General features: G+C 46.5%; 98 protein-coding genes and 2 tRNA genes (2 of these 100 running past the window's edge). 61 read left to right on the forward strand and 39 right to left on the reverse strand.

The features are described 5' to 3' along the window. Together ACMXI2_RS05325 and ACMXI2_RS05330 are read left to right on the forward strand one after the other, a co-directional pair. On the forward strand, positions 1–306 hold the 3' portion of the coding sequence (locus tag ACMXI2_RS05325) for a PASTA domain-containing protein (protein WP_483780664.1). The gene continues 513 nt to the left of window position 1, outside the view; 306 of the gene's 819 nt are visible here — the last part of the coding sequence; the start codon falls outside the window, past its left edge; it ends in the stop codon at positions 304–306. 34 nt (positions 307–340) lie between these two features. Continuing rightward, on the forward strand, positions 341–646 hold the full coding sequence (locus ACMXI2_RS05330; protein ID WP_079468586.1) for a rhodanese-like domain-containing protein: 306 nt from the start codon (positions 341–343) through the stop codon (positions 644–646). Positions 647–714: 68 nt separating this feature from the next. Here ACMXI2_RS05330 and ACMXI2_RS05335 read toward each other — a convergent pair whose 3' ends face one another. Together ACMXI2_RS05335 and ACMXI2_RS05340 are read right to left on the reverse strand one after the other, a co-directional pair. Further along, entirely contained in the window at positions 715–1,110 is a 396-nt protein-coding gene (locus ACMXI2_RS05335) for a RidA family protein (protein ID WP_079468585.1), read from the reverse strand. A 49-nt stretch (positions 1,111–1,159) separates the two neighbouring features. Then, complete coding sequence (locus ACMXI2_RS05340) at positions 1,160–2,293, reverse strand: hypothetical protein (protein ID WP_483780665.1); 1,134 nt, start codon at positions 2,291–2,293, stop codon at positions 1,160–1,162. 165 nt (positions 2,294–2,458) lie between these two features. Here ACMXI2_RS05340 and ACMXI2_RS05345 point away from each other — a divergent pair, with 165 nt between their 5' ends. Continuing rightward, a complete protein-coding gene (locus ACMXI2_RS05345) occupies positions 2,459–3,211 on the forward strand; it encodes a hypothetical protein (RefSeq protein WP_483780666.1) in 753 nt (250 codons plus the stop codon). 41 nt (positions 3,212–3,252) lie between these two features. Here the strand turns inward: ACMXI2_RS05345 and ACMXI2_RS05350 are convergent, their stop codons facing one another. The 5 genes from ACMXI2_RS05350 to ACMXI2_RS05370 are packed head-to-tail and all read right to left on the reverse strand — an operon-like array spanning position 3,253 to position 8,339. Beyond that, positions 3,253–4,458 carry a hypothetical protein gene (locus ACMXI2_RS05350; RefSeq protein WP_483780667.1) on the reverse strand — a complete coding sequence of 402 codons (1,206 nt, stop codon included), beginning with the start codon at positions 4,456–4,458 and terminating at the stop codon, positions 3,253–3,255. A gap of 10 nt (positions 4,459–4,468) precedes the next feature. Next, on the reverse strand, positions 4,469–5,365 hold the full coding sequence (locus ACMXI2_RS05355) for a type 1 glutamine amidotransferase (RefSeq protein WP_483780668.1): 897 nt from the start codon (positions 5,363–5,365) through the stop codon (positions 4,469–4,471). A gap of 38 nt (positions 5,366–5,403) precedes the next feature. Continuing rightward, positions 5,404–6,504, reverse strand: coding sequence for a carboxylate-amine ligase (locus ACMXI2_RS05360; protein ID WP_483780669.1), 1,101 nt, complete (start codon positions 6,502–6,504; stop codon positions 5,404–5,406). A gap of 54 nt (positions 6,505–6,558) precedes the next feature. Further along, positions 6,559–7,626 carry an ATP-grasp domain-containing protein gene (locus tag ACMXI2_RS05365; protein WP_483780670.1) on the reverse strand — a complete coding sequence of 356 codons (1,068 nt, stop codon included), beginning with the start codon at positions 7,624–7,626 and terminating at the stop codon, positions 6,559–6,561. Positions 7,627–7,631: 5 nt separating this feature from the next. Beyond that, positions 7,632–8,339, reverse strand: a complete 708-nt coding sequence (locus ACMXI2_RS05370) for an esterase family protein (RefSeq protein WP_483780671.1) — start codon at positions 8,337–8,339, stop codon at positions 7,632–7,634. Between the two features lie 57 nt (positions 8,340–8,396). Here ACMXI2_RS05370 and ACMXI2_RS05375 point away from each other — a divergent pair, with 57 nt between their 5' ends. Further along, positions 8,397–9,140, forward strand: a complete 744-nt coding sequence (locus ACMXI2_RS05375) for an alpha/beta hydrolase (RefSeq protein ID WP_483780672.1) — start codon at positions 8,397–8,399, stop codon at positions 9,138–9,140. Here ACMXI2_RS05375 and ACMXI2_RS05380 read toward each other — a convergent pair. Continuing rightward, entirely contained in the window at positions 9,137–11,239 is a 2,103-nt protein-coding gene (locus tag ACMXI2_RS05380) for a TonB-dependent receptor (protein ID WP_483780673.1), read from the reverse strand. The two genes, ACMXI2_RS05375 and ACMXI2_RS05380, sit on opposite strands and share 4 nt — an antisense overlap. Before the next feature lie 271 nt (positions 11,240–11,510). Further along, on the reverse strand, positions 11,511–14,783 hold the full coding sequence (locus ACMXI2_RS05385; protein WP_483780674.1) for a TonB-dependent receptor: 3,273 nt from the start codon (positions 14,781–14,783) through the stop codon (positions 11,511–11,513). A gap of 398 nt (positions 14,784–15,181) precedes the next feature. Between ACMXI2_RS05385 and ACMXI2_RS05390 the strand changes: the two genes are divergently transcribed. Further along, complete coding sequence (locus ACMXI2_RS05390) at positions 15,182–16,384, forward strand: bifunctional 3,4-dihydroxy-2-butanone-4-phosphate synthase/GTP cyclohydrolase II (protein WP_483780675.1); 1,203 nt, start codon at positions 15,182–15,184, stop codon at positions 16,382–16,384. Between the two features lie 121 nt (positions 16,385–16,505). On the opposite strand, the gene ACMXI2_RS05395 is transcribed toward ACMXI2_RS05390, so the two are convergent. Further along, positions 16,506–21,296, reverse strand: coding sequence for a translocation/assembly module TamB domain-containing protein (locus ACMXI2_RS05395; RefSeq protein ID WP_483780676.1), 4,791 nt, complete (start codon positions 21,294–21,296; stop codon positions 16,506–16,508). Between the two features lie 665 nt (positions 21,297–21,961). On the opposite strand from ACMXI2_RS05395, the gene ACMXI2_RS05400 reads away from it, so the two are divergent. The 4 genes from ACMXI2_RS05400 to ACMXI2_RS05415 are packed head-to-tail and all read left to right on the forward strand — an operon-like array spanning position 21,962 to position 28,410. Beyond that, entirely contained in the window at positions 21,962–25,117 is a 3,156-nt protein-coding gene (locus ACMXI2_RS05400) for a SusC/RagA family TonB-linked outer membrane protein (RefSeq protein ID WP_483780677.1), read from the forward strand. 19 nt (positions 25,118–25,136) lie between these two features. Next, positions 25,137–26,696 carry a RagB/SusD family nutrient uptake outer membrane protein gene (locus ACMXI2_RS05405; RefSeq protein WP_483780678.1) on the forward strand — a complete coding sequence of 520 codons (1,560 nt, stop codon included), beginning with the start codon at positions 25,137–25,139 and terminating at the stop codon, positions 26,694–26,696. Between the two features lie 26 nt (positions 26,697–26,722). Then, positions 26,723–27,397, forward strand: coding sequence for a hypothetical protein (locus tag ACMXI2_RS05410; protein WP_483780679.1), 675 nt, complete (start codon positions 26,723–26,725; stop codon positions 27,395–27,397). 23 nt (positions 27,398–27,420) lie between these two features. Beyond that, a complete protein-coding gene (locus tag ACMXI2_RS05415; protein WP_483780680.1) occupies positions 27,421–28,410 on the forward strand; it encodes a DUF5007 domain-containing protein in 990 nt (329 codons plus the stop codon). 320 nt (positions 28,411–28,730) lie between these two features. Here the strand turns inward: ACMXI2_RS05415 and ACMXI2_RS05420 are convergent, their stop codons facing one another. From ACMXI2_RS05420 to ggt, 4 genes are read right to left on the reverse strand one after another with little or no spacing between them, the layout of a single operon-like run. Next, on the reverse strand, positions 28,731–29,783 hold the full coding sequence (locus ACMXI2_RS05420; protein WP_483780681.1) for an aminotransferase class I/II-fold pyridoxal phosphate-dependent enzyme: 1,053 nt from the start codon (positions 29,781–29,783) through the stop codon (positions 28,731–28,733). A gap of 5 nt (positions 29,784–29,788) precedes the next feature. Beyond that, positions 29,789–30,211, reverse strand: a complete 423-nt coding sequence (locus tag ACMXI2_RS05425) for a hypothetical protein (protein ID WP_483780682.1) — start codon at positions 30,209–30,211, stop codon at positions 29,789–29,791. A 6-nt stretch (positions 30,212–30,217) separates the two neighbouring features. Continuing rightward, positions 30,218–30,745 (reverse strand): DUF1572 family protein, encoded by a 528-nt coding sequence (locus ACMXI2_RS05430; protein WP_483780683.1) that lies wholly within the window; start codon positions 30,743–30,745, stop codon positions 30,218–30,220. A gap of 15 nt (positions 30,746–30,760) precedes the next feature. Further along, positions 30,761–32,467, reverse strand: a complete 1,707-nt coding sequence (ggt, locus tag ACMXI2_RS05435) for a gamma-glutamyltransferase (protein ID WP_483780684.1) — start codon at positions 32,465–32,467, stop codon at positions 30,761–30,763. A 129-nt stretch (positions 32,468–32,596) separates the two neighbouring features. Here ggt and ACMXI2_RS05440 point away from each other — a divergent pair, with 129 nt between their 5' ends. Then, the gene (locus ACMXI2_RS05440) at positions 32,597–35,128 is read left to right on the forward strand and encodes a M14 family metallopeptidase (RefSeq protein WP_483780685.1); all 2,532 of its coding nucleotides are present in this window, start codon (positions 32,597–32,599) and stop codon (positions 35,126–35,128) included. 2 nt (positions 35,129–35,130) lie between these two features. Here ACMXI2_RS05440 and ACMXI2_RS05445 read toward each other — a convergent pair whose 3' ends face one another. From ACMXI2_RS05445 to ACMXI2_RS05490, 10 genes are all read right to left on the reverse strand, one after another. Further along, the gene (locus ACMXI2_RS05445) at positions 35,131–35,739 is read right to left on the reverse strand and encodes a redoxin family protein (RefSeq protein WP_483780686.1); all 609 of its coding nucleotides are present in this window, start codon (positions 35,737–35,739) and stop codon (positions 35,131–35,133) included. Positions 35,740–35,891: 152 nt separating this feature from the next. Further along, on the reverse strand, positions 35,892–36,842 hold the full coding sequence (locus ACMXI2_RS05450) for a YihY/virulence factor BrkB family protein (protein ID WP_483780687.1): 951 nt from the start codon (positions 36,840–36,842) through the stop codon (positions 35,892–35,894). Between the two features lie 14 nt (positions 36,843–36,856). Next, positions 36,857–37,909, reverse strand: coding sequence for an endolytic transglycosylase MltG (mltG, locus tag ACMXI2_RS05455; RefSeq protein WP_483780688.1), 1,053 nt, complete (start codon positions 37,907–37,909; stop codon positions 36,857–36,859). Positions 37,910–38,041: 132 nt separating this feature from the next. Then, complete coding sequence (gene secG / locus ACMXI2_RS05460; protein ID WP_079468561.1) at positions 38,042–38,404, reverse strand: preprotein translocase subunit SecG; 363 nt, start codon at positions 38,402–38,404, stop codon at positions 38,042–38,044. Between the two features lie 5 nt (positions 38,405–38,409). Beyond that, positions 38,410–39,402 (reverse strand): hypothetical protein, encoded by a 993-nt coding sequence (locus ACMXI2_RS05465; RefSeq protein WP_483780689.1) that lies wholly within the window; start codon positions 39,400–39,402, stop codon positions 38,410–38,412. Positions 39,403–39,435: 33 nt separating this feature from the next. Then, entirely contained in the window at positions 39,436–39,957 is a 522-nt protein-coding gene (gene lptE / locus ACMXI2_RS05470; RefSeq protein WP_483780690.1) for an LPS assembly lipoprotein LptE, read from the reverse strand. Positions 39,958–39,981: 24 nt separating this feature from the next. Beyond that, positions 39,982–41,220: a sigma-54 interaction domain-containing protein gene (locus ACMXI2_RS05475; protein WP_079468558.1), complete on the reverse strand. Its 1,239-nt coding sequence runs from the start codon at positions 41,218–41,220 to the stop codon at positions 39,982–39,984. 55 nt (positions 41,221–41,275) lie between these two features. Further along, entirely contained in the window at positions 41,276–42,688 is a 1,413-nt protein-coding gene (miaB, locus tag ACMXI2_RS05480; protein WP_483780691.1) for a tRNA (N6-isopentenyl adenosine(37)-C2)-methylthiotransferase MiaB, read from the reverse strand. A 239-nt stretch (positions 42,689–42,927) separates the two neighbouring features. After that, complete coding sequence (locus ACMXI2_RS05485; protein WP_483780692.1) at positions 42,928–43,434, reverse strand: hypothetical protein; 507 nt, start codon at positions 43,432–43,434, stop codon at positions 42,928–42,930. Positions 43,435–43,457: 23 nt separating this feature from the next. After that, positions 43,458–44,237 carry a (Fe-S)-binding protein gene (locus ACMXI2_RS05490; protein WP_483780693.1) on the reverse strand — a complete coding sequence of 260 codons (780 nt, stop codon included), beginning with the start codon at positions 44,235–44,237 and terminating at the stop codon, positions 43,458–43,460. Between the two features lie 196 nt (positions 44,238–44,433). Between ACMXI2_RS05490 and ACMXI2_RS05495 the strand changes: the two genes are divergently transcribed. The 6 genes from ACMXI2_RS05495 to ACMXI2_RS05520 all read left to right on the forward strand — a co-directional run bounded on the left by ACMXI2_RS05495 (position 44,434) and on the right by ACMXI2_RS05520 (position 53,506). Beyond that, on the forward strand, positions 44,434–45,021 hold the full coding sequence (locus tag ACMXI2_RS05495) for an RNA polymerase sigma factor (protein ID WP_483780694.1): 588 nt from the start codon (positions 44,434–44,436) through the stop codon (positions 45,019–45,021). Between the two features lie 96 nt (positions 45,022–45,117). After that, positions 45,118–46,161, forward strand: a complete 1,044-nt coding sequence (locus ACMXI2_RS05500; protein ID WP_483780695.1) for a FecR family protein — start codon at positions 45,118–45,120, stop codon at positions 46,159–46,161. A gap of 127 nt (positions 46,162–46,288) precedes the next feature. Further along, on the forward strand, positions 46,289–49,768 hold the full coding sequence (locus ACMXI2_RS05505) for a SusC/RagA family TonB-linked outer membrane protein (protein ID WP_483780696.1): 3,480 nt from the start codon (positions 46,289–46,291) through the stop codon (positions 49,766–49,768). Positions 49,769–49,779: 11 nt separating this feature from the next. Next, positions 49,780–51,234, forward strand: coding sequence for a RagB/SusD family nutrient uptake outer membrane protein (locus ACMXI2_RS05510; RefSeq protein ID WP_483780697.1), 1,455 nt, complete (start codon positions 49,780–49,782; stop codon positions 51,232–51,234). A gap of 10 nt (positions 51,235–51,244) precedes the next feature. Beyond that, positions 51,245–52,084, forward strand: coding sequence for a DUF4843 domain-containing protein (locus ACMXI2_RS05515; RefSeq protein ID WP_483780698.1), 840 nt, complete (start codon positions 51,245–51,247; stop codon positions 52,082–52,084). 15 nt (positions 52,085–52,099) lie between these two features. Next, positions 52,100–53,506, forward strand: coding sequence for a PKD-like family lipoprotein (locus ACMXI2_RS05520; protein ID WP_483780699.1), 1,407 nt, complete (start codon positions 52,100–52,102; stop codon positions 53,504–53,506). A gap of 76 nt (positions 53,507–53,582) precedes the next feature. On the opposite strand, the gene ACMXI2_RS05525 is transcribed toward ACMXI2_RS05520, so the two are convergent. Beyond that, a complete protein-coding gene (locus tag ACMXI2_RS05525) occupies positions 53,583–54,896 on the reverse strand; it encodes a 4Fe-4S dicluster domain-containing protein (RefSeq protein WP_483780700.1) in 1,314 nt (437 codons plus the stop codon). A 126-nt stretch (positions 54,897–55,022) separates the two neighbouring features. On the opposite strand from ACMXI2_RS05525, the gene ACMXI2_RS05530 reads away from it, so the two are divergent. Further along, entirely contained in the window at positions 55,023–55,520 is a 498-nt protein-coding gene (locus tag ACMXI2_RS05530) for a phosphoribosyltransferase family protein (protein WP_483780701.1), read from the forward strand. Positions 55,521–55,524: 4 nt separating this feature from the next. On the opposite strand, the gene ACMXI2_RS05535 is transcribed toward ACMXI2_RS05530, so the two are convergent. Together ACMXI2_RS05535 and ACMXI2_RS05540 are read right to left on the reverse strand one after the other, a co-directional pair. Beyond that, the gene (locus ACMXI2_RS05535) at positions 55,525–56,463 is read right to left on the reverse strand and encodes a DUF2279 domain-containing protein (RefSeq protein WP_483780702.1); all 939 of its coding nucleotides are present in this window, start codon (positions 56,461–56,463) and stop codon (positions 55,525–55,527) included. A 103-nt stretch (positions 56,464–56,566) separates the two neighbouring features. Next, complete coding sequence (locus tag ACMXI2_RS05540) at positions 56,567–58,291, reverse strand: phospho-sugar mutase (protein ID WP_483780703.1); 1,725 nt, start codon at positions 58,289–58,291, stop codon at positions 56,567–56,569. Positions 58,292–58,415: 124 nt separating this feature from the next. On the opposite strand from ACMXI2_RS05540, the gene ACMXI2_RS05545 reads away from it, so the two are divergent. Then, positions 58,416–59,069: a protein-L-isoaspartate(D-aspartate) O-methyltransferase gene (locus tag ACMXI2_RS05545; RefSeq protein WP_079468543.1), complete on the forward strand. Its 654-nt coding sequence runs from the start codon at positions 58,416–58,418 to the stop codon at positions 59,067–59,069. Between the two features lie 43 nt (positions 59,070–59,112). Here ACMXI2_RS05545 and ACMXI2_RS05550 read toward each other — a convergent pair whose 3' ends face one another. The 5 genes from ACMXI2_RS05550 to ACMXI2_RS05570 all read right to left on the reverse strand — a co-directional run bounded on the left by ACMXI2_RS05550 (position 59,113) and on the right by ACMXI2_RS05570 (position 66,679). Beyond that, entirely contained in the window at positions 59,113–61,581 is a 2,469-nt protein-coding gene (locus tag ACMXI2_RS05550; RefSeq protein WP_483780704.1) for a TonB-dependent receptor, read from the reverse strand. Positions 61,582–61,751: 170 nt separating this feature from the next. Further along, the gene (locus ACMXI2_RS05555; RefSeq protein ID WP_483780705.1) at positions 61,752–64,307 is read right to left on the reverse strand and encodes a TonB-dependent receptor; all 2,556 of its coding nucleotides are present in this window, start codon (positions 64,305–64,307) and stop codon (positions 61,752–61,754) included. A gap of 167 nt (positions 64,308–64,474) precedes the next feature. Next, complete coding sequence (locus tag ACMXI2_RS05560) at positions 64,475–65,062, reverse strand: DUF445 domain-containing protein (RefSeq protein WP_483780706.1); 588 nt, start codon at positions 65,060–65,062, stop codon at positions 64,475–64,477. 486 nt (positions 65,063–65,548) lie between these two features. Next, positions 65,549–65,734, reverse strand: a complete 186-nt coding sequence (locus tag ACMXI2_RS05565; protein ID WP_483780707.1) for a hypothetical protein — start codon at positions 65,732–65,734, stop codon at positions 65,549–65,551. 546 nt (positions 65,735–66,280) lie between these two features. Next, positions 66,281–66,679 carry a hypothetical protein gene (locus ACMXI2_RS05570; protein ID WP_483780708.1) on the reverse strand — a complete coding sequence of 133 codons (399 nt, stop codon included), beginning with the start codon at positions 66,677–66,679 and terminating at the stop codon, positions 66,281–66,283. Positions 66,680–67,074: 395 nt separating this feature from the next. On the opposite strand from ACMXI2_RS05570, the gene ACMXI2_RS05575 reads away from it, so the two are divergent. The 18 genes from ACMXI2_RS05575 (at position 67,075) to ACMXI2_RS05660 (ending at position 83,004) form a co-directional block, all read left to right on the forward strand. After that, positions 67,075–67,287, forward strand: coding sequence for a hypothetical protein (locus ACMXI2_RS05575; RefSeq protein WP_483780709.1), 213 nt, complete (start codon positions 67,075–67,077; stop codon positions 67,285–67,287). 9 nt (positions 67,288–67,296) lie between these two features. After that, positions 67,297–67,713, forward strand: a complete 417-nt coding sequence (locus tag ACMXI2_RS05580) for a hypothetical protein (RefSeq protein ID WP_483780710.1) — start codon at positions 67,297–67,299, stop codon at positions 67,711–67,713. A 116-nt stretch (positions 67,714–67,829) separates the two neighbouring features. Next, complete coding sequence (locus ACMXI2_RS05585; RefSeq protein ID WP_483780711.1) at positions 67,830–68,075, forward strand: hypothetical protein; 246 nt, start codon at positions 67,830–67,832, stop codon at positions 68,073–68,075. A 28-nt stretch (positions 68,076–68,103) separates the two neighbouring features. Next, positions 68,104–68,298 carry a hypothetical protein gene (locus ACMXI2_RS05590; RefSeq protein ID WP_483780712.1) on the forward strand — a complete coding sequence of 65 codons (195 nt, stop codon included), beginning with the start codon at positions 68,104–68,106 and terminating at the stop codon, positions 68,296–68,298. A 151-nt stretch (positions 68,299–68,449) separates the two neighbouring features. Further along, on the forward strand, positions 68,450–68,749 hold the full coding sequence (locus ACMXI2_RS05595; protein WP_483780713.1) for a hypothetical protein: 300 nt from the start codon (positions 68,450–68,452) through the stop codon (positions 68,747–68,749). Further along, on the forward strand, positions 68,746–68,991 hold the full coding sequence (locus tag ACMXI2_RS05600) for a hypothetical protein (RefSeq protein ID WP_483780714.1): 246 nt from the start codon (positions 68,746–68,748) through the stop codon (positions 68,989–68,991). The genes ACMXI2_RS05595 and ACMXI2_RS05600 overlap by 4 nt, the downstream gene beginning before the upstream one ends. A 321-nt stretch (positions 68,992–69,312) precedes the next feature. Continuing rightward, positions 69,313–69,597, forward strand: a complete 285-nt coding sequence (locus ACMXI2_RS05605) for a hypothetical protein (protein WP_483780715.1) — start codon at positions 69,313–69,315, stop codon at positions 69,595–69,597. After that, positions 69,594–69,923, forward strand: a complete 330-nt coding sequence (locus ACMXI2_RS05610) for a hypothetical protein (RefSeq protein ID WP_483780716.1) — start codon at positions 69,594–69,596, stop codon at positions 69,921–69,923. The genes ACMXI2_RS05605 and ACMXI2_RS05610 overlap by 4 nt, the downstream gene beginning before the upstream one ends. 7 nt (positions 69,924–69,930) lie before the next feature. Next, entirely contained in the window at positions 69,931–70,380 is a 450-nt protein-coding gene (locus tag ACMXI2_RS05615; protein WP_483780717.1) for a hypothetical protein, read from the forward strand. 1 nt (position 70,381) lies between these two features. After that, positions 70,382–72,928 carry a hypothetical protein gene (locus ACMXI2_RS05620; protein WP_483780718.1) on the forward strand — a complete coding sequence of 849 codons (2,547 nt, stop codon included), beginning with the start codon at positions 70,382–70,384 and terminating at the stop codon, positions 72,926–72,928. A 543-nt stretch (positions 72,929–73,471) separates the two neighbouring features. Further along, positions 73,472–73,762: a hypothetical protein gene (locus ACMXI2_RS05625; RefSeq protein WP_483780719.1), complete on the forward strand. Its 291-nt coding sequence runs from the start codon at positions 73,472–73,474 to the stop codon at positions 73,760–73,762. A gap of 20 nt (positions 73,763–73,782) precedes the next feature. Beyond that, complete coding sequence (locus tag ACMXI2_RS05630) at positions 73,783–74,388, forward strand: hypothetical protein (protein WP_483780720.1); 606 nt, start codon at positions 73,783–73,785, stop codon at positions 74,386–74,388. A gap of 45 nt (positions 74,389–74,433) precedes the next feature. Continuing rightward, on the forward strand, positions 74,434–77,601 hold the full coding sequence (locus tag ACMXI2_RS05635; RefSeq protein WP_483780721.1) for a PKD domain-containing protein: 3,168 nt from the start codon (positions 74,434–74,436) through the stop codon (positions 77,599–77,601). Then, positions 77,601–77,906 (forward strand): lysis system spanin subunit, encoded by a 306-nt coding sequence (locus ACMXI2_RS05640; protein WP_483780722.1) that lies wholly within the window; start codon positions 77,601–77,603, stop codon positions 77,904–77,906. Before ACMXI2_RS05635 ends, ACMXI2_RS05640 begins: the two co-directional genes overlap by 1 nt. After that, positions 77,903–78,580: a DUF6549 family protein gene (locus ACMXI2_RS05645; RefSeq protein ID WP_483780723.1), complete on the forward strand. Its 678-nt coding sequence runs from the start codon at positions 77,903–77,905 to the stop codon at positions 78,578–78,580. Before ACMXI2_RS05640 ends, ACMXI2_RS05645 begins: the two co-directional genes overlap by 4 nt. Further along, complete coding sequence (locus ACMXI2_RS05650; protein ID WP_483780724.1) at positions 78,580–78,942, forward strand: hypothetical protein; 363 nt, start codon at positions 78,580–78,582, stop codon at positions 78,940–78,942. Before ACMXI2_RS05645 ends, ACMXI2_RS05650 begins: the two co-directional genes overlap by 1 nt. Position 78,943: 1 nt before the next feature. Then, positions 78,944–82,546: a PKD domain-containing protein gene (locus ACMXI2_RS05655; protein WP_483780725.1), complete on the forward strand. Its 3,603-nt coding sequence runs from the start codon at positions 78,944–78,946 to the stop codon at positions 82,544–82,546. 2 nt (positions 82,547–82,548) lie between these two features. Next, positions 82,549–83,004, forward strand: coding sequence for an N-acetylmuramoyl-L-alanine amidase (locus tag ACMXI2_RS05660; protein WP_483780726.1), 456 nt, complete (start codon positions 82,549–82,551; stop codon positions 83,002–83,004). Between the two features lie 206 nt (positions 83,005–83,210). On the opposite strand, the gene ACMXI2_RS05665 is transcribed toward ACMXI2_RS05660, so the two are convergent. After that, the gene (locus ACMXI2_RS05665) at positions 83,211–83,435 is read right to left on the reverse strand and encodes a helix-turn-helix domain-containing protein (RefSeq protein WP_483780727.1); all 225 of its coding nucleotides are present in this window, start codon (positions 83,433–83,435) and stop codon (positions 83,211–83,213) included. Positions 83,436–83,555: 120 nt separating this feature from the next. Here ACMXI2_RS05665 and ACMXI2_RS05670 point away from each other — a divergent pair, with 120 nt between their 5' ends. The 21 genes from ACMXI2_RS05670 to ACMXI2_RS05770 all read left to right on the forward strand — a co-directional run bounded on the left by ACMXI2_RS05670 (position 83,556) and on the right by ACMXI2_RS05770 (position 103,671). Next, positions 83,556–84,293: a sensor histidine kinase gene (locus ACMXI2_RS05670; protein WP_483780728.1), complete on the forward strand. Its 738-nt coding sequence runs from the start codon at positions 83,556–83,558 to the stop codon at positions 84,291–84,293. Further along, the gene (locus ACMXI2_RS05675) at positions 84,286–84,501 is read left to right on the forward strand and encodes a hypothetical protein (RefSeq protein ID WP_483780729.1); all 216 of its coding nucleotides are present in this window, start codon (positions 84,286–84,288) and stop codon (positions 84,499–84,501) included. Before ACMXI2_RS05670 ends, ACMXI2_RS05675 begins: the two co-directional genes overlap by 8 nt. Before the next feature lie 73 nt (positions 84,502–84,574). Next, positions 84,575–85,843 (forward strand): S49 family peptidase, encoded by a 1,269-nt coding sequence (locus ACMXI2_RS05680; RefSeq protein ID WP_483780730.1) that lies wholly within the window; start codon positions 84,575–84,577, stop codon positions 85,841–85,843. A 44-nt stretch (positions 85,844–85,887) separates the two neighbouring features. Next, positions 85,888–86,940, forward strand: coding sequence for a hypothetical protein (locus tag ACMXI2_RS05685; RefSeq protein WP_483780731.1), 1,053 nt, complete (start codon positions 85,888–85,890; stop codon positions 86,938–86,940). A 66-nt stretch (positions 86,941–87,006) separates the two neighbouring features. After that, on the forward strand, positions 87,007–87,411 hold the full coding sequence (locus ACMXI2_RS05690; RefSeq protein ID WP_483780732.1) for a hypothetical protein: 405 nt from the start codon (positions 87,007–87,009) through the stop codon (positions 87,409–87,411). A gap of 54 nt (positions 87,412–87,465) precedes the next feature. Next, entirely contained in the window at positions 87,466–88,023 is a 558-nt protein-coding gene (locus ACMXI2_RS05695; RefSeq protein ID WP_483780733.1) for a hypothetical protein, read from the forward strand. 28 nt (positions 88,024–88,051) lie between these two features. After that, a complete protein-coding gene (locus tag ACMXI2_RS05700; RefSeq protein WP_483780734.1) occupies positions 88,052–88,276 on the forward strand; it encodes a hypothetical protein in 225 nt (74 codons plus the stop codon). Positions 88,277–88,348: 72 nt separating this feature from the next. After that, the gene (locus ACMXI2_RS05705; protein WP_483780735.1) at positions 88,349–88,792 is read left to right on the forward strand and encodes a hypothetical protein; all 444 of its coding nucleotides are present in this window, start codon (positions 88,349–88,351) and stop codon (positions 88,790–88,792) included. Positions 88,793–88,794: 2 nt separating this feature from the next. After that, entirely contained in the window at positions 88,795–91,842 is a 3,048-nt protein-coding gene (locus ACMXI2_RS05710) for a hypothetical protein (protein ID WP_483780736.1), read from the forward strand. A gap of 42 nt (positions 91,843–91,884) precedes the next feature. After that, positions 91,885–92,214 carry a hypothetical protein gene (locus ACMXI2_RS05715; protein ID WP_483780737.1) on the forward strand — a complete coding sequence of 110 codons (330 nt, stop codon included), beginning with the start codon at positions 91,885–91,887 and terminating at the stop codon, positions 92,212–92,214. Next, positions 92,211–93,557 carry a hypothetical protein gene (locus ACMXI2_RS05720; protein WP_483780738.1) on the forward strand — a complete coding sequence of 449 codons (1,347 nt, stop codon included), beginning with the start codon at positions 92,211–92,213 and terminating at the stop codon, positions 93,555–93,557. Before ACMXI2_RS05715 ends, ACMXI2_RS05720 begins: the two co-directional genes overlap by 4 nt. A gap of 3 nt (positions 93,558–93,560) precedes the next feature. Beyond that, complete coding sequence (locus ACMXI2_RS05725) at positions 93,561–94,538, forward strand: DUF6712 family protein (RefSeq protein WP_483780739.1); 978 nt, start codon at positions 93,561–93,563, stop codon at positions 94,536–94,538. Between the two features lie 4 nt (positions 94,539–94,542). Then, complete coding sequence (locus ACMXI2_RS05730; RefSeq protein ID WP_483780740.1) at positions 94,543–95,340, forward strand: hypothetical protein; 798 nt, start codon at positions 94,543–94,545, stop codon at positions 95,338–95,340. An 11-nt stretch (positions 95,341–95,351) separates the two neighbouring features. Beyond that, on the forward strand, positions 95,352–95,864 hold the full coding sequence (locus ACMXI2_RS05735) for a hypothetical protein (RefSeq protein ID WP_483780741.1): 513 nt from the start codon (positions 95,352–95,354) through the stop codon (positions 95,862–95,864). Position 95,865: 1 nt separating this feature from the next. Beyond that, positions 95,866–97,047 (forward strand): hypothetical protein, encoded by a 1,182-nt coding sequence (locus tag ACMXI2_RS05740; protein ID WP_483780742.1) that lies wholly within the window; start codon positions 95,866–95,868, stop codon positions 97,045–97,047. A 1-nt stretch (position 97,048) separates the two neighbouring features. Continuing rightward, complete coding sequence (locus tag ACMXI2_RS05745) at positions 97,049–99,484, forward strand: hypothetical protein (RefSeq protein WP_483780743.1); 2,436 nt, start codon at positions 97,049–97,051, stop codon at positions 99,482–99,484. A gap of 96 nt (positions 99,485–99,580) precedes the next feature. Continuing rightward, positions 99,581–100,219 (forward strand): hypothetical protein, encoded by a 639-nt coding sequence (locus ACMXI2_RS05750; protein ID WP_483780744.1) that lies wholly within the window; start codon positions 99,581–99,583, stop codon positions 100,217–100,219. Further along, positions 100,212–100,781 carry a hypothetical protein gene (locus tag ACMXI2_RS05755; RefSeq protein WP_483780745.1) on the forward strand — a complete coding sequence of 190 codons (570 nt, stop codon included), beginning with the start codon at positions 100,212–100,214 and terminating at the stop codon, positions 100,779–100,781. Before ACMXI2_RS05750 ends, ACMXI2_RS05755 begins: the two co-directional genes overlap by 8 nt. After that, positions 100,762–102,342 (forward strand): hypothetical protein, encoded by a 1,581-nt coding sequence (locus ACMXI2_RS05760; protein ID WP_483780746.1) that lies wholly within the window; start codon positions 100,762–100,764, stop codon positions 102,340–102,342. The genes ACMXI2_RS05755 and ACMXI2_RS05760 overlap by 20 nt, the downstream gene beginning before the upstream one ends. A 720-nt stretch (positions 102,343–103,062) precedes the next feature. Further along, positions 103,063–103,476 carry a hypothetical protein gene (locus ACMXI2_RS05765; RefSeq protein WP_483780747.1) on the forward strand — a complete coding sequence of 138 codons (414 nt, stop codon included), beginning with the start codon at positions 103,063–103,065 and terminating at the stop codon, positions 103,474–103,476. Between the two features lie 18 nt (positions 103,477–103,494). Then, entirely contained in the window at positions 103,495–103,671 is a 177-nt protein-coding gene (locus tag ACMXI2_RS05770) for a hypothetical protein (RefSeq protein WP_483780748.1), read from the forward strand. 370 nt (positions 103,672–104,041) lie between these two features. Here the strand turns inward: ACMXI2_RS05770 and ACMXI2_RS05775 are convergent, their stop codons facing one another. The 3 genes from ACMXI2_RS05775 to ACMXI2_RS05785 form a co-directional block, all read right to left on the reverse strand. Next, on the reverse strand, positions 104,042–105,394 hold the full coding sequence (locus tag ACMXI2_RS05775; protein WP_483780749.1) for a tyrosine-type recombinase/integrase: 1,353 nt from the start codon (positions 105,392–105,394) through the stop codon (positions 104,042–104,044). A 133-nt stretch (positions 105,395–105,527) separates the two neighbouring features. Continuing rightward, positions 105,528–105,601 (reverse strand) — tRNA-His (locus ACMXI2_RS05780). A gap of 128 nt (positions 105,602–105,729) precedes the next feature. After that, positions 105,730–105,803 (reverse strand) — tRNA-His (locus tag ACMXI2_RS05785). Between the two features lie 431 nt (positions 105,804–106,234). Here ACMXI2_RS05785 and ACMXI2_RS05790 point away from each other — a divergent pair. Beyond that, complete coding sequence (locus tag ACMXI2_RS05790; RefSeq protein WP_483780750.1) at positions 106,235–107,440, forward strand: hypothetical protein; 1,206 nt, start codon at positions 106,235–106,237, stop codon at positions 107,438–107,440. A gap of 250 nt (positions 107,441–107,690) precedes the next feature. Beyond that, on the forward strand, positions 107,691–108,233 hold the full coding sequence (locus ACMXI2_RS05795; RefSeq protein ID WP_483780751.1) for a hypothetical protein: 543 nt from the start codon (positions 107,691–107,693) through the stop codon (positions 108,231–108,233). Here ACMXI2_RS05795 and ACMXI2_RS05800 read toward each other — a convergent pair. Beyond that, positions 108,230–109,330, reverse strand: a complete 1,101-nt coding sequence (locus ACMXI2_RS05800; RefSeq protein ID WP_483780752.1) for a lipase family protein — start codon at positions 109,328–109,330, stop codon at positions 108,230–108,232. The two genes, ACMXI2_RS05795 and ACMXI2_RS05800, sit on opposite strands and share 4 nt — an antisense overlap. Positions 109,331–109,466: 136 nt before the next feature. On the opposite strand from ACMXI2_RS05800, the gene aspA reads away from it, so the two are divergent. Continuing rightward, entirely contained in the window at positions 109,467–110,870 is a 1,404-nt protein-coding gene (gene aspA, locus ACMXI2_RS05805; protein WP_483780753.1) for an aspartate ammonia-lyase, read from the forward strand. Positions 110,871–111,080: 210 nt separating this feature from the next. On the opposite strand, the gene ACMXI2_RS05810 is transcribed toward aspA, so the two are convergent. Next, positions 111,081–113,540 carry an MG2 domain-containing protein gene (locus ACMXI2_RS05810; RefSeq protein ID WP_483780754.1) on the reverse strand — a complete coding sequence of 820 codons (2,460 nt, stop codon included), beginning with the start codon at positions 113,538–113,540 and terminating at the stop codon, positions 111,081–111,083. Positions 113,541–113,662: 122 nt separating this feature from the next. On the opposite strand from ACMXI2_RS05810, the gene ACMXI2_RS05815 reads away from it, so the two are divergent. After that, on the forward strand, positions 113,663–114,916 hold the full coding sequence (locus ACMXI2_RS05815) for a BaiN/RdsA family NAD(P)/FAD-dependent oxidoreductase (RefSeq protein ID WP_483780755.1): 1,254 nt from the start codon (positions 113,663–113,665) through the stop codon (positions 114,914–114,916). 190 nt (positions 114,917–115,106) lie between these two features. On the opposite strand, the gene ACMXI2_RS05820 is transcribed toward ACMXI2_RS05815, so the two are convergent. Then, positions 115,107–115,343, reverse strand: partial view of a deoxynucleoside kinase gene (locus tag ACMXI2_RS05820; RefSeq protein ID WP_483780756.1) — the 3' portion only. Its footprint extends 393 nt past the window's final position; the window shows 237 of its 630 coding nt (coding positions 394–630); its start codon lies off the right edge, out of view; the stop codon is at positions 115,107–115,109.

Below are 115,343 nucleotides of genomic sequence, written 5' to 3' on the forward strand. Positions count from 1 at the left end.
ACCCTGATCCTCAGCAGCGGAACCGGCAGCGTGGAAAACCCGGTGCCTAACTTTGTAGGACTCACCTATGCAGAAGCCCGTGAAATGCTCAGCGCCAGCAATCTCAATCCAGGTACCGTGATCATTGATCCCGGCGTATCCGATACAATAAACGCCTATGTGATCAAACAGGTGCCTACCCGTAAAAATGAGATCGGCGACTTTAACATGGTAAGGGCCGGTGAAAGCGTTGACTTCTGGTTATCAGCCACCAAACCGGTAACCGACAGCACCGCTGCCCCCAAACCAGTTGAAGAGGATAATTGAAAATGATGTAATTTGATTTTAAATACTTAATAACATGCAAAACATTACGGCAGAAGAACTGAAACAACGCATAGATAACGGTGAAGAACTTTATATATTAGATGTAAGAGAACCACATGAACGCGCAGAGTTCAACATTGGCGGTACGCATATTCCTTTAGGTTTTGTACAGCAGATGCAGGTGGACGAAATTGAAGACTGGAAAGACAAGGAAATCATCGTGTATTGCCGCAGCGGTAACCGCAGCGGGCAGGCATGTATGTTGCTCGACTCTATGGGCTTTACCAACACCAAAAACCTGGTAGGCGGTATGCTGAAATGGACAGAGCTGTATAAATAAGATTGAGTGCCTTCTGCGCTTGTTTTGCCCGGTTTGCGCCGGGATGAATAAGCGCAGAAGTATTCCCTTCATCCCGCTTTCTGCTCTACAATAGCAGTAGCTTCTATCTCCACCAGGTAACGGGGATCAATCAGTTTACTTACTTCCACCATAGAAGTAGCTGGTTTGATGCTTTTAAAGAACTCCCCATGCGCCCTTCCGTATTCTTCCCACCTGGAGATATCTGTTACAAACATACGGGTGCGTACTACATCATGTAGTGTAGCGCCGGCGTTGATCAGCGCTGACTCTATTTTTGCCAGGGCAAATTTCGTTTGCTCATAAGCGTTACCTTCTGCTACCACCTTGTCGTTATCGGATGCTACGGTGCCGGATACTTCAATTACATTGCCTACCCTTACTGCACGGGAGTAACCTACTTTTCCTTCCCAGAGTGCGCCGGAGGAATAATTGGTGCGTTTCATAGCTGTTTTTTAGAAAGATGAGGAGATACACAAATCTACAACATCTTCTTTAGTGTGTGGCAGCGGTGTTATTCCCGGGGGTATCTGCCGGGGGCTGTGTAGTTCTGAACTTCACCACTTTCCCCAGCAAATCAAACCAGAAGGGCGCTCCCAGCGATATGGCCAGCGCGGTAATGCACCAGCCGGCGAAAACCAGCCAGCCGTTTTGCTGGAAGGGATGCGTATAGCCGCAACGTATGGCCGTATGCCCGCCGGTAGTGTCGGTAACACAGGCCCGGCTGATGCCCAGCACGTTCGCCGCATCGGCGGCATCGCTGCGTAACAGGGCATATACGCCTAGCAGGGAGGTATCGCTCACCAATATACGAACGGAAGTATCCGCCCGGAAAAAGGCACTGTCTTTATGCAGTACGTTTTTACGTATAAGCGTATCGGTGATAGCGGTATAACCCGGCGCCCTGCTGGCTGCCAGTTGCACCATCTGTGATCTTACGTTTTTGTCTTTCATCAGGATCCGCGCGATAGCAATGGAATCCACATTAAACAACGCCGCAATGGCAATACCCATACATAACAGCCAGGTTTGCGTTTGCTTCCGGTACCAGCCGCTGGCGCGGGTCATGGTTTCGTTGAACCAGCCTTCCATATTGATCCGGAAGGCCGCTATATTATGCCCGGCATCTTCAAACAATTGCAACAGGTGCTCTCTTGTACCCGGTACCAGGTGCAGGTAGTTATGCGTCAGCGCAGCTTTGATGGCCTGGGCGTCGGCGCCTTTATGCTCCTGCACACTGCCGCGTAACAGGTGTACCATTGTTTGGGAAAAGATCTGCGGACTGATATAAGCCGGGCGGGAAGTAGCGCTGTTTTCCCCCAGGTTCCGGATGGAAGGCGCACTGTAAAACTTTTTAAGGAAAGGATTTTTCCGGAAAGGCTCAAAGAAATACACCACGCTCCACCCCAGTTCATAAAACCAGTTAAAGAAAGTAAACTTCCCAAACCAGCCCAGGTCTTTACTATGATCATCTTCCTCCAGCATCCGGCGCAACCCCTTCGTTAACAGCCGCGCCCTGGAATTAAAGACCCTGGCAACCAGTTCCTGCACCACGGAGGCCAGCAAACTGTATAGCAGGTAAATGAAAATAAGGCCAAGCGCCACATCTATGGCCAGGTTACTAAACATAAGGATAGGTATTAAGTTGACATATTTACATAAAAGTAAATATTTATACCAAAGATAAAAACGCACTACGCAATGTATTTGCAAACTCTCCGTTATGTTTTTTAACAAATTGCTGTGTCAGGTGCAGCACCGAAACAATATATCTTTGCCAATATTTTAGCGTATATGAAATTGAAACATTTAGCCTTGTGCCTGGGAATGGCAGCCACCTTCAGCGCTTCCGCCCAGATCAAATACAGGGATACCGAGAAGAAGCCGACTTTAGTTCCTTACGACAGCAGCATTGCCTTTCAGCATCTTACACCGGATATCGCCCAGCTAACACTGGTAGGACAGGAGATTACTTTTCTGAAACTGAACCCCCGGCGTTCGGTGAGAAATAAAGAAGACACCCTGCTGGATAATCTTAAAATGAAAGCCGTAGTGGAAGTGCCGTATAAAAGTGTACTCAAAGGCGGACATTTTTATACGCCCTATAAGGCGATAGAAAATAAAACATTCATGATCGTTGACTACGACAGGAGAAACCTGGAAGGTACGTCCACGCTTATTTTTACGCTGCGTGATGAAGACCGGAAACTCCTGCTTTACCAGGTGCCTGAAGACAATCTTTCTAGCACACCGGTTATTATTAACGGTAATTACGAATGGTTGAAGCGGCGGTATGTAGGAAGAAAATTACATCTCCGGAAGGAAAATAAAAAAACGGAAAATGTGCTGGACAACAACAAGGAAATCACGTTGACTAACGAAGACGTTTATTCCTGTACAGATATTGCCGTAATTTTTGCCGGTAAACAGAAATATGGTCAGCCTTTCCTGATCGTTAAAAACAGTGAGAACCAGGAACTGGCTATCGGGGTGGGGAAAAAGAGCGAGTACGCCACCGGGCCGCTGATTGAAGAATTTGAGTTTTAGTGTTAACAGGAAAGTGGTTACTGTAGCCGCTTTCCTGTTATTTATTTTGGATCGCCGAGTTCAAAGAAGCAACAGCTGCCACCTACCCAGGTATCTTTGCTGTTAAATCCTACGCCTATCATTTTGCCTTTGCTGATCCGGGCCAGGTTGTGCACCAGCATTGGCCGCGCCGCGCCATCCTGCCAGATATAGATCATGCGTATTTCGCAGATGGCCGGGCCGGTAGGCGTTTCCACGGCAGGCGCATACTTCACTTTGTGCTGTAAGATCCAGTTCTCAGGGTCTTTGATCCGGTCAATATCTTCGGGTGTAACATCTATCAATACCCCCTGTCCGGCGAAGGAGAAAAGTGGTTTCAATACATAATTTTCAAGGTCGGCAGGTACCACCGGTAACTCATGCAGGAACCAGCTTTTGGGCACATATTCACTGTGAATAAACGGCATGATGTATTTACTGATGCGGTAAAACCAGTTGGGATGCGTGATCCACTCCACGTCCAGTTCCTGGAAAAGATTTACGTGTACATTGAGATTTTCGGCCTGGCGTTGCAGGTCGTCGAAAATGATCCGGTTATAAATACGGCGTACACGGGTTTTTACACCGGCTTTCAGGTAAAATAATTGTTTGCCTTCCTGGATCAGGGAGGTTAAGCAAATGGTGGGGATCTCCAGGTTTTTTTCGGTGCTGTAAAAATCAATCCGCGTCTTCTGTTCTTCCGGCTTTACTTCCAGCAGTATTACTTCTTCCGGTGCGTAGGGGCCAATGATCATTTCACGCAACAGCTGGTAATAGGCTGCTTCATCCAGTCCGTTGAAAAAATTACTGAGCGTATCCGGTATATTGAAATGCATTTTAAAACGACGGGCCATTACTTCCTGGAAAGCCATCATGGTAGGGAATCCCTGCAATTCAATGAGTTGCGGTACCAATGAATCATCTGCTGCTTTGCAAACCGCAAAATCGATCACAATAAAATGCGGATGCTCATTTTCATGCGGCACTTTCAGTGCAGGCGGAATAGCATCGCGGGTAATGGTTTTAAAGTCGGGGCGAAGCAATACATCCACTATTTCCTCGCATGCCTGCACCAGTTTATTGCTGAGGGCTGCCGGTACAAACACGGGTGTTTCGGCCACCCTGAAAGCAGGCGCCACGCCGGTGTCAGCCGCAATACCTGCTAAAAAAGCCTGGTATTGTGCCGGTGTAAATTGTTGATTATATGCTTTTCTGACAGCAGGGATCATAAATTTTTAATTAGAAGAACGAGTGCTCGTTATCATGATGCGCCGCTACCTGCACCAGCCGTTCAATGGCCGCCAGCCTGTCCGACAGCCGGCCATAAATAGCATAGTCGAGGAATGCGGTAATAAACCGGTCGTGTGTGAGCATAATCCTGCCGGGATCAGTGAGCTGGCGGATCATGCTGTTATATTTTTCCAGGCCGTGATGCTTTACTACCTGTTTTTTCTTTTCTTCCTGGAGGAGGTACATGTGCATACCGGCCGCATCGGCTTCCGGGTGAAACTGTGTACCAATAAAGTGTTCATTAAAGCGGATGGCCATTGTGGCGCGTTCCAGCGGAACATGCGGCCGTTCTTTTTCCAGCGCAATAACGTATCCGCCCATTGCCTGGAGATTTTCGTAATCCAGTTCAATCACCTGCCAGTCGCGGCTATCCACAATATAAAAAGGATCGGGGAGTGCGCTGAATACCTTTTCCTGCATGCCTGCAGCGGTTTTATGCACAGGGAACACGCCAAATGCGGGCGACTTACGCCTGCATACATTTCCCAGTTTATAATAGCGGCACATGAGCTGGTAGGAGTGGCAGATAAAAAAGACGGGCTTTTTCTTTTCGTTGGTACGGTTCCATTCCAGGAGGCCCTCTATCAGGGAAAAGTAAGCGGTTTCCCAGTCGCTGCCTTCACTGGCCACCGGGCTGCCGGGGCCGCCTGTGGAAATATATATGTCATAGGAAGTATCGGGTACCTGTATTTGCTGCCTTACTTCAAACTCATCAAATTGCAGGTCCAGGGCATGCATGCCGGCGTATTTCGCCAATATTTCACGGATACAGCGCATCCCTTCGTTGGGAACACCCTCATACATATCCAGCACAGCCACCTTCCAGCTATTTTTAATTGGATGCATGCCACAAAATTACGCGAAATTTATTTTACGGGGATGTACTAACAGCCCAGCAGGAATTGTTCCTGGATAAAATCCGTTACCGCTACAAGGTCATTGGTATCGGCATATACCTGCAATTGTTTATCCGCACCGGTGCCGGTTTCCAGCAACCGGGTAGTAGCGGCAATAACATCGCGGCTGCCGAGGTCATCTACCACGTCGTCAATAAAGTCGAGCAGTTCGGAGATAAGTGCCCGCGTATTTACTTCCATCTCCTTACCAAAATCAATCAGGTAGCCATCAATCCCATAGCGGGAGGCTCTCCATTTATTTTCATTGATCAGGGCGCGGTTATAAATAATGAAATTGAGATTCTGCATCCGCAGCTTATAGATTTTTGCACATACTGCCTGGAAAAGGCCGGCAATCATGATGGTGTCGTCAAGGGTGAGCGGCACATCGCAAACGCGGAATTCAACGGTATTAAAGAAGGGATGTACCCTTAAATCCCACCATACTTTTTTGGCGTTATCGATACAATTGGTTTTAACCAGCAGCTTGATATAGTTGTCATATTCTTCTATGCTGGCAAAATAATCGGGAATACCGGTCCGGGGAAATTTATCAAAAACCTTTGTACGGAATGATTTGAAGCCGGTGTTACGTCCTTCCCAGAAGGGGGAGTTGGTGCTCAGTGCAAAAATATGCGGGAGGAAATACCGGACGGAATTAGCGATGTGAATGGCCATCTCCCTGTTTTCCATGCCTACGTGCACGTGCAAACCAAAGATCAGGTTGGAGCGGGCGGCGTCCTGCATTTCATTCACTATTTCAAAATAGCGGGGATGGTCAGTAATGAGTTGTTTTTCCCATTTGCTGAAGGGGTGGGTACCGGAGGCGCCTATACTAAATCCCAGGTCGCCGGCTATTTGTGCAATGGTGCGGCGCAGGTAGGCTACATCTTTCCGCGCCTCATGTATATCCGCACAGATCTGTGTTCCCACTTCCACTACGGCCTGGTGAAACTCCGCTTTTACCTGGTCGTTGATCACCTTATGCGCCTGTTCTACTATTTTTTGTTCATGTGATCTCAGTTCCCGGGTAACGGGGTCCATTACCATATACTCTTCCTCTATCCCCAGCGTGAACGCCTTAAACATGTTATTAGCTTTTAGCTTTAATGCTACCTACAAATGTAGGGCAGTAAAACGGTTTCACTTTTCTTTTTGTTGTTTTTTGGCGGGGCTTTTTTTAGCGGCCGTCTTTTTCTCCTTTTCGGGAGCGGTTTTCTTTGCTTTTGGCGGGGCTGTTTTCTTTTTTTCAACGGCTGCTGCCGCTTTTGCTTTTGCCCGGCCGGGGCGTACAAATTTTCCCCAGGTGAGATTGTCTTTTCCCGGCTTTTGTGCGATAGCCCTTTCTATGGCGTACCGGGCGCTGGTTTCCACTACCCATTCAAAATGTTCGGCGCCAATAGAGTGAATATCGGCATCCGGTGCAGGGTTGCAGAAATCAATGGCATAGGGCACGTCGCTGCGCACGGCTATTTCCACGGTATTGAAATCGTATCCCAGGTGCTGATGCAGGGTAAGCACCTGTTCTGTGATCCGGGCGGCGAGTTCGGCGCCGGGTTCATAATCTGCCTGGTAACGCTGATGCGGCGCGAGTTTGGGATTATATGGCATAATCCGCACGTCTTTACCGCCTATACAAAAACAGCGGTAATACTGACTGAAGTCGATTTCTTCCTGTAACATCATCACCAGCTGACCGGTTTCACTGTGTTTATGGAAGAAATCGTCCTTATCCTCTACGCGGTATACATGTTTCCATCCGCCACCGGCGTAGGGTTTCATGTATGCGGGGAAACTAACATATTCAAAAATGCTGTTCCAGTCGAACGGATAGATCAGGTTGCGGAATGATTTATCGGTGGTATCGTCCGGCAGTTTATGGGAAGGCAGCAGTACGGTGCGTGGCACATTTACACCGATCTTTTCTGCCAGGGCGTTATTAAAAAACTTGTCATCGGCGCTCCACCAGAAAGGATTATTGATTACCGCAGCGCCGGCTGCTGCGGCATTTTTCAGGTAAGACCGGTAGAAGGGTACATCCTGCGAAATACGGTCTACGATAACGGCATAGCCCGGATCAACGCCCTGCATTACTTTGTCGATGGTTACAAATTCCGCAAAAATGCCGGGAGGGTTAATGCGGTTTACGCGGTCTACAAATGCCTGTGGAAAAGTGTTTTCCTGCCCGAATAAAATCCCGATTTTTTTCATGGTACTTACTTGATAAGTGAAACATAATGCGGCAGCATTTCCCGCCATACCGGCCAATCGTGGATGGTTTGCGGGCGGATATCCAGCCAGTGGGCTATTTTTTTGCCGGCAAGTATACCGGACAACAGTTCGTTTTGTGGCCGGGTTACATCCCTGTCTGCCACGCCCAGTACAATACCCATGCGCCAGAGGTCTGCGTGCTGGTTTTCCGGCACATAATCGGCCGGGTTATTATAGTATACGTTGTCGTCGTAGTGTCCGTCCATGCGGAATTTAATATCAAAGATCCCGCTGAGGCTGAATAAATAAGAAACACGGTCCGGATGCCGGAAGGCGAAGTTGGCGGCGTGATAACCGCCGAAGCTGCAGCCGGCAGCCACTATCCGCTGATGCCCTGTTTCGGTAACAATGCGGGGCAATATTTCTTCCATGAGGAGGTTGTCGTAACAGGTATGATTATACGCTCTTTGTTCCGGGGGAATATTTTTATTATACCAGCTGAGTGCATCAATACTGTCGGGGCAATACACTTTAATTCTTCCTTCTTCAATAAACCAGCGGAGGGCTTCAATCAGGCCAAAGTCCTTGCTTTCATAGTAACGCCCCATAGAGGTGGGGAACAGGAGCAACGGGTACCCGCTATCGCCGTATACCAACATCTCAAATTCCTTTCCCAGGTAGGGAGAATGCCATTTTAAATAGTTTTCGGTCACGGGAAAGTGTTTAGTTAAATTTAAAAAAGATTATTGGTTTATTGGTAAATTGTTCCGGTGCAAATACGTCAACATTATATCAATTCTGTACACCTGGCGCGCAGGGTACAGCTGGATAGCTACTTCACCGGTACATCTCCCCATATACTTTTACTGGTAAATGATGGTCAGGAACTATCCGGGTTATTACCGGCGCTGCCGGCCACCGTGCTGGCAGTGGGCATTTATGCGGATGCCAGCCGGAAAGCCGTTTATGGCACCGCCGGCGTACCGGATTACCTGGGGCAGGGCAATCTGGCTGAAAACTACACCCGCTTCATTGTTACCGAGCTGCTGCCATTCCTGGAACAGCAGTATCCGGATATGCATATTGTGCAGCGCGCCTTTGCAGGCTTTTCCCTGGGAGGCTTATCGGCATTGGATATTGTGTGGCATCACCCGGATCTTTTCCAGCTGGCCGGTGTTTTTTCAGGTTCGTTATGGTGGCGTAGTAAAGCGCTGGGAGCCGGGTACCGGGATGATACTCATCGTATTATGCACCAACTGATCCGTGCAGGCAGCTATCATCCGGGGCAGCAGTTTTTCTTTGAATGCGGTACCGCCGATGAAATGGCCGACAGGAATAATAACGGGGTGATTGACAGTATTGATGATACCCGGGATCTGATAAAGGAGTTATTACAAAAGGGCTACAAACCAGACAAGGATATTTTTTACCTGGAGATTCCAGGTGGCCGGCATGATATGGCCACCTGGAAAACCGCTATGGATATCTTCTTACAATTACCTTTCTTTTATTAATAATTAACGGCAATGCCTATATTAAAGGAGGCGCCTTTTCCTTTGGAATAAAACCCTGGCTGCATAAACCACTGGGCGCGTGCAGGGAAATAATCCTCGTTGAAAAGGTTATCAATACCCAGTGTGAGCAGGGTACGGGGCGCCACTTTATAACTGGCGTTGAAATTCACCAGGTTGTACGCAGATACTTTTCCTTCATTGCCATTGTAAACGCCTTTGGCATTTTTCTCAAAACGGTTCCGGCCATTTACACCCATGTACTGCAGTCTTACTTCCAGCGCCGGCACCGGGCGATAGCCGATGCTGCCGGTTACTTTCGGAGGAGCAATCCTTCTGCCATTCAGGTATACATTATAGCTGCCGCCTGTTTTGGCGGTATCTGCTTTTCCTTCCAGGTAGCTGTAGCTGGCGCTGATATCGAGGTTATGCAGCACCTGGTATTGCAGCGACGCTTCAAAACCATATACACGTTCGGGGGTTCTGCTTACATTGAACAGGTCCGTGTTAGGGTCAAAAATCATATCTGCACCCAGTTTGGAGGTACTGATAAATCCGCTGAGTTCAAAGCGGAGCTTTTTATATTCACTGACAAAACCCAGTTCATAGTTATTCACCAGTACTGCTTCTGTATTGATCTTTTTAATATCATTTACTTTAGCATCGCGCAGCGCTAAACCTATGTCAGACACGGAAAAGCCCTGTGAAAAACTAAAGTAGGGCATGAATACCGGCAGGCGGTTGTAACGGATGCCGGCATTAAATAAAGCAGCCGTATAATCCAGGTCGCCGCCTTTTACCGCGATGCTTGGCGCGCTCGTAGTGCCGTTGGCGTTAGTAAGCTGCAGCGTGGTGTAATCATCCACACTTACACGAACCCTTTCCACGCGCACACCTGCTTTCACGATCAGGTTTTGCCAAAGCGACCATTGTGTTTCCGCAAAGGGGGCATAGTTCAGCATATTCATCTCCGGTACCCATACCCTGCCATCTACCAGCGGCTGCGAGGTAACATTGTTCAACAGGTCGGCGCCGTAGGAGAGCGTACCATTAAAGGCGGATTTGTTCGACAGCGGGGAGTTAAACATCAACCGGAGTCCTTTTTTCTTGTCGATGGTATGCGACTGTCCGTCGCCGCCTTCAAAGCGGCCAAACGACACATAAAAGATATCATCCCTTGATTCATAATATGCATCTGCTGTGAGGGAGGTGCCGCCAATCAGGCTATCTGCCTGGTAGAGGAGATGCAGGGTTTGATTTCCTCTCGGCCCGGTGGCCACGCCGGCGGGCGTACCCAATACACCGGAAGCAGGGATGCCTTTGGCGATATCGCCGTTCACCAGGTTGTAGTGGGAGTTTTGCTGGCTGCGGTAGTAGTTGTACATCAGCTGTATACGCTGCCGGCTGTTTACCTGGTAGCCAACTTTTGCAAAGGCGTTGTAGCTGTCTGTTTCGCCCAGGCTGTAGTTAGGGCCAACCAGCTTGCCTTTTGCGTCTTTAAATTCGCCGGTTTGTTCTGCCACACCGCTCACGATGTAATCGAACTTCCTGTATTTTCCCTGTAATACCTGGTTTAAACGGCCGCCCACACTGTTTTTGATGCTGGTGAGTGAGCCGGTGGCATTGATCATCGTTTTACCGGATAATATTTTATCTTCTTTGGGCGTAACCGTGATATAGTTGATCAGCCCGCCGGTAGCGCCGTTGCCATAGATGGCGGTAGCGCCTTTCAGCACATCCACCCTTTCCAGAACGGAGGGGTCAATGGAGCGCATATCCACTTCCCCGTTGCGGAGCGGGGTGGATTGCGGAACACCGTCGATCATGATGAGTACGGAGCGGCCACGGAGGGATTGTCCTACGTTACTGTTGGTTTGCGTACCGGGCGCCAGGCCAGGTACTTCCCGTGCGAGGATATCCGTTACATCAGTATTTACAGTCATATCGTTTTCCAGTGTTTTCCGGGTGATAACGGTTACGGAAGAAGGAACGTTATCCAGTGTTACCGGCTTGCGGCTGGCAGATACCACAATTTCTCCCAGTGCTCTTGGTTCGCCGATGGTATCTTTTTTATGGTTGGTAGTATTTTTTTGTTGTGCCATCAGAGGTGCGGTTATTCCGCAGCCGGAGAGTAGCAGGAGACATAATTTTTTGTGTAGCATGTGGTGTATGGCGGTGTGTTGCCGTTTAATTTGCGTATTGGCCGAATTTATTACGGGGGTGAAATTAGGTAAAAGGATGGCCATTGATTTACGCAATCGGGAAAAATTTGGGGATAGGAGTGGTTTTAATCTTCCGGGCTATTGGCGGGCTTCAATAAAAAAGGGCTGACCATCTGGCCAGCCCTCTCTTTATAAATTAACCCCTGCTTTCTTAGAAGCTGTAGCGAAGACCAAGTTGGCCTCTCCAGCGTGCAGTAAAGTTGTTGATATAGTATGGTTTTTCATCGCCAAAACCATTTACTTCTCTTCTTCTGTCATATTGAAAAACTGCTGCACCTGAGGTAGCATCATATTTTCTGAATGTGAGTGGAGTAGAAGCGTTGTTGGAGATAAAGTAAGTTCTGCCCCAATCCTGGTTCAGCAGGTTGCCTACGTTCAGGATGTCGAAAGTGATTTCCACTTTATGGCCTTTGTAAATAGGCAGTACCTGTGCTATTTTAAAGTCAAAGATGTTTTCGAACGGAGTGCGGCTCGCATTTTTCTTCGCATTTTCACCACGGTGTTTGCTCAGGTAGCTGTCGTTGCTGATGAGGCGTTCCAGGTCAGCTCTCTGCTCATCCGGTGTGCGGGTGTAGATCACATTACCTTTGGAATCCCTCTGAGAGATCAGGTCGAAGCTCATGGTAGCTACTTCCGTTGCTTTTGGAATGTAGATCAGGTCATTATTACCGCTGGAGTTCAGGTCATCACCGGTAGGATCAACGGTGTTGAAATATACCCATGAGTAAGGAACACCGGATTGACCGTTATAGAACAGGGTTACGGTAGTACGGAATTTATCTTCTTTACCATATTTAAAGGTTTTGGAAGCCACTGCCAGTACACGGCTGCCCATGCTGTAGTTAGAGCGGGCCATTTCCAGGTTATTCAGACCGTTGATGTTTGGTCCAAAACGCCAGTTGGAACCGGCAGTAGAAGAGGTACCATCATTTACAGAATAAGAATCGCCGTAAGAATAGCCAACTTTCAGGAACAGGCCATTACTTGTTTGCTTGGTCAGTTCACCGGAGATGTTATAAGTATAACCTTCGCTGGTGTTTTTCAGCAGGAGGATCTGGTTACCCCAGTTTTTGTTTTTCTTTGCCCAGGTTGGTCTTTTAACACCACCGCCTAAAGAAACGCTGTCGCCGGTAGGAACAACGTTCAGGTTTTCCCAGATCGCATTGTTGAGTGTTTTGGTGAAGTTACCTTCAATAGTAGCACTCATTCCCCACGGCAGTCTTCTTTCTACAGCCAGGTTAGTTTTAAACATCTGCGGGAATTTGAAATCCTTGTCAGACAGGTTAATGTTGGAAGGGCTGCTTCCCACGTTAGCACCCATTGCTGAAAGGTTGGCGGCAGAATACTGTCCGTAAAAAGGACTGTTGCCGTCGTAGTTGAAACGGAAACTACTTGGTAAACCTGAACCGCTCAAACTTACGTTGGTATATACGTTACCGGTATTTCCGTATTGGTTGGAAATCCATACAAATGGTACACGGCCTGTAAAAATACCAACACCACCGCGGATAGTAGTCATCCCGTCGTTGGTTACATCCCAGTTAAATCCAATGCGCGGAGCAATCAGCGGTCTTGATTTTGGAATAGTGGTAGTGGAATATCCTGCAAAGCTCGGGTCTTTGGAGAATGCTACGTTGTCCGGAGGTGTGGTTGGGAAGATAGGAATGTCTATTCTCACGCCGTACGTCAGGGTGAAATTTTTCCTGATATTCCATTCGTCCTGTGCATAAATACCGATCTGTGCTGCTTTGAAGCCAATACCATCCCGGAGGGTAGAATCTGCGGTGTTATAGTTGATCTGGTATTGTCTTGGTTTCAGGTTATTGATAAATCCGCTGATGGAATCATAAGTGTAAGAACCAAAAGCGCCCTGGATGAAGGTATTTTTGATCTTATAGATTTCAGCATTGGCGCCTACGGTAATAGTATGTTTACCTTTATACATGGTCAGGTTATCGGTAATTGTCCAGATACTCTGATCCAATGCATTGGCAGTAGAAGAAAACTCGCTACCCAGGTTAATGGTACGTCCGTTATCATTAATGGTAACGGTAGGGAAAGGTTGACCCAGGGAAGTTCTTCTGTCTTTTACATTATTATAACCGATTCTCAGTTCATTACTCAGCCTGTTAGAGAAGTTGGAGTTCAACTCAATAACGCTGGAGTTACTTTTTGAAGGGAATTTATAATAGTTGTTTGCAAAAGCAGCGGAGCTGTTGGACCGGCTGTAGATCAAATCACTTGCATTCAGGTAGTTATGACGTACAGTCAGTTTATGTATAGCGTTGATGTTCCAGTCGATACGTCCAAAGAGTGTAGTCGCTGGTTTATCACGTTCCTGGTCCGTATAACTTCCCAGATCTACTTTATATTTATTCTGAACGAAGTCGTAGATACTTTTCAGTTCATCGGTAGTTACGTTGGAAGATCCGGTTGCAGGGTTAAAATCCACCGGGTTATTCCTGACAGATCTCTCTGCATTTACAAAGAAGAACAATTTATTCTTGATAATTGGTCCACCGAGTGAGGCGCCAAAAATCTTATTGGTGAAATTGCCGTAGTCGGCCCGGGTAGAATCCGGGGCTTTACCAACTAAAGACTGGCCCTGGTAGTAGAAGTACGCTGCGCCATGAAAATCGTTGGTTCCGCTTTTGGTAATGGCGTTGATACCACCGCCTGTAAAACCGCTCTGTTTAACGTCGTAGGGATTCAGTACAATTTGTAACTGATCAATAGTTTCTATGGAGATAGGGTTGGCTCCTGCCTGGCCACCGTTGGTACCGGAAGCAGATAAGCCGAATACGTCGTTAGTTACAGCGCCGTCAACCGCGAATTGGTTGTACTTGTTACTCTGGCCGCCAAAAGAGATACCCATAGGCGAACCATCTTTACCATTGGTAGATACAGATGCCTGTGGGCTCAGTCTTACGAAGTCCTGTACGCTTCTGTTAACCGTAGGCAGGTTATCAAGCTGGGTACGGGAAACGTTCAATGCAGTACCGCCGTTTCCTTTGGCGATAGCCCTGCTGGCAGTAATGCTTACTTCTTTCAGGCTGGTAGAGCCTTCAGCAAGCGTTACATTTAACTTCAGCGGTTCCCCGAGCTTCAGGAAAATGTCGTTATAGGTTTCAGTTCCATAGCTGATAAATGAAACCTCCACCTTGTAAGGTCCGCCAACACGAACGTTAGGGATGGTAAATTCACCACTGCCGCGGGTAGTGGTGCCATAAATTGTTCCAGTAGGTGTGTGGGTGGCTTTTACAGTGGCCCCAATCAGGCCCTGGCCTTTGGAATCGGTTACAACACCGGTTATGCTGCTGGTAGTTACCTGCGCATAGGTTACAAACACGGTGAGCAACAATGAGAATGTAAAGAGTAGTTTTTTAAACCCCATAAAGCAAAGAAGTTGTTGTTTCAGACGCAAAGTTGAACAATTTTCCCGTGAAAATTTTAACGCGGAATTAACAAATTGTTAAGTACACTGTGGATATCTCAAGTGGCCTATCAAAATTTGAATGGCATCTAGCCATAACCTTCTTAATAAATAGTTTTTTCAAGAATTTCCCCGAGAATTACGATTTCTCAAATATGAGATATTAATAATGAGAGAAATCTGCTACCACAGTGAACCATATCGGGTTTCAGGTGTATAAACCCGTTATTAAATTGGTATTCATTGTTATGTGTTAAAATTATGCTGTATAATCAGCCTTTTTCCAATGGTTTTCCTGTAGAATCGCACTTACTTCCATCGGCAACTTTTCACAGCTATATGTCGTAACTTTGCGCAATTCAACATTACTGACCCGGAGGGAATAATATATGTTAGATACAATAGAAGCAGCAATAGAAGATATAAAAAACGGTAAACTGGTGATCGTGGTAGATGACGAGGACCGTGAAAATGAAGGTGATTTTATCACGGCAGCACGCAATGTAACACCCGAAATCATCAACTTTATGAGTACCCACGGCCGTGGGCTCATCTGCGCACCACTCGTAGAAGAGCGCTGCGAAGAACTGGGACTGGACCTCATGGTCCGCGATAATACTGCCCTGCACCAAACCCCTTTCACCGTTTCGGTCGACTTGCTCGGACACGGTTGCACTACCGGCATATCTGCACACGACAGGGCCAAAACAGTACAGGCGCTCATTGACCCCACCACCAAACCGGAACATTTGGGGAAACCAGGCCATATATTTCCGCTGAAAGCCAAAACCGGCGGCGTTTTACGCCGTTCAGGCCACACGGAAGCCACTATCGACCTGGCCCGCCTCGCAGGGTTTGAACCTGCCGGGGTACTGGTGGAAATTATGAATGAAGACGGATCTATGGCCCGCCTGCCGGAACTCCGCGAAATAGCCACCAGGTTCAACCTTAAACTCATTTCCATAAAAGACCTGATCGCCTACCTCCTCAGCACTGAAACACTGATAGAAGAAGGCGTGAAAGTGCAGATGCCCACCAAGTACGGCAACTTTGAACTCATCGCCTTTAAACAAATCAACTCCGGTGAAATTCACATGGCATTGAAAAAAGGCGACTGGAAAAAAGGTGAACCGGTACTGGTAAGGGTCCACTCATCCTGCGTAACAGGGGATATCCTCCACTCGCTGCGTTGCGACTGTGGAGAACAACTGCACGCCGCCATGCAAATGGTGGAAAAAGAAGGGAAAGGCCTTATATTATATATGAACCAGGAAGGAAGAGGCATCGGTTTGATGAACAAACTGAAAGCCTATAAGCTGCAGGAAGAAGGTATGGACACCGTAGAAGCCAACCTGGAACTGGGCTTTAAAATGGATGAACGCGATTACGGCGTAGGCGCACAGATCCTCCGCCACCTCGGTATCTGCAAACTCCGCCTCATCACCAACAACCCCCGCAAACGCGCCGGTTTAAGTGGTTACGGCCTGGAAGTTGTTGAAAATGTGCCCATAGAAATTAATCCAAATCCGCACAACGAGAATTATCTTAAAACAAAGCGCGACAAATTAGGACATGATATCCTAAAAGGATAAAAAGGATAAACCGACAGTCATCATTGGGAACGCGTATAGTAAGGAATGAACCCATTCCTGCAAAGTAAACCACACCGGGGAGTAACACTGTTTAACAGCAGCTGTTGCTCCCTTTGTTGTTTTATTCAATGTTAGTAGTATCTGTTTTAACCCTGGAAGAATCTTCCTGCTCCTGCTTCAGCATGGCGGCACGGCGGAGGGAATCCAGTAATGGCGTAGGCCTGCGCCGCCTGTCATTAAACAGCTCGCTGAAGCGGTTGTATTCCCTGATATAGGAAATACCCACGCCGGATTTTGTACGGTTGTTGAGGTTATACACGTCGTAATCCGTTTTGCTGAAAGCATTGATACGGAAACGGCCATCCGGCGTAAGCAGGTATTCAATGCGGAAGTCGCCGGCAAAACGGTTGGTATTGGCGGAAGTAGCCGTTTTACCCCAGTCGTAATCACCACCGGCATATAAACGGAAACGGTTATTAAACAAATTGCTCGTAATCCCGGCACTCACCTGGTTACGGTCTACGGAGGAGTTGTCCTGTGGCCCGCCCACATTGTACGCGCGGTAGTTCACATTCACCCCGATACCACTGCCTTTCAGCAACACCCCGGTAATGTTATTGAGAATGGCCTGCGCCTGGGCGGATAAGGCTTGTCCCACACTGTTTTTACCGGTAATACCCACATTGGCAGCGGCGGTAGTAGTGGCATCATCCGGCAGGAACTGGTTGGAAAACAGCAACCCCCACACCTGGAACAACGCCTTGTTCTGGTCATTGTTGATCTCTTTCAGATGGGCGGCCACCCCGCTTTCATATGCCAGGCTGCCCACTTCAGGCAATTCAATGGAGTAAGTAATATCCGGTTTCAGCAGGGCGCCACGCAGGTTGATCAGCACATCCACTTTTTCGGTGCGCGTAGCCAGCTTATCGGTGCTCACATTGGTACCCTGGCCCACCAGGTTATACAGGCTTACTTTTGGCAGGGAGTACTTCGCCATAATGTTTACCCGCGCTTCCGACGGATCGCCGTTCCAGGTAATGGTGCTGTTCTTTTCTATGTCAAACTTCCAGCTGGTGAGCCGCTGGAAATTGAAGTTATAGGAACCGTTATTGATTTCATAGTTGCCAAACATGGTGAAATCACCTTCTGTATTCACCGTAATCTGCAGGTTGCCGGTACCATTGGCGGAAATAATATCACCGGTGGTGGCGTCGAGGATCACATCGATCTGCGCATCAGGATTGGCGGCGATATCCAGTTTAACAGTGAGCTTGGTATTGTCTTTTTTCTTCTTCTTTTCAACGATCTCGGTACCATAGCTTTTGAATGTGATGTAATCGTACTTCCCGATATCCTTGCTGTCGGACATAGGGAGATAGAAGTGGGTGCCCTTAATCGGACGGGCCAGGATGTGCATCTGCATATCGTTCAGCGGACCGGAGAAGTATACTTTACCATCAGCCAGCACATCTCCGTAAAACAGGTCATTATCAGTAGCGCTGGTATTCAGGAACAGGAATCCGCGGCCGGTAACATCAAAGTCGAAGTTGAGCTTGTCGAAATGATCATGACTGATATACCCGCTGGCAGTGCCTTTGGTATTGTATTTATCTACCAGCGTAAAGTTGCCGAATTCAATCAGGTTGTCATCTATATTCACATTCAGTTTCGGAATGCGGTAGTGGGTGCCCAGGTAATCCACGGTAACACCCACGGTATCGAGGGTGAGCGCGCCTTTAACGGAAGGCACGCGTGTGGTGCCGCTTACATTCAAGGTGCCCGTTACCGCGCCGGTGAGATTGGACACATAGCCCGCGAGGTATTTATTCAACAGGCTCACAGAGGTGCCATTGAGCTTCACGCTGGCATCAATCCCATTGTTGGAGGCCGTCAATCCCACTTTACCCTGCGCCAGGAAAGCCTTTCCTTCGTTATCAGATTGTATATTAAAAGTGGCGTCACCGGTAAGGTGATGATAGGTGCCATCTATATTTAAAATGCCGATGGAGTCATTGTCGATACGCAGCTCCCGTGTTCTCAGCGCTGTATTGATGTCGAGGTTTGCGGTGGGATCTGCAATATTAATGGTACCATCTGTAATACCCTCTACCCGTGTGGAAATCAGCTGGGAAGGAATTACATCTGCCAGGTTCAGGTTTTTAAGTGTAACGATGAATTTTGATTCATCGGGATTATACTCATTGGTTTCTACGGTAATGCTCTGGTCATTGCGGGTAACCCGGAGATTTTTTACCGTGAGAAAATGTTTGCTCCAGTATATTTCGTTGCCGGGGGTAACATTCCATTGCCGTTCATTTACGGTGAAGGCGCTGTTGAGGAAATTGATCTTCAGCCCATCCGCTACCGTAATGATCCGTGCATAGAAGCCATCCAGGGAAGAGGTGTCTTCTGCCGCCAGGTCCACTTTTACAAATGAGGTGTCATGTCCTGAACTGGCCAGTATCACCGGGTTTTCGAGGATCACATTTTTACCGGATAATACTTTGCCTATGCTCGCACTGAGGTTAACCTTATTAAAGTTGCCATCTCCCTTAACCTGTAACTCCTGTACATGATACCCCAGGTAGCCGGCTTCCGGTACCTGGATGTTTAAGGCCAGGTTGCCGCCATTCATGGTATTGAGGGCGCCGGTTACAGTTGCGTGGTCGAACCCGGAAAACTGTTTGGTAAAGCCACTCAGCAGTTTATCCACTTCACCGAGATTAATTGCGTAGGTGAAGTTCTGATTGATGACGGCATTTTGCGGCGCACTGAAATAGCTGGGATAATATTTATACAGCAGCAGGTGAAAAGCATCCGGCAGCTGGAGGAAACTGTATTGTCCTTTTACAAAGCCGTCGATTTCACTACCGGTAAATTCGAGCAGCTTCTGGTTATCCACCATGTGCGACGATACATACAGGGAATCAAATTCCAGGCGGCGGTTGTCTTTAAAGGCAGATACATCGTACATCCGCGCAGTACCGTCGAAGTTGTCGATGTTGCTGCCCACAAAGTTCAGCTCCAGTTTGGCCTGCAGTGTTACGGAATCTTCTGTGATATGCAGGGCTTTCAGATCTCCCTTACGGATTTCTGAATTGAATTTAAATTCCGGCAGGGCGGCATTAAAATCAATGGTCCCGGCAAAGTCCATATCCAGGTTCGGATCATTGGCCGTGAGTGAGCCACTAAAGAATTTGCGGCTCATTTCCCCCTTTGTTTTGATGTTCCGGTAATTGTATCCAAACAGGGATATTTCCTGCACATCGCCATCTATACTGGCTTTCAGCGTTTTAAAGTTAAAGCCTGCACCGTCTACTTTGGCATCGAGAGAGATGGTAGACAGGTTGGCATTATTAAAAAGGCTGCCAATATCAAAGTTGGTGGCTTTTAAACTCCCGGAGTAAACGGGGATATCGCGGCTGGTTTTAAAGTTAAGATCGGAGTTCAGCTTACCCAGATTGGTCTGGAACTGGCCATAGGCCACAAAGTCGTTGATGAACCCGGTATAGCTTCCCTGGAAACGGATGGAAGAAAGGCGGTCGATGCGCACCGTGCTCACAATATCTTTTACTATGGGCATGATCTGCATCACGTCATTACCGGTGGTAATTAGTTCTTCTGTATGAAAATCGATAAATGTTTCATAGATATCCGGCAGTCCGCGCATTTCCAGGCTCCCTTTAAGACGGGTGGTAGTACCGGCGGTGAGGTCTATTTCAGAGGCTTTCAGGTTGCTGACAGGGCCCCTGGCTTTACCGCTCAGCGTAATTTCTTTTTTCCAGGTGGAAAGGGGCGGCGCAAAAAAGGCAATATCGTCTGAAGATAGTTTACAGTTTTTGAACCGGGCCTGCATGAACACATCATTGATATAATCACTCATATCGCTGATGTCGCTGTATTGCATGGTGTAGTAGTCGCCGATATGACTGCGGTTGGTTTCGAGGTCGAGCTGCGAAAACTCCATTTCCACCGGCGACATTTTAAACCGGCTGGTTAGTTTTTTCACTTCAAAGCCGCTGCGTTCTCTGGTGCGCAGGGTAAGATCCCCGATCACGCTGTCTTTTACCAGGCTGGTATTGGTGAGCGACAGATTGATTTCATTGAAGCGGATATGATTCGGCGCAAAATAGCCGGGTTCAATTTTCGTGCTGTCGTCGGGGTTATCCACGCCGAAGATGCCGTTTTTGATATTGAGTTCTTTCACGATCAGCTTCCAGTTAGCATTATTCCAACGCAGCTGCTGCAGTTGCCCGGTATCGGGTACGGGGTGATCCGGACTGGGTTTCCGGCGGCGCCGCAGGGGAGAGGCCGCGTAACTGCTGATAATGAAATTGGGATCGGTGAGCGTGAGTTCCTGTATATCGATATTATGTTTCTGTAGATCCAGGTTTTTTGCGTCGAGATAAATACGTTTGGCAGATGCCCGCATATCTTCACCCACCCAGGCATCCACCTGGTTGAGCCGGATGTTTTTGAGATCGATCTTTTTCAGGTCAAGGGAAATACCGCCGGAAGGCTGGCGGCTGGTATCGGGTTTGGAGGAGCCAAATGCTTCTTCGAGGAAATGATAGTTCCATACGGAATCCTTGCGGGTACGCAGCAGGTTCACCTGTGCATTTTCCAGCCCGATGAATTTGATAATGGGCTTGTCCTGGAAAAAGAACCAGTCGGTAATGCGTACCTGTAGCTTGCCTGCGTAGAGCAGCGTGTCTTTGTGCTGGTCTTCAATAAGTGCGCCTTCCAGCTGCATACTGTTGAACAGCCGGAAACTCACGTAGTCTATTTCCACGCGGGTTTTAAGCTGCTGCGACAAACGGCTGGTCACTTCATGCACAAGGAAGTTCTGCACCACGGGGATGTTTACCAGTATTCCGATCAGAATGACAAGGCCTAACAAACACAGTAACACGACAGATAATATTTTCCGTACTTTTTTCAGGCGGCAAAGTTTATCCGGCAAAAATAATTAATAGTTGGCAGTCAATGCCATTTAGCAGATAAATAAGATGGATTTCCGGTTTAACCGGTAAAGTATGCTGACCAGTGATTTCGTATATAGGTGCCAGTGAGTGTGTACCGGTCCGTTGTACATCCGGAAAAGCAGCCTGGTAAGTTTATCATAAAATTGTCGGACCTTCTTTTTCATTGTGGTATTATATTCTTATTTGATAATGGTATTTTATCTTATAAAGATGAAGGAATAAACGCATCTATCTTCTTTAAATCTAATTATCAATACTTTAGATAGATATATAGCTGTTTTCCATTGCGTGAAAATTTCCGTCATAATAGTGTCAGTAATTTTTTACGGCCTATTAGGAAAACTTTAACATTTCTAAATTTCCTTCCAGAACAATGAAAGTACGAGTGAGCAATTAATGAACAATGTAGCATTTCAGTGAACAAACATTTAAGTAACCAAATTCATTCAGCCAAATTATAGCATACCAGCAACAATTGTAATTCACCCGTTCCAATAACAGTAACAACGATTATTTCACCAGTGAACAAATTTCCGTAAACATTCAGTCAACCAGTCTGATAATTCCAGAATAATTCAATAAACCAGAATCTATGCACAAAAAGTTGCTACTACTAGCGCTAATGGGATTCCTGTGCCTGCACGCATGGGCCCAGGAGCGAAAAATTTCAGGTACTGTTACAGATGATAAAGGAGGGGTATTACCCGGCGTATCTGTAAAAGAAGTAGGTACCAATAATGGAGCGGCCACCACTCCCGAAGGCCAGTTTACGCTTACCCTGAAAGGCAATTCCAACAAACTTTCTATTTCATTTATAGGTTTTGAAACGCAAACAGTGGTGTTGTCGGGGAAAGCATCTTATTCCATTTCGCTGAAACCGGATGCCAAAAGTCTGAAAGATGTGGTGGTGATCGGCTACCAGGAAGTACGGCGTAAAACGGTAACAGCAGCGGTTTCCAGCGTGAAAGGCAAGGACATCGAAAACCTGCCTTCTCCCAGCTTCGACCAGCTGCTGCAAGGCCGTGCGGCCGGCCTGAACGTGCAGAACTTCACCGGTGAACCAGGCGTAAGAGGCTCCTTCGTGGTAAGGGGAAATACCTCTATCAGCCGCGATGCCAGCGCCGCCCGCACCCTCAGCTCTCCGCTGTTTGTGATCGACGACATCCCGGTTTCACTGGATGATGCCGCCGCATTTGACAACACCGGTACCAACTACATTGCCGGGCTGAATCCCAACGATATTGAATCGATCGACATCCTCAAAGATGCATCGGCAGCAGCCATTTACGGCTCCCGCGGCGCTAACGGCGTGGTAATCGTGAAAACCAAACGCGGTAAACAAGGCAAACCACAGGTGAACTTTTCCACCTACGCCGGTATGATCCAGAAACCAAAGTTTGAAACTGTATATGGCGGCGCAGAAGAAAGATGGTTCAAAATGGACTACCTGCAAAAGTACCTTACGGATCAGCAGAAAGTGAACGGTATCCCTATGATGCTGACAGATAGCCTGAACCCCGCTTTCAGCGGAGCGGTCGACTGGCAGGATCTCTTCTACCAGAATGGTATCATCCAGAACTACGACCTGTCTGTTTCCGGCGCATCAGAAACCACCAACTACCGCGTGAGCGGCAACTATTACAATGAAGATGGAACGATCCGTGGTACCGGCTTTAAACGTTATACCATTTCCGCCGCAATGGGCGTGAAAATGTCGTCCCGCCTGAGTGTTTCCTCGCTGTTCCGTTTGAGCCGTGGCGACAGATCCCGCGGCCGTGGCGTGTTCCCCGGAGAAAATACCATCCCGTTAGTAGGAGGCCAGTATCTTTCTTCCCTGTTCAATATCTCGGATATTGACCGCAAAAACTTTACCGGCGACCTGGAATCGGGTCGTGATAAAAACATCAATGATGATATCACTGCCAGTCTTACCGTAAACTACGATATCACTAAAAAGCTGAAATTTGCTTCCATCGGATCTATCCAGTCCAGCATCAATACCCGCGATATTTTCCGTCCCGGAGAATTGAACACCGCCGGGTTATCTTATGCACAAAGTGGTAAATCGCGCTTTGAAAATGTCAACCTCGATAACACACTGAGCTATACTTCCGATGTCATCAATAAAGACCATCACTTAAACGTGCTGCTGGGTAACACCATCAACAATATCCGGAATGAATTTACCGGTATCGGCAGCGGCGCGCTCAGCAACGATAACGTGAAAGTGGTACAGGGCTATAACCTCAGTTACCTGATGTACAGAGACGCATATGGCAACCTCGTTTCCGGGTCCGACTACCAGTCGTCAGGCATGCTGTCCTTTTTCTCCCGTGTGAATTATAACTATAAAGAAAAATACCTGTTGTCATTTGCCTATCGTGCAGATGCTTCTTCCCGTTTTGGCCGTAACAGCAGATGGGGCTATTTCCCCTCTGTATCAGGCGGCTGGAATCTTTCAGACGAACCATTTATGGCCCCTTTCAAAAGGTGGGTGGAATATTTCAAGATCCGCGGAAGCTATGGTGTAACAGGAAGTTTACCAAAACAATATTACCTCCAGTATAATACTTACAGCATCAACCAGGGTACCTACGGCGGATCTACCGGCGGCACCTACAACGGCGTGAATGCCGTAACGCCCAACTTCTCAGATGGGGTGGCGCAGGACGGATTAACCTGGGAGCAGGCTATCCAATCCAATATCGGGGTGGATGCAAGTTTCTTTGGCGGAAGATTGAATGTAACCGCCGACGCGTTTAACAGGGGTACTTCCAAGCTGTTGTTTAACCTGCTGCTGCCTTCTACCTCAGGGTATGATAAAGTAAATACCAACGCAGTAGATGTACGCAACACCGGCGTGGAATTCACGGTACAGGGTCGTATCACACCGCCCACCAGCAAGTTCCAGTGGAGTTCTACCCTGATATTATCTTTCATCAAAAACCAGATTGTTAAATTACCCAATGGCAACCGCGATCTGATAGTACCGGACAACAACACCGGTATGACTTATGTACTCACCAAAGGACGCGCTATCAATGAATTTTACCTGATCAGAAACAAAGGCGTTTACGCCAGTGAAAAAGATATTCCGTTTAACCCTTACACCGGTGAAAAGCTCACCTACTGGGGCGGTAACCATACCGTGCAGGCAGGCGACTTTATCTGGGAAGATCAAAACGGCGACTACGATGTTTGGGACTGGAATGATAAGGTACGCAGTGGTAATCCAAACCCGGCCGTTACCGGTGGTTTCACCAACGTGTTTTCTTACGGCCCCTGGAGCATGCAGGTATATATGACGTTTACCCTTAAACGTGATATCTATAACAAATACATGTCCGACAGGCTTACCGGCTTAACCAACAACTATGCTACTATTGCGGCTATAGATCCTTCTACTATCGACAGCTGGCATCAGGAAGGCGATAACAGCAAGTATTCAGAAGTGATTCCTTACAGCCAGCAATATTATTACCAGTTCCTTCCTTTTTCTTCTGCGTTTGTAGAAAATGGTTCCTACCTGCGTATTAAATACCTGAACCTTGCTTACCAGTTCAGTCCTAAGTTCCTGGAACGTGCAAAGCTGGGCAAACTCCAGATCTATGGTGTGGTAGACAATGTAAAGATGTTCCAGAAATCAAGCGTTCCGGATGCGGAAGCAGTGGATGAAAAAGGTACTTACACCGGTGGCGGCTACCCGATACCCCGTAAGTTCACCCTCGGTGTAAATGTTGGTTTTTAATTTTTAAAAAGAAAAAGATATGAATTGTCTGAAAAATATATTCACGGTAATAGCTGCAGGACTGCTGTTGTCGCCTTTCGTGTCCTGTAAGAAGCTGCTGGATCAGGAGCCGATCAATTCTCCCTATAACTCCGTTTTCTGGCAAAACCAGCGGGATGCAGAACAGGGTGTAGCCGGCGGCTATGCGTTATTGCGCAGGGCATTAACTTCCAATACGGACTGGGACCAGAACATGTCGCATTTTTCATATGGCTCCTTACCTGCGTATGAATTTTCTGACTATAACGTGTACGATGTAAGGGCCCTGGTGAAAGGAGGAGATGGTATGAATACCGCCGATTTCCTGGGGGCTTACCTGGATAAGTATCACGACTGGTCGCCCTACTATAAGGTGATCGCGCAAACGAATATTATGTTGCATAATATTCCCAATATTCCCGATGCACAGTTTACTGATCAGGCCACCCGTACCCGTAACCGTTTCCTCGGAGAAGCCTATTTTCTGCGCGCTTTCAGTTATTTCTACATGGTGCGTATCTGGGGCGATGTGCCGCTGGTGATGAAGTATGATCCTAATCCCGTGGGGGCAGAGAATATTCCAAGAACCAATGAGAAAATCATCCTGGACACCTGTATTGCTGATCTTAAAAAAGCCATCAGCCTGTTGCCGTGGGAATATAAAAGCGGCAGCGAAAGAGCAGTAAGAGCCAACAAGGGCGCTGCATTTGGCTTACTGGCGCACGCCTACATGTGGAGAAACTTCCTGAACAAAGGACAGGTGGTATCCGACATAACCAATGCCATTGCCGCTATTGATTCTGTTGAACAAAGCGGTCAGTACCAGTTACTCGCAGCCGAAATGTATCCAAAGATCTTCCACGGAAAATCAATGGAGGGCGTATTCGAAATCAATATGCAGGTAGCGGATGGCGAACAGCAGGTAGAAAAAGGATTTTATTACAACATCCTGAAAACGCCTTTTATCAGTAATAAAGATGGTAAGGTAGATGCACCGAATATTGACCTGATCAATATGCTGTATGATGAAGCCGGTACCGATGTACGCCGCCATTATTACTTCACCAACCTGGATGCGTTTGGCCAGTACGATGTGATGATCTGCAAGTTTGCAGGCCCCAACCGGGAAAACATTAACTACCGCAATCCCGGCAACTTCACCGATGCTGCTGTAGATGCCAACATCATCCTGATGCGGTATGCCGACCTGCTGCTGTTGCGTGCAGAAGCCCGCGCCGACCAGGGAAATGTAGGCGCCGCACTGCAGGACATCAACAGGGTAAGGGCCCGCTCGCATGCGGAACCCATTCTGCCCGAAGACGTGACCGACATTAAAGAAGAAGCATTCCTGGAACGCTCCCGTGAATTATATGCAGAAGGACAACGTTGGTACGACCTGGTACGCACCGGCATGCTCATGAATGGCAACGTGAACGCTGCTCCCGGCTTCCCGCAGGACCGCTTTAATGCCGGTGGCTGGAAATGGCCGGTAGGACGCATGTTATTCCTCAATAACAGCGTGCTCACACAAAATGAATACTGGCTGGGTAAAGTGAAATAGCATCTTGAAATTTTAAAAGTACTGACATGAACAAACTAAAAATATTTACTACAAAAGCAGGTTGGGGCATCTTACTGATCACCCTGTTGTTCGCTGCCTGTAAGAAAGACGATCATTTCCTGGGCGGCAGCCCTACCAATGATCACACAGATCTTACTACCTACGAGTACCTGAAAGCAAATCCTAATTTCGATACGCTGATCCTGCTGATAGACAAGGCCGGCCTGAAAGAAACAATCAATAGCGATGTTACTTTTGTAGCGCCTACGGATTACTCTATCAAGCAATTCCTCGCGGTACGGACAAAGCTGTTGCAGACTGAGGAGAACGATGAAAATATCCAGTATACCATCGATAGCCTGAAAGCGCCTGAACTGCGCGACTCCCTGCTGGCGTATGTTTTCACCGGTAAAATTGTACGTGCCGATCTATCGCTGGAATCGCAGGTGTATAAAAATAAAGTGAACGAAGACTTCGCTTTCAAGCTGATTAAAAGTGACGGTTATGACGACATTTTCTCGGCAGGCGTAAGGTTTATGGCGTTAACAAAAGTGATTAATGGCCTCGATCCGGACCCACGCCCGGATGACTATCCGGAAGAAGACAGGGATATGCAGTATACCCTGCAAACAACCGGTATCATTACCAAAACAGGTGTATTGCATGTACTGCAAAATAACCATGTGTTCTATTGGAAATAGTCGTCACCATTAAACTTAAAAGTATGTTGCATAAATATAAAGGGATAAAATTGCTCACATCCGCTGTTCTGCTCGGACTACTGATTGCCGGATGTAAAAAAATTGAAGAAGGCTTTCTGAGCGACGGCCTGTACGTACCGGATACCCCGATAAAAGTACAGCGGGGCAACGCTTTCCAGAAAACAAACGCTATCCTTGCAGATGGCACCACCCAGCCAATGACCGTGAAGCTGCTGGATATCAGGAGAGCCGATAACAAAAAGCATGCGGACGAATTTTATAAAGAATACCCCGTTTACGTATATACGGCAGCGGTAGATCCTGCCAAAGACACTACCATAGAGCTGGTGAATAAAAAGCGGGAACTGAAAAAGATGCAGCCCTATGTATTCCTGACCAGTGGTCAGTTCGTATTTAACGGCGCCACCGATAGCTTACCACTGGATGTTACGTATGAATATGATGTGGAAGTATCCAATGTGGCCGGCTCCAAAGTGTATAAGAATATTGGTACACTCACTACTATCGATCCGCCATTGGTTACCGAAACAACCGCCAACTGTAACTTCTTCCCGGATGATGGGTCCTCCACCGTACCAATGGGCGCACCGGTAATGACAATTACCAGGGTCAGTGAAAGCGGCGCTTCTGTTATCCTGAAAATAACAGATAAAGATGGTAAGCCTTTCAATCCTAAAAAAGGAGAGATCATTAAACGCGGCGACCGTCCTATTTTTGAGAACTACGCCAGGTTCCATCCGATTGAATATACGGATACAGCCATGATCTGTAACTTTGAGATCGCACCGTTTCCATTGAGCCGCTACTCCAATGGCGGTGTCAACTGGAACTACCTGATGTATTACCGTATTCCATCTGCTTTTGTATCAGTAGATAAAAATGTGTCCAGCAAGATAGGCAGTGTGAATCCGCTGTTCGCCTTCCGGCTGATGAAAGCAGGAACATATGTAGTGGAACTGAGAATGCCTAAAACAGTAAAGGTTACGCCATAAGAAGCGTAGTAAAACATACAAAAAAACGGGGTGGTATCAAAAGTAAGGATGCAACCCCGTTTTTATTTGGTATTTCCGCTGATCAGGCTTATTTTTGAGGTGTGTATAAAACATTGATATCCAATACCTTCCTTTTTGCAGTTGGCAGAAGCAGCACGGCGAAACCCTGTGCAAGGCATTGACCCCCAATATCTTACCGATCAAGTCCACCTCACCTCCACGTCACCTCCACATTAAGTCCATGTCATAGGCATGTCCTAAGTATCTCCAAAGCATGTGAAAGGCAACTGCAAAGCATGGACTATCTATCTTCAGATACTTTATGCTTTTGTGATACCAAACTCCCCGAGGAACCGGTGTAGTGTTGTCATATCTTCCTGGAGATGCAGTGCCGACACCACGGCCCTGTTTATCACCGGGCTATGCGGCTGCGGATAAGGAAAGCTGGAAATGATCACGTCCCTGTCCAGCAGGTATTGCACCAATGCCTCGCCTGGTGGCAGAATAAACATGGGCAGGCCATGCGGATTATGCACAGCAGTATTGGCGGTAAGATGAAGGAGATAAGCAATATTTTGCTGTAACGACCGGTGCATTTTGGCCACCAGTTCACTTGATTGCAGCCAGGCGTAGGCATGAGCCGGCATCATAGGTGTGCTGGCGGAAAAAACAGGCAGCTTTTTGATCGCCATGATATCTGCTGCATGGCCTGCAACAACCCCGCCGGAAACGCTGTACGCCTTTGCCAGTGAAGCGGAGAGCAAGTATCTTACAAAAGGTGTTTGCGGTAAAAAATGGATGGCCCCCTGCCCGGCAGGGCCTAATATACCGATCCCGTGGGAATCGTCTGCCAGCACCAATACCTTACGCTGCAGTTCCTGCAACCAGTGAAAAGGGTGGATGGCGCCGGTAAGCGGGTTCACGGTGTCGGTGATAATCACAAAGTGATGATCCGGGCCTGTATTTACTTTTTCGATGGTTTGGGCGATCCATTCTTCACGGCTTATGGCCGGCAACTCCGGTTGCTGATGCCATAGCGACGGATGTGCGTCTGGTGCATACAGGGGCTGTTTGCCGTTGACGGCGTATTGCGCCGCCGCCTGTGATGCCTGGTACCCGGAGGAAAAAACGGCGGCCGACTGTTGCTGTAAATGAGTACTCAGCGCATGTTCTATTTCTTCGTATATGGATAAACGTAAGTTGGCGGCCCTGGAAGAAGGAAACAAGGCGCCGTACCTTTCAATCCCCTGCGTAAGCAGGTGTTTGAAGGCAGGCAACTGGTGCAGCCCCAGGTAGGCAAACCCCGAAAAGAACAGGCAGCTGCGGCCCTCCTGTGTTACTGTTCTTCCGGGTGTATAATCTGTATGCAACATAGCTGTTAATCTTTCTTAGTACATAAGATAAACTGGAAATCGGTAGAAGTTACCTGCATGTCGAAATAATCTTCGGTGAGCCTGGTAACGGTCACCAGGTTTTCTACTTTGCGGTCGCCGTTCTTTGCGGTAACAGAAATCATGGCGCCATTGCTGAGGATAAAGTATTTACCGGTGTCCGACCGGCCGGCAATGGTAGCCACAAAAACATTGTTATCCAGGAACTGGTAATAAGCATCCCGGTAATAACCTTTTTTAAGATCCTGCGCCTGTATGTATTGTGTGTTGCTGATGGGCGACTCCGGTGGAATTTTCACATCATATACCCGCCACTTTTTATTCATCAGCAGTTCATTGTTCTTTTTACCCTGACAGGCGGTGAGCACGGGTAACACCGCGATAGCGGTAAGGAGGTGACGTATTTTCATGAATGATCAGTTCCCTGTTTTTTCTTTATTGTAAGCTGCAGATCCACCTTTGGGGATGGACAGGCTTTCCCATTTGTCTTTCAGGATCATTTTCCCGATGTATACGATTTGTCCCACATGGTAAGGCACATGCGCCAGCTGCCGGTTAATGGCATCAATCACGATGTGAGGTTCGTTACGGATAAACACGGTCCTGTCCAGGTCTGTTTCCTGGAGGCTGCGGATGGCCAGGAGCATACAGTTCCAGCCCTCGTCCCAAAGTTGCAGGAGCTGTTTGTGGGTAAGATCGTTTCCCTCAAATTCCAGGTCGCGGTTACGGCCGGGCTTCTCTCCATCGGTGGTGAGGAAGTCGGTCCAGCGCGACAGCATATTGCCATGCAGGTGTTTTATGATCTGGGCAATGCTGTTCGGCTCCCCGTCCGGTTGCCAGTTCAACTGGTCTTTATTGAGCCGCCCGATGGTTTTAAGACCCAGATCCCGGTGTATTTCCAGCCGTTTTAGTACGCTTTGTAAATAGATAGACTGAATAGACATGTCAATATTTTTAAGTTAATATCCTGCTGCGCTGTCGTCGCCGCGTTTATCACCGGAAGCTTCCAGGTAGCGGCTTTCAGGCGCTCTTTTAATAATTTCTGTACGACCGATAGCGCCGCGTTTCACTACTTTATAACCCATTCCTTCCAGCGCCTGGATAGTAGTGTCGGGGAAATCGTTTTCCACGGCAATTTCATCCGGCAGCCACTGGTGATGGAATTTAGGTTTGTTGATAGCTTCTGATGGGGTAAGCCCAAACTCGAGTGTATTCATCAACGTTTGAAAAACGGAAGTGATGATGGTAGAGCCGCCGGGGGTACCCAGGGAATACAACACTTCGTCCTTTTGTAAAACGAGGGTGGGCGTCATGGAGCTGAGCATGCGTTTGGCCGGCGCAATAGCATTGGCTTCGGTACCTACCAGTCCGTACATATTGGGTACGCCGGGTTTTACACTGAAGTCGTCCATTTCGTTGTTGAGCAGGAAGCCAGCTTTGCCCACTACCGTTCTGCTGCCAAAGTGACCATTGAGGGTAGTGGTTACCGCTACTGCATTGCCATCAGCGTCGATGATGCTGAGGTGCGTGGTTTCCTCGCTTTCAGGAAGCGCGCCTGCTTGGGTATGTTCGCTGGAACCTGCTTTGCCGGGCGTAAAGTCCTGCATACGGGTAGCCAGGTATTTTTTGTTGGTGAGTTGGGAGATAGGCACCTTTACAAAATCGGGGTCGCCGAGAAACTGGGCGCGGTCGGCATAAGCGCGCCTTTCAGCTTCCACCATCAGCTGAACTGCCTGTGGCGACTGGAATCCCCATTGCGAGATGGGACAGTTCTCCACCATACCCATCAGCTGTTGCAGGCAGATGCCGCCGCTGGAAGGCAGGGGCATGGTTACAATCGTATAGCCTTTATAGTTAAAGGCTACTGCTGTTCTTTCTTTTGCTTTATAGTTTTTGAGATCCTGCAGGGTCATGATGCCGTTACCCCGTTTCATTTCTGCCACGATGCTGGCCGCGGTTGCTCCCTGGTAAAATCCTGCGGCTCCTTTATTTCGTATAAGCGTGAGGGTATGTGCCAGTTCTTTCTGTACCAGTGTGTCGCCGGCTTTCCAGGGTTGTTCTCTTACAAAGGCGGTTTTGCTGGTGTTCAGTCTTTCAAAATCGGCCCTGGTGTGGTTCAGTCCATTGGCTTCTGCTGCTGTGATCACGAACCCTTTCTCAGCCAGGCGGATAGCAGGAGCTATGAGTTTTGCAAAAGGCAGTTTCGCGTATTTCATGGCAGCAAATAATCCGGCAACGGTGCCAGGCACGCCTGCTGCGAGGTGGCCATCAACACTTAACTGGGTGATGGGATTACCGAGGGAGTCGAGGTACATATCCCGGTGCGCTTTTGCAGGGGCTGTTTCCCGGTAATCAATGGCGATATTCCGGCCGTTTTTGAGATGACCAACCAGGAAGCCTCCTCCGCCTATATTGCCGGCGCCGGGATATACCACAGCCAGCGCAAGCTGTGTGGCTATTGCCGCATCCACCGCGTTGCCGCCCTGTTGCAGTACAATGGCGCCTACACGGCTGGCCAGCGGATGCGCAGATACTACCGCTCCGTGCAACACTTTGATATCTTTCTCAATACTATAATCGTAAGGATGTAGTTCATCTGTTATTTGCTGGGCACAGGCGGTATGTAAAGTGCATACCGTCATCCCCAGCATGATAAGGAAACGCATGGGTATCTGTTTGGATCGAAATTAACGATATGCGGGGAATTATAGGAAATTTAATAATTTAAATGGTGTTAATAATTATCACCGGAAAACAATTCCTAACTTACAGTATCCAATAATTGCAGGCTTTCTATGCGCAGATTTGTACTAATGGCCGTTGTTATACTGGGCGCTTTTTTTGCGGATGCCCAGGTGCCAACACCCGATCAGTTTCTTGGTTATCCCCTGGGAACCCAGTTTACGCCACATTATAAAGTGGTAGATTATTTCAAACAGGTAGCAGCTACAGCGAAGAACGTAAAGCTGGAACAGTATGGCACTACCTATGAAGGCAGGCCGCTGATGATGGCAATTGTTGCTTCTCCCGGAAATATAGGCCGGCTCGATGAAATCCGGCAACACAGCCTGGATATGTCTAACGCAAAAAGCAGCAACACCGGCAACCAGCCGGTAATTGTATGGCTAAGCTATAACGTGCATGGTAATGAGGCCGTTTCCACAGAAGCATCCATGAAGGCATTATATGAACTGGTGAATAACGGGAATGCACAAACGCAGCAATGGCTGAAGAATACGGTAGTGATCATTGACCCCTGCCTTAACCCCGACGGACGTGAAAGATACGTGAACTTCTATAACAACACCCGCAGCGTTACACCCAATGTAAACCGCTGGTCGAGAGAGCATAATGAACCCTGGCCGGGCGGAAGGGCCAATCATTACTACTTTGATCTGAACCGCGACTGGGCCTGGCAAACACAAAAGGAATCGCAGCAGCGCGTAGCGAAGTACAACCAATGGATGCCACAGCTGCATGTGGATTTTCATGAGCAGGAAATAGAAGCGCCTTATTATTTTGCGCCTGCGGCAGAACCTTTTCATGACGCCATTACGCCCTGGCAACGCCAGCTGCAGGTGCTTATTGGCAGGAATAATGCGAAGTACTTCGATCAGCAGGGCTGGCTGTATTTTACAAAGGAACGTTTCGATCTGTTCTATCCCAGCTATGGCGATACCTATCCCATGTATAACGGCGCTATTGGTATGACGTACGAACAGGGCGGCAGCGGAAGGGCAGGCGTGGCCGTGCTGAAAAAGGACGGCGATACGCTTACACTGACAGACCGCATTGCGCATCATTTCACCACCAGCATGTCTACCGTGGAAGTGGCATCCCAACAGGCGGAGAAGATTATCAGCGAATACGCCCACTATTTTGAAGCAGCGCAGAAAACGCCGGGGGGCGGGTATAAATCGTACGTGGTAAAAGCCGGCGGCAATACGGAAAAGCTCAATACGCTGGCTGAACTGTTGCGTAAAAATAATATTGCGTTTGGCTTTGGCGCCAATGCCGGCAGCGCCAGCGGGTTCAACTATTTTACCGGTAAAACAGAAACGTTTACCATCGATAAAGAAGACCTGGTAATCAATGCCTATCAGCCACATTCCAATATGCTGCGGGTATTGTTTGAACCGGTGTCTCATTTAACTGATTCCGTTACCTACGACATTACTGCATGGGCGCTGCCTTATGCTTACGGGTTAACGTCCTATGCAGTGAAGCAGCCGTTAACACCAGCAACAGATGCGCCGGCAGCGCGTAACAACACGCCGTTGTCGATACAGCAACCATATGCTTACCTGGCCAGGTGGAACAGTGTACGCGATGTGAAATTCCTGTCGGCGTTACTGCAAAACGATATTAAAGTACGCTTTACAGAAACGCCGTTCACCGCAGGGGGCAAGGATTTTCCGGCAGGTACGCTGATCATTACCCGTTCGGGAAATAGTGCCAAAGGGGACCAGTTCGACCGGTTCATTACCATGCAGGCCAATCACTTTAAGATTTCACTGGAAGCAGTGGCCACAGGTTTTGTAGATAAAGGAATGGACTTTGGCTCGGATAAGATCCGGTTTATCCGCAAGCCGGAAGTAACCCTGCTGGCAGGAAGAGGCATCTCTTCACTGGGCATGGGAGAGATCTGGCATTTCTTTGAACAACAGCTTGACTTCCCCGTAACGGTAGTGGATGAACGAAATGTGGATGATATTAACTGGGACCGGACAGATGTATTGATTTTAGCAGATGGAGATTATAAAATGTTTGACGACAAAGCAGCTACCGACAAGCTGAAAGAGTGGGTGAATAACGGTGGAAAACTGATTGCACTGGAAGGTGCGGCAGCACAGGTAGCGGGTGCCGAATGGGGTATTAAACTGAAGAAAGAAGAGGAGAAAGATAAGGATGCCAAAGAGAAAGCGGCAGCGGCCCATCCGTATGATGCGGTAAAACCTTATGCCAACAGGGAGCGGGAAAGCATTAAACAGTTTATTCCCGGCGCCATTTATAAAGTGCAGCTGGATACAACACATCCGCTGGCTTTTGGCTACCCTGCTTTGTATTACACGCTGAAACAGGACGCCCATTTATATGAGTTTATTGAGAGCGGTGGCTGGAATGTAGGCGTGTTAAAGAAAGACAGCTACCTCACTGGTTTTGTGGGAGCATCTACCCGGCAGCAGTTGAAAGACGGATTGTTGTTTGGCGTGAAAGAAATAGGTAACGGAGCGGTTATCATTCTTGCAGATAATCCTTTGTTCAGAAGTTTCTGGGAAAATGGCAAGCTGTTGTTTAGTAATGCAGTTTTCCTGGTAGGGCAATAGTTTTAAAGGTTTCTTTTTATGTTGCATCCCAGGCTATGGGAGGTGTTTATGCTAACGGGTTTACCAGCCAGCATTTCATTGATGGCATTTTGGAGGAAGCGCGTTTTTACAGCGTCTGCATTACCCGGACTATCATCAATTCCTCCCTTATAAGCGAGCCGGTTTTTTTTATCAAACAGGAAGCATTCGGGCGTATGGTTGGCGTCGAAAGCATTGGCCAGCACCGCATTTCTATCTATCACATAATACCAGCTGAATTGCTGTGAGGATGCGTACTGCTTCATGGCGGCAAAGGATTCACTGCCGGTACGCGCGGCTTCATTTGAGTTCACCATAATTACGCCGATCTTGTTTTTTGATGCATACTGGCAGATGTTACGCAGCCGCTCCTGGTTGCGCAGCATGTACGGACACTGATTACTGCCAAAGATGACCAGTAACCCATTAGCGCCTTTTGCTGCGGCTAATGAAATCTCTTTTCCGGAAATATCGGTACAGGCAACTTCTGATTTTGGTAAGGGAGATCCTGGTTCCAGGGGAATTTCCCGGGTTGGATGAAAGGAAGAAAGTAAAATAGTACAGCAGGATAAATAAAAGGTGGCCTTAATCATAGCAAATGGTTTTCAGGTCCTGACTAAATATAGTAAAATGCTACAGGATATTCTTGCCTTTTTTTCAGGCAAATAATCGTTTAAGATATAATAAAAAGGAATAAGATAAAAATATTTATCAGGTAATAAAAGAAACGCACTGATAATCTGTATTATGCGGGGAGGGATGCTTCTTTCCTTGCGTCGCTGACGGTTCTGATGCTGGCATTCAGTTCAAATCCAACGAGGAGGATAAAGGAGTTGAAGAACACCCACAGCATGAGTACGAGGATGGTACCGATAGAGCCATAAATTTTGTTGTAGTTACCAAAATTATTCACGAACCAGGAAAATCCGACGGTAACGAGGATCATGCATATAGTGGCTACGGCGGCGCCGGCGGTAATGAATTTCCAGCGGGTGGTAGTAGCGGCGCCAATCCGGTACAGTACTGCGTTAACCGAGTAAAAAAGCATAATGATCAGTACCCACCGGGCTATATCGATCACGTTCCGCAATAATGTACTGTGGATGCCAATGATATTGAACAGCCAGCGGAGGGTGGCTCCCTGTGCAATGATAAGGGCAACTGTAATGAGCAGCAGGAAAACCAGGATGGCAGTAAGTTGCAGGGCTATCAGCCTGTTTTGCCACCACTTTCTTTTCCGGAAGCCGGCGCCCTGTATTTTACTGAAGGAGCGGAGGATGCCCATTACGCCGTTGGAGGAATAGAAGAACCCCATCAGGAAGGCGATAGAGAGCAATCCGTTGCGGTGTGTGTAGAGGAAGTCGTGGATCATTCCCCGCACAATCATGTAGGTGTTGTAATTGGGGGTAAGATCTTCTGCCAGGTCGTAGAGGGTGGGCTCTATGTTTTGTACCGGGATGTAGGGCACCAGTGTGAACAGGAAGATGAAAAACGGTGGGATGGCCAGGAGGAAGTTAAAGGAAATGGCCCTGGCCCGGTCTCCCAGTCCACGGCTTTTGGTTTCCTGTCCGAAATGTTTTAGTACGTTGTATAACGGGATGCCTTCAAACCCGGGAAGGATCAGTGTTTTAGTCCTTTCCACCAGCCGGCGGTAGGGTTTTGAACGGAAGATGATGTTTTCGGGTTTGAAGGCCAAATTTGTTATTTTATTTAGAATCCTCTTTTATTCAGTTCTGCCTGGTATTTTCTTGCGTTTATCAGGTGCTCGGCATAGGTGGCTGCGAAAGCATGATAGCCGGAGAAGTCGGCTCTGGCACAAAAATAAAGGTAATCTGTTTCCGGAGTATTCAATACGGCATTTAAAGTTTTTTCCGAGGGGGTACAAATTGGTCCCGGAGGTAATCCCGCATAACGGTAAGTGTTATACGGAGAATCGAAGAGGGTATGATTTTCCCGGATCCTTTTCAGTCCGAAGTCCTGCAGTGCAAACTTCACAGTGGGATCTGCCTGGAGGCGCATGCCTTTCCGGTAGCGGTTGAGGTATACGCTGGCGACTATTGGCTTTTCGTCGTTTTTATTGGTTTCTTCTTCTACAATGGAGCTGAGAATGGTTACTTCATTGGCCGAGAGTCCAAGTTTAGCGGCTTTTTCTTTTCTTTCCGGCGTCCAGAATTCTTCCCTTTCTTTTTCGATCTTTTTAAATACGGCTTCTGCGCCGGTATTCCAGTAAAACTCAAAAGTATTGGGGATGATGGCGCACATCACGGTGTTGGTGTCCAGGCCAAACTGGCGGAGGTATACCGGGTCATTCATCAGGGAGCGCATTACATTGGAATCTGCTTCCAGGTTGTTGGAGATTTTCCTGACGAAATCGTTTTTAGTGCGGAGTTTATTGATAACGAGTACTACCGGCGTTTGTTTTCCGGCGCGGAGCATGCGGGCAATATCGAAGTTGCTCATGCCGCGTGTAATTTTATAGCGTCCTGCTTTTACGCGGTTGGGGTAGTCCAGTTTTTCCGCCACCCAGTTAAAGCTGTTGCGGTTGCGGATAATGCCTTGTTCTTCCAGTCCGTCGAGTACAGCAGTATAGGTGCTGTTGGTGCGCACATAAAAGTATTTGCTGTCGCCGAAGGGTTTGGTATTGGGGCCAAATATGCGGTAAGAGGTGTATACCAGTGCACCGGCTGCCAAACAGCCGGCAATGACCAGTATCCGTCTTATCCAGACAGATTTTGCGCTGGATTGTTTGCTTTTCTTCGCCATAGATAGTGTTGGAAGTTACAAGTGGGCAAAGGCGTGATCAGTCAGGTTTTTCAATTGCTCCGCCGGATGCCATTAAAAAAAACCTCGCTTTTAACGGCGAGGTTTCAAATATTATTATTCCGATAGTGTTAATTACTTGTTGGGAGCGGGAGCCGGCGCCGGAGCAGGTGTAGTACCTGGTAACGGAGTTGACTGTGCCGGAGGCGCAATTGGCTGGCCTGCGGATGCTTTTTCCACTGCACTAGGCGCTACCTGCTGAACTTTGCTGCCTTTACCAATAAAGAAAGGAGCAGTCAGGCACAAGATGGCAATCAGTGCCGCCAGTATCCAGGTACCTTTTTCCAATACGTCAGTTGTCTGACGCACCCCAATCACCTGATTTCCAACACCACCGAGGTTGCCGGAGAGTCCGCCACCTTTTGGGTTCTGGATCAGCACGAAAAAGCCCAACAACACACAGGCTAATATGATCAGGATACCAAAAATTATCAACATAGAAATTACTGTTTATTTTTATCTGTTTTTGACTTTAGGTCTAATATCTTTTGCGCAAAATAAGCGTTTTTGTCGGGATTAAGCAAACTTAATTTTTGATATATCTTAATCGCGTTGCCATACTGCTGCTGGCGTACCCAGATTTCAGCCAGGGTTTCAGAAACGATATCATTGTTGAATACGATGGAGTCCATCGCCATTTTTTCCACTGTTTCAGAAACTTCCGGTTCTTCGTCTTCTTCATACATCCGGTGTAACTGCTGGTGATACCAGTCTTTGCTGGTTTTCCCGGCAAAATTGTCCTTCATTTGCCGTAACCAGGAGGTAAAACTCTTCATTTCTGCCGCTCCCTGTTCGTTTAAATCATCTGCTTCTTCAGGATTTTTGAGCCTTTTGTAAGCAAAATAATCGTCCGTGTATAAAGGTTGAAAGATCAGTTCCGTTTCTTCTTCGGCTGCTGCCATCGGGAATATCTTAATAGGCCCGGAGGAAGTTGATTCCTCCTCTTCGTTTGCAGCCTCCACATGATCCTGCCCGTTTGTGGCGGCCGGCATCGCTACCGGCGGTGGCAGTACTTCCGTGGTGGCACTATGATTGGCTGCGCCGGGTTCAAAATCGGCGATGGCTATGGGCGCCTCCCTTTCGGGGGCCGTGGTATGATATTCTTCTTCCGGTTCAGCAATTATTACCGGTTCTTCTGCTACCTCCGGGAGTGCATCTTCCGGAATAACGGCGGCTACGCGGTTTTCTACCACCTGTAACACCCGTTCTGCTGTAATCAGCTGATAAGCATAGTGATGCTGATCTGAGTACAGGAGTGCTTTTTTTACAGCGGGGTGATGAAGGTTGCCGGTTTGCTGGTATACTTTTTTTGCCAGCAGGAGGCGGGCTGCGGAAAAATATGGGTGATCCGCTACCAGTTGCTCCATTGCTGCTTCATTTACCAACTCCAGGGAGGGTTGTAGAAACACATGTGCTATAATCCTGTTTGCCGTCATAGGTTGCTAATGTAATAAATTAATGATTACACACTACCAGTTTGCAAAAGCCCTGTTGAAGATATCATCTGTGATACCGGGAATAATATTGCTTTCCAGCAGATTGTTTTCCACGGTGCTGGGCAATTGCGTGGCCGGGAACTCTGCGGAACGGGAAAAAGATTGGGTAAAGCCTTTTTTATCGCCGATCCTTTTAATGAAAGTAACGTTTACGGTAACATTCAGCCTGGAAGTAGCTGCCTGGTCAACGTTGGTTACCGCGGCATTGGAAAAGGAGTAGCCGGTAATGGTGGCTTTGAACTCATAATCGGCGCGGGGTTCTGTTTCGTTCACCTGTGTAAGACGGGTTTGTGAAGTGATCTTATCACGCAGTTTCATCGTCAGCTTCTGGCTTAAAGTCGGGTTATTGATGGGCGCCCTGTTTTCAATAAAGCGAACGTTCACGGTGCTGGCTCCCTGTTCTATACTGGCGCCGGTGGTAGAGTACTTTACGCTGCAACCTGCCAATATTGCCATCATGCCGATGGCTATAAATACTTTGATATTGCGGATCATTATGGTGCTAAGATTAAGATTCGTTTATTCAGCGATATTATATTCTTTGAGTTTGCGGTAAAGCGTTCTTTCGGAAATACCGAGGTCCAGTGCGGCATCCTTACGTTTGCCTTTGTGCTTTTTCAATGCTTTCACAATGAGCTCTTTCTCTTTGTCGGCAATAGATAATGTTTCTTCTACTTCTTCGTGATGATCAATTTTATTATCCGGCAGGATGATGGGCTGTTGCGCCGGTCCCAGTCCTGCGCCGGGAGGCGTATTCATTTCTGCAGCGCCGGGATAGCTGTGCAGCACGTGATTATCGGCATGATATTCGGCTGCATGGGCCATATTCGGATTTTGCAGGATGTCGAAGAACATTTTCTTTACTTCTGTTACATCTTTCTTCATATCGAAGAAAAGTTTGTACAGGATATCCCTTTCGCTGTTAAAATCGCTGTTCTGTTGCGGCGCTGCCAGCATAGGCAGGCGGTTTACCTCCGGCTGATCGGGGAGGAATCTTTTCAGATCATTGGCAGTTACCAGTTTATCAGAAGATAGAACGGAAATTTGTTCTGCAATATTTTTCAGTTCGCGGATATTACCTCTCCAGGGATAGTTCACCAGGATATTACGGGCTTCTTCATCCAGTTGTATCGAGGGGGTTTTATATTTTTCGGAGAAGTCTACCGAGAATTTCCTGAACAGTAAGGGAATATCTTCTTTACGGTCGCGGAGCGCAGGCACCCGGATGGGCACTGTGTTGAGCCTGTAGTAAAGGTCCTCGCGGAATTTGCCCTGTTGGGTGCGTTCCAGCAGATCACGGTTGGTGGCGGCTACTACCCGCACATCTGTTTTTTGTACTTTGGAGGAACCCACGCGGATATATTCACCGGTTTCCAGTACACGGAGCAGCCGCGCCTGCGTACCCATTGGCATTTCCCCGATTTCATCGAGGAAAATAGTGCCGCCGTTAACGGTTTCAAAGTATCCCTTACGGCTGTCTACCGCGCCGGTAAACGACCCTTTTTCGTGGCCGAAAAGCTCGGAGTCGATGGTGCCTTCAGGAATAGCGCCGCAGTTAACGGCAATAAATGGATTATGTTTACGTGCGCTCAGGGCATGAATGATCTGTGAAAAAACCTCTTTACCAACACCACTTTCACCGTTAATGAGTACCGTGAGATCGGTATTGGCTACCTGAACAGCCACCTGCAAAGCGTAATTGAGTGCAGGACTACTACCAATAATGCCAAACCTGTTTTTTATAGCCTGTATGTCCATAAGCGGTTATTCATATGTTTGATGGTTTAAAATACAGACAGCATATTGCTATCTGTTATTGTACTGCTTTCCCGATCAAAGTACCTGATGTGCAGCTTTCCACTTTAACCATTACGTAATCGCCTTTTTTAAAGTGTTCCTTTGGAAACACGATTACCTTGTTCTGATCATTGCGGCCAAAAAGATGCTCATCGGAGCGTTTGGAAGTGCCTTCCACCAGCACTTTGAAGGTGTTGCCTACTTCTTTCAGCATGTTTTCCTGCGAGATGTCGCGGTGCAGCGCCACTACTTCCGCCAGTCTTCTTTTCTTTACTTCTTCCGGAATATCATCTGTATACCGGCGTTCAGCCAGCGTACCCGGACGTTCGGAGTAGAAGTACATATAAGAGAGGTCGTAGCGGGCATAGCGCATTAAACTGAGCGTTTCCTGGTGATCATCTTCGGTTTCGGTACAGAAGCCGGTGATCATGTCGGTAGAGAGTCCACAGTCGGGGATCAGTTCACGGATGCGGTCCACCTTTCTGATATACCATTCGCGGGTATACGTACGGTTCATGAGCTGCAATATGCGTGAGCTGCCGCTTTGCACGGGCAGGTGAATATAGTTGCAGATGTTATCGTACTTCAGCATGGTGAAGAGTACTTCATCTGTAATGTCTTTTGGATGGGAGGTGCTGAAACGTACGCGCAGCAAAGGATTGATGAGCGCTACTTTTTCCAGCAGCATGGCGAAGGTGATGGTTTCGCTGCCGTCGTTGCTGGTCCAGTAGTAGGAATCAACGTTCTGGCCCAGGAGCGTTACTTCGCGGTAGCCATTGGCAAAGAGGTCTTCCGCTTCCCTGACAATAGAATAGGCGTCGCGGCTGCGTTCACGGCCGCGGGTAAATGGCACCACGCAGAAGGAGCACATATTATTACATCCCCGCATGATGGATACAAAGGAGGTAACCCCGTTGTTGTCCAGTCGTACCGGGCTGATATCCCCGTAGGTTTCTTCACGGCTCAGCAATACATTCACCGACTTCTGACCGGTACCTGCTTCTGCGATCAGGGCAGGGAGGCTACGGTAGGCATCGGGGCCTACCACCAGGTCTACCAGTTTCTCTTCTTCCAGCAGTTTACCTTTGATGCGTTCGGCCATACAGCCTAAAACACCCACCAGCATGCCGGGGGTTTGCTGTTTTATTTTTTTGAATTCGGTCAGACGTTTACGTACGGTTTGTTCCGCTTTTTCGCGGATAGAGCAGGTATTGAGCAGTATCAGGCTGGCTTCTTCCGCGTTGCGGGTGGGGCCATAGCCTTCCTCGCCCAGGATGGAGGCAACAATTTCACTATCGTTGAAATTCATTGCACAGCCATAGCTTTCAATGTAAAATTTTTTAGTATATGTTTGGGCGCCAGTCGTTGCAGGAACAAAAACTTCTCCCTGGCGACTTTCATCATGCACTTTGGTATCCAGATCAAGCATCCTGACAAAAATTTTGGAAGGCAAAAATAGGTAATAAAAATAACAAAATGACAGAATGGCAGAAAATAGTATTTCCGGATGATTAATGTGCTTTTGCAGATGTGTTACTAATACATCTTATATAAAAGGACATTAATGATCCGGAAACAGTGAATGGTTTATGCCTTATACCCGACGTATCCACGGAGTATCCCCGAAGGAAAGGTGGACTTGAAGCGCTAACGCCCGCCGGGACTGAATTACGCGGTTTTTACCCCCAGCTTCTTCGCAATCCAGCTGTTTTTCAGCGGCTGCAGCCATTGGGTATCCAGTTCCTGCCTTGTGAGTACGGTATTATTCAGGTAGATGGTATTTTCATCGATATAACCTTTCTCCAGCGCATAGGCGACCTGGGCCATAGGCAATAGCTCTACTTTATCTTTTACGATGAAGCCCAGCAGGAGGCGGTCGAACATATTAACGCTGTACTGCTGCTCTATACTTTTGATAATGCGAACGGAACTATCTGTACTGCAGCCACTTACGGTGGTCTGCGATTCATCTGCCATCAATACGATCACCTGGTTCAGCACTACCTGTCCCCAGCCTTTTACGGGAGCGCCGTGGGCGTTCCACTGTGCGGTGAACTGGTGCAGCTGTTCGTTAATTTCCAGTATCTCCTGTTCATTGAATGGTCTGTTGCTCTGGTATATCCAAACCCTGGAGGCGGGAGAAAAGCCTGCAGGGAAGATGTTGCTGGTGTTCATAACACAAATTTAGGTAAATGGATTCATTTCATGCTCTCTGCGATCAGTTCTGCGATATCCAGCACCTCTACGGATTCTTCCTTGCCGGCGTCTTTTACGCCATCGGTGAGCATGGTCATACAAAAAGGACAGTTGGAGGCGATTACCGCAGCCCCGGTGGCTACTGCCTCACGTCCGCGCTCAAAGTTAATGCGGGTGGCGCCTTTTTCCTCCTCCTTGAACATCTGGGCGCCACCGGCGCCGCAACAGAGGCCTTTGCTTTTGCAGCGTTTCATTTCCACGAGTTCGGCATCCAGTGTTTCCAGTACTTTACGGGGCGCTTCATATATATTATTGGCGCGGCCCAGGTAACAGGAATCATGATAAGTAATTTTTTTGCCTTTGAAGGCGCCGCCTTCCTGCATCTTTATTTTTCCTTCATCGATCAGCGACTGGAGGAAGGTGGTATGATGTATTACTTCGTAGTTACCTCCCAGTGTGGGATATTCATTTTTCAGTGTATTAAAACAATGCGGGCAGGCAGTAACGATCTTTTTTACTTCATACATATTCAACAGCTGGATATTATTCTGCGCCATCATCTGGAAAATAAATTCATTTCCCGCTCTTCTTGCCGGATCCCCGGTGCAGCTTTCTTCTTTTCCCAAAATGGCAAAACGGACGCCCACTTTTTCAAGGATGGTAGCAAATGCCCGGGTTATTTTCTGGGCACGCTGATCAAAACTCCCTGCACATCCCACCCAGAACAACACTTCCGGGGTTTCACCGTTTGCGGCATATTCTGCCATTGTCTTAATATGCATTCTTATTATTTTAAATTAATACCTAAAATGATTGCATGCAATCAAATGAAAAGCCGAAAAGTCATGCAACTGTCTAAAATTCCGGTGTGTCCTTTAAATTCCGACACTTGCTTACTATTATTACTGTTTATATCTTTAAGACGAATTGAATATAAAGATAAAAAATAGAACCGCACAAATTTTAAATCAAACTGAATTGTACGCCAGCCTGAATGATAAGGAGCTATGGATCAAGGTAGTGGAAGGCGATAAGGATGCATTGTCTTTCATTTATACACAGCATTTCCCCGCACTGTTCAACTATGGAATGAAGATTCATGCAGATGAAACCATCGTAAAAGATTGTATCCACGATCTTTTTGTGACACTCTGGTTCAGCCGGGAGCGTTTATCCATTACTGATACCATCCGTTTTTACCTGCTGGCCAGTCTTAAAAGGAATATCCTCCGCAGCCTGAAGCCCCTGTATATTCCCAGCATGTTTGATCAGTCGATGGACAGGGCCGATTTCAGCACCAACCCCGAACAGATCATCATGGGCCGGGAATCGGAAAGGGAGCGGCAGCAGAAGCTTGTAAAAGTGATCAACCAGTTGCCACGGCGGCAGCAGGAGGTATTGCACCTGCGTTATTTCCAGGGACTGGATACAAAAGAAGCCGCCGCGCTGATGTCGCTCAGCGTGAACGCCACCTATGTGCTGCTGTCGCAGGCGCTGCGCTTCCTGAAAAAGCACAGCGACAAACTGGTCACCCTCTTTGTTATGGCCATTTTAAAGAGTGTTTAACAGACAATTGAAAGGCGGCGGAAAAAAAATAAAAAAAAGTGGCGCCGGAACGCTAAGATTTTAACACCGGTTTACTTTACACTATAAGTATTGAAGATGAGATTCAGGGAATTCACTATTTCAGATTTTTTGCAGGAACCTTCTTTCCGGAGCTGGGTGCTGGATAACGACGCCAGCGCTGCCGCTTTCTGGGAGGAATGGATGGGCAGTAATCCGGATAAGCGTGAAGCCGTAATGCAGGCCAGGCAATGGTTGCAGGTAATTGGCTCCCCTACCTGGGCGCCAGGCGCCGCCGCAGCACCGGATACCTGGAACCGCATTGTGCAAACCATCGATAAAACAGAAAAATCCGGCAAACCGGGCCTCTTTGCCCTGCAGCCGGTAATGAATACCATAAAGAACAGAAGATGGCTGCCTTACGCCGCGGTGCTGGCGGGTATTGCAGTATTGTATGCCGCCGCTTTTTTCGTGTTCTCCGGCGGTGAAGTACATCAGGCTACCGCGATGGGAGAACTGAAAACCATCCTGTTGCCCGATAGCTCGGAGATCCGGCTCAATGTGAATTCATCGGTGAGATACGCGGATAAATGGAATGCGAAAGATGCCCGTGAAGTATGGATTGAGGGAGAAGCATTTTTCACGGTAACGCATAAACGCAATAATCAGCGGTTTGTAGTGCATACGCGCGACATGGATGTGCAGGTAACCGGTACCGCTTTTAACGTTAACACCCGGCGTGTACAAACACAGGTAGTACTGAACAACGGCGTGGTGAAACTGGCGCTGCATCCCCGCGGAAGCGATACCGCAGCATCTATCATCATGAAGCCGGGCGACATGATCACTTACTCAGCCACCACCAATGAGCTGACCAATAAAAAAGTAGACCCGGAAGTATATTCTTCCTGGCAAAGTAAAAAGTTATTATTTACGGATACGCCAATTACGGAGGTAATCAAATCCCTGCAGGATAACCTGGGCATCACTATTGAGCTCCAGGAGGAAAGCCTGGGCAGGCAAACATTTACAGGAACAGTACCTACAGATAATGTAGCCGTATTTTTCAGGACATTATCCAGATCGTTACAGGTAACCGTTACAAAAACGGGCGCCCATACATACAGGATCAACCAACAATAGTATTTGAACTGACATAATAAACAATGCCCTGCCCGCCGCATCCGGAAGGGGGAACTTATGCACCGATGAAATTATAATCAGCCATAATAACGAGGTAACAATTATTCAACCAACCTAATCTATTGCTATGATAGAATTTTACGCCAGGCGTGTTGGCGGAAGCATGGCTATGGCCCTGCTGATACAGCTTTGTGTGTCGCCGGCTACAGCGGCGCCTTTGCCCCGTCAACATGATGTATTGTACGCCACTACCCGTCCGGTTACACAGCAGCAGCCGCTTCCTCTGAAGGAGGTAATTGCGATACTGGAAGACCGGTATAAGATACGGATCAACTATACGGGCAATACCATCAAAGATCTGAAAGCAACGGTTCCTTCGCCCAAAACGGCCACGGTTAAAATGCAGGCTTACCTGCAACGCCTGCTGCAGCCATTAAACCTGGAGGTAGAAGAAGCCGGCACAGATAATTATATCATCTTCCGGAAAGATGCGCCTGCGCCGCCTGCTTCCGCACCGAAACAACAGGCGCCGGTTGCAGCTCCGGTAGCAACTGCAGTCACCACCACCCCGGCGCCCGTACAGGAGATACCCGTGCGTCCACCCGTGAAAGGACAGGTAACACAGGAAGACGGCGTGCCCATCCCGGGCGTAACCATTGTGGTGAAAGGTACGCGCAATGGGGTGCAAACCAATGCAGATGGCCGCTTTGAACTGAAAGATGTTCCCGATAACGCCGTACTGGTATTCAGCTACATCGGCTTTAAAACACAGGAAATAAAAACAGGAAAGCGTACGTCCATTTCCGTTACCCTGCTTACTGATATGCAGTCGCTGAAAGATGTGGTAGTAAACGGTTATCAGAACATTAAGAAAGATAATTTCACCGGATCAGCTGTTACCATTACGGGAGAAGAGCTAAAACGATTCAACCCCCAGAATATACTGGCCAGTATTCAATCTTTCGATCCCTCTTTTAAACTCGTGGAGAACAACTTCTCCGGTTCAAATCCCAATGCCCTGCCCAACATCAATGTAAGAGGCACCACCGCATTGCCCACCGGCAAAACCACGGAACTCACCCGCAACCAGATCAACAGCACACCCAACCTGCCGCTGTTTGTGATTGACGGTTACCCCGTTCCGGTGCAGTCGGTATATGACCTCGATCCCAACAGGATTGCGGCGGTAACCCTGCTGAAAGATGCGGCAGCCACCGCGATATACGGCTCCCGTGCCGCCAATGGCGTACTGGTAATCACTACCCGCCCTCCAAAGGAAGGCAAGCTGTCGCTCACCTATGGCTATGAACTGAACGTTACCACACCAGACCTCACGGCATACAACCTGCTCAACGGTGAACAGAAACTGGAATATGAGAAACTGTCAGGGGTATACAAAAACGCATTGGGACAGGGAGAGGACGAACTGCAGATGCAATACTACGCCAAACGCAGGAATGTACTGGCGGGGGTAAACACTTACTGGTTGTCGCAGCCGCTCGCTACCGATCTCGGTCACAAACATTCCGTTACGCTGGAAGGAGGATCACAGTCGCTCAAATATATTATCGATGGCCGTTATCAAACCAATGCAGGGGCGATGAAAGGCTCAGGACGCGATCGTTACAGTCTTGCTACCAACCTGCAATATAACCTGAAAGATAATAAAGTACTGTTCCGCAACCAGTTCACCATCTCGCAGGTAAACGGCCGTGAATCTCCTTACGGAGAATTTTCTACCTATGCCCGCATGAATCCCTATTTCCCTAAAACTGATTCTACCGGCAAGCTGCTGCGGGAACTGGATAAATGGAATGTACCCGATTACCAGACCAATGGCATGAAACTCAATACCGTGTTGAATCCTCTGTATGAAGCCACATTGGCCAGCTTCAACAAATCTGAATACCTGGAGTTTACGGACGCATTTTCTGCGGAATATAATATCACTAACACCCTGAGACTTCGCGGCGATTTCAGTTTAACCAAACGCCGCTCTACCGCCGATCAGTTCATTTCTCCCTATAGCAACGACTTCTTTGATAAAACCGGCGATGATCTGAAAGACCGTGGCAGCTACACTTTCGGTGTTCGCGATGAGATCCAGTACAATGGTAACCTGGTATTGAATTACAACAAAGGAATAGGCGATCACTTCTTCAACTCTTCACTCGGTTTAAATATGCAGGATGCTAAAAGCTCCTTGAAAACCTTTAAAGCACAAGGGTTTACGAACGACCGGTTTACTGATATCACTTTTGCCCGGACCTACGAAAAAGATAAAGCGCCTACCGGCGAAACTTATGAAGAAAGACTGGCCGGCGCTTTGGCAAGTATTAACTACTCCTATCAGAACCGCCTGCTGATGGATGCCACCCTGCGCGTGGACGGATCTTCGAAATTCGGGGCAGATGCGCGCATGGCGCCTTTCTGGTCGTACGGACTCGGATGGAACCTGCACAACGAAAAGTTTTTGCGCAACACCATTGTGTCGCAGCTGAAACTGAGAGCCACCACCGGTTTAACGGGTGAAGTATCTTTCCCGGCCTATTTATCCAATACTACTTATGAATACTATACCGGCGACTGGTACTCTACCGGTGTAGGTGCGCACTTTAAAGCGTATGGCAACTCCAACCTGAAATGGCAGCGCACACAAAACTACGACCTGGGTGCAGAACTCGGCCTGTTCCACGACCGGTTATATGTAGCGCCCCGCTATTATTACAAACGCACAAAAGATCTGCTGGCAGATATCAACGTAGCGCCTTCCACCGGCTTTTACCAGTACAAAGAGAACCTGGGAGAAATGGTGAACAAGGGATATGAGTTTAATATCCGCGGAAACGTATACCGCAAACGCGATATGTCTGTAAACCTTTGGGTGAACATGGTGCATAACACCAACGTGATCACCAAAATATCCAATGCGCTGAAAGCCTATAATGATGATATCGATAAGCAACAGAGTGAAAAGGATGAACTGAAATCTTTATCACTGCTGCGCTATAAAGAAGGACAATCCATGAATACCATTTACGCGGTAAAATCGCTGGGGATTGATCCTGAAAACGGCAAGGAAATTTTCCTGAACCCCGATGGTACTAAAACCTATGTATACGATGTGAAGAATACCGTGCCGGTAGGAGATCAGACACCTAAGCTGGAAGGGTTCTTCGGCGGTAACATAGTGTATAAAAGCTGGATGCTGGAAGTGAGCTTCTACACTAAGTTTGGCGGCGACTACTACAACCAGACACTGCTGGACCGCGTGGAAAATGCAGACCCGAGATTTAACGTAGACTCCCGCGTGTTAACTGACAGATGGAAGCAGCCGGGTGATGTTACTTTCTACAAAGACATTGCTGATCAATCACTGACGAGGGCCTCTTCCCGTTTTGTACAAAAAGAAAACAGGCTGGAATTTAAATCGCTGTACCTCTCTTATGAAGCGCCTGCAGCATTCTACAACCGTTTGAAGATGAGAAGCCTCCGTCTTTCCCTCAATATGAATGATATCGGCTACTGGTCTACCGTAGAGGCGGAAAGAGGTATTGACTACCCGTTTGCCAGGAGCTTCACTTTTTCACTTCAAACAAGGTTCTAAAATCATTATATATGAAGAAGTATTTAGTCCTCATTTTACTATTCTCCACCTCCTGCAGCAAATGGCTGGATATAAAACCGATTTCGGAAGTATCCGGCGATGAGTTGTTCAAAACCGAAGATGGCTTTAAAGACGCTGTGAATGGCCTTTACAGCCTGTGTTTGAATGAAGAGATTTACGGCAAGGAACTGATGGGTGGTTTGCCTGATGTATTGGCGCAAAACTATGCTATTCCCGTTATAGATGCGGGTGGTTACCGGCAGGCTGCTATCTATAACTATAATGATAAAAGCCTGATTGGCAGGAAAGATAAGATCTGGCAAAGATTGTATGAAGTGATTGCCAACAGCAATTTAATTCTTGCTAAAGTAGACCAGCAGAAAAATATCCTGTCAAATGTTAATTACGGCCTTATCAAAGGAGAATCGCTGGCGATGCGGGCCTGGTGTCATTTTGATGCGCTCCGCCTGTTTGCCCCTTCCTTTGCCAGCAAGCCGGGGGCACAGGGGGTACCTTATGTAACGGAGTTTTCCAAAAACGCCGCCCCCATGCAAACCGTAACAGCGCTGCTGGATTCTGTGATCAAAGATCTCACCGCGGCAAAAGAAATATTGCGTGGCGTGGACCCGATCTTAAATGCGGGTTATAAAGTAGGCTATATGATCAGGGATTCCAGTACAGAAGGCAACGGGGAAATGTTTGTACAGCAGCGCCGTCACCGTTTAAATTATTATGCAGTATGCGGTGAGCTGGCCAGGGTATATCTCTATAAAAATGACCCCGTACAGGCGTTACAGAATGCCCTGGAAATTATTAATGCAAAGAAATTCCCGTGGACCCGCCAGGAGGACTTCATGAATGGCAACGATGCAAAGAAAGACAGGATCCTGTATAAGGAACTTATATTCGGCTTCTATATGCCCAACCGGAAAGATGCCATGAACGACCAGTTCCGGAAAGGTAACGGACAGGGATTGTTTATTTCCAGCACAGAAGGCAAAAATATTTATGAAGTAGCAGGAATAGGCGGGGAGGACTTCCGTTTTAAACAATGGTTCAGCGAGCAATCCGTAAACAGTACTACCTACCTGCAACTGGAAAAATACAAGCGCACGGATGATAATCTTCACTACCTGATGGGACCGGCACTGCGGCTCAGTGAAATTTATTACATCGCGGCGGAATGCACTTTCACTACGGATCCGGGTAAAGCCTGGGCATATTTCAATGAAGTAAGACTGTACCGCGGTATCGGGCCATACACTGGCCCGGCTGATGCCAACAGTTTTTATACCGAATTGCTGAAAGAAGCGCGCAAAGAATTGTACGGGGAAGGACAGCTGTTCTACATGTACAAACGCTTAAACAGACCGATACTGGGATTAGGCGGCAAGCCGGTGGCTGCCTCTGATGGCGTGTTTGTACTGCCGCTTCCTGATGATGAAATCGCATACGGTAACCGATAAAATATAGCACATGAAAAAGATAACAGCGATAAGCATGTTCAGCTGGATCCTGCTGATAGCATGCAAAAAGCAGGATGATCTGGTGTTCCGTGAGAACAGTAATGTTTATTTTGATTTTACAGATGATATAAAGAGCACCAGGGTAGACAGCTTCTTTTATTCCTTTGCCCTTTTCCCCGAAATATCAATAGACACCCTTTTATTGCCGGTAAGGATTTCCGGTGAGCGGGTGGCATACGACAGGTGGTTCAAAGCAACCGTAGTAGCCAGCGGATCTACCGCCACCGCCGGATTGCACTACAAAGCGCTGGACACGGCATATAAGATCCCGGCCGATTCAGGTAAGGCTTATCTGCCGCTGATCATTTACGGAAGCGATCCGCTGCTGCTGGATACCTCTGTGGTGATTAAGCTAAAGATCTCTGCTTCCTCTGCATTCAGCAACGACTTTCCCTCCTACGATACTGCCAAGATTACTTTTTCAAACCGGCTGGAACAGCCGCTGTGGTGGGTGGTATGGGAAAGCGACCTCGGTGTTTATTCCCGGGTGAAGCATGAACTGTTTATCCGTACTTCCGGCACCACGGAGTTACAACTGGATAACTCCGACTGGCAATCCACTCCCAAAACATTGTTTTACCTGCGGCAGTTCCGGGCGTTTATGATGGACCCTATTGCCCGCACAGCCGACTATAAGGACAAGGGTTATGCTATCGGACAGGAACCAAACGGTACTTATTATTTCTATAATACAGGTAATCTTAATAAAAAATACCCGCTCGAATACAGTGCTGCAGACGGCAGGTATTATTTCCATGACGAACACGGGAACAGGATTGTACCACAATAACAAAAACCTATACACATGAGACATGTATTTCTATATATCATAGGCATCCTGGTATTATTTACCGCCTGCTATAAAGACAAAGGCAATTACGATTATCACCCGGTTCCCGAGCCGGTGATCACGCGGTTAGATACCGCTTACACGGCGGTTGTAGGAGATAGCTTTATCATATCTCCGAAGGTGGTGCTGGCCTCCGGCAATACAAAGTACGAGGGATTGTGGAAGATTTCCGTTCCCGGCCAGATGGGTACGCAGGATTATACCGGCCAGGAGCTGCGCATTGTATTTGGTTTGGGCGCATCGCGCTATCCCGCAGTGTATATTGTATATGATAGTATTACCGACATGAAGTACTATTATAAATTTGTCATCAACGGTACTGCTACCTTTACGCGCGGCACGGTGGTATTGAGTGATGATGTAACGGCTTCTAAAATATCTTTTATTAAGGAAGATGGCACCGTACAAGCCGATGTATATACCAATATTAATCACGATACCCTTCCTGGTGGCGCATTGCAGCTAACCATGATGAAAAATGTTAACTATGGTAATCTCATTACGGGTTACTGGGCTACTTTTAAAACAGGGGGTGTTTATATTGATCCTAATAACCTGAGCAAGGTGAGAACGCTGGCGAAGAATTTTTATTCCGATCCGGGGCCGCTGGAGGTATCTACTTTTATTCCTTCGAGTCTTGGCGTACCCGTAGGTATTATCAACAAAAAGTTATACCGCGGTGCTACAGAAACAGCGCCTTTTGCCACCTATTATGGTTTTATGGGCATCCCGCTTTCCGGTACCTATAGCTTGTCTCCGGCCATTATTGCGAGTGATCCTGATAACCGGGGTTATTTCGTGGGCTTTGAGGAAACGAAGCGGAAGCTGGTACGGATGGACTGGGGCAATTATCTTGATACTAACTACATCGTAAAAGATTCTGCATTTACCCCCAAGAACCTGAAGATGGATATGTTGCACCTGGGTCGTTTTTCAGACAATGAATGTTATGCGTTCTGCGACAGTGTTGGCCAGATCAGGGAACTGCGTTTCGGCGTGGAGTTCAGAACCGGTAGCGATCCTGTTTTTCACGCGCTGGAAAAAAGAAAGCCGGTGATTGCGGATAAGATCAATGCAGCCACACTTTGGGCAGAATCGCCGGTGGGCGTATTTTATTTTACGCAGGGAGATAAGGTATACCGGTATAACCCATTGAATAAGGATGTGAAAGAAATGGCTGCTTCTTTCAGCGGTCAAACGATTACCATGCTGAAACTGCTGGATAACGGCAACCAGTTGCTGGTGGGTGTGAGAGGCAGTATTTTTTACCTGGATGTAGGCACGGGGCATAATGGAGAAACCACGAAGAGAGTGGATGGTATTCCGGGAGCGCCGAAGGATGTGATTGTGAGAGCGAATTAATGAATGAGCCCCTATTGCATAAAACGAAGAAGCCGTCAATTATGACGGCTTCTTCGTTTTATATGTTTAGTGATTTTTATTCTCCGGTCCATTTATCCCGGTCGTCCATACTGAACTTCCAGGGGGCCATATTATTTTCGATGTTGCTGAACATGCCGGTCCATTCTGCCGGGGCGCTGGATTCTTCCATTACCAGGTGGCGGCGCAGCTGGAGGATAATATCCAGCGGGTTAATACTTACCGGGCATTCCTGTACGCAGGCGTTACAGGTAGTGCAGGCGCGCAGTTCTTCTTCCAGGATATAATTGCGTAACAGGCTTTTGTTGTCATCTGTAAAGGCGCCATTCGCTTTGATGTTGCGGCCAACTTCTTCGAGACGGTCGCGGGTATCCATCATTATTTTACGGGGCGACAGGAGTTTGCCGGTGATATTGGCCGGGCAGGCAGCTGTGCAGCGGCCGCATTCTGTGCAGCTGTAGGCGTCCAGCAGATTTTTCCAGGTGAGGTCCATTACGTCTTTGGCGCCGAACTTAGGCATGGTATCGGAGGCAGGAGCGTTGGCAGCCAGCTCCGGTTGCAGCATCAGCTGTACTTCATGCTGTACGGCAGGCATGTTTTCCATTTCACCTTTGGGCTCCAGGCTGGCATAGTATGCATTGGGAAATGCGAGGATAATATGCAGGTGCTTGGAATAGGGGAGATAGTTCAGGAAAGCGAGTACACCGGCGATGTGCAGCCACCAGCAGCTGCGCTCCAGTATTTCCAGTGAGCTATCGGACATGCCGCTGAAGATGGGCGCAAACATGCCTGAAATCCAGAAGTTGCCGGTAGCTATATAATGTGTGGCGCCTTTCGCCTGTAATGCCTGATCGGCTGCGTTCATGGTGAGGAACAGGAGCATCAGCACAATTTCGGTGATCAGGATATAGTTGGCATCTGAGCGCGGCCACCCGTCAAGATCCTTGCTCATAAAGCGTTTCAGCTTTAATATGTTTCTGCGTACCAGGAAGACGGCGCATCCGGTAATTACCAGTACAGCAAGCACTTCAAATAAACCGATCAGCACGGGGTAAACAGCGCCCAGTACGGGAACGAATAAACGATGTGTACCCAGGATACCGTCCAGGATGATTTCCAGTATTTCAATATTGATGATCAGGAATCCGGCATATACGAAAAAGTGCAATACAGCTACCAGTGGGTTACGGAACATTTTTTTCTGACCAAAAGCCAGCAGCAGCAGATTTTTCCAACGCTGATCCGGATGGTCACTCAGGTCTGTATCACGCCCCAGTAGTATATTTTTCCTTATCCGGCTTGCCTTTTGGGCAAAAAGATATACCGCTGTTCCGAATAGGATCACAAATAATAATTCTTGTACGATTTGCATTAGCTCAGATTTGACTCCCTAATTTATGTCTTTTTTAGCTATCAGCCGTTAGCGGTTAAGGTTTAGTGTATTTGATTTTTTTGCTAAGTGCTAACTGCTAATGGCTAATTGCTTATTTTTGCAATCATGGAAAGCAGGAACATCATTCTAACGCAGGATATCATTCAAAAGAAAGTTGAGCGTATTGCTTATGAAATCTATGAGCATAACAGCGATGGCACGGATATCATATTAGCCGGTATCTGGGACCGTGGCGTGATCATAGCCCATAAACTGGCCGCTATTCTCGGACAGATATCTCCCCTGAAAATCCATATTATTGAATTGCGCCTGGATAAGCAGCATCCCGGTGAAGTAGTGGTATCTGAAGAAATAGACTTCAATAACAAAGTGATAGTGGTGGTAGATGATGTGGCCAACTCCGGCCGCACCATGCTTTACGCCCTGAAGCCGCTGCTGAAGTATCTCCCCAAAAAGATCCAGACGGCTGTACTGGTAGACCGTAAGCACAAATCTTTCCCTTTATCCGTTGACTTCGTAGGATATTCACTGGCTACCACGCTGCAGGACATGGTGCTGGTAGAAATGAACGGGGAAGAAATTGTTTCCGCTTACTTTGAATAAGTGATTAAAAATAGATTGCGTGTAATTTCATGTTCCCCTTTGAATTGATTTCAAAGGTGGGGGCAGGAAACTTCAGCATATTCAACACCTGGAATATTACTTTAACGCCTTTTTTCCGTGTGGGTATTTTTGTAAAATCCACATCGGGGGAAAGATAGAACTGGCGTATACGCCGGAGCTGACTGTAGTCGTGGTAGATACTGTGTTCGTCTGTCCAGGTATTATCGCGGCCGCCTATCATACCCTGTGAGCCATATCCCACGGCAATATTCAGCCATTTGGGGAGCCGGCTTTCTTTCCGGAAGGAGTAAAGGTTTACTGACAGCCAGTACGTTTGACCGTTATAATCTTTCAGGGTTCTTTCCCAGAAGGTGGTGCCAAAGAGCTGATCTGCCTTATGCTGTAATACCGGGTCATCGTAATGTTGTGGATGCGCCGAAAACTTTAGCTGGATACGTTGTTCGTTCCAGGCCAGTTCCTGGCTGATGAGCAGGGCAGACCCGATGGCGTTGGCGCCCATATCTCCCCAGGAAAATCCCCATTCAGCAGAGTAGCCGTCCAGCACTTCCACAACGGACTGGTAGGCAAACCCGCTCAGGCCGCCGATCCAGATTTGTTTTTTTCGTGGTAGTCCCGACCAGCGCCACATTTCGCGGCTGTATTTCCCGATGAAGTATGCGCTGAAAATATGCCCGGCCTTATCCACCTGGTTCCATTCGCCCATATCATTAAAGAAATGAAATCCCGACCTGGGGTAGCCTTTGTACCAGGCGGTGTTGAGCGCTGCCAGTCCGGCGCCATAAAGGGCTGCAGTAGTGCCGCTCAGGATCCATACGCGTGATGGGATGGTAGTATCGGGTATAGTGGAGAAAGGCACTTTTTTTTGTGCCATGCTGCTGAAAAACGGCAGTAACAGGATCAGGATAAGCAGTGGCTTTTTCATGCGGGTAGCTAAACAATACCGGGAATGCTGAAAGGGGGGAAATTCCGGAGGAGTCCATTCTTTCAACATTCCCGGTTTTTATCATCTTTTCAGATGACGGGCTTTATTTCAGTTTCAGATCCTGAATAATGCCGGTTATTTTCTGATTCAGTTCAGCGGTCACCTTGTCGTAGTCACCTGCGTTGGCTAAAGGCGCATTTACGCTGAAATAGAATTTGATCTTTGGTTCAGTACCGGAAGGACGGGCGGATATTTTGCTGCCATCTTCCAGTACAAACTGCAGTACATTGGATTTCGGGAGGTCCAGCGATTTAATGTCGCCGGTTTTAATATCCCTGATCTGTTGCAGCTGGTAGTCGTAAAGGGTTACAACCGGTGAGCCGTTGATGGAAACCGGTGGATTTTCGCGGTATCCGCGCATCATTTCAGCGATTTCTTCGGCGCCTCTCATTCCCTTCTTGGTAATAGAAATCAAACTTTCCATGTAATAGCCATAGCGTACATAGATGTCGATCAGTTGTTCAAACAGGGTTTTGCCCTGGCTGCGTGCGTAGGCGGCCATTTCACAGATCATGGCTACAGAGGCGATGGCGTCTTTATCGCGTACATTCTGACCAATCATATAACCATAGGACTCTTCACCTCCGCAGATGAAGTTTTCCTTTGGCTCTTTCCGGCGGATCAGGTCAGCGATCCATTTGAAGCCGGTAAGTACGTTATAGCAGGTAATATTGTTTTTGGCAGCAAATACATCGATCAGGTCGGACGTTACAACTGTTTTGGCAATATAGTCGTTTGCTTTGGCGAGTCCTTTGCTTTTGCGGCTTTCCACGATGTAGTTAAACAGCAGTACGCCGGTTTGATTACCGTTGAGCAGGATCCATTCTCCTTTCAGGTCTTTCACGGCAATGCCTACACGATCGGCGTCGGGGTCGGTACCCAGGAGGATATCGGCATCGAGTTCTTTGGCTTTTTTGAGGCCGAGGCTCATGGCTTCCGATTCTTCCGGGTTAGGGTATACTACGGTGGGGAAGTTTCCATCGGGGGTAGCCTGTTCCTGGACAATGTTTACATTGGTAAAGCCGTATTGTTCCAGCAGCTGGGGTACCTGGGTGATACCGGTACCGTGAATAGGGGTATATACTATTTTAAGATCGTGCTGTTGTTTGTTAATATCGGGATTGATGGACAGGCTGAGCAGTTCCTGACGGTATGCTTCGTCTATTTCTTTACCGATGAGGGTGATATTGGCTTCACCACCGGTCCATTTCACCTCATCCGGGGAAGCGATGTTCTCTACTTCACGGATCACATTGTTATCGTGTGGTGGTACCAGCTGTGCGCCGTCGTCCCAGTAGGCTTTGTAGCCATTGTATTCCTTCGGGTTATGGGAGGCGGTAAGTACCACGCCACCCTGGCATTGAAGGTAACGGATGGTAAAAGACAGTTCCGGGGTGGGGCGCAGGCTTTCAAAAAGAAACACCTTAATGTCGTTGGCGGCAAAAACGTTGGCAACGGTTTCCGCGAAAAAGCGGGCATTATTGCGGCTGTCGTGTGCAATGGCTACCTTAATTTCGCCGGTAAAGGTTTTTTTGAGGTAATTGGCGAAGCCCTGAGTGGCCATTCCAAGGGTATATTTATTCATGCGGTTGGTGCCAACGCCCATGATACCCCTGAGGCCACCGGTACCAAATTCGAGGTTACGGTAAAAAGCGTCGTTGAGATCATCAGGGTTCCCTTCCTGCATTTTTTTCAGTGTGGCAACGGTTTCAGCATCGTAATTACCGTTGAGCCATTGCGTTACTTTGCTTTGAATATTTATATCCATGATCTTTTTTTTGTGAGCCGTAAGTGCTAAAATGGATTGTAAAGTAAAAATAAAAAAATGAATGTTGGAAATTACAGATTTCAAAATACATTGAAAATCCCTTGTATTGGTTAATTTTGCGGCCATGAGGCGGTATGAAGATACTTATAAACAAAAAGGATTACGTAAACAGTTAGTCGATAGTATCCGTCAGAAAGGTATTACAGATGAAAACGTACTGGCAGCTATTGGCAATATTCCCAGGCATTTTTTCCTGGATACGGCTTTTGAGAGTATAGCTTACGACGACAGGGCCTTCCCTATCGGGGAGGGGCAAACCATTTCGCAGCCGTATACGGTAGCCTATCAAACGCAGCTGCTGGAGGTAAAACCCTATGAAAAAGTGCTGGAAATAGGGACAGGCAGCGCCTACCAGGCATGTGTGCTGGCCGAGCTGAAAGCCAATGTATTTACGATAGAACGACAACGGAAGCTGTTTGACCAGGTAAAAAGTTTTCCTTTTAAAGCCCAATATCGTAATCTTCGTTTCTTTTACGGAGATGGTTATGAGGGATTGTCTACCTATGCGCCCTTTGACAAGGTGCTGGTAACGGCAGCAGCACCCTATATCCCTGAAAAATTGCTGCAACAGATGAAGATCGGCGGCAAAATGGTGATTCCCGTTGGCGGGCAGGAGGTACAGCGTATGCTGCGCATTACCAAAATCAGCGAAACGGAGAATGAGCAGGAGTTATTCGATAACTTCTCCTTTGTACCCATGCTGGCCGGAAAAAAATAATGCAGGGGAGATGAAGCCCCTGCACTGATATGATCCTGCCTGATTAAAGCCGTCCTGCGCCCTCCCTGGGCTTTTCTTCTTCCTGTTTTTCTTCTTCTTCCTGTGGTTTCTTTTTCTTAAAGAGGTTCGGGTCCATTTTGCCAAAACGGTAGCGCACATTCAGCCGGATGAAGCGGGTAGTCCTTTTACGGTCGTAATCCTGGATGAAGGTATTGGTTTCATAATGTGAGCTGAACTGCTGCGTATTCAGCAGATCCGAGATATTGAGGGCCACCACCAGCGATTTGTTCAGCAGTTCCTTGCGGAGTCCCAGATCAATTCCATTCATGGCTTTGAATGTTCCCTGCGGCTGAATACGGGGAGAGCGGAAATGACCGCCTAGCTCCACACTAAACTTACCGGGTAAACGAAATTGTGTGTTCCCGTTTAATCCGTAGCTGAAGTTTTCATTATTGATGGCGATGCTGGTAAGCTTGCTGTATTCTACATTCAGATTGGCCCATACTTTCCACCACTTGGTAAGGTTTAAGCTATAAGACACATTTCCGCCCATATTTTGCTGGGTGGCCAGGTTCATGGGTTTGGTGGTGGTAACGCCGGAAATGGTATCGAGGGTGCTGATACGGTCTATGTTATCATTTGTTTGCGCGAAATAGGTACTGGTGCTCAGGTAATTATTGGATTTGGGATAATATACCGAGTAGCCTACCTCAAACTTATGCGACAGTGCCGGCTGCAGCTCCGGGTTACCCGTGCGGATATTCTGCGGATCCGAGTTGTTGATATATGGTAGCAGCTGATCAAAGTTGGGCCGGTCTATCCGGGTGGAATAGTTGAACACCAGGCTCTGGTTCTGGTTTTTCGGCATATTGTATTTGAGGAATACGCTGGGAAACAGGTTAAAGAAACGGTTATTCACCGTGGTATCTTTTGTAAACGAGTATCCTTTGAGCTGCGATTGTTCTGCACGCACGCCTACCTGGTAACCGAGGTTGCCGATGGCGTTGGCGAAATTGAGATAGCCTGCGTAAATATCTTCTTCATAATCATATTTATTGGACAGGGTGGGGCTGATCACATAATCTTTTTCGTCCCAGTCGAACAAGGTGGCTACGTAGTTATTGTCGATATGCCGCATGGTGGTTTTCACCCCTGCTTCCAGTTTACCTTTCTTACCAAGTGGGGAAGTGTAGTCCGATTGCAGGTTCCAGAAGCGGTTGCCATTTTTCCCTTTATTGCTTTGTTTATCGGCGTTGGGAAGCGTATCAACAGATGCGATGTGATACTGGGTATTGTAGTTACTTCCGCTGCTGCTGTTATTGCCGCTATAGCTGATGTAGGCTGTGAGTTCCTGGTTGGGTTTATCGAAAGTATGTTTGTAACTGAGATTGGTATTTTTATTATTGCCGCGGTTGTAACTGTTATTGGCACGTTCCCCGTTACGCAGGGATTCCATTTTCTGGTCCATGTAGTTCAGGAAGATGTTGTCTTCATTCTGGCTGTGGTTATAGTTCAGCCCCTGCGACAGCGTGAAGGTATTGTGATCATCCATGAAGTAATCGAATCCGAAGCGGCCGCCGTTGTTGGTGTTCCTGTTTTCATTTTTGCTGATCTGGGAGAAGTACCAGGTATCGCTGCTGTCTGCGATAAGATTCTGGCGGAAGCTTTTTCCGCTGCCGTTTACCTGTTCGTAGCGACCGTTGTAGTTGGCGAAGAAGTTAAACCGTTTCATACGCAAACTGGCATTGGCGCTTCCGAAGCCTTCTCCGCGGGTAGTGCCGCCTGCGTTGAACATTACGTTGTAGCCGATGGCCTTATCTTTTTTCAGGACGATGTTGATAATACCGCCGCTGCCGTTGGCTTCAAATTTCGCGGAGGGATTATTGATCACTTCCACCCGGTCGATGCTTTCCGCGGGGATCATTTGCAGGGCTGTTTTAGCATCCCCGAAAGGAGAGGGTTTACCATCTACATAAATAGTAACACTTTTACCACGGAGCGTAATGTTATCATCAATATCCACATCCACGCTGGGAATGTTTTTTAGTATATCCGTTCCCGTTCCTCCTTCTGCATTGATCATATTACCGGCATCAAATACCTGCCGGTCTATTTGCATGGAGAAGGCAGGTTTTTCTGCTTTTATTTCCACTGCGTTCAGCACTTTACCGGCAGGTTGCAGGCGAAGTGTGCCGGCCAGCGTATTTTTCCCTTCTGTTACCCTCACTGCCTTTTCCAGTTTTTCGTATCCCATAAAGGTGATGCGGACAACATAGATGCCGGGCGTAATATTATTGAGTGAGAAGGCGCCGGTGGGAGTGGTATAAGCGCCGGTAACCATAGAGGAATCTACTTGCTTGAGTAGTACCACAGAAGCATATTCGATAGGTTTCCCGGTAACAATATCTGCTACTTTCCCTGTTATCTTCAGGCTTGTGGGGATTGGCGTTTGTGCGTTGACGTTATACGACGCAACAAACAGCACGACCATGAGTGAGAAAAAATTTCGCATGCGTGGACTTAGCAACTTTAATAATGATACAACAACAGCGTAAAAGTAACAGGCGTATGTTTAAACATTCACGAAATATGATGAGTGGTAGCTAAAAAAACATGGCCGGCAGCGTGTTGTAACACTACTAACCGGCCTGTGGTTTGCATTCACCTTCTTTAATCTGTTTTTTAGAAACTCTGCATGGGATCGCCCATCTGTGTATCGTTTCCGGAGTCTTTCTTTTTCTTTTTAAACAGCGAGGCATCAAATTTACCGAAGCGGTAGCTGAAGTTGAGTTTCAGTATCCTGGATTCACGTTTGCGGATATAATCCTGTGCAAACTCCGGTGATGCCTGGTTCAGCTCATACTGACGGGTATTGAAAATATCTGATACGCTGAGCGTTACAGAAGCTGCTTTATTTTTCAGGAAATCTTTTTTCACTGCGAGGTCCACCATGCTGAAACCTTTGATGGTACCCTGTGCGGAGCTTGGGATCTGGTTAAATCCACCTCCTCCGCCGCGGCCGCCCCCGGACGACGGGAGCGCAATAGTAGGCGCCTGGTAAGTAGCATTTACCTGCACGGTGAAGTTGGCCGGTAATTTTGTTTCAGAATTTATTTTAGCAAACCAGCTGAAGCCGTTGTTATCATAGTTCTGACCATTGGCGTTTACCTTCATATCTGTTTGGTAGAGGTTTACGTTGGTGGTGACATCCCATCCTTTCAGGATTTGATTTTTCATGGTCAGCTCTGCACCGTAAGAGTTACTCCTGTTGGCATTGATGTACTGCGTGAGCAGTGTATCCGCGCCAATGGGTGTGCTGATGGTGGAAATCATATCGTTGGTATTCCTGAAATACACGCTACCCAGGAAGTTGCTGTTGGCCCAGTTCTTCACATATGAAAACTCAAAGCTGTTGGTGTATTCCGGTTTCAGGTTTGGATTACCTTCCCGTTGATTCTGCGGATCGCTGTAATCGCGGTAAGGGATCAGCTGGAAGAAGTTGGGCCTGTTTACACGGCGGGAATAATTCAACTGTAACTCCTGGTCGTTCTTTAATTTTTCAGAGAGAAAGAGGCTGGGAAAGAAGCCTGGTACTGCTTTGGTGGGCTTGTACTTAGTGCCTTCATTTTCGCCTGCATACACATATTGCTCTACACGTAAGCCTGCCTGGTAGCCGAAGTTGCCGATGGTATTGGCGAAGTTGGCGTAACCGGCATAGATCTCTTCGTTGTATTTATAATTGTTGGAGAGCTGCGGGTTGTTGATAAATTCACCGGTAGTGGTATCCCTGTCGTACACGTTATACATACTGGTATAATCGCGTAAAGTAGCTTTGGCGCCTACTTCCAGCTTGCCATTCTTCCCAATGGGGTTGGTGTAATCTGTTTGAAAAGTAACAAAAGTGGTTTTGCCGTTGGTGGTATTGTTTTGCAGCAATGCTTGTCCGAGTGGCAACCCTGCCGCGTTTTGCGCTTGTGTGAGATAGTCGCCGTTGCGGTTATTTTTGCTGTTATTATAATTGATATCAGCGGTCCATTCTTTATTCGGCTGTGCAAAGGTATGTTTGAAACTCAATGCAGTGGTGTAGTTGCGGAAGCTGAAGTTATTATTGTTCAGGCGGTCGCTGATACCGGTTACCATGTGATCTTTATCGGAGAATGTGCTTCGCAGGTCTTCGTTGTTTTTAAAATCTCCGGCCACAATATTTTGTGAAATGGAGATGGTATTCCTGTTATCGGGCATATAGTCCAGGCCGAACCGTCCGAACTGAAACAGTGGTTTGCTGGTGCTGTTGCTGTTCTGGAGGAGGAAGTTGGTATCTGCCTTTTGGCCGTTGCTGTAGTTGCTGCGGCTGGTGGTACCCTCTGCCCAGTTTTGATTGGCATTGATGTTATAGTTGGCGAACACATTGAATTTACCCTGACGGATATTAATATTGCCGCCGCCGTTGTATTTGTTGCCGGTACCGATACCCGCATTCACGGCGCCATTGAAGCCGGCTTTACGGTTTTTCTTCAGCACAATATTGAGTATACCGGACATGCCTTCTGCGTCGTATTTTGCAGAGGGGTTGGTAACCAGTTCAATACTTTCTATCGCATCTGCCGGAATCTGATCGAGTGTGAGTGTGGAGGGTTTGCCATCTACAAAGATATTGGGAGAAGCATTACGAACGGTAACATTTCCATCGAGGTCTACATTCACGGATGGTACGTTTTTCAGTACATCCTGTGCGGTGCCGCCAACGCTGGTGAGGTTCCTGTCTACGTTAAATACTTTTTTATCGATGCCCATTGCAAAGGCGCTTTTCTGGCCGGTGATCTCCACGCTTTGCAGTGTTTTTACGTTCTGCTGCATTTTGATATTGCCAAGATCCTGTTCGGTGGCCTGTGGCGTGATGGTTACTTTTTTCTGCATGTTAGTGTAGCCCATGAAATTAACACGTAGAATCATGGGGCCGAAGGGCAGGTTTTCCAGGCTGAAGTCGCCATTGGGTTTGGTGAGCATGCCTGTCACCAGTGAGGAATCTTTCTGCCTTAATAAAGTAACAGAAGCATATTCTATTGCTTTCCCTGTTTTAGCATCCACCAGTTTGCCATATAAATGGCCAATCTGAGGCATGTTGGGTCTTCCCTGTTGTCCCTGTCCCTGTCGTGGGGCTGTAGCTCCCGGCGCCTGTGCAAAGGTGTGCGCCTGCCACAAAAGTATACCAGCAAGAACTGCGTAGCATTTTTTCATCCTTATCGTTTTTTATCCGGACTTTCTTCTCAGATAAGGACAAATGTATCGGGGTACAGGTATGAATGGTTTGAGATTGTGATGAGTGGAATTATTACGCGCAGGAAATCGCAAATATAAGCGCTAAGAGGTCTTAACAGTAGTTAACAGAGCTGTGTTTCAGCGTATTACCAAAGGGAGATAGCCATACCTATTAACCCGGTAATGAGTCCGCTGATGGCGCCGAGAAGTTTAAAACTTTTTAGTTCCCTGCTGAGGAGATTGTGGGTAATGGTTTCCAGTTGTGCTGCGGAGATACCTGCAATTTTCTGTGCTATCATTTTTTCCAGGTTCAGGTCCTGTTCTATGTTATCGAGGTATTGGCGGATGAGTACGGGAAAGAGGGTATCCAGTTCTGCTACCAGGTGGGTTTTTATCTGGTTTACAATACTATCGCCGATGAACATGGACAGTACGGGCATTGCTTTGGGAAGTCTTTCCCGCAGGAAGCTGTCCAGGTGCGCTTCTACGAGTGGAATAATCTTTTTGATCTTTTCAGGATCGGTCATTTTAGCTTTGATATCCTCAAAAGAAAACTGTTGCGCTACCAGTGCCCCGATGCTGTTAGCCAGGTGTGTTTGTCTTTTTGGGAACAATCCCTGCAGGGTGATAAAGCCGGTTTTAACGGGTTTATACGGGCGAAAAAGCAGGGTAACAGCAAGGCTATTGAGTAACCAACCGATGACAGCAGCGATGAGGGGAAGGAAAAAGATCATTGAATGAATTGATTTTCAGATGTTACAAATGTAAAAAATTGGAAGGCAATAAGTGAATGAATTTTTTGGTTAGAGGAAGGAGCCTTGTTGGAATAAGTGGGGGAGGCCGTTGCTGAACCATAATGGCATTTCGTCAGGGGGATGTGAAAAGTGATGAGATGATCCTTTTGGGTGGCGAGATGGAGGGCTAATTCTTCAGAAGAGTCAAGAACGATAAGGTCGTCTATCAGTCTGAAGTGTTGGTTTAATTTATTACAGATTACCATAATAATTCTTTTCAATTTCATAAACGGGGACATTATGACCACCATTCATAGCGCGTTTAAATACTCTATCCAGCGATATTTCAAGCGTTGCCAATCCCATAAAGAGCATGTTTATCCGGTATTTTTCTTTTTTAAACGTGCGTATCAATGACCAGCTCTCTTCCTCGGTAAAATGGCCTTCATATACAAAATCTTCATTTTGCTCAAGTGCGGATTTATATTACAATTCAAAAGTTTGGTTGTGTTTGGAATTAAGCCTTTTTCTGATCAGATCAGCCTGTTGCTGCGACAATTCGCTCTCAATAATAAAATCGTTCAGTTTACGGGAGACTGAAACGATTTTCATTTTGCCATCCGGGTATTCCATGTAGTATTTACCCTTTGGAAGACTTTTATGATAGATCATAAAAGGGTTTCCTTGCAATAAGGTTTCATCCCGCAGTTTTTTAACGGCAGTCTGTGCTCTTTTTCTATTCTGTTATTCTGTCAATGGCCTTATCATATGATTAATTTCATCTCAACGAATTTAAATAAAAAAGATAGAGAGTCTGTTGTTTATACAAACAAAAAAGGCTTCTTTTTTACAGAAGCCTTTTTATTTTTCCGGGTGATTGAAGGGTTTCGAACCCTCGACCCTCAGAACCACAAAAGTGTACTCCTGAAATTGTTTTTTCTTAGCAATTGGCAATAATATTAATATATATTATAAACTATTTATCTTTGACTTAATATTTCTGGAATTGTTCCTATTAATTGTTCCTTATTCTAATTGTGTATATCTATGCTACTTGTGTATCTCTATGCTACGCAAATAAACTGCGTACGATGAATAGATATTAGCCTTCTCAAAATACCTACCCTTAACCCCAAAAATGTGATGTAATGAGTAAAGAGAGAAGGATCACACCTAAGTCCAAAAGAAAGATTAAGCAAAGCTGTAAATCAACCGATCCTATTCCGCAGAGGTTTTTTGTGCTGGTTCCCCGCGTTCTCCCAGTTTTTCGTTTACCATCCTTTCCAGATCCGCACGCTGTGAAGTCACCGAAAGATTTTTAACAGCTGCCAGAATCTCTGCAACAGCTGCAAGCATAACGTCATTTGTTGCAGAGATTCTTTTTAAAACAGCGCCCAAATCCATAATATCTTGCGCCTCCCATTCTCCTTCCCCTGTTTGCAACCAATCAGTATTCAAGTCTGGGAATGCCGCTTTGATCTTCCCCAAACTAGTTGTGTTAATCCCTTTTCCGATGCTGGAAACGAATCCAGTTGACAATTTCGCCTTGTCCTCAAACGCCGCATGTGAGAGGTTTTTAGCTTTTAGGTATTGCTTCAGACGGTCCTTTACTGACATTTATTTTAGTTTAGTTGTTATATATGATTGATAAACAATTAGATATAATTTATCATAATAAATATTAAAACAAATTTCAGTGAATGATTGGTTTTTGCTGAAATTTGTCAGTAATTTCGCATTATCATACAAATTTACATGATAAATGCCATGACAAAAAAGAGTAAAAGTAACAGAAATAGGTCATACGTAGAAATACGCAACCAGGCAAGGAAGGCTTTGAAAATGGAGATCTCGGCGCAATTAGGGCCTAAAGACCGTCAATCCATTATAAACAGTACAGGTTTATCCCATTCTGCAGTTTACAAAGCCCTTAATGTAAATGATAACTATTGGTCCCCAGCCGCCATTCGAGAAGCCCAAAAAATAGTCGAAGAAAGAACAACTGTTGAGTTATGAGTGCAGATAACGAATTGTTTCCGCTATTGGAAAGAGCCAAAGCACATATGGAATGTGCCAGTAAAATTTTTATTGACATTGAAAAGAAGCTGGCGGGTATCCACCCGCCCGGCAAAACTAAAAAGGGAAGTCGGGTAACACCCGGACGCACTGCCGAAGTTCTTGCAAAGAGCATGAGTAGAAGAAAAATAACCCCAAAAAAAAATTAATTCACCACCATGACAAACATTTTCAACTCGTTAAATACAGCAATCCGCTTTACCCAAAAAGGCAGAGCAGCAAAAGGTGATCTGATGAAGGTTACCAGTTTCCGCGAAGCTGAATACAGAAGGTATATACAGGCGGCGCAGTTTGTATATCCAATGTGGGTGTATATACTCAATGAACGCCCGGAAGGGTACCTCCGTGTATTTGCTCGGTTGACCGTCGATAAAGTTGGCCTGATGATATACCGCTTGCAGGAGATAAGAACTACCAATATTTCCCTGCCATTGTTCAGAAATAGCGAGATAGACTTCATGTTGGATACACTCACAGAAATGTACAATAACCTCATTGAACTAACAGCACCGGATGCCGTACAGCAGGTATACGATGTATTGTTGAACAATCCAACAGGACATGGAACAGTATAACCACTACCAGTGGTTGGCGCTTGTTACCTGCGCTCTCCCGCTTGTAGCCTTTGTTGCAGCAGCTACAGCCATTACCATTATACCATATATACAATCACTCCTAAAATATTTTCAAAATGACAATTGACAGTTATTTAAACAAACCTTTCCGCATCCACGGACGGAAATTCTACCTATCAAAGGTAGAAGATCATATTTCCGGAGCAAACGGATACATTATTTGCGATGAGCATGACTTCCACCGTGCTAATGTGGAGCAGATAACAGAAACAGGAATCGGGTGGTTAAGCTATTTTCTTGGCGTGCAGGTCCGCGGTACGCTTACCTATAGCGACATGGAAAAAAATCTCATCATTAATTAATCACAATAACATGCAAATCTCTATTACAATGTCTCTTTTAACTTTTTTTTATGTAGTCGGGTTCATCATTACCGTGATCGGCGTCTTTCACGAGGAAAACAAGGATGTATCGTTTTGGAAGAAACTAATTATCTGTATCGGCTATCCTGTCTTCTTCCTCGCCGCCATCATATTTATACTAAAGGAAGGTATTGAAAAGAGCCTTAATGATAATTCTAAATAAGACCGCGTTCGGCGGGTTACCCGGACAAGTTGCCTATGCAGTAACCAGTAAACAACACCTGCCGGAGGAATCGATTTTATCATTGGTGCTCTCGAAGGTATCCAACGGACAGGCTCCGGCAGGTTTTTTCTTCACTATTTAATTTTTCACAATGGACTACATTGAAATTCCCGATTACATCACCGCCGCTGTATTGTTTATTGGCGTTTTAGCTGTTTGCCTTGTAGGCTTCGTATTGAGCATATCAGTTCACAAGGTTTATCAACTATTCAAGAAACCTAAAAGCCAATCCCGGAAGGCGTTGGAGATTGATCACATCAGCCGTGTTTACGAGGCGGCGAAAGATGGTATTTACAGGGCAGATATGAAAGCCGCGCTGGATGGTTTACAGGAACTGCGAAATATCGCCTGTGAACAAACAGTCATTAACGATAAATATTCATCGATATGAAAATTAAAATAATAGAATGCAGTGCATACGGGCCTGTCTTCGCCAATTTAATACCTGGTAGCATACATAATGTAATAGATCCACCAGAAATTTATAAAGAAGACAAATACGGCGTTTGGGTTATGGGTATAGGGGAACCTGTCAGGGTATTAAACGGAAAGGGCAGGCAGCAACCTAAAGAATATGTAGTTATATCGGATCAGGAGGCCGGGGATGATGGTAATGTTAATATTCCCGGTTAAGAATTATAACGAGCGATTCCCGTTATTATCCTGCACATTACCAGACGGGAAACAACGACAAACGGGCTATGTGCTTTTTGATTTTGATGATCCAGAACATGGTAAAATGATTGTTCGTAAATGGTTCCCAAATATCCAACAGGCGAAAATAGAAAGAATGACGCCGGGTAAATACGGAGAGCGCGGTATTATTTTTTAACGACTAAACGCGTCCGGAAGCGATACCGGAAAATGATTATGGAGTATTACATAGTAAGTGTAAAGCACACTAGTAAGGCCGATACAGCTTTAACCCTTTGGGGACCAAATAACGCAGGATATGTGTATAATAAATCCAGAGCAGGTGTATATACCCAGGAGCAGGCCGATACCTTTAAAGGAGATGAGGAGAACATCCCGGTGAGTAAAGAGAAAGCTGATAAATTGTTTCTCCCTGCGAAAGACTTTAACGACCAGTTTATCGCGCTGCCGAACGACACAACAGTAAGAACTATCCTGGGCATATCAACGTTACGCATGAAGCCAGCTAAGTACAAGTCCTGCAAAATGATTTTTCACCTTCCTGAAGAAACCGCACCGGCTACGGAACCCGGTAATCCAACATGAAAAAGAACATCATTATACACGGTAAGCAATGGTCCGGTAAATCTACTCTTGTAAACATGCTGACGGGCAAGTTTCACCCCAGGGAAATTGTTGCACTTGATACACAAACCTTATACAACGCCAAGCAATATGTTACTGAACATACAAAAGTTATTGTTATTGAAGGAGGGGATGCCGATGCTGTTAACCTGGTGGCCTGGGCACCAACAATTGAAACACCCGAATTTACAATAGAACCTTTTTACATCTTTATTTTTCAGGATTTACCTGACGGTATAACAGAAAGAAGCCGCGCTGAATACCAGGTTATTGAAACGACAAACTGATACTATTATGGCATACGAGGGAGAAAAGATCCGAGCGCAGATAAAGGCGATAACACGTAATCTGGTTGAGCTATCACCGGAAGAACAGCAGAAGCTTTCCGATGGCTTGCAGAACGTGCCGCAGAAGCAGATGCTTGACCAGATCCAGTATTTTGAAAGTACTATGCTTCCGAAAATCAAAGAAAAGAGAGGTGAAGATAGCGCTGATTACAAATTTTACGCTTCTGTATGTAACAGTCTCCTGTGGGCCTGTCTCATTCATGATCGATATGAGGCATTGCTAACACGCACCGCATCTCTGCAAATGATGAATGAGTTTTTGCGTGAACGCTTGACCGTGGCAGAGAAAACCCTGGATAGATGGAACGCCGCAGAAGATATAATTATGAATAAAACATTGGGCCAGTATGCTGATGTAATAAGCAAGCGGGCCGAAGAACTACTGAAAAACAGATAAGATGGAAGATACCGGAATTGAAATATTTGAGTTTGACCCGATGGCCGACTGGACGGTTGAAAAGAAAAATATGTTTGCAAAGCTGGAAGTATGGACCTTCCGAATACTGCAGAAAGAGAAAGATATTACGAGCAATCTCGGTGAGGACTTCTTTGTTATCTACATGACCTATGGTTTGTTTGCCGATAAAGCGCATGACCTTTTTCACAAGGTATGTTCCCTCGCAAAAGGTTATGATTTCAATGTATGTGAGGACAAATTTCTATGGGCACAGGAGAATAGCAAGTATAAGACTCTTTCCAAGTTGGCTAAGATCCTTAAATACTATGAGATTGATACGTCTTACGACGATGAAGCTATTGAAGATGCAGAAGCTATTTCCGTCTATCTCCCCGCTGGTGTAGATCCTAACTTCGCTCTGGAGCATGGCTTTTATCCATATATCAACAAGGGGAAAACAGGGTATTACTTTCGTTCCAGTGAGAAGAACTTCACGCAGCAGAGTAATTTTGTTATTACGCCACTGGTACACATCATGTCGAAATCGGATAATAAGCGGATAATAAAGATTGATAACGGTTTTAAATCTGCTGTATTGGATCTTCCGAGCAGGTTTTTAATTAGCCTGGAGCAGTTCTCCGGCGCAGTCGTAGAAGAAGGAAATTTTCTGTTCTATGGTGTTAAGCAGCACCTCATGCGCATAATGAACACGATTATGAGCGAATTTCCAACATCCTATGAGTTAAAAACTTTAGGCTGGCAACCGGAAGGCTTTTTCGCATGGAGCAATGCTATTTACCGCCCTGGCTACCCTCACATTGAACCTTTTGATGAAGTTGGTATAGCTGAGGTAGATGGTACCAACTACTTCAGCCCGTCAGTTTCCAGTATTTACAGCGGGCAACGTGCTGATGATGATGAGTACGAGAATGATCGGTATCTAAAATTCACAGATTCAGATCTAACTTTTGAGCAATGGGCTGACCTGTTATATAAAGTATATCCAGATCACGCTATGATGGGTATTTCTTTCGTGCTTATCGGCCTTTTAAAGGAGGTTGTATTCAAGATAGATAATAACTGTCCACTGCTTAGTGCATATGGTCAAAAAGGGTCTGGTAAAAGCAAGTTTGCTGAATCCATATCCGCGGTATTCCTTACTGATCTTCTACCATTTAACCTTTTTCATGGTACGGACTACGCCTTTTTTAATCGGATATCCCGTTTCCGTAATTGCGTCACCTGGTTAGATGAATTTGATGATGCGTTGATAAAAGATGATCGTTTCCAGTCCATAAAAGGCGCATATGATGGTGCCGGGCGGGAACGAGGCAAAGGAGGGAGCAGAAACAAAACCGAGGTAGCAAAGATAAATAGCGCCTTATTGCTTACTGGTCAGTACCTGAGTACGAAGGATGACAATGCTGCGTTGACACGTTGTATTATACTTCCTTTTATGCCCAACAACAGCAGAACAAAGGATCAGATAACTGCATATGGCGAGTTAAAGGCGAGGGAAAAGAAGGGTTTGTCCAGCGTGCTTCTGGATCTTCTTAAACACCGTGCAGAGTTTGAGAAAGAATATGTACGGACGTTTGCCGAAACGTTTTCTTTACTTCGGGAGCAGATAATTAAAAGATCTGGTATTTATTTAGAACGAGTACTGCGTAATTATTCAGCAGCAATGAATTGCCTGAAACTATTATCCGATAAGTTTAAGCTACCATTCACCTTAGAGGAAGCTGCGGAGGCTTGCATCACAGACATTATAAAGTTTAGTACACTTATCTCTGAATCCGATAGCCTTGCTGATTTCTGGAATACGGTATCGTACCTGTTGGATATCGGGGAAATATCAGAAAAGTTTCACTTCCGGATACATCATGCAGACAGTATCAAGGTACTGTCTGGAGATAGCGCAACAGAAAAGAAGCTGCCAGGTATTACCAAAATACTTTTGTTACGCATTACAACCATCCACAAACTTTACCTGGAGGCATTCCGGAAGCAAACAGGTAAGACCGGTATTAATCTGCAATCGCTGGAGCTATACCTTAATTCAGCAAAGGGTTATTTAGGGAAGTGTAATGCGCAAAGATTCACGGACCTAAGCGGCAAAGGGATCGTTACTTCCTGCTACGCTTTTGTTTACGACGAACTGGGTGTATCCCTGGAAAGGGAACTACCGGAAGCTGCTGAACAAGACCTTTCCGAGGTTCGTGGATTCCTGGTTGGCAACATCGAGCATGTCAATGTATTAGGTAAAAATATCATGCGATACAAAATTTTCACCGCTCAAACCTACAAAGAGGGTGAAAAAATGGTCCGTCATGAGACTGAAACCTACATTTCGGACCTCAAACCTACAAACGAGGAAATTGTACTGTCACGGCAAATGCTTTTAATAAAAGGGGTATTAAAGGTTAAGGTGTGGACCGATAGAGAAGGTAATAAACATGAGAAACGCAGTATGGAAGCGCATTCCGTAACACTGTTAGATGATAATGCAACGACTTTTGAGCCCATTCCTGAAGATGTTCCATTCTAACAAAAATGTAACGGCTTTTGAGCGAACAAAATATAGGAAAACTGAAACCTACATACCTACAAGTATATTAAATTATTAAAAATCAAATAATTATATAAAAACAATCTGTAGGTGACTGTAGGTCGTTGTAGGTTTGAGGTTGATTTTGTAGGTCGTTGTAGGTCTGTAGGTCTGTAGGTTTGGAAAAACACGATTTCCCAAGTGAAAAACTTAAAATTTTATGGCAGTGATAAGTTTAGAGACTAACTATAATAAGAAATTGCAATGTGATACTTTCTGTCACATTTCACGTTCTCCTTCACCTGGTACATCGGTGAGTTTGGGGTTGTCGGAATACACCGTCACTGTAAAGGACAACCCGGATTTAAAGGTCACGGCAATTTTAGTTGACACGGTTTCCTGTAAACTGGATGATATACGCGAATACTTTACGCAGCTATCACATAATATGTCACGGGAATTTTTTCAGGCGTGGTGGGCGGAGAGGTACCCAGGCAAGAATGATATCACTATCTATTTTTATAAACGCATAAACTAAATGACATGGCACTATCAAAAAAATCAGTGGCACTGGCTTGCAGTGTCTTTAAACAAATTGTTCCAAATCTCCCCCAACATATATATCCGATTGATATTTACAGCACTGATTATATCACCGGACTGATTTTGGGTCACGACAAAAAAAGAGATGGCGGCTATGAGGGAATCTGCATCCATATCCGAAATGTTACATCTGGACATCTCCAGCTATTCGCTGCTTTAAAAGCACAAGTTCCGAATAGCAGTTTTGTTGAGCATCTTAACGACGGCATTACGAGGATTGGTTTTTATTAATTTAACTTTTAACGTGGGAGATGAAGAAAAATAAACCGCAGAGGAAAAAGAGGGCAGACAACAGGTACTGGCGTGTCACCATTCCTACAAAGAAGCACCTTAAAAAATTTATTCAATATTATAACGGAGAGCAGCCTTTACTGGATAATAGTACCCAGTTTAAGGCTTTCGCCCTTTCAATGCTATCCTTTAATACCATCCGTGATAAGGAGTACAAGCCTAAGAACCTATCAGAGATGGGCCACAACGATACGTTAACCATGCTGGTAAGCAACCGCACGTTTACGCACATTGGGCATACAATAACATTTGAAAAGGCTATGTATATTAACCGGATGATGGCTTACGAGTTTTCTGTCACGCTCTCTCTGATGATTTCAAACCTGCACTGCGTAAAGAAAATGCCGCTCCAGCAATCACTGGAAAAATTCTGCGAGGTATATGGGCTTGAAATTGATGAGGACATCACAATGGATAATCTCCTGAAGATCTGGCGTCGGCGTTTAGATAAAATAGAGCCACATTGCGTGAATAAAAATGTCACGGAAAATTTGATCCTGCCATTCCAAACAAACCATACTTTATTCCCCAATTTGAATACAAGTCAACTTTCGTTAGACTTATAACCTGTCCTTTCCTGCGGCTGCATATAGGCGCACTTTCGCCATGCAATGCAGAATATCTACAAACAAGTCTCCCACTTAGATAGGCCACCAGTACACACTGCTGGCCTATGTGAGTTTTACTTTGCCCGTCATGAAGATGTGGCAGTCTGGCCTACTGTTGATCCACAAACCGGAACTATTACCAATGGCTTACAACTGAAAGCAGGTAAGGGCTGGATGCGTTGTAAAGTATTGGAAGCTGACCGCGGCTATCAGGACATGACGAAAATAGATCCTGCCGGGCCATATTCCGAAATCACTGTACAAGGTTTCATGCCCGGCGACAGTACGACCAATTCCCTGTCGCTTACAGCTATGGTTTTTGGTCGCTATGTGATTGTGGTAAAAGAGCGTACCGGTATCCAGCGTTTAATAGGCAGCGCGGATGTTGGTGTAACATACACGGGCAGCTATGATAGCCAGGATGCGGAAGGTACCCGTGGTTGTAAAATGATTTTCTCCTGGCGCACACCGATCTCTCCACGGATATACTTAACTCCTGTTGACGCTGGCGGCTCCGGTCCGGGTGGACCAGGCGGCGAACCACTGATATTGGTAAATGCTGGTGCGGATCAGCTGGAGCTTAACTCTGCTACCAATACTTTATCCTTATCCGGTGTTGCTGTGTCTACGTCCGGCGCGATAGAAGGCTATTTATGGGAGATGGTTAGCGGTCCATCGGGAGCGGTGATAACTACTCCAACAACAGCAGCGACCACTGTTACAGGGGTGAAACCCGGTGCATATACTTTCAGGCTTACCGCTGTAGATGTCGCTGGAAAATCGGGAAATGATACTGTTGATTGCAGTATTGCGATTCCATCCGGTGGGGAAATTGACGTGTTCGCAGGTGATGACCAGTTTATCCACGCGGGTGTTTCCATTACCAATTTCTATGCAAACCTCACCATCCCGCCTGAAGTTACAGTAGGGAGTATTACCTGGTCTGTTGTAACCCCGGGCGTTACAGGCGTTGAGTTCTCCAATGTGAATGGTTTGAGTACCGGTGTTACAGGTATTCCCGTAGCTACTGTTACCGCATTACGTACCACATTCCGATGCACTGTAATTGATAACTCCGGGCGTAGCAGCTACGATGAAATTGTTGTTAGCTCCGCGGCTCCTGCCCGTATGTATTCATCAGGTGGTTACCTGGATAATAAATACGATCCGGCCAACCCACTGCTACGTGTTTGGGCTTATGAGTGTGAGGGATATGATCCGCTTCGCGAAGGTGGTTATCCCCTTATCCTGTTTTTCCACGGTGTGGGTGTGAATGGTGTAGAGAACGGCGATGACATAAACCAGCTATTGCTTAAATCTGAAGGGCTACCTTATTACTTGTATAATAAGCTATTCCCTATGAAATGTAACGTGGCATCGGCGCAATTGCATGATGGATACTGGACACTTGAAACGGCGCAGAAGGTGTTGGCATGGGCTGCCGCAGCATGGAATGTTAATGCAAACATGGTGTTTGCAACGGGTCTTTCTTCAGGGGGAGCAGGTACAAATGCGATTATTCTTGCCAACAACACTTTATTAGCTGGTGGTATTGCTTCGAATACCACATTTAATGATGTAGCATTACCAGGTAATGGTGATATTGTTAAGAATGTGCCGCTGTTTTACCTCCACTCCTGGAATGATACCCGTGTACCACCAGCTTCGGAATACAGCACATTAGATGATCTCAATAGCATACTTGCCGCTGATCCGTTGGGGATTTATCCACCGTTAATCCTGATGAATTGGGCATCTGAACATGATGGCGGTACATGGAACGATATGTTATACGATAAGCGGTGGGCACCCTTTGATTTTGAGGAAGATTTTTTTCTTTTCCACACAAAAGATCTGGTAGAAACAGCAGGCAATTACACCGCCCGCGCAGAGCGGTTGCAAACATTCTACGATTATAGCCGCGCTTTGCTGATCGTTAACAAACTTTCGGCGGGCGCTCCGAAAACCGCTTTATTAGCCCGTTTGTCGGCTGTTAAAGATGCAATAACTACAGCCCCTGGGCATCGCATGTTTATGCTGAATTTGGGCAGCTCATCCGCATTTCAGCAGTACAAAATTAATAACGTCGTTTCTACAGCTTCAGGAACAACGGTAAATAACCTGGCTGATATTGACAATACATCCAGCGGAATAGGTTTTACTGTGGTAAGTAATGCAGCTGGCCCCGGGGTCGTTGGTTTGAAGCATTTCTATATGGGCATGGGTGATGATATGTTCAACAGCTCGTTTATGTACAACGAAGCCAACCCCGCCCAATGGAAATTTACCGGTTTAGATGCTACACTGCATTATGATATTAGTCTGTACCACAGTAATGTGTCAAAGCAGATGTTTGCCAGCAATAACAAATCAGGATCTCGCAGCCAGGTGAACGGCAGTATGGCGCAAAGTAAATATGAGTCTTATAATACCATGTTTACCACAGATCACTACAACGTCAAGCCAACTGCAGGTGGTGAGATAGTGCTGGATCTTTCTGCGTTGGATAACTTCCAATTCAACGCCAACCACATCTACCAGGGAAATACTGTAGCGATTCTATTGCGGGAAAAGACTGCTGTAGCACCACCCCGAAACAACTTTGATAAGTACAATTTTGCTGCCAGTAACGCCGCTGCTGATCCCGACTTCGCTACCATGTTTGGTAACCCATCCGCAGGCATTTTGCGCGTGGCTGATCCTGTAACGGGGCATACAATAAGCACGGTGTCGCCTTCATTGTGGGCAAATTTCGGTAGCGCATCGGGAAATGATAATGAAGCTCCGTCCGGCGCTTTTGCAGGAGTGTTGCCCACAAAAGTAGCAGAATCCGCCATGCTTAATTACAATCAGAATTTCGATCGTGAGGCCCAAAATTTCAATTTTGAATGTGAAGGCACACCTGGAATGGGATACCGGGAAGGATTGTATACGATTACTATTTTCTGTTCGACCGCGGCAGATTTTTCCCCCACCAGAGTAGTATGTAAAATAGGTAGCAGCAATGGGTTGGAAGATAACACCATTGTTGCCAAAAATAATATGATTAACCGCCTCCAGTACAAGGGATACCTGAAGGATGGAGAAACTATCCGGGGTGGTATCTACATGCCCAACAACGTTTGGGGAGTGGCATTTATTAACGCAATCATCGTAGAAAAAGTAGGATAATGTTTACAACCTTTTTAGAAGCCACTAACACTTTAGAATCATTTCTCCCGGACTTGGGAGAAAAATTAACACTGGTCGTTAGCCTCGCCTATTTCCTATATTATTTTATGAAGGAATTGAAGCAGGTGCGAGAGGCACAGGAGAAACAGCGACAGGATTATGACGCCCGCTGGCAGTCAATGTTTGAACGTGTCGCAGAAATGGACCGGAAAAGCCAGGAAGCTCTAAATAATGTGAGCAATAGTAATGAACGCCTCGCCGATGCGGTGGACGGATTAAAAAACCAATTAAAAATGAAACCATGAAATTACAAACCGAACGGATTGTTATTTTTTTCCTACTTATTGTTGTCACGGGGCTTTCCCTTCGCTCTTGTTTTCGTAAGGAGAAGGAGAATATTGTACTGAAAGAAGCGGTACAGATAAAGGAGGATAGCACTACTTTCTGGAAAGATTCCCTGGGGAGAATCCACGCGCAGAAAAAGCTGATAGAGGCCGATATGAGCAGCCTGCGGGTGGTTTATCGTGAAAGGATTGATAGCATCACGGCTGCTTTACAAATTAAGAGCAGCGATCTTCAGTCGGCATTGACCGCCCGCATCATTAGCCAGGGAACAATTAAGCCTACTGTCGATACTATCCGCAATGATTCTGTCACGCAGTACAAATTTCATTTTGCCGATCAGTGGCTAACGCTCGACGGGCTTATAGCTCCGTTGCCATCAATTACCTACCGTTTTACTGATTCGCTTGTATTTACTACTTATAAAAAACGCCGTAGCCTTTTGCGAAGTGACATTTATGTAGATGGGTACTCCTTGAATCCCAACGTGCGTATACAGAACATCACCGGTATAAAGGTTGCTTCCGCGCCTACCGGTCGTTTTGGCATTGGTCCATATTTCGGCTATGGTTTTACGGGTAACGGCATCGGGCCTTCTGTTGGTGTTTCTTTTCACTATTCCCTAATACGTTTCTGATGGAGGTTACAAATGTTATTGCCAATCCGCTGGACTTTACACTGGAACGGTGGTCGTCCGATCTGTATTATTTCCGGTGGAAGTATCCGCAGACGGGAAATTACCTGGACTGGTCGACAGTGGCCAGCGTTCGTATGGACGTAAAAGACGCCGCAGGTGTTGTCGTGCTTAGTTACTCTATGGGTAATGGCTTTTCCGTTTATCAGCCGGACAAAACATACCTGCATTTATTGCTCGGTGGTCCGGATAAAAGCCTACCACCAGGCAGTTACATCTACGACGTGAAAGTTACTTTTTCTGAATCGGTAGCATATCGCCCGTGGCGCGGGAATTACACAGTAGTGAATGTTATAACTAAATAAAATGGAACAACATTTTGTAATTGAATTTGGTCCGGTGCAGCGTGTCGGAGAAAATACGCCCGGCAAATCTGCTTATCAGGACTGGCTGGAGGCTGGCCATACTGGTACAGAAATCGACTTTATTAACTCGCTGAAGGGCGAACCCGGTAAAGTAGATCCATCGGCTTACTACAATAAGCAGCAAGTGGATGAAGCCTTGTCAGGTAAGGCTGGAAATCCTCATGGCCACCAGCTGGCTGATATTGCAGGTCTGGCTGAAACGTTATCTGACATTCAGGCGCAGATTAACGAGCTTTCCGGTGGCATTCCGGTACCGGTCGCCTTAACTATTTCTGCGGGAGCGGATGAAGCTATCTCCCTTCCTACCAATCAGGTAACCCTTACTGGTCAGGTGGAAACCGGAATAGCTACATCGTGGCAGTGGCAGCGTCTTTCCGGCCCGCTAAACAGCGGTACTAACTTTGATATTCTGCTTCCGAATTATAACCCTGCACGCACCTTTACGATTTTGCCCAATGCCGACGGGCGGGCTGTTATTAACGCTGGTGGCGGGTATCGAGCAGGCGACCGTATTTTATTGCAAGGTACTTTTTCTGCCATCTCTGTTGTGGGTCTTATCGGTGACGCCTCAAACCCTATATATATCCAGAATGCCCCCGGACAGGTAACCGTTATTGGTAATGAAGCCTGGTCCGGTGGTAGCTGGGCGGAGGCTATCAAATTTGAGGGATGCAAATACATTCGTTTTTGGGGTACAGACCTGCAAAGCCTGATAGTTACCGGGTCTACAGCTACCACGGAGGTAGGAGGTTTACAGGTGCGCACCGCCTATAAAAATATTTCGGTATCCATGTATACCGATAATATCCGCATTGCTTTTGTCACGGTTAAAAATGGCGGTACGGGTATATGGGCAAAGAAAGAAGTAGATATTAATGATCCGAACAGTTACGGTGAAAACACCCTGGAAAATCTCCAGGTGGACAATGTGATTATTCGGGATTGGTATAATGAAGCAGCTTACATAGGTCATACGGCGGACCTGTGGGATACCACCGGTATGGCTGCTGGTGGACTTGGAAAGGCATACTATTTCAAACCCGGTGTCCCTGCTCCTGATCCTGCCATCTTCAAACCACCTATCCGCTGGAAAGGAGTTAAGTTTCTCAACAACTATATTCATGATGGCCGTGGAGATGCCATACAGTGCGCAAATTCCGATGATGTCGAAATCGCCAACAATGAGGTGTCTAATTGGGCTACTGGTCATGTATGGACGGATAACGGTGGAAATATTATAGGTGCGCTCACAGATGTTAAAGTAGTTAATAACTACATTCATGATGGTTGGGGAGACTGTATCCAGGCTTACGTGAAAGGGGCTTGTCTTATTGAAAATAACCTGTTGGTTAATGGTGGCAATGAGGGCATCAGCATCCGTACTACCAATAACGCTATTGTAACTGCCCGAAAGAATACCATCGTGAATATGGGCAGCAGCTGTATCCGTATTAATGGGTATTATCAGGGTACGGTGGCCGCCGATCCTGCACAGGCAGCCCACATTATCGAACAGAATATTTTGGCAATGCCCAAAAGTGCCAGCCAGTATATCTATAAGGAAAACGGTGCCAAAGCGACGGAAGGTACAGGCAATGCCGCGAATCTCAAACAGCTGGATCTTTCCGGGCTGGATGCAAATAATTTCTTTCTTCCTGCCTCCAGTCTTGCAGGCTTCCGTAAGGGTAGCACGGTTATCGGGGTAGCTGGAACACCTGGTGCGACGATTGCCACACCCGACCAGCGGCAAACCCTTGTCACTGCGCTTGCGCAAGGGGAACACATTTTTGAAGTAACAGCCAAACGTGCTGACGGAACACCTGCCGTGGCGCAAGTTAAAGTAACCGTGGCTGCGGCTTCTGTTGTTGGCGTTCCTAATGCTGTTGCCGGATCGGCCCAAACTACTACTGCGACCACTGTTACGCTGGATGGTTCAGCCAGTAGCAGTCCGAATGGTGCTATCACAGGTTGGATATGGACAAAACAATCCGGTCCTGATCAGGGGGCAATACTTAACCCTAATGCAGCCATTACACAGGTTACCGGGCTTGCTGTCGGTAGTTATGTGTTCCAGCTGTCGGTTACTGATGGCCAGGGTAAAACGGACACAGATGCCATGCAGGTCATAATCCAGAACCCGGTAGTGGGTACCAGCCAGTTTTTCAGCGATGGCGGCGTTGCCTGGGGGAATAATATTTACGATGTATCTACCGGGCGGAAAGCATTGGTATATCTGCCACCGGGGTATGATCCCGCCCGTGAAGAAGAGTATGGTGCTGAAATTAATTTGCATGGCCTCGGCGAACGTGGTACAGATATAAATTTGGTAAAAACTGCCGGGTTACCAGAGCTGGTAGCGGCTGGACAGGAAAGCGATAATGTGATAATATTTCCGCAGCTGGGGCTGGACGGGCTGGGAAGCTGGACACCTGCAATAATTAAGAAGGCATACGACTACCTGGTACAGTATTGCAACGTTGATATAAACCGGATTGCAGGATCTGGGTTATCCGATGGTGCTAACGGTATGATTAAGTTTATGGTAGCTTATCCCGGTTTGCTATCTGCTTACGCCATCAGCTCTACGCCGGAAAATATTGCCGATACTAATACCGGTGTGCTTAAAGATACTCCGGGTATTTGGGTAGCTGGTACCGGTGATAGCTATGGTTTTGGTAATACAACTAAGGCTGTTAACGCGCTGATTGCAGCGGGCGGCCTGTTCCCGCCTAAGCTACGGGTTAACTACGGCGGCATTCACGATGAGCATACCTGGAATGATAAGCTGTTTAATAAGTCCACCGCGGGCTTCGATTATCAAACCTCTTTGTTTGGTCTGGCGAATCTGAACCGTGAAACGCAGGCTAGTAATTACGTTTCCCGCGCCACTATCAGCCAGGACTATAACGATTACCTGGAGGCGCGCAGAATCGTTTTGCAGCTGCCATCGGGCGCAGCTAAAACACAGCTGCTGGCTAACCTTGACGCGCTGCTAACGACCATTACACCATCGGGTACCCGTCGCCTGTTAATCAGCCTGGGCGATGCGACCAAACCAGCAGAGGGTAACTACACGCAAGTTACCAGTACGGCTAACGGTACCACAACGCCGTTAATCGATACAACGGGCGCAAATACGGGCCTTTCTTTCAGGGTTGTTACAACGCAGTGGGATAGTGTGATGCCGGGCCTTTCCGGGCCTTATTTCGGCCTTCCTGCTGCTGTGTATAGCCAGGGCAGACGTGTATACGGTACCGGTAATGACTGGCGTATTTCCGGGGTCAATCCGGCAAAGAAATACGATATCCGGATTTTCCATTGTGAGGAAACGGAAGCCAATAACATCCAGTACGGGTTTAAGGCCACCATTGGCGGCCAGCAGCTGGTAACGGAGGACCACCACTATAACACCATGAAAACGCTGGACTGGTATAACATTACACCGTCCGGCGCGGAATTGACACTTTCACCTATTGGCCAGAATACGCCTAACCCAAATGAAGGGGTGATGATTGCCATTCTGGTCACGGAAAAAACTGCATAAACATGAGAGAAATTAAGTACATCGTGCTGCATTGCAGCGCCACACAGCCAACCGCCTCTGTTGAATCAATCATCCGTTATTGGCGTGATTCTCTACACTGGAAGAACCCAGGCTATCATTTTATAATCGAAGCAAACGGGAATGTACGCAGCCTCCAGCCGGTGGAAAAGCCCTCTAACGGTGTGGCCGGATATAACGCAAATAGTATACATGTTTGTTACATCGGAGGTGTTGATAAATCAGGAAAGCCTGAAGATACCCGTACTACTGCACAGCGCGCCGCTTTAAAGGATATCATTGTGAAACTGCATCACCAGTACCCCACTGCGAAGATTCGCGGGCATCGTGACTTTTCGCCCGATACCAACCATAACGGCAAGGCCGATACATGGGAATGGATAAAGGTTTGCCCCAGTTTCGATGTTGCCGAATGGTTGAAGGCAGAAAATATTGTATAATGCCTCCACGTAAATACAATGCGTACTGGCAGAATAATTTCAACGTGTAATCAAACCCAAACGATATGAAATAATCTCATCACTTTCAAGTAAAAGGTTTATTTAAAATCCGCTACCAGAGCGGATTTTTTATTTATCTGCAAGTCATAAAAAAGCGGCCCGAAACATATCTGTTCCGGGCCGCTTTTATCTAAAAGGAAACAAGCCTATTGAGTAGGTAATAGTGAATTAAGGTCCACTTCCAAAGCAACGGATAACCGGTATATGGTCATGAATTCCGCCTTCCGTAACCCTCTTTCAACTTTAGAGATCAGCGCATGATCTATGTTTGAATACGCTTCTAAATCGCGCAATGTCCATCCTTTCGATTCTCTAAAGAACCGTATTTTCGCTCCTAAATGTTGTAATATTTCCTGTTCGTTAATTTCCATCCGGTGCGAAAGATGGATGAAATCTGAAATATTCTTGTTGGTCGTACGAACAACGAGTAAGAAAATATCTTAAATTGCCTATATTATATTAGTTCTTAACTCAAAATATCCCAAAAGTCCATGCAATACTTTCTAGACCTTGTTTTTGCCTCAAAGCGCCGCCTGTTAAAAAGACTCTATGAAAAAGAAAGGATTGTCCGTAAGAATAATTGGCTCATCCGTACCTGGGCACATGATCAGGCGGCAGCGACCAACGCAATAAGCGCCGCTGTTCAATTGGCCGATCAACATGCGGGTGTTATCGACCCGTCAGAACTTGACATGCTGAAGGCGGGCGTACAACTATTGAATGAAGGAACGTCCAACCTGGTAGATCTTCTGAAAGACGACCAACCAATTAAGAAAGATTTTTTGGATTTGCTGGAAACGTTGGAATCGGTAATCAGCCTGTATTCCGGGATAGCAAAATTTAATAAGGTAACGCTGGTGCTTCAGCTGGATGGTACGGCACCTTTGGATTTTTATAACGACCGGCTTATGATAAAGCGGATTATTGGGAATTTGTTATCCAACGCTATTAAGTTTTCTGCTCCTGGAGAAAAGGTAGTAGTTAGGGCTTATGGCCAGCCAGGATATTTATATTTTGCTGTACAGGATAGTGGCCCAGGAATCCCGACAGATAAACAGGGCATCATATTCAGACCATATGTAAAATTAACTGAAGGTAAGGCGGGAACAGGTTTAGGACTTGCTATTTGCAGACGCTTCGCCCGTATTTTAGGTGGAGACATCTATGTAGAAAGTTCCATCGGAAGCGGAAGTATATTCACCGTTAAAATCAAAGCAGTCAATGTATAAGCTATTATTTTTCGCGCCTAATGGCAAAATGGTACCTATTGTATGTGCAACGCTGGAAGAAGCGCGGGAGGGAATCCCGCATTTGCCAAAGGACAGTTATTTTGGCATCCAAACGCCCGCTGGTGAAATCGTAGAACCTGCTCCGGAATATGATCACCCTATCCTTATCATCAACCATTTAAAGAAGTTAGTAGAACCCCCGAAATAATGCGATAAAGATCGCTGGTTAATGTGTTAGCCCTGTCCTTTTCCCCGTAATGTGTTCGCGGCACTTTTGTGCCATGACGAGCAATTTTCATATTTTATCTGCCATACTGAACGGTCCGTGGTTAATTACTCCGGACTACGCGCAGGCTATGCTACCGTGGGTCGCCAGTTTATATTCCGGCTCCGGATCTGTCGCCGCTGTTCCCCGTTCCGGGTATTCAAGTGAACGTCCTTTTATCATGTCTCCGCGTACTGGTAAGCGGTATGAATGGAATGATACACCACCTGAAGGATCTGTTGCAGTTATTCCCATTACCGGGCCAATCACCAAATATAACGGTGGTTGTGGTGAACCCGGATCTATCCAGCGGCAATCGCTGGTGGCAGAAGTCGACGCACGTTCCGAACTCGCGGGCGCGCTTTATTTGTATGATACCCCCGGTGGCCAGGTAAGTGGCACATCATCTCTCGCAAATGCGATCCGAAACGCAAAAAAACGATCAGTCGCATATGTTGACGACGGCATCGCAGCCAGTGCTGGCATGTGGTTTTTGTCGGCATCTGCGGAGGCTTATGTTAGTCAAAAGACTGATCAGGTAGGCAGCATTGGCGCTTACACTTCCCTTGTGAATTTCTCCGGATACTTTGAAAAGTTAGGCATTAAGGTCCAGGAGATTTATGCTCCGCAGTCAACCGATAAAAACGGTAGCTATCGCGCCGCCATTGAAGGCAATGAGGATCTTATCAAACAGGATCTAAGTGCTGTTGTTGATGGCTTTATAAATTTCGTAGCAGATCGCTCACCCCGCGCCCGTGCAGCCGTTGACAAATGGAGTACCGGTAAAATGTTTAACGCCGCCGACGCCAAAAAATACGGCCTGCATGATGGCGTCCTTCCTATGCGTGGCGCTCTCCAACGTGTTGTGACTCTCAATAAGTCCACCACTCCCATCAGTTCATCAAACACAAAACATACAACTATGGCATTTGAACAAACACTTTCCGCCGCCCAGGCACAGGAATTTGAAGTGGTGGAGGGGGGATTCCTTGCCACCGAAGATCAGCTCAACAACGTGGAAGCCCACATCACCGGGCTGCAGACCCAGTTATCTGCGAGTCAGAATACTGTAACGGCACAGGGCCAGCAGATCCAGCAACTACAGACGGAGGCGACAGCATCAGCGGCCACCATCCAGCGTTTGCAAACAGAGGTGAAAAACAAGGGCAAACGTGATGCTGTCACCTTTACCAATCCCGAAGTGGGAGTAACGGATGATGCTGAAGTGAAAGAGGATCCATACGCAGAACTCCGTAAAGCCGCCTTCCCTGGATGGCAGGGCTAGACACACCGATCGTAACAATTAACCTAAAAAATAAAATTTAGCAAATGTCAGCATTTAATACAGCTGCACTCACAGCGTTACTCGGTGCTTATTGCCGTGACAACAAAGAGGAATTATACACCCGTATCATGCTCGGGCTTTTCGAAGATGTGCCGTGGATAAAGGGAAATGTCGCCGGACATGGGATTCATGACCGTTTCACCTTTTTGGAAGGTGTCACCGACGAACTACCATTACCGCGTATGGACGTTTCCGATATTGTAAAGCCAGGGCATCAACCAGGTGGGGCAACATTTACCGCATCGCCAAATAAAATTAAGCTGGCTGCCCGCATGCTGAAAGTACGCGATTGGTCGGTTGACCTGGTGCTGGATCCTAAGTACCTGGAAAAAACCTGGCTGGGTATGAATAAGGTAAAAGGTAGCTGGGCTGGCAAGTTCACAAAAGCGCCAGCATTCGGTCCCGTTCAGCCGGAGGAATATATGATTATGGCAGTAGTAAGAGCAGCTCACAGGGATATCCGTATGAAATCACTTTTCGGTGGTGTTTACAATGCTGCTGGTACAGCGCCAGTTGATATTGTAGATGGTTGGCTGGAACTGATCGCTGATGCGATTACCGCAGCAGAGCTGGTGCCAACTGTTACTGGTGCTATCACTGCGGTGAATGTAGAAGACAAATTACTTACTGTTTATGATTCTTTGAGCGAAGAATTTAAAGCAGGTGAAACACAGATGCTTGTTAACTCTACTATTTATGACTGGTATGTCCGTAAGACAAAACCAACCATCGTTAAGGATGTGAGCAGCACAGGCGCTCCGGATCAAAAACCGGGCGTAGGTCGTATCTACATGTATGGTACCAACTGCGAACTGAAGCGGGAGCCTGGCTTTGGTACATCACAGCGGGTTATCTGTACACCATATGAAAACATGGTATTTGGTATGGATAGCCGCGATGAATACACCAACGTGGAGGTAGAAAAATCTGAGCGTGTCATCAAGCTCATGATGGATGGTAAAATCGGCCTGAACTTCCGCGATGTTGGTGATGGTACTGCCAATTACCGCCCGCTGGCTGTAAACGATGCCGCCTAACACTGTCCCCTCACACCAGTGGGGGGCTACTTTACATTTTACAAACTTCTTAAACACTAAAATACTATGGAAGGGAAAGAATTAACCCTGGAAACCCTGGCAGCACAACTGCAGGAGCTTAAAGCGGACAAAACACAATCCGACGGGGTGCTTGCATTGTTTCAGGAACAGAATGAGCAGCTAAAAGCTCAGAATGATCATCTGGTAATCCAAAACGCAGGATTGAAAGAGGCAATTGATAAACTGGTAAGCAATAAATCAGCTGGCTCAATTACCACGGATGCTCCCGAACTCCCCAAAATTCCCGCTGATCCAACCTTTAAGTTGAACAAAATCAAATACCAGGTATTGGTGCCCGCCTGCGATATCCCAGGCATTGGTTATCGCACTGCCGAGGATATTCTGATGGACGAAGAGGCGCAAAAGGCGCTCATTGATATGGGATCTATGATCGTCAGGAAAATTTCTTAGCGATTATCAGTCCGCATTTACTTAACAACATTATTTAACAATCAATTTTCAACTATGGCTTTGTCACGATATAAATCATTTACCAGGGCCGATTTATTACTTAATAACCAGCCGGGCTATACCAATCAGGCATGGTTAGCGCCGAAAAGTGCCTTTACTCTTTTGCAGGAACCAGCGCCAGCAGCTGGCGCAGCATTGGGTGAAGCGGTTACTATTATTACGGCTCACACCTTCCCGGTAGGGGAAGGCTTTATCCAGGTGTATTGCGCACCAAAGAGCGTAGAGGCCCCCGCCACCTTAATAGGTGCTGATGGGTCTAAACGTTTCAAATGGGAGCCAAAAATCCTGCTGCTTGGCGACGGTCCGGCGCTCTTGGAGCAGATTCTTTTGCTTGTCAACGACGACTTAGTGTTGTTGCTGAAAGACGCCACCTGTCCTGGTAACCAAATCTTACAATTTGGCTGCTCCTGCAACCCTTCGCAGGTTAGCGCGGGTGCGTTCGCCAGTAGCAATACAGGTGATGAAGCAGGCCAAAAGGGATACACCCTGACACTTACTTCTTACTGCAAGTACTTCTATAACTCAACTATTGCAGAGAAGCCCGCCGCCTAATTATTCATTTTTTAAACCGCGTCTATAAATGGAATTTAAAAACGAACAAACTAGAAAACTGTTTACACCTACCGGTGATAAGGACCAAAGAGTGCTACAGCCAGCCTCGAAAGATCACGGCGAATATGATGGGCCTTTGTCGCTGATCACCCCGGAAGTAGCGCAAAGCATGTATTCACAAGGATGCAACCTTTTAACCCGCAACGCGGCACCTTCCACAGGTAAACAGCCAAACGGTACCGATAAAGTTTAGCCGCATCCATTTTTATAACTATAAGCCCGCCGCCGCTTGCCAGGTGTCGGGCTTTTTTAATACACATAGGTTATGGGATTTGAACGAGTAAATGAACTGATAAAAGATTGGGGGCAGCAAGCCGTGCGTAAGGCGAAGAATGATGGACGCTCCAAAGGAATCAGGCACCGGTCCGGCTCTCCTTCTGATTCAGATAGTCTGGAGGCAATGACTGTAAGTTATAAGAAAAGGGCCGCTGATATGATCACCGCCATTGTGTTTAACATTCGTCGCTCACTGTTCTACGTACGAGCGGGAGCCGGGCGGGGATATGGTGGAGCAAAGGGTAGCACCTGGACCAATGCGGCAGGAGAGCGTAAGCGTACCAATCCAGCCAGTTTGGGCAAGGCTGGTAATACGCCACGGGTAGAAAAAGACTTTCTGAAGGATGCGGATGAAAACAGCCAGGCGCTGATAGATCAGGTTGCACTGGCAACAATGGATGAAATTTTTAACCAGGCATTTAACAGCGATTAACTATGGCAACATCACAGAGCAGGCGATATACAATTTACATCGATAACGCGGAGGCGCAGCGCAATCTTGATTCATTAAAGGAACGCGCCCGGCGGCTTACTGATGAGATATCCCGTATTCAAGCCGCCGGAGGGAACGCCACCAGACAGATGCAGCAGCTGGGCAATACGCAGCAGCAAATTACATCTCTTGAAACCTCTATAAGATCTGGCCTTACCCGCTCCCTCCGGGATTTACAAGGTGAAGTATCACGGACCGAGAACCTTTTGCGTCGGGCAACAGATCCCGAAACTATTCGCCAGCTTAACGCGCAATTGGTGACAGCCCGGCAGAACCTTCTGCAGTATCGTGCTGGTGTATTGGGAATAGGCAGTGCCCAGGCACAACTAGCAGCACAGTCAGCAAATGTATTTACCCGATTAAGGGATGGTATTAAAGCGTCTCTTTTCGGCAACCTGATGGCACAGGGAATCGCTTTGGCTATCGGTATGGCTGTCAACTTTCTATCGGAATTAAAACAAATTACTCTGGCGGCAGAGGGAATCCGTGCGAAATTTAACCAGCTCAATGACCCTAATTTGCTAAAGAATCTTCGGGAGGCTACTAAAGGAACTGTTAGCGACCTTGAATTAATGAAAAAAGCTGTTCAGGCTTCTAATTTTCAGATTCCGCTGGAGACACTTGGTACGTTATTAAATTTTGCCCGTGTTCGGGCCAGAGAAACAGGTGAGGATCTGAATTACCTTACCAATTCCGTTATAACAGGTATTTCCCGTAAATCGACTCTGATATTGGATAACCTGGGGATTACTGCCTCGCGTATTCAGGATGAATTCAAGAAAACCGGTGATTTTGCAAAGGCTGTTACCAACATTATCCAGGAGGAAATGGCCAAGTCGGGTAAGTATGTAGAAAAGTATGCAGATTCTGTTGCTCGTCTTGGCGCATGGTGGGATAATGTAAAACTTAAAACAGCCACCGCCCTCACCGATAGCGCGGATGACTTTGCATATATGGCGGCGAAGATTCGTGGAGAGGAAGAAAAGATGATGGAAATAGCCCAGCGTAGGGTTGAATCATTTGCCAGGAATCAGGAATATGGTAAGCGATTCCAGGATCTGGAACTAAAGCACCTGGAAGAGTTTAAAAGGATGTATAGCGCATTGACAGAAGATCAGCAGCGAGATGTCTTAGCAATTACAAAATCCGGACTTGCAGAAACAGAGAAGGCGCAACGGGAAGCATTACAGGATGGTAACTGGAAACTGGCTACCAATTTAACGACCCGTCTAAATATCTGGAATAATTACTTTCAATCGCTTAACAAAAAACAAGATGAAAATAAAGTAACGCTTTCTGGTATGCAGTCTGAACTGGATATTTTGACAAAGCAGTTGCAGGAATTGGATATTCACAGCCCGGCATTTGGAGAAACGCAGCAGGCTATTAAGAAGTTACAAAAAGAGATAGACGACGCCAATGGTAAAACCGCCGACCAGGCGGCAGAAAAGGCTAAACGATTAGCAGAGAAAGACCAGCGGCAAAAGGAACAACTGATAAAACAGCTGGAAGATTTCATTAACAAATATTCCGCCCGCCAGCTTTCAGCCTATGATAAGGAAATATTTGAATCTGAAACCCGCTACAACAAGCTGCGAGAACAGCTTATAAAGTATGGCGTAGATACAAAGAAGTTGGACGAAACGCAAATGCAGGAACGTATCCAGTTGTATCAGAAATATTCAGGGTCCCAGGCCGCTCAATATGGAAGGACTCATGACCTGATTGCCGACACCCCACAAGCAAAAATTAAGAAAGGGCAGGCTGATACTGCGGCCAGGTTAATGGCAGATATTGACCAGTTTACTAAAGACACCGCCCGTAGAAATAAGGACGACGTAGATGCGGCGGAACTGGCAGTGATGACTACTCACGGCAAAAAGCAGTATGAAGCCCGGAAAGCCCTGCTGGCCGCACAACGTAAGCAGGAGCTGGACAATGTTAACCTAACGGCAAATGAGCGGGCCAAAATAGATGCTGATTACCAGCAAAAAGATTGGGATAATACTACCGCATACATTGCCCAAAAAGTTGATCAATATACCCAATACCTAAGTGGTATATTATCTGTTTATGAGCAATGGTCCAGCGCTAAAAAGTTGAAGGAAGACAAGGAACTGGCAGCAGATAAAGAGCTTAACGATAAAAAGAAAGAGGAGTATAAGCGGCAACTGGATGCTAAGATCATTTCGCAGGAGGACTACGCCCGGAAAGTAGAGGCACTGGATAATGCGCAGACAGCAAAGGAACGTGCTCTGAAAAAGAAACAGTTTGAGCGGGAGAAGGTCGCCAACATCACAAAGGCTGTTATGGGAACAGCGCAGGCAGTTGTGCAGGCGTTAACTGTTGGCTGGCCACTGGCTCCTGTTTTGGCGGCGTTAACAGCTGCAATGGGTGCGGCACAAATCGGGATTATAGCCGCGCAGAAAGCGCCTGAATATGGCAAAGGTGGTAAGATGACCGGCCCTACACATAACAGCCCCTCTAATGGCCTTCCTATTTATAACCCTGAAACAGGCCGCCCGGTTGCTTATGTGGAAGGAGGAGAAGGGATATTAAAGCGGTCCGCTATGTCCGATGGTACGCAGTATACTGCTACCGGTACAATCTCACAAATTGCCAGCATGTTCAATTCTATGCATGGTGGTGTTAATTGGGAACGTGGCGCCAGTGTGAAGCCTGCGTGGATGAGTTATACACCAAAGCCGGTCAATTTTGGGGCGGTTACCTCTACGATATCCAATTTACGGGCTTATGCCAACGGCGGCGTATTTGCATCGGATACCAGGCAGAATACCCCGGCTAATGATGAAACGGTTGTAAGTATTGATCCACAGCTACAGGTATTACTAACACAAAATATGCAGGTGCTGCTGCAGTTGGAGCAGCGGTTAGCTGGTGGGATAACTGCTATTGCTTCTATAAATCAAATAAATACTGAACAACAACGGATGGAGACAATCCGTAGCAATTCGACGTTTCAGGCTTAGCCTGTCCTTTACTGCCCGGTATTTACCGGGCATTTTTGTGTCATGACAGAAGAAAGTATCACCGTTAAACAAATGCTCGAAGATATGGGCAAGGGTCGCCCGTTTTCCCTTACATACGTTACCGCCGATACGAAGAAAGGCACTGGCGGCAGGTTGGTGAAAATCGCCAGTGCTATTCTTTCCGGTTACAATCTTGCCGACGGTGTACGGGTTACCGCCAGTGTTATGAACAAAGCAGGTCTTGCTGGCAAGTCCAGCAAAAAGCCGAACCACAGCGCCCATTTTACCCGCAACATTTTATTAAAAGACAGCACCCTGCGCAAGGTGCATATTGATCTGATAACTGAATACAACGGAAAAACAGTTTTATGAAAGTATTCTCACACGAAAGCACCGCTGTTTTAAGCCGTTCGGGGGCTATCGTAGCTATAAAAACGGAGTCAACAAAGAAATTTACCGAGCCCGCCCCGAAAGATAAAAACAATGGCGAGGGCAAAAAATGGGCAAGCTGGGGGGAGAATAACCGCCGGCCTTCAGAGTATGCAGCATATTTCAAAAACACCGGTGTATTAAGCGGTGGCATAGATATCATTGCCCGCATTGCGATGGGCCAGGGTGTTTTACCTATGCAGGTAATTTCCAGAGATGCGGAAGGGAAAGAGGAACTGAAACCCGTGGATGATCGGGAGATAAACACCTGGTTAACGAACAACAACATTGGCGCGTTCTGTTACGCTACGATTATGGATGTAATTAAATCTGGTCACTGTTTTAGCCAACTGGTAACAAATGGAGATCGCAGCCGTGTTAACCGCCTGAAAAGAACCGATCCATCCAAATGTAGATTCGGCAGGTATGATGAGGGCGGAAAGATTGAATATCTGTACCTGAGTAACCGCTGGGGATCGGGCGCGACTTCCTTTGATGATGATATTGTAAAACGCATTCCGCTGATGGATCGTGACGCGCCATTGTTGGATTTATTAGAGGATGATGGTAGGTTAAAACCGATACCGGTTGAATTTGCCATCAGCAGCAATTATCCGCTTTTCGATACGGACTATTATGTAGATGCTCCGTGGTGGAGTGGTCGCCAGTGGGCCAATATTGCGATGAAGGTACCAGAGATGAAAGCTGTTATGTTCAACAACCAAATGACCATTAAGTATTTTATCACAATCGACAATCAGTACTGGTCTACCCGGTGGCCAGGTTGGGGTGGTTTTACAGACGCGCAAAAATCCGCTCACCGAAAGCAGGCCATGAGAGAACTTGACGACTTCTTATCGGGCAATCAGAACGCATATAAGAGTCTTATCAGCGGGAGCCGCTCCGTTCCGGACAGCGATAAAACAATTCCGTTCATACAGGTAACCGCCCTGGACGATAAAATAAAAGACGGGAAGTTACTTCCGGACGCCGCTTCAGCAAATTCTGAATTGCTTTTTACGCTTATCCTTAATCCCTCCCTTTTGGGCGTTGATATGCCAGGTGGCATGTATTCCGGTGGGAAGGGCGGATCAAATATCCGGGAGGCCTTTTTAGCACAGCTGCTTATCAGGGAGATGGAACGCAGTTTTGTAGTTAAGCCGCTTATGGTTGTTGCCCGGATCAACGGTTGGGCGGAGAAATATCCGGGCTTAACCTTCCGGTTCCCTAATCATTATTTAACCACACTGGACAGCGGTAAAAACGCTGAACCTATAAACGCTTAACGGATGGCACTTTTACGCACTATCACCGAAGTGAAACAATGGCTGCGGGTCGATTTTTCAGACCGGGAAGAAATAGCAATACCGAATGTAATGAAAGCGGAGAAGCGTTATATAGCACCGGTATTAGGGAAGGAGTTGTACGAGCTGCTGACAGGTGAGTACAACAGTGATAGTTTAACGGCTGCTAATAAAGCGCTGCTGGATTATGTACAGGCAGCCCTTACCCCGCTTGCTTACCTGCTGGAACTGCCACTGATAAACACCCGGATAACCGATACCGGGCTACGTAAACAGGGATCACCTGAAAGCCCTGTCTTTAAATGGGATTATCAGGAGGTTAAGCAGACGTTGGAAGATAACGGCATGGAGGGCATAGATAGCCTGCTGGAGTTCCTTGAAACACGGGCGGATGATTACCCCCTGTGGAAAAACAGTGCGGCCTATGAATCATATACCCGGTATTTTATAAAAACCGGTAAAGAGTTCAGCGAGTATTACCGGTTACACCATCCCCGTGCGATTTTCATGTACCTATTGCCCGTTATTTCCACGGTGGAGGATCTTTATATATGCAGCACTATCGGGGCGATTTTTGCGGCTTATTTAAAGGAAAAGACGGTGCTGTCTGAATTGGAGAAAGAAGCGTTGCGGCTTATCAAAACAGCCATCTGTCATTTTGCGGTATTCCAGGCATGTTCCAGGATGGGTGTAAGTTTCACTAACATGGGCTTTACGGTATTGTTATCAGATCCGGAAAAATACCAGGGTAACCAGCAAACTGCAGAAATAAAGCGACTGGAAATGATGCGGGCACATGTGGAGCTTATCGGTCAAAAATACCTAAGTGATTTACAGGCATTGCTTAATAAAAACGCCTCCACGGTAGTATTCCCTCTGTATTATAACAGCAGTTACTATGTAGATCCCAATAAGATAGAAATACCGGACAACGAAACCTATAACAGCTTTTTTTCTTTTTAATCATATGGTAACAGTTATTTACAAAGAGCGCAGCTATGATGTAGCCGAATCCTGGGATGAGCTTACCGGCAAACAGTTTTTGGATATCATTGCCATTTTACTTGTTAGCCAGCCGCGGGAGCTTTCAGATTTAAAAATTCTACAGGTACTCTTACAGGTATCTGCCCGCTTTATCTGTAAAATTCCAGCGGATCAGCTCACCGGTATCATGCACCTGGTAGGTGGATTTCAGGAAGATATGGCGCTTACCCGCCAGCTTGTTCCGTTCATCAAGGTGGGAAAGAAGCTCTACGGCCCCGCGGCGGGATTTGAGAATATGACAGCTGCGGAGTTTCACTTTGCAGATATGCACTACCAGGAGTGGAAAGATGCAGGAGCAGATCAGGCGCTGTTTATGTTTCTGGCAGTGCTGTACAGGCCCGTTAAGAAAAGGTATGACATTGGGAAAGATCCGGATGGTGACCGCAGGGAAAAATTTAACGCCAACACCACGGCATTTTATTCCCGGTATACCAGCAGGCTTCCCCGTAGCACTATGCTGGCAATTATTTTTCAGTATGAATCATGGCGCAAACAGCTGGAGAAAGACTACAAGAATGTATTTAACCACCATGCCGATCATGTTTCCAATATTAATGCAGGATGGTTTGGCGTTTTCCGCGGCGTTGCTGGCGATGGTAAGTATGGTGAAATGGAGAAGGTAGAACAGATCCCTATACATACCCTGCTGCTGGAATTAGAATTTTTGCTGGAGGAAGCGGCCGCATTGAAAGCCCAACAGGAGAATATTTTCAAAAAGTAAATTTCAGTCTTATGGTGAAAGCATGGAGAGAGTATAACCAGCGACTGGCAGAGAGTCATTACCTGGTATTGCATAATGGGTTAAGCCAGCAACAGACAGGGTTGCGGCGAAAATCTTTTTTCCGGGATAATAACCAGGAGGAAGCAGAGGGCGCGCAGCAGCATAATTTACACGGCCCCTGTGTCGTGCTGTCGGGTCTGCGTGGTAAGCTGATCGGGCATGACCCCGCCCTTCGGAAAAGCATAAGAACAGCGGTGTATTTTCTTTCCAGCGTACGGGAAACCTATGCCGATCTGGAGGATGCACTGGAATTAACAGGCGGCGTGATGATGGATTTTTTATCCAAATATCAGGAGGACTTTTTCACCACTGGCTCATGCGGCCCTTTTAAAGACTTCGATATAGGCAAAGCGGTGTGGGATCAGGCAGGGCCGATGTTAAATAATTTTCACGGCTGGAAAGTAGAGCTGGAATTTGTGGTAAGCGCCGCTGATTTAAATTATAACCCTGTAAAATGGAAATAAAATGCTTTTGGTAACAAGTCGTCCCGGCGAAATTTGTTTTTCGCGAGATCCGATCATATATACTTTTCATACCGACCAGCCGCTAACCACGGAAGGCTTAATGATCGAAGTAGCCATTTATTTTTGTCCTGGTGCGGGATCTGATTTTACAAGAGTCTACACGCAGCCTCTTTATCCTGCTGCTGACGGGAACATGTCATTATATGCAGGGGATATAATCAATAGCCTGCTTACGTACTCGCTTCCATCCCTTACGGTGGAGGCGATTACTGATATGGATGGCCAGGCAGGCCGTTTTTATGTGGACTACCGGGAAATTACCACCTCGGCACCTGCTCCGGCATGGACAAGTGATAACGCGAGTATCCGCAATGTTATAAAGGGTGGAACAGCGTACGAACGCTGGCAAGGAGGGAATTTTTTCTCTGGCTATATGACTACCTCAAAACCATTTCTAACCTGGCAGGCGTCCGGCAGGCTGTGTGGTGCAAGTGAGCGGATGTACCTGTATTATCTGCACATGACAGCGGCCATCAGTGGTATCAGCGTAAAGGTGCGCGTGGTATATACCGATGCAACAGAAACAATTTCACAGCCGTTAGTTTTTCCAGCGGGGATAAAGTACCACGTTTACCAGATCCCTGTAGGAGTAGAGCAACTTTCGTTATCTGCACCTGCGGGGAAAACGATCTATTATTACGAAGTATCTGTTGTGGCTGGAAGTACTGTACTGGCCGCGCCATTTCGATATGAAATAGATAATCGCCCTGCATATAGGCCAATTCAGCTTAACTATATCAACAGCCTGGGCGGGATGGATAGCATCCGCCTGCTGGGCGTAAGCGAACCGGTGATAGCACGGGAAGCAGTGATAGCAGAAAGGGTGCAGGCTGGCATTAACAATAGCGAGGTGAAAGCCCGTTTGCTTAACAGCAGTATCAGCCTTACATGCACCTGGGCGGGCAATAGCGGTTTTGTAAGCAAAAGTGAGTATGACGGATATCTGGATATTTTTTCTTCCCGCGGCATCTACCGGGTGCTATCAGGCAGGTGGTTACCGCTGGTTTTAACATCTGGCAAGATCGCTTTACCGAAATCGACCGATGATTTATTCTCACTGCCTGTAGAGTTTCAGACAGCATTTACAAATATCAGCTGGACGCCAGAGGGCCAAACTTTTTAGTATGATCGGAATTTCAATTAATGGCCGTTTTCTGGACATCCCACCGGGAGCCACTACGAGCACGGAACGGAATACACCACTCCTTTTAGGTGATCAGGTTCTCGGTGAACTGATGCTACCGCTTACAATTCCCCCTACCGAGAATAACAGAATTGCCCTGGGATTTATCACAGAGCCAGGAAAGGAAAAATCGGCGACTGATGTAAAGATGGACGCGCTGTATTATGAGCATGGCACCTTTATGTATCGCGGCACTTTAGTCGTTGAGAATATACAGGCCAATCTTATCAGCGCGGATAGTGGCACTATCAGTATTTATTTTCTTATGTCGATATCAGACTTTTATACGAGAGCGGCGAAAGTTAAATTATCTGACCTGAACCTGGGCGGCCTTAGACAGATAAGCGGTTTTGTTGATCATGTGAAGGCTACCTGGAGCGGTACACAGGCTAATTTTGATTATGTGTTTGCCCCGGTGTCAAACGATAATTTTTTACCTCCTAATCCTGATCAGGAGTTTCCTATATATGATCCACTATACAACTGCATGAACCCTATACAGGTCATAGATGGAGCATTGACGTTAAGTTTTTTTTCATGGTCCGAGCTGCGGCTGGTACCGTTTATGTATTTTAAATTCCTGCTGGTAAAATGCTTTAGTCATTTTGGCTTTACAATTTCAGGGGAAATACTGGATGATCCCGACTTTGACAAGATCATTTTACTTAACTATCAGTCTATTTATTGGGGTGTTTGGAACACCGATAACACACAGGCTGTGGTGTTTGATCCTGTACAATTCGACCTGAAAAACCATGTACCAAAAGACTATTCCGTAACACGTTTTTTAATAGCTGCAGCCAATTTTTTCGGATGGGCTTACCAGTTTGATGTTGTCCGGAAACATTGCACTCTGGTACCATTAGGTAAGCTGCTTACTCAGTCTTCCAGAAAGGATTTTACTGGCAAAAGCGGACCTGTTTTGAAATCGGAATTTCAGAAGCAGCAAAAGGTGTATGGTTTAAAATTGAATTTCGATGGCGCTGATACTACCATCAGTAAGCCGGATTTGTCAAAAATCGAACGCAGGCCAGATGTGGCCACCGTTGCTGATCTGGAACCCGCTTCCCTTTTTAATAACGGGAAAGCGGCGCTCGTTACTACTTTGAACTGGTGGTATATTTGCAAGTATAATGAAGATGATAAGGTTTACCGGTGGGAATTTTTGGGGGATAACATTTACGATTATGAGCCGACCGGCATTACTGAAAGCATAGAAACCGCTATTACACCGGTGAGCCAGCGATTAAAGGATTGGCGACGGATGCCTGACGGCTCATACATACAGGCGCTACTTCCCACTGTTAACCAAACCGGTAACTGGTATGGGAAAACCGGGGAATACAGCAGTTGGGAGATGCGAATACTTTTTTATCATGGAATGCAACCAGACGTAGCTGCATCAGATAAACTCTATCCTTTTGCCAGCAGCCATAACTATAATAGCAGAGGCCAGAAGGTAGGTAACTACAGTTTATCGCCTAATGCTCCGGATGGAGTTATCAGTAAGTTTTGGGATCGGTGGTTAAAGGCGTTAGGATCATTTGAGGCGGTCACCTTTGTACTCAATCTATCGCTGGTGGAGTATGTGAGCCTAAGTTGGACGGATATAATACTTATCCGCAGTGTTATTTACTTGCCGACACAGTTAAATACTGGTAGTCCTTTCCTTACTTACAGCGGAGATGATGCAGGCACTGTAACAGTAAAAGCGCTCCGGGTAACAACAGAAAAGCCAGCAGTTTTACAATGTACGGCCGCAGTTGAGAATATCACTGTAAACTATGCTGGTGGTGGAATTGCAAACGTAAACTTTGTGGAGTCCACACCGGGCGCAAATAGCTGGCAGTATTCCATCGATGGAGCGGCGGCGGTAACCATTTATAGCCATCCGTTTATAATTGCAGCGCCAGCGGGCAGTCATACGATTGTCATAACACCCCTGTGTGGTATTTATCCGAATCCGACCGGCGCGGCACAGGCGGGTTACGTAATACCAGTAAAGAAGGTAACCATCACGTTAAGCGCAACGTTAACGGATGGCAACGCGCCGCACAACAAAATGGTACTTACAGCTGTCGCTGATCAGGCACCCGTAGATTTTCTGGAAGCGTGGAGCTTTGAATTTGGCCAGTGTACGGTTAATACCAGTATCGGAACAGAAACTTGTCGGGGCTTTGTACCATACCCAGGTGGATCTGCAACGATGTCCTTTACTGCTGGTACCACCAGTGTTACCCAGCAATCTTCGGACGATACACCTGGCTCCAGTTTTGGGTATATAACAACTATCCGGATATGGGGAGTATCATCACCGGTAGTACAGCTGGAATTTGTCAAAGCACCAGGTGAAACCTGGGCATTATCATACAACTAAGTCATATTATATAATATGATTATTTAAGCCCCGCATGTCGGGGCTTTTTCGTGTCCTGTCCTTTCCTACGGCTACGCATTGCGGGAAATTCGTAGCATGAATGAAGTGATACGCATTTGGCTTAACGGTTCTAAAAACTACCTGGCAGGGGTCACACTTTATGATAGGTACGGCAACAGCGATGATTTAAAGTCGTTTTTTTCATCCGGATGTACGCCGTATCGGGAAACCCGCCTGCTTAAAGAGCTTACCGACCTGGTTACACCACCTGAAAAAGAAGATCCGGTTGATACGGAAATGACCACCGCAGAAGCGCCTGTTGCTGTAGAGATTACGGATGCTGTTTTATCAAAGCTACATGAAGAAAAAGTGCTTTTGCATAAACAGAAAGACGCCCTACGGTATAATCTTTCCCGGTACACCAGTGACCGGGAAAGGGGCATTGCTGCGCATCGGATTTTGCAGTATCGGCGCGAAATATCAGCGGTGTGGGAGCGGGAGCAGTACTACAAGCAACACGGGCATTTGCCGGATGATGGCAGCAGCCATATAAACAGTGAGCATGATTTAAAGTACCACCGGGCGCGTACCAATGGTAATGCCAGGCGTTACAGAAGCCTACTTAATAAAGATCCAGGCAACGTTAAATACCAGCAGTTACTAGCGAAGTGGGAAGGTGAGTGGCAGCATACGAAACAATCAATCAAGGATCAGAAAAAAACAGAACATGAGTAAACGACACGGCGACCAAACGCTGGAAAAAATAAAATCATACCTGACCTCCCAGGAAGGTACCGTATACCTCAATGATAAAGAGGAAGATCTACTGAATAAGGTGATTATGGCTCATCACCTATTCCAATCACGGAAGTATGGTACGTTTCAGATGATACGTCTGTTGGCAAAGTGTTACAGCATTTCAGAAGCCAGCGCCCAGGTAATCATGCACGATGCGCAAATTGTTTTCGGGGCTATAAAGGTGTATGATCGCACCTACATGGCTTCCTTGCATCTGGATGAGATAATCGCCGACATGGTAAAGGCTAGGGAATCGGGCAATGACAGCATGTTAATGGAGCTTCACAAGCTAAAAAACAAAGCCATTGATCTACTGCCTTTGGAGAGTTCATCAAAGGATATTGCACCTGCAGTTATTAACTATAACATATTGGCTGGAAACATAAATAGGCCGCCTGTGGATGTTAAAGCTGCTCTGTTAAGGGGAAAACAATTATTACTGGAAATGAATCCCCCGGACTTTAAAATCCCTGAATTAGATGATAGAGAAGAACTTTGACCTGAACACGCCGCAGTCAAAAGTGGCTACCGTAAAAGCAAATAAAACAATTATAGTTTGGGGGCGTGGTACGGGCAAAACGACCGGTGTTCTCGGACCCATTTCGCGTGATTGGATTATTAAAATGCCACGGGCAAAAGGCGCTTTTATAGGAAAGGACTATGAACAAATCCTTGATCGAACACTGCCCGAGGTTGTTAGTGTATGGGAGCAGCTCGGATACTATCAAGAGGTGCATTGGCGGCACGGAAAACCTTTATCAGGATGGGATACGCCAATCATCCCCCCTATGAAATGGGATAACGTAATTAGCTGGTACAACGGGACAGCCATCCATCTGCTATCCCTTGCTGTAAAAGGAGCAGGGAATGGGTTGTCCCTTCAATGGCTGATGGGAGATGAAGCAAAATTTTGGAAGAAGGAACTACTAAACGAAATATTGAAAACCTTACGCGGCCTGGCTAAAGAGTTCGGCCATCTTCCGGAGTACTGTGGTTACCTGTTTGCTACTGACAAATGGATGGAAGATGTCGCAGACGTCCAGTGGATCCTGGATGAAAAACAGAAGATGAATCCGGAAGCAGTTAACCTGGTGCTGGATCTGCAACTGGAAATAAACAGAATCCGCTCGACATATGCTGAATTATCCGAGGCCGACCAGGAGAAAGCTGTCAGAGACATAAAGGATATTGAAAGAGTTATCAATCCAATAAGGAAAAAACTGTTTTTCTATTCCGAGGCCAGTGCAGAAGAAAACGTGGAGATTCTCGGGCCGGACTACATCCCTGCTCAGAAAGCTGAAATGGGCCAGGAGGAATTCGATGTAGCTATCCTCAATAAGGATCCAAAGAAGACAAAGAACTGTTTTTATCCCTCATTCATTGACGGGCATAAGTATGCGTCTACCAAAGATCTTGATGTATTTAAACCGCTTATAATTGCCGCTGATTATCAGGCCAGTATTTCTCCTATTGTAACGGCACAGATAGCACAGCTGCCTACTGAACAATACCCAACCCTTAACATGGCCCGCAGTACGTTTGTGCTACAGCCTTTAAGCCTGATTGATGCCTGTAAGTTATGGGCAGAACGACATAAGCATTTTAAGAATAAGGTTGTCTATTATGTTTATGATCATACAGCCATCGGGCGCAATGCGCTACAGAGGCCATTCTATACTGTTGTGAAAGAGGTACTGGAAAGCGAAGGATGGATAGTATTTGATATCTATATGGGAAAGGCTCCGGAACACGATATTAAGTATGAGAAGATTAAAGCAATGTACGAGGTACAGCCGTCAGCAGATAAGCTGGCAATACGGCATAACAGCCTCGTAGGTAACGATTGTATCGTAAGTATGGAGCGGGCCAAAGCCATCACAGAAAGAGGTAAAACAAAGAAGGATAAGAAGCATGAAGATGTTAGCCGATACCCTAAGTATCCCCAACAGTACGCTACACACTTCAGCGATTGCGCTGATATGATCCTGTGGGCTGTCATGGAGTTGAACTTAATCCCCCTGCATACTGGTACCGGTGAGTTCGCATCCGGATACCTGTAGTACCTACCTTATCATCGTTGTATGCGCCCCGACGGCTTTGAAAGGCTATCGGGGCGCTTCCGTATATAGCGCACCGTGGATCGTATTGTATAGCGCACCACGGTGCGCCCTGTCATTAGAGCTTGAAAAATGGCAATAACGTAGCATATCACCGTTAGGGAAGCCGCGGTACCGGGTCGGGGTTACCTGTTGTGTTTGGGATTTAGGCCGATTAATCTATTATAATAGAATATTATACATATTAATTACATACCATAAGTATTTAGGGTAATTTCAGAAGGGTCCAATACTTAAATCAGGATCGGCAATTATGGGTAAAAACATTTGTCCAAAATATTTGGACATAATTTGTCCAAATATTTTGGACAAATGAATATTTCATTTATATTTGTTTCAACAAAACAATATAGATGTGAACCTTTCAAATGCACAGTACAACGTCTTATTCGATCTTTCAAAAGGGTGGATATTAGTTAAAGGGAAAGTGATATTAGGCCGTCCGGAAGTATGTTATCTGAAAAACATTGTAAATGGCCGGGTGCAGATGATTTCAAACGCAACCTTTCGGTCACTTAAAAAAAAGGATTTGATAATTTATATAGGTGAAAATGATATCACGACAACCTATCGAATATCAGATGCAGGAAAGGAGAGCGTGAAAAAACATTATTAATCACCGTTCCGGGGCAATTCGGGCACATGAATTATATAACAACGTATATGCTAACAATCGAAATACTAAATAAGTTTCTATCAGATAGGCCAGCGATAAGCATATGGGAGCTGTCCAGTGAGGCCACCGGGTCGCCATACACTGTAGATAAGGCTGTGAAGCGGGGGAGCATTTCCAAAAATTTATCAATCAAAATATTACCAATTATTCAAAAATACGGTTATATGAGAATACTTAAAGTTGAAGTTGACCCCTACGATTATGTATATGAAAATGGGGATATAGTAGGTTTTAACGGGGTTTACAATGTTTACTGGAGCAATGGCGCGGTAACCACAGTTGGCCCCGGATATGCGCACAGAAATGACACCGCACAGCTTTTCGATGAGAATGGCAATGTGATCGCTTCTGAAGAAATAGTTTGGCCGGAAGGCACATTTACGAGAAATATTTTAGGATAATCCAGCCCAATCCCCATTATGAAAGCAACATTTAAAACCCTGTGGAAAATTCTTATCGCTACGTGGTTGACGGCCTGTAGTAACAACGTCAAGCAATCGGGAAATACAAAATCCAAACCTGTTTTTGATTCCGCATCGCGTGAAAAACAATGGGAGCGAGCCAACATTGAGAGTATGAAATTGGAAGCGAAATAATTGTATTCAACAAAACAAGAAGCCCAGGCAGTCCGCCTGGGCTTTTATTATTATGATAGTACCTTCCTTATCTGGTCTGTGTATCTTTGGTAGGTATAGGGATAAATGAACGCCGCTTCTATCGAGGGGTGGCCATTTCTTCAATCATCCAAATAAGAATTTGAATATCATCAGAGGTTAAGGCAGTGGGCTTTTGGGGAAGATATACCCACTCGCCAGCTCTTTTGACAAATTGGCCATACCAACGGGCATTTATGATTAAATGTACTAATCCCCCGGTACCACTTACCTCGCATATTTCCACCTTAAAGCGCCTTTCACCCACTACTGCATCGAAACATATCTCTCTCATTTGCCGAAAATAGTAAAATCACGGCGTAGCATCCGCCTCTTTTTCCTCTGCGAATGTATTAGCCATTCCTTTTATGCGATTATCCTTCCTGAGTTGTGATCGTACATCATAGACAGTGTCCAGCATTTTCGTTGTTGTGTGTGATGATGACTTTATTACGATCTCTTGTGCTTTTCTAATCTCCGTAGTTTCTGACAGCAGATCCATCATCTCAGTGAAATTGAGGTGACGCAAGCTGTATAAATCAGCTTCAACGCCAAGTTTATTCTTTACATGGCGCTTCCATCGCTTTGTAACCTGTGATGGCAGTATCGCGGCAGCTGAAGGGTGTAGACCTTTGCCGAAAAGATGGTCATCTATCTTTGCTTTATACATCAACTCCTTCCAAAGTGGTAATACTATATCCTTTATGGGTTTCCAAACTTCTTTGTATAGACCTCCTTTAAGCGTTGTTACTTTGAACCTTTGATTATTTAAATCAACATCGCTTTTTTTCACATTCATTAGCTCTTTACGTCGCGCCCCACTGTGGAAGAAGATTTGAACGAAGCGCCAAAATGTATAAAAGTGAAGGATTAGGAAGCGGTGTACTTTTATGCGTTCTTCGTCAGATAGTGTTGCCCTAATCTTTTTGATCTCTTTTTTCTTTGTTATCCCGTGTGTGGGATTGTGATCTGTCACCTCGTATTCATCAAGAATTTTAAAAAGGCTTCCCATATTACCCAAAAAATGATTGTAAAGGCTAGCCGTCCACACACCTGGTTTTTTATTACCTTTCTTATCTACCGTAATGGTATTCAGTTTCTCAATGCCGACGGCATCGAGTATTTTCTTAATGTGTTTCCTGCGGATCTCTTTAACAGGCATGTCACCATATCCTAGTTTAGTGGCCGCCAGCTTAAAATATTTGAGTTTTGACTTTAAATCGACTTTAAAATCAACCGACAAATCGCCGTGATCATATGCCCACTGTAATGCTATATTGAGAAGCGTATCCTCTGTAATATCCGTTGGATTTAATTCTGGAGAATCCGGTAGAAAGGAGTTATCGTACTTTTTAGTGATGGGATTATATAACATCTTGTCAACTAAATCACTTTCACCTGCGATAAGGTTCTCTGTTTCAGCACGTCTCTGTTCAAGATCATGAAATTTATTCATCCCCCGAAGACGCTGGAGTGGATTAGTTGATGGATCTTTTGGATCATACTTAACGTTGGGATCGTAATACCGGTAGTAAAGTAGCCAGGGCTCCTTAGTACTGGCGGTTGATTTGTTCCAATCTGAGGGGATGATTTTAAAAGGTGTACGGTAACAACCGTTAGGGAGAATAATGTACTTTCTCTTTGGCGTGTTTTTCTTTGCGGCCATTGTAATAACAATTTGTTCCTGAAACTGTTCCTGGATTCGTTCCTGAAACTGTTCCTGAATGATTAACAAATGTTATTGACAATTGAAAAGAAAAAAGCCTGAGATCCTTACTCTTGTTGAATCCCAGGCTTTGGGTGATTGAAGGGTTTCGAACCCTCGACCCTCAGAACCACAATCTGATGCTCTAACCAACTGAGCTACAACCACCGTGTTCAACGGGTTACCCCGTTTTTGGGAGTGCAAATATAAGTGAAACTTTTATCTGGCCAAGAATTTTTTAATACTTTTTGAAATTAAAAAAGGCTTCTTTTTACAGAAGCCTTTTTTGTTTTTTGGGTGATTGAAGGGTTTCGAACCCTCGACCCTCAGAACCACAATCTGATGCTCTAACCAACTGAGCTACAACCACCGTTTTATCTTTAATTTCGTGTATTATTTCGTTGTTGGGAGTGCAAAGATAAGCGAAACTATTTTTAAATTCCAAATACTTTGAATAAAAAAACTTCAAGGGATTACACATAGATCATATTCTGCAAATGAAACCCAATATTAAAATCGTTTTCATTTGTTAAAAAGAACCGTTCCTAACATTAACAAGCGCCTCTATTGGAACTTCCGGAAAAGGTGTATCTTTGCGCACTTTCCCATTCCATTCCCATTTTTATAAGTGATTAATAATCAGTAGGATGTTATTTTATGGCATCAAAGAAATCCCTGATTTCAGGCGATTTAATGCCCTTTAGTCCGGATAAGTTAACCAAGACAGGAAATATTTAACAAAATCCCTTTTTCTACTAACTGAAATAAAACAAGTATTTAATATTTAACTGTATATATATTATGGATCAGCTTAAACTGAAGTTGCAGGAGTACTATCAGCGTTACCAGCAAATGGACCAACGGGTGAAGCCTGGAAAGGAGGAGCCTGGTTTTGAGGACGTGCTGGACATGGAAAACGATATTCTTTCACAATTTGGATTGCCTACATCCCGGCGCTTTGTGCAGATACTGCATGATTTCGTGCATCATGGCCATGTGAGTGACCAGTTGCTGGATTATGTAAGTAAAAAATTACGCACGGCCGCACGTAAGTACCTATTGGCGCCTGTTATGTCCGACATTGACCTGCTTGAAAGCGCCCGCGAACAAAAACGCAGCGCTTACGATGTGTTGCCCGAGCTGGGATACCCGGCACAGGAATATGCTTTATTCCTCATTGGAGAGCTTTTTTACCGCCGCAATATGGCCGCCGGGGATATCCTCGATGAATTGAAGAAAATGCAGCATTTTGACAGCTGGAACGACCTGATGCTGCTCAGTAAAATACATAACCATACCACCCACGAACTGTACACTAAACTGAAGAAACATGAGCTGCGCTTTATTGACGAGTTCATTCAGTTTACCCGCCGCCAGGAACCATCCAGGTTGGTGAATAAACGTGCTACACCACTGGAAGATGGTTATACACCCAACTATAAAACCATTACCAAAGTACAGGTGGAAGATATCATCTTTGATGAACAAACCACTCCCAGCCTGTTTGGTAAAATAAAGAGCGGCAGGGGATATGCCCGCATCACTATCAGCCTGGAATTTTCAGAACTGAACCAGATCCTGATGAGCAGCGATGAACTGGGGGTTGAAATCAGCAATCATATTAAAAAACGCCTGGCTAATCCATCTGCGGAGAAACCAACGGTAATAGATATACGCGCTGAATTCGGCGATGTATTGAAACTGGATAACTGCTACCTGGAAGTATATAAACCCCAGCACAGGGAAGGAAATAAATGGGTGGAAGATAAAGACCATTTCTACTTTGTAGATAAAATTCTTACAAAAAAAGAATTTGAAAAAAGAACCAAAGAAGCAGAAGTAAAACGTAAAATACAGGAATGCCTGGAACTGATCGGCGGCTCTTATGTATATTACCAACGCCTCCGCCGTTTAGGTATCACGGACGAGGAAGCCAAACTGCGCGCAGGTTTGCAGGATGAGCTGTTGTTTAAGCTATCGTACTTCCTTAATAAGGTAAAGGAATAACGCGCGCGAAGGTTGTCTTTCCCAGGATTACGCTGATTATACTGATTTAGGGATTTGACCATTTTGGATTTTGAATGATTTGGGGAGATTTAAGCGGATATTTTTGCTTATATCTCCCCTGATCTTTTTTAATCCTTTATAAAATCCAAAAGGTAAAATCCCTAAATCAGTATAATCAGCGTAATCCTGGGAAAGACAAAACCCGCGAAAGACAATTTCCGCGGAATTATTTATGTTTACGTAAAAAGAAATGGAAGAATTAACTCTCGGTGTTGGCTCCCGGGTACAGCACGCACATTTTGGCCAGGGTGTTATTGTGGCTGTTAAATATGCCCAGTACCGCGTTACGTTTATGGATCATGGTATTAAGATGATCGATAAAACAGACCCATTGTTTGAAGTACTGGTGGCAGAAAATGTAACCCCGGAAGTGGAAACTGCTTCAGATGTGGAAACGTCGCTGCTGAAGATCCTGCGCCTCTGGGGAGGTATTTCGGAAGTAGTGCCGCTGGGCGACCGCTGGAAAGGTGGTACCCTTATTCTTCAACCCGGTGATACCACGCTGAAAGCAAAAGAGCTGCCCATCGATACCTTCTTCCATAAAATAGTGATGCTGCGCGACCGCCTCCGCGTACTGGAGCAAAACATCAACAGCCATAAAGTACTCACCGATGAAGAAAAGGTGAATATGCAGCAATACATTACCCGCATCTATGGGTCGCTCACTACTTTCAATGTATTATTCAGGGATAAGGAACACTGGTTTACCGGCGAGAAAAGCGGTAATGATTAATGGGCGTCTATATGATAGATCTGTTCCAGTTCCCACCGGTAGGTCCCCGGAAAATGATGAATGAAGATATTTTTTCCGTCGAACGGAAACTTTTCATCATAACCGTTCACGGGATGTAAGATCACCGGCGTACCTGCCGGCGTATAATTGTGACTGGCCACAAAATCCGGTTGCTGATACTCCGGCAGTATTTTTTTTACCCGCTTGTAGGCGAAGTTGCCCAATACCCGCTGCATGCGTCTGGAAGCCCTTTTGGAAGGACGGTTCAGCCGGCCGTACATATAATTCAACGCACCCCGTACCGGCCATTTCTGCTTCTTTAATGCGCCTTTGATATCAGTAAACGGATTCACGGTATTAAAGTCGCGTGTTGTTTGCAAAGAGAAGGGTGTTTCCGGTACCCAGTCGCGCACATTCACTACACGCAGTCCCCAGCCATCGCGGCAAATAAAATCGAAGTCGTACGCATAATAGAGGTTGCCCGGCTTGGGCGCTGCACTGGCGTATGTTTTAAAAGTAATGTCCTTCGGCAAACCGGGCGTATATTGAAAATAGGAACGCATTAAAAAAGAAATGGCGCCTCCCTGGCTATGCCCGAAAATGATAAATTCGTGTATGCCTTGCTGATAGTACTCATTGATCTTTTGTATCATTTCCGGTCCCATAGCCGCCACCGCCAGCATCCACCCGGCATGCACACAGGCCCTGGGGTCTTCTGCCACTTTGTAGGGTACGGTGGTGCTGTCATTTAATTTCACGACGCCCTGTGCAGGTATCATGCCGGCGTAGAAATTTTCCAGCCACGAAGCGGCTGTGCCATTGGTGCCACGGATCGAGATGATGCCTACATTGTCTTTTCTTTTCCAGAGATCCCAGCGGTTTACCAATCCTGATTCCGGAGAACGGTATACCAGCTCACAATCAACGGGCGCGCTACTTTTTACTTTGGTCCACAGGGTGTCCCTGGAGCGTTCCGCCAGCTTCAGCAACTCACCGTATTCAACGGCATTGAAATTGGGTGACAGGTGCTGCGCAAAACAATTACTTCTTACGGAAAATAAAATTAGAAAAGAGAGCAGAGAAATACGAAACTCCATAGAAAATAGCAAATTATAAATGACCAATTACAAATGAATAGTAACAAAAGCGCTGCACTTTAAGATAAAATAAAACAATTGAGATGCTTTCATTGTTCTAAATCCGTTTAACTTTCAGGCCTAAATTACTTTAAATATGGCAAAGAGAATTGAGCATGATTTCCTGGGAGAAAAAGAAATACCGCAGGATGTATACTATGGTATTCAAACCCTTCGTGCAATAGAAAACTTTCATATTACCGGTATTCCCCTCAAAGTGGAACCCATGTTTGTGCAGGCCCTGGGCTATGTGAAGAAAGGCGCTGCTATGGCCAACCGCGACCTCGGCGTACTCGATAAAAATATTGCAGAATACATCATCAAAGCATCCGACCGCGTAATTGCAGGTGAATTTAATGACCAGTTCCTCAGCGATCTGATACAGGGTGGTGCAGGTACTTCTGTAAACATGAATGCCAACGAAGTAATTGCCAACGTGGCGCTTGAAATGATGGGTAAAGAAAAGGGGCAGTATGAATTCTGTCATCCCAATAATCATGTGAACTGCTCACAATCCACCAACGACGCATATCCTACCGCTTTCCGCATTGCGCTGATCAATAAACTCACCGGCTACAAATTAACCCTGGGTGAACTGGGTGAAGCTTTCCAGGCGAAAGGAGAGGAGTTTAAAAACGTACTGAAAATGGGCCGTACCCAGTTGCAGGACGCCGTGCCCATGAGTATGGGCGATGAGTTCAAAGCTTTCGCTACCAACATCAATGAAGAATTATCCAGGGTGGAAGACAGCAAACGTCTCATCTCTGAAATCAATATGGGGGCTACTGCCATTGGTACAGGAGTAAATGCCCCCAAAGGATATTCAGACCTGGTAACCAAACACCTGGCGGCTATTACCGGCCTGGATCTTGTGCTGGCGGCAGATCTTATTGAAGCCACTGTAGATACCGGCGCATATGTACAATTGTCTGGTGTGCTGAAACGTACGGCGGTAAAGATCTCTAAAATATGTAACGACCTGAGGCTGCTTTCCTCCGGACCACGGACAGGGCTGAACGAAATTAACCTCCCGCCCATGCAGCCGGGATCATCCATCATGCCGGGAAAAGTAAACCCCGTGATCCCGGAAGTAGTGAACCAAACGGCTTTCTATGTGATTGGCGCCGACCTGATGGTAACAATGGCAGCAGAAGCCGGTCAGCTGCAACTGAATGTAATGGAGCCTACCATTGCGTTTGCGCTGTTCACTGCCATCACCTATATGAATAATGCATGCAGGGCGCTGAAAGACAAATGCGTGGCAGGCATCACCGCCAATGCCGACCGTACAAGGGAGATGGTGATGCAAAGCATCGGTATTGTAACGCAACTCAACCCGATCATCGGATACGAAAAATGTTCTGCTATCGCAAGAGAAGCTTTGGAAACGGGTAAGTCGGTACACGACCTCGCTGTAAAAGAAAAGAAATGGGTGACCCAGGAAAAGTGGGATGAAATTTTCACTTTCGACAACCTTATCAGACCCCAGTTTATACAATAAAACGCGGAATTTGTCTTGGCTCAGGATTACGCTGATTATACTGATTTTTCAGATTTGATCACTTTTGATTTTAAATGATTAGGGGAGATATAAGCGGATATATTCGCTTGTATCTCCCCTAATCATTTAAAATCATTTATAAAATCCAAAAAGCAAAAATCAAGGTAATCAGTATAATCAGCGTAATCCTGAGCCAAGACAAATTCCGCATTAGAACTCCTGTTCCAGCCGGCCTACACTGCCATCTTCACCTATACCTTCCACGACTAAACGAAAACGTTTGGTGAAATCATTATTGTAGAATTCCACCCTGGCGGTGTGCGTCAGTGTGTCTATGGCTACGTTGGGATTCCAGTAAAGCGTAAGGCGTTTATCAGGTAATGCGTGTACTTCTTTTTTCACGGAGTAGTCCGGCGAATAGAATTGTTTCACGATCTGGTAACCCGCTTTTTTATACAATTTAAAGCCCCTGATACTTGGATCATTTTTAGGTGAATTATCGCCGCCTTTTTTGGTGTATACCGCAATAGCGCCATTGGCGCCGCCGAAGCCACCCATAAACGGAGGACGGAATACTTTGATGAGCGCAATATCCTGGATGGAGAGGGTGCTCAGCATACTTACATCCGACTGCATTTCATTGAGGTATAATCCCGGTGCGCCACCGCGCCAGGAAAGCGTTGGATTGTTATAATCGCCTGTAATCTGCAGCCCTGCTACTTTGGATTGCAGGTACTGGAATACGTTGAGTGCAATGGGCGTTTCTTTTGTTAAATCGAAGGAGTAGCCATCACCGCCGGAGAACATACCGGAAGCATAACGTTTTTCCGTGGTTTCTTCCGGCTTCACTTTTTTCGCATTTACGTTTACTTCCTGCAGGTACACCGTTTTATTATTGATGGAGCGGTTTACCTTATTGCCTTCCGCCGCATTGGCGAGGAATTGTTTCAGCGCGTTATTATCTACCGCAGGCGGTATGCGCAGCGGGTAAGGAATTTTAATTTGTGTAGGACGTTCAAAGAAGTGATTATCGAATTTCACGTTTACATCCACGCCTTTTTTCACGAGGTCGTTGCCCTGGTAGTAGATGTAAGCGGTATCCGGGAATACCATGTTGGCCATCTCAAACTGCCCTTTGTCGTTGATGGGAGTAGAGGCAAACATGGAGGAGCTGTCTATCGGGAGACGGATGATCATATCCAGTTTACCGGTAGGCATCGGGCGTCCATTGAGCATGGTGGCTATTCCCTTCATCAGTAATCCCTGTTCGTATGGGAACCTGACTTCGGGGAATTCGTTATTGATGATTTTTTCCCAGCTGAAACGTCTCCAACCGTTGGTCATCATCACCAGGTCCAGACCTTTCAGCGTGGAGTCGGCGTCATTACGGAAATACCACGATGGATTGTAGATATAACCTTTGATATCGGAGGTGAGCAGGAAAGTAGAGATGATGTTATTGGAATTTTTATCTACCGGTACCGCGTCTGCATCCGTAATGGCTACAGAGATATTTGTTTGCATGGTATCGGGTAATCTCAGTTCAAAGGCATTTTTTGTTCTGGGTTCCTTGTGAGTGTCTGCATCCAGTACATCTATCTGCATCAGGTCATTTTTGCGGACGAAGGCAAGGCGTTCTGCCAGCGGCATGCCTGATTTAGCAAAAAGAGTGATCTGGATGATACCTGATGGAAGATGATCAGCGGGGATAAATCCGCTGATGCGGCCTTCCCCGATATCCAGGTTGGCTTTGTACACCAGCTGGCTACCCATCTGGGCAATGATCACGAGATCGTTTACGGAGGTATCGGCTACGTTGCCGGGTACGGCCTGGTAAAAGATCCGGCTGCCTTTATTGAATACTTTCAGGGAGGCGCCGGCAGCCACCGCTGCGGGGAGGGCCACCGTTTTGGTTTGTCCTTTATTGTTTTTTACAGTTGCCTGGAAGATGTCCTGTGCATTGGCGGGAGTGATCTCGAAAGATCCCATACCATCGTGCAGGGTTTTGATCACTGCGCTGCTGGCGCCTTTGGCGTCTTTTACGGCGCCGGACACTTCTACCGGGTAACCATTGTTATCGATAGCTTTAAAGGCTACTACATTAGGCTGACCCACGATCAGGTTGCCGCCTTCGGGGAAAAACTGTACGGCAAAATCGGGCGTGGTGGCGCTATCGGCTTCCGGTTGTGTTTTTTTGGATGGATCAAAGATTTCTATGGTCCGGGTATAACTGAATGCGGGATCAAAGTTGAGCATCCAGGCGGTATAAGCCCTTAGCTGGTATACGCCTGCTTTTTGCGTTTCCGGCAGATCGAAGTTACCGGGGGCGCCGGCGTTGCCAACAGCAAACAGTTTCTTCTGCACAATGTTATTGTTTTTATCCAGCAGCTCCACGTACAGGTTGGTGGCGGTGGTGGCAGGCATGCCCTGCAGGGTGAGATAGGCTTTGAACCAGATGGTTTCACCGGCTGCATAGTAGTCCTTATCAAGATGCAGATATACTTTTTCGGCCGGGTAACGGTTGCCGAAGGTTTGTAGTGCCTTTATAATGCGGTCGGACCAGTCAGTAGGACGCGTTTGTACAGCCAATGCACTCATTACGCCGCTTAACATAACGGCTGGTATTATCCATTTCAGATGTTGTCGCTTTTTCTTCAGGTTCGATTGCATGCAATATAGTTTGAGCGGGTATAATATATGTCAAAAATATAAACTTTGGAAGATTTAATCAGTAAGATTACGGCAGGTTTGTTATTATTGCGTGTTCAACCTACGGTTTTAACAAGATTTTAATGAGTTCAGGAAAGAAACGTTTAGTGATAGCTGGTGGCGGTGCTGCCGGTTTTTTTTGTGCGGTAAATGCGGCCCGCCTATGCCCGCAACTGGAAGTGGTATTGCTGGAAAAAACAGGCAAGCTGTTATCGAAGGTGAAGGTGAGTGGCGGCGGGCGGTGCAATGTAACCCACAATGCGCCTGACATTACGTATATGGCTAAACGCTATCCCCGCGGCCAGAACTTTGTAAAGAAGTCGTTTTCCCGGTTCTTTGTTCCCGATACCATCTCCTGGTTTGGGGAAAGAGGGGTACCCCTGAAGGCGGAAGACGATGGCCGGATGTTCCCGGTAACAGATAATTCCCAAACGATCATCGACTGCCTCCTGCGGGAAGCAGATAAATATCATCTTAACATCCGTACCAATACAGAAGTAATTTCCTTTAAAAAGGGCAGTGATGGGCGCTGGCAGCTGCAATTGCAGCAAGGCCCTGCGCTCACCGCCGACTATTTATGTATTGCCGCCGGAGGCTACGCGCAGGCTGGCAAGTTTGCCTGGCTGGAACAAACGGGTCATAGCATTGTGCCGCCCGCGCCCTCCCTGTTTACTTTTAATATGCCGGGCAACCCTGTTACGGGCCTGATGGGGGTAGCCACCAATGCACAGGTGAAAGTAGCCGGTACCAAACTACAGGAACAAGGCCCTTTGCTGATCACCCATTGGGGCATGAGTGGCCCGGCTGTATTGCGCTTGTCGGCCTGGGGCGCCCGGGAACTGCAGCAGCTGCAATATACTTTTACCGCTATCGTTAACTGGATTCCTGCCTACAATGAAAATACCCTGCGGGAACACTGGCAGGACCTGCGTTTTGAATTAGGAAAGCAGAAGATATATAATAAAAATCCTTTCAGTTTACCACAGCGTTTATGGCAATTCCTGTTGCAACAGGTAGGAATTTCTGAAGAAATGAGATGGGCGGACGTTCCGGCAAAAGACCAGAACCGTTTAATGAAGCTGCTGGTAAGCATGGAATTCCCGGTGAAAGGTAAAACTACCTTTAAAGAGGAATTTGTTACCTGCGGCGGCATCACGCTCAGTGAAATAGACCCGGCCACAATGGAAAGCCGGCTGGTACCCAACCTGTTTTTCGCCGGCGAGGTAATGGATGTAGACGGCATTACCGGCGGCTTCAACTTCCAGCACGCATGGACAAGCGGCTTTGTTGCCGCTACTGCCATAGCCCAGCGGTGCGGAGGTTGTCTTTCCCACTGATTACGCTGATTATACTGATTTGCTTGATTTTATTTTTGGGATTTTATAAAGGATTTTAAATGATTGGGGGAGATATAAGCGAAAATATCCGCTTATATCTCCCCCAATCATTTAAATCCAAAGTGATCAAATCCCTAAATCAATAAAATCAGTCTAATCCAGAGAAAGACAAAATCCGCGCTGAACCCCATTATAGTTTGAGGTAATGCACCCCCGGCTCGTACTCCTTTTCCAGCGCCAGCAGCAGGTGGTCGAAGTCTTCCGGCTGCCGCAGGAAATCCACTTTGGTAGTATCCACCACCAGTGTGCGTACAGGATGTTGCTTGATATACTGCATGTACATATCATGCACATTCAGCAGGTATTCGTCGGGTATTTGCTGCTCGTAGGAGCGGTTGCGGTGACGGATATTTTCCTGCAGTTTTGT

Source organism: Chitinophaga sp. G7 BAM 1005 (assembly GCF_057126945.1).

Coding starts and splice junctions, on each gene's coding strand:
- ACMXI2_RS05330 (WP_079468586.1), top strand. CDS start 341: ATGCAAAACATTACGGCAGAAGAACTGAAACAACGCATAGATAACGGT.
- ACMXI2_RS05335 (WP_079468585.1), bottom strand. CDS start 1,110: ATGAAACGCACCAATTATTCCTCCGGCGCACTCTGGGAAGGAAAAGTA.
- ACMXI2_RS05340 (WP_483780665.1), bottom strand. CDS start 2,293: ATGTTTAGTAACCTGGCCATAGATGTGGCGCTTGGCCTTATTTTCATT.
- ACMXI2_RS05345 (WP_483780666.1), top strand. CDS start 2,459: ATGAAATTGAAACATTTAGCCTTGTGCCTGGGAATGGCAGCCACCTTC.
- ACMXI2_RS05350 (WP_483780667.1), bottom strand. CDS start 4,458: ATGATCCCTGCTGTCAGAAAAGCATATAATCAACAATTTACACCGGCA.
- ACMXI2_RS05355 (WP_483780668.1), bottom strand. CDS start 5,365: ATGCATCCAATTAAAAATAGCTGGAAGGTGGCTGTGCTGGATATGTAT.
- ACMXI2_RS05360 (WP_483780669.1), bottom strand. CDS start 6,504: ATGTTTAAGGCGTTCACGCTGGGGATAGAGGAAGAGTATATGGTAATG.
- ACMXI2_RS05365 (WP_483780670.1), bottom strand. CDS start 7,626: ATGAAAAAAATCGGGATTTTATTCGGGCAGGAAAACACTTTTCCACAG.
- ACMXI2_RS05380 (WP_483780673.1), bottom strand. CDS start 11,239: ATGGCACAACAAAAAAATACTACCAACCATAAAAAAGATACCATCGGC.
- ACMXI2_RS05390 (WP_483780675.1), top strand. CDS start 15,182: ATGTTAGATACAATAGAAGCAGCAATAGAAGATATAAAAAACGGTAAA.
- ACMXI2_RS05400 (WP_483780677.1), top strand. CDS start 21,962: ATGCACAAAAAGTTGCTACTACTAGCGCTAATGGGATTCCTGTGCCTG.
- ACMXI2_RS05405 (WP_483780678.1), top strand. CDS start 25,137: ATGAATTGTCTGAAAAATATATTCACGGTAATAGCTGCAGGACTGCTG.
- ACMXI2_RS05410 (WP_483780679.1), top strand. CDS start 26,723: ATGAACAAACTAAAAATATTTACTACAAAAGCAGGTTGGGGCATCTTA.
- ACMXI2_RS05415 (WP_483780680.1), top strand. CDS start 27,421: ATGTTGCATAAATATAAAGGGATAAAATTGCTCACATCCGCTGTTCTG.
- ACMXI2_RS05420 (WP_483780681.1), bottom strand. CDS start 29,783: ATGTTGCATACAGATTATACACCCGGAAGAACAGTAACACAGGAGGGC.
- ACMXI2_RS05425 (WP_483780682.1), bottom strand. CDS start 30,211: ATGAAAATACGTCACCTCCTTACCGCTATCGCGGTGTTACCCGTGCTC.
- ACMXI2_RS05430 (WP_483780683.1), bottom strand. CDS start 30,745: ATGTCTATTCAGTCTATCTATTTACAAAGCGTACTAAAACGGCTGGAA.
- ggt (WP_483780684.1), bottom strand. CDS start 32,467: ATGCGTTTCCTTATCATGCTGGGGATGACGGTATGCACTTTACATACC.
- ACMXI2_RS05440 (WP_483780685.1), top strand. CDS start 32,597: ATGCGCAGATTTGTACTAATGGCCGTTGTTATACTGGGCGCTTTTTTT.
- ACMXI2_RS05445 (WP_483780686.1), bottom strand. CDS start 35,739: ATGATTAAGGCCACCTTTTATTTATCCTGCTGTACTATTTTACTTTCT.
- mltG (WP_483780688.1), bottom strand. CDS start 37,909: ATGGCGAAGAAAAGCAAACAATCCAGCGCAAAATCTGTCTGGATAAGA.
- secG (WP_079468561.1), bottom strand. CDS start 38,404: ATGTTGATAATTTTTGGTATCCTGATCATATTAGCCTGTGTGTTGTTG.
- ACMXI2_RS05465 (WP_483780689.1), bottom strand. CDS start 39,402: ATGACGGCAAACAGGATTATAGCACATGTGTTTCTACAACCCTCCCTG.
- lptE (WP_483780690.1), bottom strand. CDS start 39,957: ATGATCCGCAATATCAAAGTATTTATAGCCATCGGCATGATGGCAATA.
- ACMXI2_RS05475 (WP_079468558.1), bottom strand. CDS start 41,220: ATGGACATACAGGCTATAAAAAACAGGTTTGGCATTATTGGTAGTAGT.
- miaB (WP_483780691.1), bottom strand. CDS start 42,688: ATGCTTGATCTGGATACCAAAGTGCATGATGAAAGTCGCCAGGGAGAA.
- ACMXI2_RS05485 (WP_483780692.1), bottom strand. CDS start 43,434: ATGAACACCAGCAACATCTTCCCTGCAGGCTTTTCTCCCGCCTCCAGG.
- ACMXI2_RS05490 (WP_483780693.1), bottom strand. CDS start 44,237: ATGCATATTAAGACAATGGCAGAATATGCCGCAAACGGTGAAACCCCG.
- ACMXI2_RS05500 (WP_483780695.1), top strand. CDS start 45,118: ATGAGATTCAGGGAATTCACTATTTCAGATTTTTTGCAGGAACCTTCT.
- ACMXI2_RS05505 (WP_483780696.1), top strand. CDS start 46,289: ATGATAGAATTTTACGCCAGGCGTGTTGGCGGAAGCATGGCTATGGCC.
- ACMXI2_RS05510 (WP_483780697.1), top strand. CDS start 49,780: ATGAAGAAGTATTTAGTCCTCATTTTACTATTCTCCACCTCCTGCAGC.
- ACMXI2_RS05515 (WP_483780698.1), top strand. CDS start 51,245: ATGAAAAAGATAACAGCGATAAGCATGTTCAGCTGGATCCTGCTGATA.
- ACMXI2_RS05520 (WP_483780699.1), top strand. CDS start 52,100: ATGAGACATGTATTTCTATATATCATAGGCATCCTGGTATTATTTACC.
- ACMXI2_RS05525 (WP_483780700.1), bottom strand. CDS start 54,896: ATGCAAATCGTACAAGAATTATTATTTGTGATCCTATTCGGAACAGCG.
- ACMXI2_RS05530 (WP_483780701.1), top strand. CDS start 55,023: ATGGAAAGCAGGAACATCATTCTAACGCAGGATATCATTCAAAAGAAA.
- ACMXI2_RS05535 (WP_483780702.1), bottom strand. CDS start 56,463: ATGAAAAAGCCACTGCTTATCCTGATCCTGTTACTGCCGTTTTTCAGC.
- ACMXI2_RS05540 (WP_483780703.1), bottom strand. CDS start 58,291: ATGGATATAAATATTCAAAGCAAAGTAACGCAATGGCTCAACGGTAAT.
- ACMXI2_RS05545 (WP_079468543.1), top strand. CDS start 58,416: ATGAGGCGGTATGAAGATACTTATAAACAAAAAGGATTACGTAAACAG.
- ACMXI2_RS05550 (WP_483780704.1), bottom strand. CDS start 61,581: ATGCGAAATTTTTTCTCACTCATGGTCGTGCTGTTTGTTGCGTCGTAT.
- ACMXI2_RS05555 (WP_483780705.1), bottom strand. CDS start 64,307: ATGAAAAAATGCTACGCAGTTCTTGCTGGTATACTTTTGTGGCAGGCG.
- ACMXI2_RS05560 (WP_483780706.1), bottom strand. CDS start 65,062: ATGATCTTTTTCCTTCCCCTCATCGCTGCTGTCATCGGTTGGTTACTC.
- ACMXI2_RS05565 (WP_483780707.1), bottom strand. CDS start 65,734: ATGATCTATCATAAAAGTCTTCCAAAGGGTAAATACTACATGGAATAC.
- ACMXI2_RS05570 (WP_483780708.1), bottom strand. CDS start 66,679: ATGTCAGTAAAGGACCGTCTGAAGCAATACCTAAAAGCTAAAAACCTC.
- ACMXI2_RS05575 (WP_483780709.1), top strand. CDS start 67,075: ATGAGTGCAGATAACGAATTGTTTCCGCTATTGGAAAGAGCCAAAGCA.
- ACMXI2_RS05580 (WP_483780710.1), top strand. CDS start 67,297: ATGACAAACATTTTCAACTCGTTAAATACAGCAATCCGCTTTACCCAA.
- ACMXI2_RS05585 (WP_483780711.1), top strand. CDS start 67,830: ATGACAATTGACAGTTATTTAAACAAACCTTTCCGCATCCACGGACGG.
- ACMXI2_RS05590 (WP_483780712.1), top strand. CDS start 68,104: ATGTCTCTTTTAACTTTTTTTTATGTAGTCGGGTTCATCATTACCGTG.
- ACMXI2_RS05595 (WP_483780713.1), top strand. CDS start 68,450: ATGGACTACATTGAAATTCCCGATTACATCACCGCCGCTGTATTGTTT.
- ACMXI2_RS05600 (WP_483780714.1), top strand. CDS start 68,746: ATGAAAATTAAAATAATAGAATGCAGTGCATACGGGCCTGTCTTCGCC.
- ACMXI2_RS05610 (WP_483780716.1), top strand. CDS start 69,594: ATGAAAAAGAACATCATTATACACGGTAAGCAATGGTCCGGTAAATCT.
- ACMXI2_RS05615 (WP_483780717.1), top strand. CDS start 69,931: ATGGCATACGAGGGAGAAAAGATCCGAGCGCAGATAAAGGCGATAACA.
- ACMXI2_RS05620 (WP_483780718.1), top strand. CDS start 70,382: ATGGAAGATACCGGAATTGAAATATTTGAGTTTGACCCGATGGCCGAC.
- ACMXI2_RS05625 (WP_483780719.1), top strand. CDS start 73,472: ATGGCACTATCAAAAAAATCAGTGGCACTGGCTTGCAGTGTCTTTAAA.
- ACMXI2_RS05630 (WP_483780720.1), top strand. CDS start 73,783: ATGAAGAAAAATAAACCGCAGAGGAAAAAGAGGGCAGACAACAGGTAC.
- ACMXI2_RS05635 (WP_483780721.1), top strand. CDS start 74,434: ATGCAGAATATCTACAAACAAGTCTCCCACTTAGATAGGCCACCAGTA.
- ACMXI2_RS05640 (WP_483780722.1), top strand. CDS start 77,601: ATGTTTACAACCTTTTTAGAAGCCACTAACACTTTAGAATCATTTCTC.
- ACMXI2_RS05645 (WP_483780723.1), top strand. CDS start 77,903: ATGAAATTACAAACCGAACGGATTGTTATTTTTTTCCTACTTATTGTT.
- ACMXI2_RS05650 (WP_483780724.1), top strand. CDS start 78,580: ATGGAGGTTACAAATGTTATTGCCAATCCGCTGGACTTTACACTGGAA.
- ACMXI2_RS05655 (WP_483780725.1), top strand. CDS start 78,944: ATGGAACAACATTTTGTAATTGAATTTGGTCCGGTGCAGCGTGTCGGA.
- ACMXI2_RS05660 (WP_483780726.1), top strand. CDS start 82,549: ATGAGAGAAATTAAGTACATCGTGCTGCATTGCAGCGCCACACAGCCA.
- ACMXI2_RS05665 (WP_483780727.1), bottom strand. CDS start 83,435: ATGGAAATTAACGAACAGGAAATATTACAACATTTAGGAGCGAAAATA.
- ACMXI2_RS05670 (WP_483780728.1), top strand. CDS start 83,556: ATGCAATACTTTCTAGACCTTGTTTTTGCCTCAAAGCGCCGCCTGTTA.
- ACMXI2_RS05675 (WP_483780729.1), top strand. CDS start 84,286: ATGTATAAGCTATTATTTTTCGCGCCTAATGGCAAAATGGTACCTATT.
- ACMXI2_RS05680 (WP_483780730.1), top strand. CDS start 84,575: ATGACGAGCAATTTTCATATTTTATCTGCCATACTGAACGGTCCGTGG.
- ACMXI2_RS05685 (WP_483780731.1), top strand. CDS start 85,888: ATGTCAGCATTTAATACAGCTGCACTCACAGCGTTACTCGGTGCTTAT.
- ACMXI2_RS05690 (WP_483780732.1), top strand. CDS start 87,007: ATGGAAGGGAAAGAATTAACCCTGGAAACCCTGGCAGCACAACTGCAG.
- ACMXI2_RS05695 (WP_483780733.1), top strand. CDS start 87,466: ATGGCTTTGTCACGATATAAATCATTTACCAGGGCCGATTTATTACTT.
- ACMXI2_RS05700 (WP_483780734.1), top strand. CDS start 88,052: ATGGAATTTAAAAACGAACAAACTAGAAAACTGTTTACACCTACCGGT.
- ACMXI2_RS05705 (WP_483780735.1), top strand. CDS start 88,349: ATGGGATTTGAACGAGTAAATGAACTGATAAAAGATTGGGGGCAGCAA.
- ACMXI2_RS05710 (WP_483780736.1), top strand. CDS start 88,795: ATGGCAACATCACAGAGCAGGCGATATACAATTTACATCGATAACGCG.
- ACMXI2_RS05715 (WP_483780737.1), top strand. CDS start 91,885: ATGACAGAAGAAAGTATCACCGTTAAACAAATGCTCGAAGATATGGGC.
- ACMXI2_RS05720 (WP_483780738.1), top strand. CDS start 92,211: ATGAAAGTATTCTCACACGAAAGCACCGCTGTTTTAAGCCGTTCGGGG.
- ACMXI2_RS05725 (WP_483780739.1), top strand. CDS start 93,561: ATGGCACTTTTACGCACTATCACCGAAGTGAAACAATGGCTGCGGGTC.
- ACMXI2_RS05730 (WP_483780740.1), top strand. CDS start 94,543: ATGGTAACAGTTATTTACAAAGAGCGCAGCTATGATGTAGCCGAATCC.
- ACMXI2_RS05735 (WP_483780741.1), top strand. CDS start 95,352: ATGGTGAAAGCATGGAGAGAGTATAACCAGCGACTGGCAGAGAGTCAT.
- ACMXI2_RS05740 (WP_483780742.1), top strand. CDS start 95,866: ATGCTTTTGGTAACAAGTCGTCCCGGCGAAATTTGTTTTTCGCGAGAT.
- ACMXI2_RS05745 (WP_483780743.1), top strand. CDS start 97,049: ATGATCGGAATTTCAATTAATGGCCGTTTTCTGGACATCCCACCGGGA.
- ACMXI2_RS05750 (WP_483780744.1), top strand. CDS start 99,581: ATGAATGAAGTGATACGCATTTGGCTTAACGGTTCTAAAAACTACCTG.
- ACMXI2_RS05755 (WP_483780745.1), top strand. CDS start 100,212: ATGAGTAAACGACACGGCGACCAAACGCTGGAAAAAATAAAATCATAC.
- ACMXI2_RS05760 (WP_483780746.1), top strand. CDS start 100,762: ATGATAGAGAAGAACTTTGACCTGAACACGCCGCAGTCAAAAGTGGCT.
- ACMXI2_RS05765 (WP_483780747.1), top strand. CDS start 103,063: ATGCTAACAATCGAAATACTAAATAAGTTTCTATCAGATAGGCCAGCG.
- ACMXI2_RS05770 (WP_483780748.1), top strand. CDS start 103,495: ATGAAAGCAACATTTAAAACCCTGTGGAAAATTCTTATCGCTACGTGG.
- ACMXI2_RS05775 (WP_483780749.1), bottom strand. CDS start 105,394: ATGGCCGCAAAGAAAAACACGCCAAAGAGAAAGTACATTATTCTCCCT.
- ACMXI2_RS05790 (WP_483780750.1), top strand. CDS start 106,235: ATGGATCAGCTTAAACTGAAGTTGCAGGAGTACTATCAGCGTTACCAG.
- ACMXI2_RS05795 (WP_483780751.1), top strand. CDS start 107,691: ATGGAAGAATTAACTCTCGGTGTTGGCTCCCGGGTACAGCACGCACAT.
- ACMXI2_RS05800 (WP_483780752.1), bottom strand. CDS start 109,330: ATGGAGTTTCGTATTTCTCTGCTCTCTTTTCTAATTTTATTTTCCGTA.
- aspA (WP_483780753.1), top strand. CDS start 109,467: ATGGCAAAGAGAATTGAGCATGATTTCCTGGGAGAAAAAGAAATACCG.
- ACMXI2_RS05810 (WP_483780754.1), bottom strand. CDS start 113,540: ATGCAATCGAACCTGAAGAAAAAGCGACAACATCTGAAATGGATAATA.
- ACMXI2_RS05815 (WP_483780755.1), top strand. CDS start 113,663: ATGAGTTCAGGAAAGAAACGTTTAGTGATAGCTGGTGGCGGTGCTGCC.